The organism is Kribbella ginsengisoli, assembly GCF_039537185.1.
GTDB lineage: Bacteria > Actinomycetota > Actinomycetes > Propionibacteriales > Kribbellaceae > Kribbella > Kribbella koreensis.
Genome location: NZ_BAABAA010000007.1, coordinates 307,343 through 418,469, shown reverse-complemented (window position 1 = coordinate 418,469; position 111,127 = coordinate 307,343). Strand labels below are relative to the sequence as shown.

Genomic DNA, 111,127 nt, shown 5'->3' with positions numbered 1-111,127 from the left:
GATCATCGTCTGTCTGTGCATGCCCCTACTGGTCGCCTACGCCCGCCTCTACAGAGGCATGCACCACCCGACAGACATCGCCGCTGCCTTCCTCAACGGCATCGTGTGCGCCCTGATCGCCTACGCCTGGTACCGCCACCGCACCAGGTCGTTGGCCCTACGAAGCAACCTCAAAGAGTTTGTCTAGCTGGTTGTTGAGTTTGGTGAGGGATGAGACGGGTGAGCTGCCGATGTAGACGGCGTCCAGGCGGGGTGCCATCAAGGCGGTGATGTCGGCGGCGTTGGTGGTCACCGGGAAGAGGAACGTCGTTTTGTCCTTCACCTGCTGGGTGAACGGGGTGACGTCGAGTTTGCGTTCGGTCTTGTTGTAGTTGATGGCCAGGTCGGTGCCGGCCGGACGGGCCGGGAAGACGACGCCGGATTGGCCGATGATGTTCTGGCATTGCTCGCCGGACAGGAACTTCACCCACTTGGCCGCGTTCTCGGGCTGCTTCGACAAGGTGGTGACCGAGTCGGCCAGGCCGTTGAACATCGACGCCCGCTTGCCGCTCGGGCCGATCGGCGTCGGTGCCAGCCCGATGTCGAGTTTCTTGCCCTTGGCGTCGGTCAGCTTGGTGAAGGTGGAGATCATCCACGACCCGCTGAGCCCCATCGCGGCCGTCCCGGACTGGATCTGCTTGTCGGTGCCGACGGAGTTGGTACCACCGATCTCGGCGTAGCTGGGCATGTAGCCCTTGTTCACCAACCCGAAGTACCAGCTGAGCGTGTCCTGCAGCGACGGCTGGTCGAGGTTGAACTTCGTGCCCCACGGGTTCTTGTCCGTTGCCTGCCACCCGGCGCTGCCGGCGAAAGCGGACCACTGGGTCTGCCCCCAACCGCCACCGCCCGAGCCCTCGGCGGACAGCCCGTGCATCTTGACGTGCTCCTTGTCGAAGCCCGGCTCGTCACCGCGCTTGCCGTTCACGTCGACGGTCAGATGCGCGACCAGCTTCTCGAAACTACCGCCGTCGGTGGGGTTCCAGCTGAGGTTCTGCAGCTCCGACGGATCAACACCGGCCGCTTTCAGAACGGCCTTGTCGTAGAAGATGGCGATCGTGTCCCAGTCCTTCGGAGCGCCGTAACGCTTACCGTCCTGGCCTTTCCACAACTCCGCCAGACCTTCCTGGTAGTCGCTGTCCTGGATATCGGCAGTCGGCGCCAGGTCGTCGAGCGGGCGAAGTACCTTCAAATCAACGAACTGCGCGAACTTCGACAGATGATCGGTGAACACGTCCGGCGCGGTGTCGGCGATGAAGCCCGCGGTCAGCTTCGACCAGTACGTGTCCCACCCGTACTGCGAGATGTGGATCTTCAGGTCGGGATTCTCCTGATGAAAAGCGTCGGCGCATTTCTGGTACCCCGGCTGCTGCGCCGAGTCCCACAGCCAGTACTCGATCGTGCCGTTCGTGCTCGAGCCCCCACCGCCGCTGCACGCCGTCAGCGTGCTCGCGGTCAGGATGACGCCGACGGCAGCTGCCCGGATCCGTTGCCTGATAGTCGTCATGGCGTCCTCACTTGATCCCGCTGAAGCCGATGGAGTTGACGATGCGCTTGGCGAAGATCATGAACAGCAAGAGCATCGGAAGGGCGGCGACCAGCGTGGCCGCCATCAGCCCGGACCAGTCCGGCCCGGTCTGCGGGGTCTGCGACTTGAAGACGCCGAGCGCCACGGTCAGTACCCGGGACTTGTCGGTGTAGCTGACCAGCAGCGCCCAGAAGTACTCGTTCCAGGACGCGATGTAGGTCAGGATCGCCAGCGTCGTGATCGGCGCCACCGACATCGGCAGGATCAGCGTGAAGAACACCCTGGTCTTCGAGGCGCCGTCGATCAGCGCCGCCTCCTCCACCTCGCGCGAGATGCCGAGGAAGAACTGGCGCAGGAAGAACACCGCGAACGGCGTCATGAACATCGTCGGCAACGCGATCCCGAGCAGCGTGTCCACCAGGCCAAGCTGCTTGATCAGCACGAAGTTGGGCAGCAGCGTGAAGATCGACGGGATCATCAGGCCGGCCAGGAAGAACGCGAACACCCGCTCGCGGTACTTCCACTGCAACCGCGCGAACGCGTACGCCGCCATCGCGGAGAAGAACACCTGTCCCGCGGTGATCAGGGTGGAGACGACGACCGAGTTGAACAGGTACCGCCAGAAGTGGATCTCCTGGCCGGCGCCGCCCGCGTCGATCGCGGCCTGCCCGGTCTGCAGGCCGAAGACCCGCTCGAACCCACCGAGGGACGGCTGCACGGGCAGGGCGCTGTCGCCCCCGGCGTACAGGGCGTTGTTGCTGGACAGGGCCGTGCGCAGCATCCAGTAGAAGGGGAAGAGGCTGACCAGGATCACCAGGATCATGAACGTCCAGGCCAGGCCGCGGCCGATGCTGAACCGACGTGGCGGAGCTGGGGGCGGTACGTCGTCTGCCGGCAGAGCGACGGACGGGGTGCTGTCGAGAATGATGCTCATGCTCGCCTCCTCAGGCCAGGTCGGACGAGTCGGCCCGGGTCAACCGGTACTGGACGAAGGTGATCGCCATCAGGACGAGCAGCAGCGCGACCGACATGGCCGACGCGTAGCCGAACTGGAACCGGCCGAACGCGATGTCGTAGATGTAGAACTGCAGCACCCGCGACGAGTCGACGGGTCCACCGCGAGTCGTGACGGCGACCGTGTCGAAGACCTGGAACGAGCCGATCACGGTGATGATCAGGACCAGCGACAGGATCGGCCGCAGCAGCGGCACGGTGAGGTGGCGGAACATCCGGACCTCGCTCGCGCCGTCGATCTTGCCGGCCTCGTAGACCGTGTTCGGGATGGTCTGCAGCCCGGCGAAGATCAGCAGCGCGGTGTAGCCGAGGTGCCGCCAGACGTTGATCAGCGCGATCGTCGGGATCACCCAGGTGTCGGAGGACAGGAACGGGATCTGGTCGATCCCGATCGCACCGAGCAGCTTGTTCCCGATGCCGAGCTGGTAGTCGAGGATCCAGAGGAAGACCATCGCGGCGACCACGTTCGAGACCAGGTACGGCGTCAGGACGATGCCGCGCAGCCAGGTCTTCTGGGTCAGCCGCTGCATCATCACGGCGATCACCAGCGCCAGCACGGTCTGGATGCCGATGTTGAGGACCACGTAGTACAAGGTCACCTTCAACGCGTTCCAGAACACCGGGTCCTGGACCATCCGGACGTAGTTGTCCAGGCCGTTGAACTCCGCCGGCGTGAGCAGGTTGAACTTGGTGAAGCTCAGATAGATCCCACGCAGGGTCGGCCAGACCATGAAGACCAGGAAGCCGATCAGGGCGGGCAGGATGAAGAGCAGGGCGAGGCGCGTGTCGTCACGCGCCCCGCCCCGGGTACGACGAGCGGGTGCCGCCGTGGGCGGCGTCGTACTGGCCATGTTGTCTCCTTCGCCGGTACTACGGCACGCGCCGGCGACAGAGAGCGACCACCTGAATCATGCCTGGAGGGGATTACTTCCAGGCTGAAACTAATCCATTTCATCGAGTGTGACAAGGGGCACACTGAGGATCACCAGCTGTTGTGTCGCCCGGGTCATCGCCACGTACCGATCAACGGCACCCTCGATGCCCTCACCGAACGACTCCGGATCGATCAGTACGACGAGATCGAACTCGAGCCCCTTGGACAACTCAGGCGTCAGCGACCGTACCCGTGGAGAAGCCGGCCGGTACGCCGGATCGCCGATCACACACGCGATCCCCTCTTGATGGTCGGCGAGCCAGCCGTCGACGAGCTGCTCCAACTCGGCTGTGTCCCCGTACTTCACCGGCACCCCGCTGCTGCGGATCGACGTCGGCACGTTGGCGTCCGGCAGCGCCTTGCGGATGACCGGCTCGGCCTCCGTCATCACCTCCTCCGGCGTCCGATAGTTGATGCTCAGGGACGCCAGGTTGATCCGATCCAGTCCGACCCGCTCGAGCCGCTCCTCCCACGACTCCGTGAACCCATGCCTGGCCTGCGCGCGATCGCCGACGATGGTGAAGCTGCGCGACGGGCAGCGGAGCAGCAGCATCTGCCATTCCGCGTCGGTCAGCTCCTGGGCCTCGTCGACGACGATGTGCGCGAACGGGCCCTTGAGGAAGTCCGGGTCCGCGGTGGGCAGACCGCCGGTGTCGACGAGCGCCTCCTGGATGTCTTGGCCGCGCAGCATCGGGATCCAGCCTTCGTTGTCGTCGTCGGCCTCGATGATGTGGTCGATGACGTCCTTCATCCGCTCGCGTTCGACCGCGGCGGCGGCCGTCTGCCGACGCTTCCGTCTGGAGGCTTCGGGGTCGCCGAGTCGCTGCCGGGCTGCGTCCAGGAGTGGTAGATCCGATGCCGTCCAGGCCTGGGGATCCTTGCGCTGCAGGAGTTTGACCTCCTCGGGGCTGAGCCAGGGCGCGCACATGCGGAGGTACGCGGGGACGGACCAGAGGTCGCCGACGAGGTCGGTCGGCTCGATCAGCGGCCAGGCCTTGCCGAACTCGTCGATCAGATCCTCGTTCTGCTCGAAGGATCTGCGGATCGTCTCGGTTGAGAGGTCTTCGTCTTCGTACTCTTCGACGTGCTTGTCCACCAGGATCGTGAGCAGCTCGTCCCAGACCTGGTCGCGCGCCTCGTTGTGCGGCGTACCGGGGTCGGCCGATCCGAACGCCTCGGCCCAGTCGGCGGAGGTGAGCGGGATATCGGTCCAGTGCGTCTCGACCGTCATCCGCTTGGTGGGTGCCTCTTCGTACAGCCGGACGGCCGGTTCGATCGCCTTGACCATGTCCGCGGTCGCCTTGAGCTGGGCGATCTTGGGGTCCTGCTCGTCGGGTGCTGCTGGCCCCTCGGGGAGGAGGTCGCGCAGGGTGCAGGTCTGCACGCCTTCCTCGCCGAGGCTGGGGAGTACGTCCGAGACATAGGCCAGGTAGGGCTGGTGGGGGCCGACGAACAGTACGCCGCCGTGACTGTGGTCGAGGCGCGGATCGGAGTACAGGAGGTACGCCGTACGGTGCAGTGCGACGACCGTCTTGCCGGTACCGGGGCCGCCGTCGACGACCAGCGCGCCGCGGGAGCCGGCGCGGATGATCGCGTCCTGGTCGGACTGGATGGTGCCGAGGACGTCCCGCATCCGGGCCGAGCGGTTGCTGCCGAGGCTGGCGATGAACGCGGACTGATCGTCGAGTGCGGCTTTATGGCCTTCGAAGCCTTCGGCGGTGAAGACCTCGTCCCAGTAGTCGGTGATGCGGCCGCGGGTCCAGCGGTAGCGGCGGCGGTCGGACAGGCCCATCGGGTTGGCGTGGGTCGCGCCGAAGAACGGCTCGGCGGCGGGGGATCGCCAGTCGATGAGCAGGCGGCGGCCGTCGCGGTCGGTGAGGCCTAGGCGGCCGACGTACACGACCTCGTCGTCGGTGGTGACCATGTGGCCGAGGGTCAGGTCCAGGCCGAAGCGTTTGAGGGTGCGGAGCCGTGCTGTCAGGCGGTGGACCTCGAGGTCGCGGTCGAGCGCCTCCTGGCCCTCGCCGCCGGGGGCCTTGCGGGTCTCGTCGAGGCGCTCGGAGAGTTCGGTGATCGTCTGCTGGAGGCTGTCGGCGATCGCGGCGAAATGCTCCTCGTCCTTGCCGATCAGGGCGGGGTCGGCCTTGGCTGCGAGGTTGGCGGGGAGGTCGAAAGCGCTGGTTTTCAAGGGGTTCACGTCAGCGGCTCCCATCGTGCAGCAGCAGCTCCGCGGCCACTGCTGTTCCGTCGGTGCGGATCTTGGCTGCTATCGCTTGGGCTTCTGGTTTCTTCAGTAGTGCGGCTTTGAGGGCGGTGGAGAGGGATTCGGTGGTCAGGGCCGCGCCGTCGTGGGCTGTCCCGATGCCCAGGTCGGCGACGCGGCCGGCCCAGTACGGCTGGTCGGCCAACTGGGGGACGATGACTTGCGGCGTACCGGCTCGTGTCGCGGTCATCGTCGTACCGGCGCCGCCGTGGTGCACGACGGCGGCCGTCTGCGGGAACAGTGCTTGCTGGTTGACCTCGTCGACGACGAAGCAGTCGTCCTGGTCATCGATGAGGTCGAGCTCTGCCCAGCCGCGCTTCAGGATCACGCGGCGGCCTTGCGCGCGTACCGCCTCGATGGCCGCCTCGGCGGCGTTTTCCGAGGAGTGCATGGGCATGCTGCCGAAGCCGACGAACACCGGCGGCTCTCCGTTGTCGAGGAACTCCTTGAGGTCGTTGGACAGTGGGCGCTCGTCCGGCAGGATCCAGGCGCCTGTTTGGACGATTGGCTGGGGTCCTTGCCACGGATCGAGCGTCGGGTCGGTCGCCAGCCAGGGCCGGTCGCCGACGACGTACCCGCGAACATCGTCGACCCGCGGCAGCCCGTACTTGATCCGGCTGCTGTTGAGCGCCTCGCCGAACAGTGCATTGTTGCTCTCGGCATCCAGTCCCCACAGCGTCTGGTTGTCCGTCACGTCTTTGGGGAGCGGCCGTCCGGGCAGCGCCAACGGCCGCCGCTGATTGGATGGCAACGTGAGCTGCTGAAAGGTCACCGAGACAGCCCGGATGTTCAGCAACTCCGCCACCGACAACGCACCGGCCGCCGCCGGCAGCATGCCCGTGGCAACTACTACGTCGAACCCGCGCGCCGCGTCGGTGAGCACCTCGAACTCGGCCGCGACGATCTCCGCCGCCCGCTCTGGAATGGATGAAGCCGCCGGCTTCGACTTGGTCAGCCCCTGCGCCGACCGCCAGATCGGCACCAAGGGCAGACCGAAGCCGGCCAGGAACTCCTCGAAATCCGGCGGCGCTGCGACCCGCACCTCCGCACCTCTGGCCTGCAACTGCAGCGCCAGCGCGACCATCGGCTCGACGTCCCCGCGCGACCCGTACGTCGACAACAAAACCCGCATCCACACTCCCCAAATCGGCTACAGGGAGTGAGTGTGAAGCATCACCGGGGCCTTGCGGCAAGTCCCCCCATGCGTTATAACTTAGACACGGCAGGGAGATCCTTTCTCCTTGCCTTTCGTTTTTCTCAGCCGCGGACGACTGGATTTCCGAGCGGAAGAGCCTTGCCGCCGGTCGACTGCGAGGCGGCGTTGAAGAACAGGTACACGCCTACCGCCGCGAAGACGAAGACCACCACGCCGCCGACCTTCAGCGTGCCGGCGGATTGCTGCAGTGTGCCGATCAGGACCAGTACCAAGGCGATCTCGATCAGCGCGAAGAGCAGCGTGTAGACGACCGGCAGCCGCAACGTCGCCAGTGTCAGCATCCCGATCACGACGAGCCACGAGATGACGAACAACCCCTGTGTGTGAAGGGCATCGCCGGCCGCAATCGCGAACCAGTTGTGCGTCAACCCCAGCACGAGCGTCGCGTAGCTCAACCAGAACCCGGCGAAGATCCCGAACACCCCAGCCACCGCGCTCTGCCCGACAGCCGCCGCCCAGATGGCCGCGATCGTCAGCCCGAGGGCCGTCGCCGCGACGATGATCGGCAGCGACGCCCCCACCCCCGCTGCGGAGACATACCCGACCAGAACAAGCCCGAGCGCCACCGACCCCACGATGAAGCTCGGCAGCCCGATCAGCGCCGGATCTCCGGTCACCGCTGGAACCTCAACCTCGGCAGCGTGCTGAGCGCTTTGAATGTCGGCGTCGATAGTCGTCATGGCCAGCTCCTTCAGGGCGAGAATCCCGATACAGCGAGCGTAGGTAGCCGTCCGATCACCGTATGTCTCGTTTTGAGACACCCCTTGTCCTCAGGCGGTCACCGGGCATTTATGGCTGAGCACGCAGCTCCAGCCGCCGTCGGTCCGTACGAAGACCTCGCTGATCCACTCGTCCGCTGCATAGGCGACGCCCTCCCAGGCACCGGTACTCCGCTTACGCGCTGTGACGACCGCCGAGTCGCCATGCCCGGCGACCCGCGGCTCCCCGACGATCTCCATCGTGTGGTGAGCCAGTTGCCCGCCGGCGATCCAACCGACGATGGCGGCCTTCCCGGTCGGGCCCGTCGGACCGACGTACACCCACTCGTCCGCCATGAACGCGGCTACTGCCTCCGCGTCGTTACGGACGAGCGCGGCATCCCAAGCCGCGGAAACAGCAAGAACCTCGGTCTCGGCACTCATGCCGTTCACCCTAAGCAGAAGCCGAGCCATCGGGATGGGGCCCTTGAACGCGATACGGTCCTGGTCTTGCGCAATACGGCGTGATCCGAGGCGGGGACTGATCAATGACCGATGCATCTGTCGTCTGCATCCTGTGCGGTGCCGGCGGGCCTTTCCGCCCGCGGGGCGCGAAGGACGGTTACGGCATCGAGGAGTGCCCGGCGTGCGGGTTGGTGCAATTGGTGCCGACGCCCACGCCGGAGACGCTGCGGGCGCTTTATGAGGAGGAGTCGTACTTCGGCGGCGAGGGTTCGGGCTATTCGCAGTACGAGAGCCAAGAAGCCGAGTACCTGGCTACCTTCCGTGAGGACGTCCGCCGGATCGCCGAATTCGTGCCGACCGGCCGCATCCTCGAGGTCGGCTGCGGCTACGGCTACTTCCTGAAGGCGGCTCTCGACGCCGGCTACGACGCGTACGGGGTCGATCTGTCACCCTCGGCCGTGAAGTTCGCCGACGAGCGCTACCCCGGCCGCGTGTACTGCGGCCTGGTCGAAGAGATCCCCGAGATCCAGGCCGAGAAGTACGACGTCATCTTCGCCTCCCACCTGATCGAACACGTCACCGACCCAGCTGCCTTCCTCCGTACTGCTGGGGGACTGCTCAACCCCGGCGGCCTGATCGTGATGGTCACCCCCAACATCGGCAGCCTCCTGTCCCGCGTCTCCGGCTCCCGCTGGGTCTCCTTCAAGATCCCCGAACACGTCAGCTACTACGACCACAAGACGATCACCGAACTACTCCACCGAACCGACTTCCAGGTGACCGCGATCGACAGCGCCTACCAGTACTACGCCCTCCCGTTCGTCACCTCCCGGGTCCGCGAGCTCCTTCACCCGGCCTCCCGCCTGATCCCGCCCTTCGAGCGCACCCGCCTCTTCCGCGACCGCCGCATCCGCGTCACCAGCGGCTCCATGCGAGTGATCGCCGCTCTGAAGTAGCCGACCCGGTCGTTGGGGTATAACACTGTCCGGCGCTTACCGCGCCGACCAGAATCGACCAGGGCGACGGGACAGATGCCGACTCACGAATGGACCATGGCCGGCGACGACTACGGCTCCCCCCAACGCCCCAGGCGGAAGACCGGCCTGATCATCACCCTGGCCGTACTCGCCGTCCTGATAGTCGCCGCCGCCCTCTACGACCGAGCCGGCCCGGCAGGCACCAGTGCCCCGTCGGTAGGCGGCAAGAGCTACCAAACCAGCGTCAACTGCCAGGTCAACACCGTCGGCTCCCAAGGCACCGTAACCATCACCGGCACCATCACGGGCGACGCCTCCAGCTACTCAGTCACCGTCGAGGTCCTGGACGCAGCCACCCAAGCCCAAATAGGCACCCAAACCTTCGAAGTCCAAGGCACCACCACCTTCACCGGCACCACCCCCGCCCTACTCCCCATCGGCCCCGCCGGCATCGACTGCAAAATCACCCAGGTCGTCTAAGGCTGACCAGCAGGACGCCCGCTCCAACCACCGCGATGACCGCGATCCAGCCCGCACCAACGTGCATGGCATGGACAAACGCATCATCAGCAGCCCGAGCAAGAGCGGGCTGGTGGATAGCAGCGGCGACGTGACGGGCCTGTTCGGCGGATACGCGCGCCTGGTCCTGTACCGGACCAGGTAGCCCGTCGAGCGAAGACTCGATCGCCCTCTGGTAGACGATCGACATGACCGTCCCACCCACCGCGATCCCGATCACACTGCCGGTCTGCCGCAGCGTGTTGGTGACCGCCGACCCGGCACCCGCCTGCTCCAGTGGCAGATCGCTGATCAGCGCGGCGGTAACAGGCCCGATCACCATCCCGATCGAGAGCCCCTGCACCAGCAACAGCACCTCGATCCAGACCAGCGGAGTCTGCAGCCCAACAAACCCGTACCCGCCCATGCTCAGCGCCGCCACCGTCATCGCCGGCACGCTCACCGCCCGCAGCGACCACCGCCGAACCAACCGCGCACCCAGCGGCGCCCCCGCCAGCGCCCCGAGCGCCGTCGGGACATTCGCCAGCCCCGCCTCCATCGGCGAAAACCCAAGCGCGCCCTGCAGGTAGAACGCGTTGTAAAAGGTGATCGCCGCGACCCCGAAGAGCAGCAACCCCAGCGCCACGTTGCCACCCCCGAACACACGCTGGGCCAGCAACCGCGGATCAAAGCTAGGCGCCTTGAGCCGCAGTTCGACGACCACGAACCCCGCCAACAAGACCAGCCCGACAACGATCGGTCCCCACACGTCAGCGCGACTCCACGCCGCCACCTGCCCCGCCCGAATCAACCCGTAGACCAGCGCCACCAGCCCTGCGATCGACAGCACCATCCCTGCCGGGTCCAGCGGCCGCTGCGTGGAACTCCGAAAATTCGGAACCAGCACCCCGACCCCAGCCAGCGCCACCGCCGCAACCGGCACATTGACCAAAAACACCGACCCCCACCAAAAATGCCCAAGCAAAAACCCCGCCAACACCGGCCCAGCAGCCATCCCCACCCCCGCCGACGTCGAGAAAACACTGATCGCCGCAGCCCGCGCCGCCCCCGTGAACGTCCACATGAGAATCGCCAACATCGCAGGCGTAATCAGCGCACTCCCCACCCCCATCACAGCCCTCGCCGCAATCAGCTGCCCCGCGCCGCCCGCATAAGCCGCCCACAGCGACCCGCCGGCAAAAACGACCAACCCACACCCGAATACCGTCCGATGCCCAACCCGATCCCCCACCGCCCCAGCGCTGAACATCAACCCCGCAAAGGCCAACGTGTAAGCCCCCGTAGCCCACTGCAACTCCCCAGGCCCAGCCCCCAAGCCACGCCCCGGATCCGCCAGCGTCTCCAACGCCGTACTGAGCACCGTGTTGTCCAGCCAAATCATCACCGAACACACCATCAACACACCAAGAACCAACCGTCGCCGACCCGTCGGCAACGCCACGATCACGGCCATCGAACACCCTCACCAATCGACCGGCAAACCCCTGACCGACCGGACCATAAACACCCTCAAAAGCCACTGTCAAACTTCAGAACTTTCCCCGAAAACCGTTGCAGCAAAGCACATTCCATGCCCATCGCCGGATTTGCAAAACACGTAATCCCATGCCCTCCGCCGCCCTGTCGGACCAAAAAAGGAGCCGGACGCAAGGCGTCCGGCTCCTTTGCGGTGGTGGCGTGTGTCTGCCACAGGCCCCGATCAGTGATCGTTGTAGAAGCACTTCTTGGTATCGAGAGCAATGACCACGATGTTGGCGCCGCTGCGGTCGACGATCCCCGCGTACATGCACACGCGCGAGCCCTCCTTGAGGTCCAGATTGCAGACCCCTGCATGCCCCTTGCCGTACGGGTTGTAGCACGCCCCGGTCCGCCCGTAATCAGTCTCGAAGTACGCCACCGCCGAGGAGCTGTCCTGATACATGTCCACGACGAAGAAGTTGTCCCCGTACTTCTGGAAGCACACGTAAGCCTGGAAGTTCCCAGTACACAGATCATCCTGAATGATGCTGACCTCGGTAGCCCGAAACATCGGCGGATTGTTGACCGTCGCGGCAGACGCCACCCCCGGACTCACCATCACCAACACGACCGCGACAAAGACCGCAGCAGCCGCGCTAACCAGCCGCCGGACGAACTGTAAATTCATGATGCCAATCCTCACTATGAGCGGGCCAGCAGCTTCCCACCCCACCCCCACCCTGACCAGACGTCGAGCCCACCGACGACAGACGCCCATCGGCGTCAGCACACCGCCCCTCCGAGACCACACACGCGACTGCACCCTTGCAACCCCGCTGGTGGCCCTAAGCCAATTCGAGTCCGAGTGGGACCAATTCCGTTAGCCGAGCCCTGACAGTCATCGCCGCGCTGAGGACCGCCAGCAGGCAAAGGCAGCGTGCGGCGCGACGGAGGAGCACCGCGGAGCTGGGGGGTGGGGAGCGGCGAGGTACGAGCCGCGTGGGCGGAGTCATCCTCGGATGCAGAAAGAGCCGGACGCTAGGTGCGTCTGGCTCTTTCTGAAGAGTGGCGGAGGATACGAGATTCGAACTCGTGAGGGGTTGCCCCCAACACGCTTTCCAAGCGTGCGCCCTAGGCCTCTAGGCGAATCCTCCAGGCGCGAGGATACGCGAGGAACGGGTGGGGAGGAAAATCGGGGGTGGGGAGGAGCGGGTGCGGCCTAGGGTCGGGGGTATGACTGGTGTGCCTGATCCGGGGGTTGTTTATCCGATGGCGGGGGTTGGGCGGGTGGTGCTGCTCCGGGGAGTGGTGGACTCGGAGTTGGTGGAGGTGGGGGACTACTCGTACTACGACGATCCGGTGGAGCCGGAGCGGTTTGTCGAGACGAACGTGCTGTATCACTACGGGCCCGAGAAGTTGCGGATCGGGAAGTACTGCGCGCTGGGTGAGGGGACGACGTTCGTGATGAACGGGGCCAATCATCGGATGGATGGGCCGTCGACGTTTCCGTTTCCGATCATGGGTGGGGCATGGGCGGAGCACTTCGGGTTGATCACCGGGTTGCCGGGGCGTGGGGACACGGTGGTGGGGAATGACGTGTGGTTCGGGTACGGGGCGACGGTGATGCCGGGGGTGCGGATCGGGGACGGGGCGATCATCGCGGCCAGGGCGGTCGTGGTTGACGACGTACCGGCGTACGGGATTGTTGGCGGGAATCCGGCCAAGTTGGTTCGCAAGCGATTCGGTGAGGACGAGATCGCTAGGTTGCTCGAGGTGGCCTGGTGGGATTGGCCGCCGGAGAAGGTGACCCGCCACGTCCCGGCGATCATGGCCGGCAGCATCGAGGAGTTGGAGGCTGCGGAGTGACGGTACTGCGGGAGCTCGCGCCGGGCGATGTGGATGCGCTTCAGGAGCTGATCGAGTCGGATCCGGGGTATACCGAGCGGGTGACCGGGTATCCGCCGGGCGCGGCAGATGCGCAGAGCCTCTTGATGATGCGGCCTGACGGAGTGGCGGAGGAAGCCAAGAAGGTGCTCGGGCTGTGGGAGGGCGAGCAGCTTGCCGCGGTGGTCGATCTACTGCGGGGGTACCCGAATGAGCACACGGCTTTCATTGGGCTGCTCGAAGTCCACGGGAGGCATCGTGGGCGGGGGCTGGGCGCGGCGGCGTACCGGGGAATTGAGGAGTACGTCGGGCGGGAGTGGGCGGAGGTACGGACGCTCAGGTTGGCTGTGGTGGATACGAATGCCGGGGAGGCGCAGGGGTTCTGGGAGTGCCTGGGGTTTGAGTGGACCGGTGAGGCTAAGCGATATCGGTACGACAAGCTGGAGAGTACTGCGCGGCTTTACGAGAAGTCGTTGTGCTAAAGCCGTATGGCGGCTACGTGGGGGCCTGTGTTGTTACGTGAGCAGGGCGGGGGCTAGTGCTCGCCATTCGTCGACTGGTTGGGGGCCGGTGATGCCGGTGATGACGTTGATGGAGACGTGGTTGGCGCCGGCGGTGTGGTGTTCGTGGAGTTTGTCCGCGATTTGGGTGGGGGTGCCCCAGGCGGCCAGTGAGTCGACGAGGTGGTCGGGGAGGTTGGTCAGGTCGTCGTCGGTGAAGCCTTGGCGTTTGAGAGAGGCGTTGTAGCCGGGGATCTGGGGGAAGAAGCTGATGGTGTTTCGGGCGATCGCGCGGGCTCGGTCGGGGTCGGTCTCCAGGACTACCAGGTGGGCGACGGTCAGTAGCTTGTCCGGGCCGAGGAGCGCCCGTGCCTCGGCGGTGTACTCGGGCGTGATGAGGAACGGGTAGGCGCCTTCGGTTCGTTCGGCGGCCAGTTTGAGCATTCGGGGGCCGAGGGCTGCCAGCAGGCGATGCTCAGTCGGTACGCCGTCCAGTTGGTCGAGGTACTCGTTGAGGCGCGGGATCGGGTGGGGACCGTGCGCGCCGCCTAGGCCGACGGTGAAGCGGCCGGGGGCGGTGGCCTCCAGGTTGGTGTACGCCGCGGTGACGTCGGCGGCTGTGTACTGGTCGATCGACAGGATGCCGGTGATGAATCTGATCGTCGAGGTCGCGCTGATCAGGTCGGCGACGGTCTGGAGGCCGGGGAGTGGGCCGCCGGACAGGGAGATGGCGGGGTAGCCGAGGTCCTCCGCGGCCTTCGCCGCGTCCAGGGAGTCAGCGCTGCTGGTCAAGCCGGTGGTGATTCCGAAGGGGCCGAAGTCAAGGCTCGTCATAGCAATGCCAACCGACTCGTCGGCGGATGCATTCCACCGCTGGGCAGGTGGGCGTTCCGGCGTACCGGAGGGGTGGATTCTGAGGTGGGGGGCCTGATCACGTACACTTCTGGCTGGTTCCCCGCGTGGCGGTATCTCGCCCAACTCCCCCAGGGCCGGAAGGCAGCAAGGGTAAGTGAGCTCTTCCGGGTGCGCGGGGAATCCTTATGTCCGGACCCCATCGCAGTCACCGCCCAAGGCCGCGAAATAGGCTGGGATCGAACGATCCACGCCTACGAGGGAGTCCGATGAGCGAGCTCGACCGCCGGTACCTGCAGGAACTGATCATCGGCGAGCTCGGGGTGACGCCGTCCTTCGATGCCGACGTCGAGATCGAGCGCCGGGTCGCGTTCCTCGTCGACCAGCTCCGGACGTCGGGCGCCAAGGCGTACGTGCTGGGTATCTCCGGCGGCGTCGACTCCAGTACTGCGGGCCGCCTCTGCCAGCTAGCCGTCGAGCGGGTGCGGGCGGAGGGCGGCCAGGCGAGCTTCGTCGCGATGCGGCTGCCGTACGGCGTACAGGCCGACGAGGACGACGCGCAGCGGGCGCTGGAGTTCATCCGCCCGGACGAGACGCTCACGGTCGACGTCAAGCCGGCCACGGACGCCCTGGTCGAGTCGGTCAGGCACGCCGATCTGGGTGATCGCGAGGACTTCCACAGCGGCAACGTCAAGGCACGGCAGCGGATGGTGGCGCAGTACGCCGTCGCCGGGGTGCGCGGCGGGCTCGTGGTCGGGACGGATCACGCGGCCGAGGCGGTGATGGGGTTCTTCACGAAGTACGGCGATGGCGCCTGTGACCTGACGCCGTTGGCGGGGCTCACCAAGCGCCGGGTGCGGGCGGTCGGCGCGAAGCTCGGTGCGTCCGACCTGATCACCGGGAAGGTGCCGACGGCTGACCTGGAGACGGGCAACCCGGGTGTGCCGGACGAGCTGGTGCTGGGGGTGACGTACGACGAGATCGACGACTTCCTCGAGGGCAAGCAGGTCAGCGACAAGGCGGCCGAGACGATCATCGGGTACCACCGGCGCACCATCCACAAGCGCGCGGTCCCGATCGCTCCCTGAGCTCCGGACGTCCACCGCACACCAACCCGTTCTGCGTCGCGGTCCGCAGGCGTGAGGCGACGCGCCGTGCGCGAGTTGGTGTGATGGCGGTCCGGGTCAGACGAGCAGGAACTCCGTGACGAGGGCGGTGTAGGCGTCGGCGGCTTCGGCGTGGACGAAATGGCCGGCGGCTTCGAAGTACCGGTATGTGCCGTTGCGGACGTCCTGCTGGAAGCGGGTGATCTCGGTCGGGCTGGTGACGGGGTCGTACCCGCCCTTGATCAGCAGCGCCGGCTGCGGCACCTGGCTGAGCAGCGGCAGCAGCGATTCGACGAAGCCGGGCGACCGGATGATTCTCTCGGCGAACCGCCCGGCACGGCTCTGGATCTCGTCGGGTAGGTCATCGGCGGGCAGCTTCAGGTCCCTCGAGCCTGGTCCGAGGTAGATCTCCATCCGGCGGTCGCCGAGGCGATGCAGCGCGCTGATCCGCTCCTGCCAGATCTCCACGGTCATCGGGCCGTGGTTGTCGAGCAGCTCCTCCACACCTTCGGCCAGGCCGAGTTCGCGCAACAGCGGCAGGCCGGCCTGGACCAGGTTTCGGGTGACGAGTTCGAAGTCCCAGGCCGGGTTCTCGAAGATCACCCGCTCGACGATCGCGGGATGCAGTACGGCGTACCGGAGCGCCAGCCGGCCGCCGAACGAGTGGCCGAGGATCGCCCAGCTGTCGATGCCCAGTACTTCGCGCAGCGCCTCGAAGTCGGCGATCAGGTCGTGCTCGGTGACCTCGCCGACGAGTGGATCGGAGTGCTGTACGCCGCGTTGGTCGACGGCGATCAGGTGGAGGTGTCTGGACAGTGCGTCGCCCTGGAAGGAGAGGAAGTCGTACGTTCCCGAGCCGGGTCCGCCGTGCAGGAACAGGAGCGCCGGGGCGTTCGACGGGCCGCGCTGATCGACGTACAGGTTTGTACCGCGAATCTCCATCAGCATGTGAGCGAGCGTAGAACCGCCTACGGTGGTTGAAAACCCATTCGATGGAGGGCTGATGGTCGACTTCTCGCTCAGTGAGGAACAGCGGGCGATCCGCGAGACGACGCGGGAGTTCGTCCGCCGGGAGCTGATGCCGCTGGAGAACGAGGTGCTCAAGCGGGAGCGGGAAGGGTTGCCGGGGATCGAGCCGGAGGTCGTCAAGGCGCTCCGGCTGAAGGCGAAGTCGTTCGGGTTCTGGGGTTTGAGCACGCCCGAGGAGTACGGCGGGATGGACCTGTCGGCGGTCGACCAGGCGCTGATCACGAGTGAGCTCGGGCGTACTTTCGTACCGTTCTCGTTCGGTGGCGAGGCCGACAACATCCTGTTCGAATGCAATGAGGAGCAGCGCAAGGAGTACCTGCTGCCGACGATCTCGGGTGAGCGGAAGTCGTGTTTCGCGATCACCGAGCCGGGGGCCGGCTCCGATACGCGGGCGATCCGGACGACCGCCCGCCGCGATGGTGACGAGTGGGTGATCCGGGGTGAGAAGACCTTCATCACGGGTGGCAACGAGGCGGATTTCGCGATCGTCATCGCGGTCACTGATGGGGAGTTGGGGTCGAAGGGTGGGTTCACCGCCTTCCTGGTCGACCGGGACCGTGGCTGGACGTCCGACCCGATCGTGACGATGGGCCAGGCGGTCCCGGCGACGCTGAGCTTCGACGACGTGCGGGTGCCGCACGATCATGTGCTCGGCGAGATCGGGCAGGGCTACGAGCTGGCGATGCGGTGGATCATGAAGGGTCGCTTCATCATCCCTGCCCGCGGTCTTGGTGCGTGTGAACGCCTTCTGCAGTTGGCGATCGAGCACTCGACCACGCGGGAGACCTTCGGCAATCCGATCGGGGACAACCAGGCGATCCAGTGGATGATCGCGGACTCCGAGGTCGAGCTGGAGGCAGCCCGGTGGCTTGTCTTCTATGCGGCCTGGTCCGTCGACCAGGGGCGGCCGCCGCAGCACGACAGTGCGATCGCCAAGCTCTATGGGACCAATACGGTCAACCGGGTCGCCGACCGGGTGCTGCAGATCCATGGCGGGATGGGCTACACGAAGGAGCTGCCGATCGAGCGCTGGTTCCGCGAGGTGCGGCTGTGGCGCATCTTCGAGGGGACGGACGAGATGCAGCGGCTGATCATCTCGCGCGATCTACTGCGCGGATACCGCAAGCCTGGCGCCCACTTCAACTGAGAGGCGTTGCAGCCGCACTGTGGCGATCCCGCGATAGGCAGGACGCAGCACGGCGGCCAGCGGGCCGGTGTGCTCGAACGAGTGGGTGACCCGGCCCTGGTCGATCTGCCAGACCCCGTCCTCGTGGAAGCCGGGCACCTGCCAGGTGATGTCGATCCGGGTCGGTGAGATGGCCGTGTACTCGAGCCAGCCGGTCAAGCCCGGTCGTACTCGCAGCTGGTAGCGGTGGCCTGATGGCGTCGCTGGGCCGTCGATGCTGAGGAACGCCTCGTTCCACGATGGCAGGGCGAGTGGGTCCAGTAGTACGTCGGCGACTGGGCCTTCGATGTGCAGAGTTGCTTGCTGCATTGGGGTTTCACTCCTTCTCGGTGGCGCGGCGTCTGGCCAGTGCCTCTCCGGCGGGGAAGGCGCCGGCCAGGGCGCGGAGGGTGGTGATGGTCTCGGCCACTGGTTGGCCGGTGACGAGTTGATCGATGGCGTGATGCAGCTTGTCCTCGGCGGCGACTATGCGCTTGCTGAGGGCCTTCCCCTCGGCAGTGAGGCTCAGTGCGAGGTACCGGCGGTCGTCCGGGTCCGTGTCGCGCTGCACCAGGCCCTGTGCGACCAGGCGGTCCACTAGGCGGCTGGGGCTGTTGCCGGTCTCGCAGACGAGCAGTCCGCCGAGTGCGCTGAGGGTGAGGGGGCCGTGGTCGCGTAGTACGCGCAGTACTTCCGCCTGCGAGGGCGTGACGCCTAGGGGGCGGAGCTCCGCGGCAAGTAGCCGGTTGCCCTCTCGCTGGATCGCGAGGATCAGGTACCGGAGTTCTTCAGCAACCTTCATGGAGCGACATCCTCCTGCTAGTGCAAGGCGAGGTGTGCGGCGGGATCATGGGCGGCCAGTACGACGAGGTCGGGGAACAGTTCGCGCAACTGGTTGACCTTGGCGACGGCGCGGTGCAGTTCCGGCCGCTTGCCGACTCCGGGGATCTCGCCGGCAGCGAGTAGATCGGCGTCGTACGTCAGGTCGCCGACCATCAGTAGGGGTGGCCTGCCGGTGCGGCGTACGAGCATGGAGAGCGAGCCGGGGGTGTGGCCCGGTGTCGGCAGCAGCACGAGGCTGCCGTCTTGGAACAGGTCGTGTCCCTGGTCGAACGGACCGATCGGGGCGATGCCTTCGTAGTGGATGCGCTCCCAGCGCAGGTCGGGGCGCTCGATGTGCCGTCGCAGGTAGCCGCGGGCGGTGGGGAGCGGCCGGCGCATCGACTTCCACTCCTCGTCCGCGACGACGATCCGCGCCTTGCTGAGCTCTCGCAGGCCGCCGATGTGGTCCTGGTGCAGATGCGACAGCACTGCCGTGTGGACGTCGGCGATGTCGTATCCGGCTGCGGTCAGCAGGTTCGAGAGGGTCTGCTCGGGCGCTATCTCGAAGGTCGCGAGACGGTCGTAGACGATGCCGTTCAGGCCGCCGGGGAAGTAGTCCGGGTCGGTGACGGACGCGCGGTCCTGACCGGTGTCGAACAGGACCAGGCCGTCGGGATGCTCCACGACGTAGACGTTGATCGGCCGCGGCGGGGTCCAGCTCTTCGAGGTGGCGAGCCAGACGTACATGTTCTTGTCCGTCGGGCCGACGTGCTCGGGGCGGATCCGGACGCTTCCGGTGCTGAGGGTGGTGACTCTGTCGATGTCCATGCCCAATACATTACACGACATGTATGTCGTGTCAACTAATGACCGGGCGGGAGACTTGGGGCATGTCGGAGCAGCCGGGGCGGTACGCGGTCGTTGGTAGTGGGTGGCGGAGCGAGTTCTTCCTGCGGTTGGCGGAGGTGATGCCCTCGCGGTTCGCGGTGAGTGGGGTGGTCACTCGGACCGCGTCGCGGGGAGAGGAAGTTGAGGGGCGGTGGGGCGTACCGGCGTACCGGTCGGTGGATTCGTTGCTCGCGGCTGGGCGGCCGGACTTCGTCGTGGTGTCCGTGCCGTGGGAGGTCGCGCCGGGAGTGACTGCCGAGTTGGTTGCCGAGGGCATCCCGGTGCTGACCGAGACGCCGCCGGCGCCGGATGTGGAGGGGCTGCGGCGGCTTTGGTCCTCTGTGGGCGCCAGTGGGTTGGTGCAGGTGGCTGAGCAGAATCCCTTCCTGCCTTTGCACGCGGCGCAGTTGTCGCTGGTGCGTCGTGGTGCGCTCGGGGAGGTCGGGTCGGTTCAGCTGTCGTCGACGCATCTGTACCACGCGGTGTCGGTGATTCGGCGGCTGCTCGGGGTCGGGATGGAGCCGGCGACGGTTGCGGCGCGGTCGTTCGAGGCGCCGCTGGTCGATCCGATGACGCGGGACGGCTGGACTGGCTCGAGCGTGGTGCGTCCGGCGGCCACCACTTTGGCGACGCTGGATTTCGGCGGTCGGGTCGGGGTTTACGACTTCACCGACAACCAGTGGCACAACCCCTTGCGCAGCAGCCGGATCGTGATTCGGGGGAGTCATGGTGAGCTGGTCGACGATCGGGTGGTGCGGCTCGTCGATCCGGTGACGGCTGTCGAGTCGCAGCTGGTGCGGCGGCAGACGGGGCTCGGGCCGAATCTGGAGGGGTTCGCTCTCGACCATCTCAGCCTCGACGGATCGGTGGTCTACCGGAACCCGTTTCCCGGGGTCCGGCTGGCTGACGAGGAGATCGCGATCGGGTCGTTGCTGGCCGGGATGACGGATTGGTGCCGGGGTGCGGGCGAGCCGCCGTACCCGCTGGCTTCGGCGAGTCAGGACCATCTGATCGCGCTGGCGATCGCCGAGTCGGTTCGTTCGGGTGTGGCGGTGAAAACCGTCGCCGAGGCGTGGTCGGAGGCGGTGTGAGTTCCTTCTCAGTGCAGTTGCAGGTCACTGTGCGGTCATGGTCAACCTGACATCGGGACTGGCACAGTGTGTGCATGAAGGGTCTGATGCAGGATTCCCAGCTGTCCCTGGACACGATCTTCCGCCGCGCGGAGCAATTCTTCCCGGACAAGACCGTCTACACCGGCGGCCCAGCACCTACCAGTACTACGTACGCGGAGTGGGCAGCGCGGACGCGACGGCTCGGCGGCGTCTTCGACACGCTGGGCATCAGCTCGGACGGCCGGGTCGGCACCTTCGCCTGGAACTCGGGCCGTCACCTCGAGCTGTACTTCGCGGCGCCCTGTACCGGGCGGGTGCTGCACACGCTCAACATCAGGCTCTTCCCCGACCAAGTCGTCTACATCGCGAACCACGCCGAGGACGAGGTGGTCTTCGTCGACCGGTCGTTGCTCGGACTGTTCCTGCCGTTGCTCGACCGGCTGCCGTTGCTCCGGCACGTCGTGGTGATGGACGACCTGCCGGCCGGTGCTCCGAGCGTCGAACTGCCGGACGACGACCGCTTCCACGACTACGAGGAGCTGCTGGCCGCCGCTGAGCCGGTCGAGTTCCACGTCGAGGACGAAAACCAGGCCGCCGCCATGTGCTACACGAGCGGGACGACCGGCAACCCCAAGGGCGTCGTCTACTCCCACCGCTCGACCTGGCTGCATTCGATCGGGGTGCTCACCAACGCCGCCATCGGGCTCCACGAGACCGACACCGTGCTGCCGGTGGTGCCGATGTTCCACGCCAATGCGTGGGGGCTCGCGCATGCGGCACCGATGGCCGGCGCGAGCCTGGTCTTCCCCGGGCCGGACATGTCGCCGCAGGGGATCCTCAAGCTGCTGAAGGAGCAAGACGTCACGGTCGCCGCGGGCGTGCCGACGATCTGGCAAGGGCTGTTGCCGTTGCTGGACGGTGTGGAGCTGCCCAAGCTCCGGCGGATCCCGTGTGGTGGTTCGGCCGTGCCGCTGGCGCTGTCCGAGGCATTCCGGAGCAAGCTCGGCAAGCCGATCCTGCAGGCCTGGGGCATGACCGAGACGAGCCCGGTCGCGACGGCCTCGCACATTCCGACGCGCGACCAAGGGCTGCCCGAGGAGGAGCAGGCCAAGCTCCGCGCCCGGCAAGGACTGCCGTTGCCGGGGGTCGAGGTGCGGATCGTCGAGCCAGGATCCATCACCCCATTGCCGTGGAATGACGAGGCGACGGGTGAGCTGCAGGTCCGCGGGCCGTGGATCGCGGCGGAGTACTACCGGCCCGATGCAGGGGTCGAGCTCAACACCGAGGACGGCTGGATGAAGACGGGCGACGTCGCCGCCATCGATCAGTACGGCTCAGTGCGGCTCGTCGACCGGACGAAGGACCTGGTGAAGTCCGGTGGCGAGTGGATCAGCTCGGTGGAGTTGGAGAACCTGCTGATGGCTCACCCGGCGATCAGGGAGGCGGCGGTCATCGGCGTACCGCATCCGAAGTGGGACGAGCGGCCGCTGGCGTGCGTAGTACTGCAAGAGGGTGCGACCGCGACGTCCGAAGAGATCCTTGCGTACCTGGAGCCGTTGGTTGCCAAGTGGTGGCTGCCCGACGCGGTCGAGTTCATCGACGAGGTGCCGAAGACCAGCGTCGGCAAGTTCTCCAAGAAGGACCTGCGGACTCGGTTCGCCGACTACCACCTCGAGTGACTCTCGTCAGGGGTTGGTAGCGGTTGCGAGGCGAGAGCTGCAGACGTTGCGTGTGGACCTGATCAGTGAGGCGAGGTCCTCCGGGGCCTTGCCGAAATCAAGCAGGAGGTCATCGACCGAGCCGAGGCCGGCATCGGGGAGCAGCCGCTTCTCGTTGGTTACCCATCGACCCTCGGCTGCCATCACGGCATGGGCCGCCATCATGGTGGCCTGAGCCAGCAGGCCCAGGCATTGGGTGACTCGTCCGGAGGAGGCGGAGCTTGTCTCGGCGTACCCGAAGAGGAGGTCGGCACTGTTCCACCATCTGGTCGCGGCTTGCTGTTGGAGTTCGGGTGGGTAGGTAGGGCGGGGGAGGTCGCCGTGGAGGACTTGGGCGAAGGCCAGCTCCGCCAGGAGGAGGTAGCTGGGGATACCGGCCAGGTGGAACATCAGCGGTTCGATGGTGAACTGTCCGACCTCGGCCTCCGCGATTACGCGCTCGACTACCGCGAGATCGCGGTAGTGGACGTCCACCTTGCGGCCGTCGATCTGGAGCCAGGCGCCGCCGTTGAAGATGCCGCCGCCCCAGGCGCCTAGTTCGAAGACCTCGCCGGACCACCCGAGGTCCCGGAGATCCTGCGGATCGAAGGTGTTCCGGTAGTAGATCCCGAGATCCCAGTCGCTGTCGGCCTGATGTGTTCCTTGGGCGCGCGAGCCGCCAAGCGCAATCGCCGTCACACCGGGCAGGCCCGCGAGCTTGGCGACAACCCGATCGAGAAACTCTTCGTCGTCCGGCACGAGCTGCCTCCTCATCGTCGCGGCGCCAGTTCGCAGTCAACTGTCGCGTCTCGTCGCGCCGGGCGTCGGTTGTCGTCCGGGCTCGTCGTCCGCGTCCGCGTCCGACTTCCCGCGTCCGACTTCCCGCGTCCGACTTCCCGCGTCCAGCGCCCGGCGTCCTTCGGTCGTCGTCCGCGAAAGGGTAGATGGCGGGGCCGGTTGGCGGCAGCCGAATTTCCTGCTGGTGTGGCGGTCGTTGGGCTGGTGGAGGTGGCTGCCGGTCGAATCGCCGGGGGTGCGCGCAAGGCGACCGGCGTCGGTAGGGTGGCGGGAATGCGAGGGATCATCCTGGCCGGCGGCGACGGTACCCGGCTGCATCCGTTGACGATGGGGGTCAGCAAGCAGCTGTTGCCGGTGTACGACAAGCCGATGATCTACTACCCGCTGTCGACGCTGATCCTGGCGAACATCCGTGAGGTGCTGGTGATCACCCGGCCCGGCGACGCCGCGCAGTTCCGGCGGTTGCTGGGGGACGGTTCGCAGTTCGGGATGGAGATCTCGTACGCCGAACAGCCCAGCCCGGACGGTCTCGCCCAGGCGTTCCTGATCGGGGAGTCGTTCATCGGCTCGGACCCGGTCGCGCTGGCCCTCGGCGACAACATCTTCTACGGGCCGGGACTCGGGTTGCACCTGCAGCGGTTCAACGAGGTGGACGGCGGGGTCATCTTCGCGTACCGGGTCGCGGACCCGTCGGCGTACGGGGTGGTCGAGTTCGACGCGGACGGGCGGGCGCTGAGCATCGAGGAGAAGCCGGCACGGCCGAAGAGCAAGTACGCAGTACCGGGGCTGTACTTCTACTCCAGCGATGTCGTCGAGGTCGCCAAGGAGGTCCGGCCATCGGCGCGTGGCGAGCTGGAGATCACTGCGGTCAATGCGAGCTACCTCCAGGACAAGCGGTTGCAGGTGGAGGTCCTGCCCCGCGGTACCGCCTGGCTCGACACTGGGACGTTCGACGCGCTGATGTCGGCCGGGGAGTACGTCCGGGCGGTCGAGACGCGGCAAGGGCAGAAGATCAGCTGTCCGGAGGAGATCGCCTGGCGGCGCGGATTCATCGACGACGCCGGGCTGCAGCGCTGCGCCGACGCTCTGCCCAAGTCGGGCTACGGGGACTACCTGCTCGGGCTGCTGGAGGAAGGTCTGCATTGAGCCGGCGGGGGCGGTCAGCGGTGATCTGTGCGCTACCTGTGCACGGGGGAGCGTGGATTGTCGGCGCTCGGCGCTAGGGTTGCCGTCGTGGAAGCACCCCTTGCGTTGTATCGCCGGTACCGCCCGGAGACCTTCTCCGAGGTGATCGGGCAGGACCATGTCACCGTTCCGCTGCGGAACGCGCTGAGCAACAACCGGGTGAACCACGCCTATCTGTTCTCCGGTCCACGCGGCTGCGGCAAGACCACCAGCGCCCGGATCCTGGCCCGCGCGATCAACTGCGAGAAGGGCCCGATCGCCGAGCCGTGCGGGGTCTGCAAGTCGTGTACCGACCTGGCCCGCGGTGGTCCCGGCAGCATCGACGTGATCGAGATCGACGCCGCCTCGCACGGTGGTGTCGACGACGCGCGCGACCTGCGCGAGCGGGCCTTCTTCGCGCCGGTCGAGAGCCGCTACAAGATCTACATCATCGACGAGGCGCACATGGTCACGACGCAGGGCTTCAACGCCCTGCTGAAGCTGGTCGAGGAGCCGCCGCCGCACCTCAAGTTCATCTTCGCGACGACCGAGCCCGAGAAGGTGATCGGGACGATCCGGTCCCGGACGCACCACTACCCCTTCCGGTTGGTACCGCCGAAGGCGCTCGCTGAGTACATGGCGACCCTTTGTGAGGCCGAGGGCGTCACGATCGAGCCGGCCGCGCTGCCGCTGGTGGTTCGCGCGGGCGCTGGGTCGGTGCGTGACTCGCTGAGCGTTCTCGATCAGTTGATCGGTGGTGCGGACAGCGACGGGGTGACGTACCGGCTGGCTGTGCAGCTGCTCGGCTTCACGCCGGACTCGTTGCTGGATGCGTGCGTGGATGGGTTCGCGGCGCACGACAGCAGGGCCGTGTTCGAGACGATCGAGAAGGTCATCGAGACCGGGCAGGACCCCAAGCGGTTCGCCGAGGATCTGCTGCGGCGATTGCGTGACCTGGTGATTTTGTCGGCGGTACCGAACGCGGTCGCCTCCGGGCTGATCGAGGCGGCCGAGGACCAGGGCGAGCGGCTGCAGACGCAGGCGGCGGGTATCGGCGCGGCTGAGCTGACCCGCGCGGCTGACATCGTCGCGGCCGGTCTGCTGGAGATGCGCGGCGCGACGGCTCCCCGCCTCCAGCTGGAACTGATCTGCGCCAAGGTGCTGCTCCCCGGCGCCGACGACTCCACCAACGGCATTCAAGCCCGCCTGGACCGCATGGAACGCCGCCTGACCATCACCGGCGGCTCAATCCCAGCCGGTACGCCGGCCACGCACCAACCCCAGCACCAGCAGTCAGCCCCGGCGGGCCCCCCGACCCACGCCGCCGCTCCGCAGGGAGCACCGGTTGGAAGCCAGGGTTCGCCTTCGCAAGCTGCTCAGGGTGGAGGCCAGCCAGCGGCGCCGCAGGTGGCGGCGGGTGGCTCGCAGCAGGGTGGTGAGCCAGGCGGATCGGCGCAGGCTCAGGAGCAGTTGGGCGCCGGGCAGGGCCAGGCATCGACGGTGCCAGGTGGCTCGTCGGCGGCCGGGGGCGGGCACGCGAGCGCACCGGCAGGGGCGGCGCAAGGCAGTGCTCCGGCCGGGCCGGGGCAAGGCGGTGCGTCCGGGCCAGGCAGTGCTCCGGCAGGGCCGGGGCAAGGCGGTGTGCCCGGGCCAGGCAGTGCTCCGGCGGGGGCGGGGCAAGGCGGTGTGTCCGGGCCGGGCGGCGCTCCGGCGGGGGCGGCGCAGGGTGGCGCGGCTGCGCCGGTGGATAACACCGGTTCGCGGTCTGGTGCTTGGGGGGATGAGCCTGTGGCGGCTCCCGCACAGAGCGATCGTTCCGCGCAGGTTGCAGCACCTGGTGGTCAGGCGCCGGCTAGCGCACCTGCGCAGGCAGCTCCTGCTGCGCCGGCTTCGGGTACTGCACCGGCGCCGGCTGGGCGTGGGGGTGGGCCTGCGGCTGCGGGGACTTCCTCGGGGTCTGTTGGGTTGATTGATGTTCGGCGGTTGTGGCCGGAGATTCTTGAGGCGGTGAAGGCCAAGCGGCGGTTCGCATGGATCATGCTGAGTCAGAACGCTCAGGTCATCGCGATTGATGAGCAGACGCTGACACTTGGCCTGGTGAATGCCGGTGCGCGGGAGAGCTTCGCGCGATCGGGCAGCGACGAGATTCTGCAGCAGGCGATGATCGACACGATCGGCCTCAACCGCCGCATCGAAGCCGTCGTCGACCCCTCAAGCGACCCAGGCGCTACCCCGCCCGCAGCACCACCCCCAAGCTCCCCACCACCCTCATCCTGGGATGCCCCAACCGCCGGTACGACGAACGCACACACCGCAGCCCCGGGCGCGAACGCACCCGGGGGGAACGCCCAGGGCGCCGGCCCGGGCGGGAATGCAGCAGGCGCGGGTGGCGTGCAGCAGGCTCCAGGTGCCGGCGCTTCGGGCAGCCTGCAAGGCTCCGGAGCAGGTAGCCAGGGCCCCGGTGGCCCCGGTGGCCCCGGTGGCCCCGGTGGCCCCGGTGCAGGCGGCACTGGCGCTGGTGCAGGCAGCCAGGGAGCAGGCGGCTCAGGCGTAGGCGGTCCGGGGGCAGGCGGTCCGGGAGCGGGCGGTCCCGGAGCGGGCGCTGGCGGGGCGAGCGGTTCGGGTGGGAACGGTGCAGCTGGCGGTTACGGGGCTGGCGGTTCGCAGGGTGCTGGGGGCGATGGGTCTGTAGCTGTCGCGGCTAGTGGCGACGGTGCGGTGGCTACCGCGTTGCGCGAGCCGGACGCGGCCTCGAGTGCGCAGGCGAGTGTCGGAGGACCGGCAGTCGCCGTGCAGGTGACGCCGGCGGGGGCTGAGCAGGGTGGGTTGCAAGGGGATCAGCAGGCGGGTGGGCCCCCGGCGCCGGCTGCGACGCCTGAGGCTTCGGAGGATCGGCGAGAGCAGGCGGCCAGTAAGCGGCGGGCGGCTGAGGCCGCGGTGGCGGCTGAACAGAGTCGGCGGGCTGCCGAAGTACCGGTTCATGAGGTGCCGTTGACTCCTGAGGAGGAGGCGGAGGCCATCGGCGAGGACGACATCGTGCTCGAAGAGGACTCTCGCAGCCACACCGATCTGCTGGCCGAGACGCTGGGCGCTCAGATCATCAGCGAAGAAACCAACTGACCCGACCCACTCGTTCCACCCTGCACCAAGGGGTGGGAAGTGAACTCTTTTCGAATTCACAGGTTGGGGCTTGTTCATCCACAGCGGGCGAGTGAACGGTCAGGCTCTGGCAGGACAGTCGTCCACAGGCTGTGGATAAAGGTGTCCACAACTTGTGGAGAAGGCTTGGGAGACTCATCGGTTTCCACCGGGACGCCGGGTTGTCGCAGCGACCGGCTAGGCTCGGGGAGCAAGTGGAACTGGGAAGCAGTTCGGACGGGAGATCGCGGTGTTCGACGGTGGCGGTTCGCAGGGCGCTGGTGGGTTCGACATGTCCAACCTGCTGGCCCAGGCACAAGCCATGCAGAGCCAGTTGATGGAGGCGCAGGCCAACCTGGAGAGCCAGGAGGTCGAGGGCAGTGCCGGCGGTGGGCTGGTGACCGCGCTGGTCTCCGGCACCGGTGAGCTGCTCAGCCTGACGATCAACCCACAGGCCGTGGACCCCGACGACACCGAGACGCTGGCCGACCTGGTCGTCGCCGCAGTCCGGGACGCCTCGGAGAACGCCAAGCAGCTCGCGGCGAACGCGATGGGCCCGCTGGCCGGTGGCCTCGGCGGCGGTCTGCCCGGCCTCGACGGCATGTTCGGCGGCGGCGCGGACGATGACGACGAGCCCAGCCCCGCAGGCCAGGAGCGGCCGAGCATCGGCTTCGGCAAGCCAGACGCGACCGGTTCACCCGGTCAGAACCCGGGCTGACGTGTACGAGGGGGTCGTCCAGGACCTCATCGACGAGCTCGGCCGGCTGCCCGGCGTCGGTCCGAAGTCCGCGCAGCGCATTGCCTTCCATCTGCTCTCGACCGACGAGACCGACGTACGCCGCTTGGCGCACGTCCTCGTGCAGGTCAAGGAGAAGGTCAAGTTCTGCGAGATCTGCGGCAACGTCTCCGAGGAGACGCAGTGCCGGATCTGCCGCGACCCGCGTCGCGACCTCGCGCTGATCTGCGTGGTCGAGGAGGCCAAGGACGTCGTGGCGATCGAGCGGACCCGCGAGTTCCGCGGCCGCTACCACGTCCTCGGCGGCGCGATCTCGCCGATCGAGGGGATCGGGCCGGACGAGCTGCGGATCAGGGAACTGATGCTGCGGCTGGCCGACGGAGCGGTGACCGAGATCATTCTGGCCACCGATCCGAACCTCGAGGGTGAGGCGACTGCAACCTACCTGAGCCGGTTGTTGAGGCCCATGGGGTTGCGCGTCACCCGTTTGGCTAGTGGACTTCCAGTAGGCGGTGACCTCGAGTACGCCGACGAGGTCACACTCGGACGGGCGTTTGAAGGGCGACGATCGATCGATGACTGAATCAACCGATATTGCAGAGCGCGCTTTGGCGACGGATTCCGAGGACCTGCTGGAATTCGCCGAACAGATCGCGGACCAGGTGCAGAGCTTCCTCATCTCCGTGCGCGACATCGCCGCGCAGCCCGATGAGGACGGCGTCGACGAGGGACTCGCCTCGCTGCCGTACCTGCTGCTCGAGGTCAGCCAGTTGCTGCTGGCCGGCGGGCGGCTGGGTGCCTTCGAGGACTTCGTCCCGGAGGAGCGGTTCGAGAGCGACGCGGGCCCGGATCCGGACCTGGACGCGATGCGCGACCGGCTGGCGATCCTGTTCGAGGGCCTCGACGAGTACGCCGAGGTCTTCGACCCGTACGCGGCTCCGCCGGAGATCACCGTCAACCGGCTCTCCGACGACCTGACCGCGATCGCGACCGATCTGGTGCACGGCCTCGCGCACTACGAAGAGGGCCGGGTCGTCGAGGCGCTGTGGTGGTGGCAGTTCTCCTACGTCTCCACCTGGGGTGCAGCGGCGAGCGCAGTACTGCGCGCCATCCAGTCCCTCATCGCGCACGACCGGCTCGAGCCGGCCCACGACGCGGAGACCGAGGCAACCGACCGCGAACTGGTCGAGGTCGCCGAGGAAGCAGTCCAGCGCCGCTGATACCCGGTACGACGAAACGCGCGGCCTCCACGCGGAAACGCGGAAGGCCGGGCGTTGTCGCGAGCCGGTAGGTGATCCGCTCAGCGGGCCGCCGCAGGCGTCTGGCGGTGCTGACCGACGACGAGAAGGATCGAGCGGACCGCGACCCAGCCGATCCACAGGGTCACCAGAGCGAGGATGACGATGGTCCACAGGTCGCGGAGCGGTGCGTCCGTTGCGACCAGCCAGTGGATGCCGTAGGTGCCGGCGGCCGCGGTGGTGAAGGTCATCGTCCAGAAGGTCAGCGCGAACGGGAGCTTCGCGATGGTCGGGATCAGCGCGAGCTGGACCAGCAGGAACAGGACGAAGGTGCCCAGCCAGGCGTGCTGGAAGGCGTCGGGGTGGCCGGTCAGGGCGAAGTAGGCATTGCCACCGACGGCGGGTGGCGCCGCGTAGACGGCGAATGTCGGGATCAGCGGCGCCGGTAGCAGCGGCCGGGTTGCGAGCCGGACGGTGATCGCGGCGCCGACCACCAGCCACAGCAGCACGCCGACGCCAAACGACGCGAAGCCGAGCTCGTGCAATCCGATCGTCGCCAGCGTCTGACCGCCGATGAAGGTGATCGCGACCGTCGGCAGCAGGTACGCCGGGTGGATCTGATCGAGTTCGAGCCCACCGAGCATCAGCCGGTGCACGAAGTACGCGGCCAGTACTGCCGTCAGCACCGCCATGATCACCACGACCGTCTTGCCGGCGACCGACCAGTACTGGCTCAGCCGTGCCCCGAGCAGCAACCCGCTGGCGGGGATCAGCGCGACGAAGACGCCCTGCACCGGGTGATGGGCATCGGCCAGCACCTGACGCACGGTACGAGCCCCCAGCCCGTACCGGACGAGGCTGATCAACCAGGCGCCTGCGGCAACGATCCACAAGGCGTTGGCGATGCCGATGGTGAAGTGCAGAGCGTCGGCCGCGACGGTCCACGTCCCGGCCAGGCCGGACAGACCGAACGCGATGCCGAACAACGGGAACGGGAATGCTTTGCGAGCGACCATGAACTGTGCAGCCTCCGGACTCGTGCAGGCATTCCGGACCTACTGGTGGGAAGTTCCTCCCAGCTCGAAGGCTAGCCCTCTCAGCGCGCCGCGACCGGCTCCAACGCTGTCTTGCGGTGGTTGGCGGTCACGAAGACGATCGAACGGACCGCGATCCAGCTGATCAGCAAGGTGACGGCGGCCAGCACGGCGACCGTCCACACCCCACCCAGCGCGACCCCCGACGCGGTCAGCCAATGGATGCCGTACGTCCCGCTCGCGGCCGTCGTGAAGGTCAGCGCCCAGAAACCCAACCCGAACGGCAGCTTCGCGTACGTCGGAATCAGCGCCAGCTGAACCAGGATCAGCAGCACGAAGCTGCCCAGAAGCGCGTGCTGGAAGAGATCGGCGCGACCGGACAACGCGAACCAGGCGTTACCGCCGACGGCCGGCGGCGCGGCGAAGATCGCGATCGTCGGAATGAGTGCCGTAGGCAACGAAGGCCGGAAGGCCAGCCGGGCCGTGAGGGCGGCGCCGAGCAGCAGCCACATCAGGATGCCGACCGCGAAGGAGGCGATGCCCACCGAGTGCAGCCCCACCGTCGCGAGGCTCTGACCGCCGATCAGCCCGGCCGCCACCGTCGGCAGCAAGTACCCAGGGTGCAGCTTGTCGACGTCGAGTCCACCGAGCATCAAATGCCGGACGAAGAGAGTCGCGATGGCGATGCTCAGTACGAACATGATCACCACGACGGTCTTGCCGGCTGTCGGCGCGTAGTGGCTGAGTCTCGCTCCGAGCAGCATTCCGCTCGCCGGGACCAGCGCCGCGAACGGGCCGAGGACGGGATGCCCCAGGTCCTCCATGATCTGCCGCAGGGTGCGGGCGCCGAGCAGGTACCGGACAACGCTGACCGCCCAGGCAACGGCCGCAAGGATCCAGAACGCGTTCGCTACGGCGGCATCGAGACCGAGCTTCTCGCCGGCCGCGGTCCAGGTCCCGGCCAGGCCGGACAAGCCGAACGCGATCCCGAACAAGTTCAACGGAAAAGTCTTACCGGCAGCCATGCCAGTCATCCCTCTCGACCAATGAAAACGACCGTTCTCCCGCGATAAGCGCGCAGTCCGTGGAGATATTCCCGGCCGGCGTGGGTTGTCCACAGGTCGGCGCGACCGGCCTCGCGATCGGGGCCGCGAACCGATTGAATGTCCGGGTGTCCGTTTACGAACTGCTCGGCCGGCTGCCCGACGTCGACAAGGTCCGCCGGATCAGTCGCGCCCTCGCGATGCTGGACGCCGTGCTCAGCCCCGAGCCGGAGTACCGGATCTACTCCTTCGATGCGCAGTGGTCGCCGACCGACGAGGCGGCGTTGATGCGGAGCGGCACGGGCGACGACTACTCGATCGTGTTCTCGCCCGATGGTGTCATCGCGCAGGGCTTCGATCACGACTCACCGATCTCGCCCTGGGGCCGGCCGGGCAAGGAAACCTGGCCGGGCCTCTTCATCGGGGTTCCCGACGAGCTCGCGCCGGCGCTGGACGAGCCGTCCTTCACCGACGACCAGGGCAATCGCTCGGTGACCGTTTGCTTCTGGCGTACTCCCGCCGACGACCGCTGGTTGTGCGGACCGGTCGAAGGGGTGGACAAGGACGGCGCCGACTGGCTGTTCGACCTGATCGCCAACGGGCGGCCCGAGGCCTACCTGACCTTCGCCGAGTCGTACTACGAAGTCGCCCTGGAGCTCGACGCGGTCGCGCATGTCTACGCCCTGATGCCGCTCACCGAGGAGATCGTCACCGCGCTCAACCCCGAGGTGATGCTCAAGGACCTCAAGGACGACATCGCCGAGATCGGCTACCCGCGCCCCTGAAGCCGGTCGAGGCTAGTCGGGCAGCATCGGCACCGTGAGGCCCTGGTCGCGGCCGAGTTGATTGCCGCGGGTGACGGCGTTGATGCCGAATCTGTCGCGGACGCCGTCGAGGGCCGAGTCGAGCTCGTCGTTCGCGGCCTTGTCGAAGGGCAATGCCAGCTGCAGGCTGGCCTCGCTCTCCAGGTTGCCGACCGAGATTCCGACCATCGTGATGCCCTGCTTCTCGATCATCGGCCGGGCTGTCGCCATCAGTGAGCGGGCGGTGATCAGGATCGCCCGCGTCTGACCAGTTGCCTGAGGCAACGTATGTGAGCGGGTCGCGCGAGTGAAGTCGTCGAACCGCAGCCGCAAGGTGACGGTGCGCCCGGCCCGCCCGGCCGACCGCATCCGGCGGGTGACCCGATCGACCAGCCCGGCCAGTACCGCGTCCAGCGTCTCCGCCGACTTGGGCGAGCGCCCGAGCGCCCGCTGCGACCCGATCGACCGCCGGCGCCGGCCGACCTCGATCGGCCGCGGATCCCGGTTGTGCGCCAGCGCATGCAGATGCCGTCCCGACGCTCGCCCGAGCATCGCGACCAGCGCCGCCTCGGGCAGGATCGCGACGTCGCCCACCTTCGTCAGCCCGCGATTGCGCAGCTTCTCCGCGGTCACCTCGCCGACGCCCCAGAGTCGCTCGACCGCCAGCGGATGCAGGAACTCCAGTTCACGGTCGGGCGGTACGAGTAACAGCCCGTCCGGCTTCGCGACCCCACTCGCCACCTTCGCCAGGAACTTGGTCCGCGCGATCCCGACGGTGATCGGCAACCCGACCTCGGCCAGTACTTCGGAACGCAACCGCCGGGCGATCTCCAGCGGCGTACCGGCGATCTTGCGCAGTCCGCCGACGTCCAGGAACGCCTCGTCGATGGACAGCCCCTCGACCAGCGGGGTGGTGTTCTCGAAAACGGCGAAAACGGCCTTCGACGCCTCGGAGTACGCCGACATCCGCGGCTGCACCACGATCGCCTGGGGACAACGCCGGTACGCCTGGCCGCCGTTCATCGCGGTACGGACCCCGTAGGCCTTCGCCTCGTAGCTGCAGGCGAGCACGACACCGGCGCCGACGATCACCGGCCGGCCGCGCAGGCGTGGGTCGTCCCGCTGCTCGACCGACGCGTAAAAGGCGTCCAGGTCGGCATGCAGGATCGTCGCTTCGCCGTCGGGCACGAACATATGTTCGCATACTCTCTGAGGAAGCGAACAGCCTCGAATAGGGAGAAATCCCGAGGCGCTCCGCCGCTGTGACAGGACAGAATGCGGGTTATGGACCTGACGGCATATCGCGCGCTCTGGCGGACGCCGGGCGTCTTCGCCCTGCTGACCTCGGCGACCTTCGCCAGGCTCCCGGTGATTGCTTCCCTCGTGCCGCTCTCGTTCCTGGCGAAAGATGCGGCGGGCAACTTCGGCTGGGCCGGTGTCGTCGCCGGCGCATACTCCGTGGGGATGGCCGTCGGCGGCCCGATCTGGACCCGGGTGGCCGACCGTCGTGGCGGCCGGGGAATCGTGATCGCCGTGGGGGTGGCCTGGGGTGTGGTGATGGCTGTCCTCGGTCTGATGCCCGCCGACTGGTACCGCGTGATGCCGGTGCTCTCCGGTCTCGCCGGTGCGTTCGTGGCGCCGGTCACGGCGATCATGCGAGCCGCCTGGCCGCGCATCGTGCAGGGGTCGCGGCTGCGGGCGGTCTATGCGCTGGATGCGACGGCGGCGGAGGTGCTGTTCGCGATCGGGCCGATGGCGGGGGCGCTGGTGGTCAGCTTCGCCAGCCCGCGGGCCGGCGTACTGGGTGCGGCTGTGGCGGCTGCGATCACCATCTGGTGGTTCGGGTTGCTCCAGACTCCGGGGGTTCCGCATGACGAGTCGAAGGGCGCGCGGCTGACGGCTCCGCAGTTGCTCTGGCACCGCCACCGGTTGCCGATGATCGTCTCCTTCGCCTTCTGTGTCACGGCTTTCGCGTCGGTCTCGCTCGGCATCGTCGCCTTCGCCGACGCGCATGGCAATCGGCTGATCGCGGGTGTGCTGGAGACGGTCTGGGCGGTCGGCAGCCTCGCGGGTGGCGTACTGGTCGGCGCACTGCCCGCCCGGCGCAGCTCGTATGTCTGGCGACGAGCAGTGCTCGTCTCGGCCGGCATGCTGCTCTGCGTCTTCGCTACCTGGTCGCCTGTATCGCTGGGGATCGCCCTGTTCCTGTCCGGTCTCGCACTGGCACCCACAGTCGGCGCCCTGTACGAGCGGCTCGGCGCGATGACCCCTTCCTCAGTCAAGACCGAGGTATTCGGCTGGATGGGCAGCGCCGGCATGGCAGGCGGCGCCATCGGCTCCGCAGTCGCAGGCCTGGTCGTCGAAACATTCGGCGTCCGCTACGTCTGGGTAATGGCCGCCGTACTTACTCTGGCCGCGGCGATCTCCCTCCTGCACATCCCACCCCACCAGCCGACAGAGGCGCCGGTAGAGGCCGAGCTGCTTCAAGAGGCTGTGTAGCAGCGCTCAGACCAGGGCCCGCCAGACCGGTCCAAGGGTTCGCTCGGCGTCGTCCCAGGACACGGCCGCCGGTTCGCGCCCAGCCAGGAGCTCATGCAAGCGGTTGAGAAAGTCCTCCCACCCGAGGCCCTTCCCGGCGGCCTGCTCATCGCTGAGGAGCGAATGCTCCAAGGTCAGTACCGTGACGTCGCCGTGCGCTTCGAGGGTCAGCTCGATCCGCGAGTCGGGCTCGCCGGGGGTGGACCACGTGGCTTGTAGCCGACGGGGTTCGTCGCACGCTTCGATACGTAGTACGACCGTCTCGTCGGCCGTCATCCGCAACTGCACATCGCCGCCGGTCGCGCGATGGCCGGTGAGGTCGCCGATCCAGCGGGCTACTCGCTCCGGCTCGGTGCAGGCTGACCACAGTTCCGTCGGCGTTGCGGCGTACGGGCGTTGCAGGCGGACGGTACGACGCTCGCCGGAGCGCGTGACGGTTCGCTCTGTGGGGCCGAAGAGGTCAGGCATTGCCGGGGTCCTTTCGGTTGTAGCGGCCGCGGCGGAGTTCGGTGTCCAGGGCGTCGAGGCGGTTGGTCCAGAACTGGCGGTAGCGGTCGAGCCAGGTGTCGATTTCCTGGAGGGGGACCGGGTTGACGGCGTAGAGGCGGCGGGTGCCGGCGACGGTGACGGTGGCGAAGCCGTTGTCGCGGAGTACTCGGAGATGCTGGGAGACGGCTGGTTGGGAGATGCCGAACTCTTCGCCGATCGTGGCGGCGATCTGGCCGGCTGGGAGTTCGCCGTCGGCGAGGAGTTCCAGGATCCGGCGGCGGACCGGATCGCCGAGGATGTCGAAGGCGTGCATCATCCGACTATTTCACCCTCCACTTATATAAGCAACAGGTCTGATCCGGCGGAAGGGTTGCGGTCGGCCGCCCGGGTGGCTGGTGTTCCTGCGGGCCGGTCGGCGCGCCGCAGGACGGCCGGACCAGTCGGTGGTCGGCCCGTAGGCAACGAACAGATCACGGCTAGAATGAGTCGAACGACTACGCCCGGTGCAGCGCCGCACGGCGTACCGCAACCAGCGCAGTACCGCTGGGGATTCAAGCTATGAGGAGACTCTGTGGGACGCGTCGTGCACAAGTACGGCGGTTCTTCGGTCGCTGACGCCGATTGCATCAAGCGCGTGGCCCAACGGATCGTCGCGACGAAGAAGGCCGGGAACGACGTCGTGGTGGTGATCTCCGCGATGGGCGACACCACCGACGAACTGATGGACCTGGCCAAACAGGTCTCACCGCTGCCACCGCCGCGCGAGCTGGACATGCTGCTCACCTCGGGTGAGCGGATCTCCGCCGCATTGCTGGCGATGGCGATCGCCAACCTCGGCTACGAGGCGAGAAGCTTCACCGGCTCGCAGGCCGGCGTGATCACCACCTCGCGGCACGGCAACGCCCGGATCATCGACATCACACCGGGCCGGATCGAGGAGGCCCTCGGCGAGGGTCACGTCGCGATCGTGGCCGGCTTCCAGGGCGTCGCGCAGGACACCAAGGACATCACCACGATGGGCCGCGGCGCCTCCGACACCACCGCGGTCGCGCTGGCCGCCGCGCTGGAGGCGGACTACTGCGAGATCTACACCGACGTGGACGGCATCTTCACCGCGGACCCGCGGATCGTGCCGGCCGCGAAGCAGATCCCGAAGATCTCCTACGAGGAGATGCTCGAGATGGCCGCCTGCGGCGCCAAGGTGCTGCACCTGCGCTGCGTCGAGTACGCGCGGCGCTACAACGTCCCCGTCCACGTGCGCTCTTCCTTCTCCCAGAAGGAAGGCACCTGGGTTGTCGATGCGAAGGAACTGACAGACATGGAACAGGCGATCATCTCCGGCGTGGTCCAGGACCGCAACGAGGCCAAGATCACGGTCGTCGGGGTGCCGGACAAGCCGGGTGAGGCGGCCCGGATCTTCGAGACCGTGGCCGGCGCCGAGACCAACATCGACATGATCGTGCAGAACGTGTCGGCGGTCGCCACCAACCGGACCGACATCTCGTTCACGCTGCCGCGCGTCGACGGCGCCCGGGCGATGTCCGCGCTGGCCCGGCTGAAGGACGAGGTCGGCTACGAGTCGTTGCTGTACGACGACCAGATCGGCAAGATCTCCGTCGTCGGCGTCGGGATGCGCTCGCACCCCGGTGTTTCGGCGAAGTTCTTCTCCGCGCTGGCCGAGGTCGGCGTGAACATCGAGATGATCTCGACATCCGAAATCCGGATCTCGGTGGTCGTCGACGAGAACCTGGTGGACGTGGCCGTCACAGCGGCGCACACTGCATTCGACCTGGACGACGAGCACACCCAAGCTGTCGTGTACGGAGGAACTGGACGGTGACACCTGTGAGCGCAACTCTCGATCAGACCGAAGACCGGACGGGGCTCCCTTCGCTGGCGGTGGTCGGCGCGACCGGCGCCGTCGGCACGGTGATGCTCACCCTGCTCTCCACCAGAGAGAACGTCTGGGGCGAGATCCGGCTGATCGCTTCCGAGCGCTCCGCAGGCAAACGGCTGAAGGTCCGCGGCGAGGAGGTCGAGGTCGTCGCGATCAGCGCCGACGCCTTCGACGGCATCGACGTGGCGATGTTCGACGTACCGGACGAGGTGTCGGCGCACTGGGCCCCGATCGCCGCGTCCAAGGGCGCCGTCGTGGTGGACAACTCGGGTGCGTTCCGGATGGACCCCGACGTACCGCTGGTGGTGCCCGAGGTGAACGCCGAGGCGGCCCGTAACCGGCCGAAGGGGATCATCTCCAACCCCAACTGCACGACGCTGTCGATGATCGTCGCGATGGGCGCACTGCACCACCGGTACGAGCTCGAGCAGCTGATCGTGGCGTCGTACCAGGCCGCGTCCGGCGCTGGGCAGGAAGGCATCGACGCTCTCTACGACCAGCTGATGAAGGTGGCCGGCAATCGCGAGCTCGGCACGACGCCGGGCGATGTCCGTCGCGTGATCGGCAACGCGCTCGGCCCGTTCCCGGCGCCGCTGGCGATGAACGTGGTGCCGTGGGCCGGCTCGCTCAAGGACGACGGCTGGTCGTCTGAGGAGCTCAAGGTCCGCAACGAGTCGCGCAAGATCCTCAACCTGCCGGATCTGAAGGTCTCCGCGACCTGCGTCCGGGTGCCGGTCATCACGACCCACTCGCTGTCGGTGCACGCGCGCTTCAGCCAGGTGGTCGATGTCGACGAGGCTCGCGACGTACTCCGCGACGCCCCGGGCGTACTGGTCTTCGACAACCCGGCCGAGGGCGAGTTCCCGACCCCGGCGGACGTCGTCGGCACCGACCCGACCTGGGTCGGCCGGATCCGCCGCTCGCTCGACGACCCGCAGGCACTCGAACTCTTCGTCTGCGGCGACAACCTCCGCAAGGGCGCCGCCCTCAACACGGCGCAGATCGCCGAGGTCGTCGCCAAGGAGTTCACCCCGGCCAAGTAACTCCAGGCACCCACGGTTGCCTTGAACACCAAACGGCGACCTTGAACACCTAATAACGTGTTCAAGTTCCCCGTTGGGTGTTCAAGGTGACTTGTTCTACAACCAGTTCTCGCGGGCGGCGTGCAGGGCCAGCTGGAAGCGGGTGCTGGCGCCCGTCCGGTTCATCAGGCGTTCGAGGTACCGGAAGAAGGTCCGGCGACTGATGCCCAGCGTGCGCGCGATCGTGTCGTCGGCCGCCCCTGTCGCCAGCAGGGCCAGCAGGCGGCGCTCGATCGGTTCCAGCCGGTCGTCCTCGGTGCCGACGGACGCGTGCAGGGGCAACGCGTTGCGCCAGCAGAGCTCGAACATCCCGATCAGCGCGGTCAGCAGGCTGCTCGGCCGCATGATCAGCAGAGACCGGTTCACGTCGGTGTCGCGCACCGACATCGACACGTACGCGATCGAACCGTCGATGATCGTCAGCTTGGCCGGTACGTCGGGCAGCACCCGCGCCTGCTCGCCGGCCTCCACGCAGGGCAGGATGTTCTCGGTCAGGTACCCGGGCACCTCGACCGACTCCGGCGAGTAGACCACCCGGTACGTGACGCCGCGATTGAGCTGCTCGATCTCCATCTGGTTCGGCCCCGCGCCGAGGAAGTACGGCGGGGAGTCGATCGCCAGGATCTCGCGTTGCGCGCTGCCCTTGATCTGGTTGATCCGCTCGACGATCGCCGTCCCGCTGACCACCTCGATCAGGTGCGTGGTCGCCTCGTTGTGGACGGTCCGGCGGAACTCGTCGTACGCGTTCAGGACCTCGATCCGGGCCTGCTTGAGCTCCGACTCCCGGCGCAGCGTCAGCGCCTCCAGACCGGCGTCAGGAGGCACCGGAAGGAACCTCGAGTGGTCCGACCCCGATCGGCGTGCCAGGCCGGCCTGGACCAGCCCGCCGAGGGTCGCGTCGATGCCGACCGCCTGACCCGGTACCGCCTCGTCCAGTTCGGTGATCGACGCCGGCCCGGCCCGCAGCAGATGCTGGTAGACCCGGATCTCGTCGTCGTTCAGGCCGAGCACCCGTAAATGGTCGGCACGCTCCGTGTCGGTAGAGCTCATGACCCTGCCTTCCCTCCCGAGCGCGCTCACCGTCGGCTACCGCCGCACCAGCGTAGAACGAACACCGAAATCCGATCGGCACTGTCCGTATCCCGGCGACTGCACCGAGCGATAATTGTTGAGCTGTCAGCATTCTTGTGCCGTGTCACCATCTGGCCACCATTTCTGCGCAGTTGTGAGCGAGAATTGAGGTCCAGCAGCCCGGCGACGGACCACCTGAGCGCCGCCGGGCTGCTGTTCCAATTCTGGCCCCAGTTCGCTTTCCCGTCAGCGAACGCCGTTTCGGTTGGGTCTCGATCCCGGCGTATCGGTGCCCTCGCACTTCCGTGCCATCACCCGCTGTGCCGGAGGGTGTACAAACTGTGCAACTCCATCGTGAGGCCGATGAGGAGGAGACACCGTGTCGCAGCAACTGCGTCAGGTACTGCCCAGGCATCATCGCCGGGCCTTCGGCCATGGTGCGATGACCGCCGCCCTGGTCATCGTGCCGGTGCACTCGGCTCGTGCCCGGACCACCTCCGCCCCTGGAGACGGTGTGCCGGGCCCCCGGGTCTCCGGTGGGATCCATGCAGTGCCGGACGAGCTTCCGTGGATGGTGAGGCTGTCCACGGCAGCCGGGCCCTGGGTGGATCCCACCGGTACTGCCGTGACCTCCACCACCCGACGGCCCTTGCTGGCCTCGGTTCCGGCGTACAGGTCGGTCAGCCACCTCTTCTGAACGAGGGCCGGCAGAACCTCTGAACGAGGTCAATTCTGTTGCGTCGATTACGTTTGCGAGCGCAGCGGCGGTACGTTGATTGGCTTCGCATGTGGAGTCAAATGTATATTCCAGATAACGATCGGCGGAGGTAACTCCTCGGTCGGTTGCGACGTTCGGTAGCCGTCTGTGCGTCGCTGCTCACTCAGGAGGCACGCTGTGTCGTCGGTCCCGACGCCAATCCGCTACTCTGCTTCCGGTTTGCGTGGCCCCTTCGCCGTGGACCCGTTCGGAATTCGATGACTACGACCGTCCCCAGAGAGGCGTCGCCTGAATGAACGCGACTAGCGTCGACGAGGAGTTCAACCCGTCGGTGCATGTGTACGAACCGCACAAGGTGGGCCTACCGCCCCTGCGGCCTTATTTCAAGGCACTGTGGGAGCGCCGTGAGTTCGCGGCCGAGATGTCCCGGACGGGCATCCGGGCGGCGAACACGAACACCTTCTTCGGTCAGGTATGGCTGGTCCTGAACCCGCTGCTGCTGGCCGCTGTGTACTACCTGCTCGTCGACATCATCGCGGGCGGTGCCGCCAAGGACGACGCCGGCGCGCGGTTCGCTCATATGTGTGGTGGCCTCTTCGTCTTCTATTACTTCTCCAGCGCGATGCTGTCCGGTGCGGCCAGCGTCGTCGGCGGCGGCAAGCTGCTGATGAACATGTCGTTCCCGCGGATGCTGCTGCCGCTGGCCGCGTTGCGGACCGCGTTCTTCCGGTTCCTGCCGACGATGGTCGTGTACCTCGGCATCCACCTGGTCACCGGCCAGAAGTGGCACTGGGCGATGTTGCTGGCGCCGGTCTTCCTGATCTGCCTGACCGTCTTCGCGGCCGGCATGGGAATGATCTTCGGCGCGCTGCAGGTGTATTTCCGCGACACCACCAGCTTCCTGCCGTACTTCGTCCGGATCTGGCTCTACCTGTCGCCCGTGCTCTGGTACGCCGACCAGGCGCCGGCCAAGTTCAAGGGCTTCATCCAGTACAACCCGCTGTACTCCCTGATCGGTGGCTGGACCGACCTGCTGGTCCGCGGCGACGTGCCGGAGCTGAAGATGTGGCTCGGCGCCGGGTTCTGGGCCGTCGTGGCCGGCGTGATCGGCTCGTTGTTCTTCATGTCGAGGGAGCGTGAGTTCGTTGTCCGTCTCTGAGGCCGAGAAGAAGTCGATGCAGAACAAAGATCTGGGTCCGGCCGTCAAGGTCCAGGACGTCTCCATCACCTACCGGACCACGTTCGAGCGGGTGCCGACCTTCAAGAGCGCGCTGGTCCGGTTGGGCCGCGGTGAGCGCGCGGTCCGCGAGGTCAAGGCGGTCCAGAACGTCTCCTTCGACGTCGACCACGGCACCACGATCGGCATCATCGGCGCGAACGGCGCCGGCAAGTCGACGCTGATGCGTTCGCTGGCCGGCATCCTGCCGCCGACCAGCGGCCGGATCGAGGTGCACGGCCGGGTCAGCACGCTGCTGTCACTGGGCGTCGGCTTCAACGCCGCCCTGTCCGGCAAGGAGAACGTCGTCCTCGGTGGTCTGGCGGCCGGTCTGAGCCGCAAGGCGATCCAGGAGCGGTACGAGGCGATCGCCGCGTTCGCCGAGCTGGGCGACTTCATGGAGATGCCGATGCGGACGTACTCGTCCGGCATGTTCAGCCGGCTCGCGTTCTCGGTCGCCGTGCACATGGATCCCGACATCCTGCTGATCGACGAGGCCCTGTCGGCCGGTGACGCCTCCTTCAAGCAGAAGGCGGCCGACAAGATGAAGGAACTCGTCACCAACAGCCGGACGATGTTCCTGGTCAGCCACGCGATGAGCAGCGTCCGCGACCTGTGCAACGACGCCATCTGGCTCGACCACGGCAAGTTGATGATGCGCGGCACCCCTGACGAAGTGATCGCCGAGTACACGAAGTTCCTGCAGGTCAGCGCCAAGAGCGCTGCCACCCTCGAGGACTTCTGACGATGCGATCCACCCCCGTGCCGGACGTGGGCATCATCACGTCCGGCCACGACGTCGCCGACGCGCGGCTGCACAAGATCACCGCAGCCCTGCGGAAGCGTGGTCTGAACGTCGAGTTGTGGGGGCTCGGCGACCCGGCCGGAGGACCGGCCGGCGCCACTGTTCACGCCGGCGACCGGGGCAGTCTCGTCCAGCGACTGGCCCGGACCGCCGTACTGCCCTGGCGCACCAGCGCCAAGGTGGTCGTCACCGTCGACCCGGACATGATCCCGATCACCCGGCTCGTCACCAGGCTCCGCCGCCGCAAGATGGTGGCGGACGTGCACGAGGACTACGGCCGGTTGCTCCGCGACCGGGCCTGGGCGAGAGGCCCGGTGGGGCTGCCGGCCCGGCTGATGGTGGCCCTGAGCACCCGGCTGGCTGCCGGGGCCGATCTCACGGTCGTCGCCGATTCCCACCTCTCGCCCCACCAGGCCAAGCACCGGATGGTTGTCACCAACCAGCCGGTCGCGGCTTTTCTGGCCCCGGCACCGCCTTCCGGTGAGCCCCGGGTGGTCTATGTCGGCGACCTGCGGGTGAGCCGTGGGCTGTTCGACATGGTCGAGACCATCGCCGCCGCTCCGGGCTGGTCGCTGGACCTGATCGGCCCGGTCGCCGGCGCCGATCGCGACGAGCTGGAACGCCGGATCACCCGGCCCGATGTCGACGGCCGGATCCGGTTGCACGGCCGCCAGCCACCGGCGGAAGCCTGGCGGATCGCCGAGGGAGCCTGGGCCAGCCTCGCGCTGCTCCAGCCGACCCCGGCCTTCATCGAGGCGATGCCCTCCAAGATCTACGAGTACCTCGCGAGCGGACTGCCGGTGGTCTCCACCAGGCTGCCCCGGCAGACGAGGATCATCGAGGAATCCGGCGGTGGTGTCCTGATCGACACCGTCGCCGAGGCCGCCGAGACGTTGCGCCGGTGGACCGACGACCCGGGTGAGCTGGAGAAGCTGCGCGACTGCGCACTCCAGTGGGCCGCCGACCACCTGCCAACGACGACGCCGTACGACGAAATGGCTGACGCCATCCAAGACCTGCTGCGAGGAAGTGCATGAACCAGGCCCGCCCACACATGCTGTACGTCTGCTGGGGCTACCCGCCCTGCCGAGGCGGCGGCGTCTACCGCGCGCTGGCGACGGCGAACCGGTTCGCCGAGCAAGGCTGGAAAGTCACCGTGCTGACCGCGGACAAGGAGACGTTCCACCGCTTCACCGGCGCCGACCTGACGCTGGAGGAGCGGATCCACCCCGACATCGAGATCGTCCGGGTGCCGTTCGAGTGGCCGATCCTGGAGGCCGACCTGCGCAAGTGGTCGAAGTCCCGGGCGCAGAACCCGAAGCTGTGGAGCAAGTGGCGCACCAAGCGCGACCAGATCCCCTTCCCCGAAACGGGTTACGGCCCGTGGCGCAGCACGATCGAGAAGGCCGCCGAGCAGATCCACCAGGCGAACAAGGTCGACCTGACGGTCGCCACCGCGAATCCGCACGTCACGTTCGCCGCGGCGTACGACCTGTTCAAGAAGTTCGACGTGCCGTACGTGATGGACTACCGCGACGCGTGGCTGCTGGACGTCTTCAGCGGTGACCGGCTGCACGAGCCGAACAGCCGCGCCGCCCGCTGGGAGCGCAAGCTGGTCAAGGACGCGCAGGAGGTCTGGTTCGTCAACGACCCGATCCTCGACTGGCACAAGGACCTCTACCCCGAGCACGCCGGCAAGATGCACACGGTCGCGAACGGCTTCGATCCCGACCTGGTGCCGTCGACGCAGGACCGCGGCGCGGTGACCGATCGCCCGCTGGTCTTCGGCTATGTCGGCACGGTCTCGCCGAAGGTTCCGCTCGGCGACTTCGTCAAGGGCTGGCAGCTGGCCAAGCAGCAGTCCGACGACCTGCGCGACGCGAAGGTCAAGATTCACGGCTACCTCGGGTACTACGCGCAGCCGCGGGCCGACATGCTCGCCATCATCAACAACGCCGCCGACGACCAGGTCAGCTACGAGGGCCCGGTCGGCAAGGCGGAGATCGCCAAGGCGTACGACGAGTTCGACGTCCAGCTGCTGATGCTGGGCAAGGGCCGGTACGTGACGAGTGGCAAGGTCTTCGAGTACCTGGCGACCGGGTTGCCGATCGTCTCGGTGCACGACCCGATGAACGCTGCGTCCGACGTACTGCGTGGGCATCCGTTGTGGTTCCCGGTCAAGGATGTGGCGGATCCGCAGACGATCGCGGACGCCCTGATCGAGGCGGCCCGCGCGGCACGTACCGCGGACGAAGGCATTCGCGCGAAGGCACGGGAGTTCGGCGCCAGCTACCGCCGCGACCTGCAGCTGGACCCGCGGATCAGTGCACTGAGCGAGCGCGTTGGGGCGGTGGTCTGACATGAAGGTCGTACTCCTGAGCACACGACGGCTCCCGCCGTCGTACTTCGACACCGTCCGCGCCGACCTCGGCAGCCCGGAGAACCTGGACCTCGACGTCGTCGCCTGGATCCCCCCATCGGGCCCCGTCGACGGCCTCGTCAAGAGCTTCACCCTGGTCGGCCCCGGTCGCATGCCGGTAGCAGTTGTACCGCCGGTGGAGCCGGTAGAAGCACCGGTGGAAGCTGATGAGGTACCGGCCGGTGTGAGTGAGTCAGCCAAGGCGCCTGCGCCCGAAGCGGTCACGGACGAGGCAGCGGCGGAGTCGCCGACGACCGAAGCCGACGAGGTCGCCGAAGGCGACGAGTCCGGCGGTGCCACCGCCGCTTCCTCCGCTTCGTCTCCCGCCGAGGTCGCCGCAGGCGACGAGGCGGCTCAAGCTGAGGCGATCAACACGGCGAAGCCTGCTCCGGTTGCTCCCAAGCCTGTGGCCAAGCCGCGGCCTACTGGGGCGAAGCGGGTTGTGAAGGCTGCTCAGTGGCGGGCGCGGAAGTTGCGCCGGGCCGGTGGGAAGATGTTGCCTTCGGCAATCAAGAAGGCCGGGCCGGTGAAGAAGCTGACCCAGAACCGCAAGGCCGACAACCTCGCGAAGACCTACTGGAGCAGGGTGAACACCCGCGCCGACGTGATGAAGACGATCGGCCAGGCCGACGTGATCATCGCCCTCGACGGCGGATCCGTGTGGGCCGGCTGGCAGATCGGGCAGGTCCGGACCGAGACCCCAGTGGTACTCGGCCTCCCCGCCGCCCGCCGCGAACTCGACCGACTGGTCGGAGCGGGGCAGGAGTGAGCAAATGCTTGACCGGGCTGGTGGGGTGGACGTGCAGGTGACAACTGCGCGAACTCTTCGTGACCACCTGCCGACGCCGATCGCCAGGACCGCGGGTGCGGTCCGGCGACGGCTGAAGGGGCTGCGGTACAGCTACGCGCAGCTACCGGAGTTCCCGCAGGTGGCCGACACCCCGGTCCGGCTGTTCATCGGCCCGACCAACAGCGCCGGCCAGGGCTACGCCTGGGCCCGCGCTGCGGACACCATCGACGGTGTCTCCGCGGTGAGCTTCTCGGTGCACCGCAAGGGTCAGTTCCAGTTCAAGGACGACTACGGCGTACCACTGGTCTGGTTCGGTCAGCCGCGGTGGCAGCGAGCCCAGGAGCAGCACGTCCTGGGCTCGTACACGCACGTCCTGATGGAGTCGCTGCGTCCGCTGTTCGGCGCCCGCGGCCTGAAGGACGGCTTCACCGAGCTCCAGCAGCTCAAGGACGCCGGCATCAAGCCTGCTCTGCTCTTCCACGGCTCGGACATCCGCCTCCCGAGCCGTCACGCCAAGCGTGAACGCTGGTCCCCGTTCACCCCGGGCGACCCGCTGACCGACCGGCTGGAGACGCAGGCAGCCCGGTTCGCCGAGCTGGTCGATGCAGCGGATGTCCCTGTGTTCGTCTCCACGGTCGATCTGCTGGACGACGTACCGGCCGCGCGCTGGCTGCCCGTCGCGATCGACCCGGCGCCGTGGGCCCGGGCGGCCAGACCACTCTTCTCTACCGACCGGCCGGTCGTCGTGCACGTCCCGTCGAGCGCGCAGCTCAAGGGCAGCGACCGGATCGACGAGGTGCTGACCGGGCTCGCGGACAGCGGCCTGATCGAGTACCGGCGGATCAGCGGCGTCACCCACCAGCAGATGCCGGCCGTGATCGGCGACGCGGACATCGTTGTCGACCAGCTCCGGATCGGCCTCTACGGGGTCGCGGCGGTCGAGGCGCTGGCCGCCGGGCGTTTGTGCGTTTCTTACGTCGGTTCGGCGGTTCGCGATCGGGTGCGTAGTCTGACTGGGCGCGAGGTGCCGATCGTCGAGGCGGATCCCGATTCGCTGGCAAGCGTCGTCACCGACCTGCTCTCCGACCGTACGGCGGCCGCCGAGCAGGCCGCCGCGGGCCCCGGCTTCGTGGCGGAGCTGCACGACGGGCGGCGTTCCGCCCGTGCACTCACCGATTGGTTTGACTCGAAGGAGAGCTTGTGACGTCCCGGATCGCAGCGTCGGCAGATGTCGACGAGACCGCGCAGATCGGCGACGGATCGTCCGTCTGGAACCTGTCCCAGATCCGCGAGAACGCGGTCCTGGGGAAGAACTGCATCATCGGCCGCGGCGCCTACATCGGCACCGGCGTGACGCTGGGTGACAACTGCAAGGTCCAGAACGACGCCCTCGTCTACGAGCCGGCCGTGCTCGAGGACGGCGTCTTCATCGGGCCCGCGGTGGTGCTGACCAACGATCACTTCCCGCGCGCGATCAACCCGGACGGCACGCTGAAGAGCGCGTCCGACTGGGACGCCGTCGGTGTGACGCTGCGCACGGGCAGCGCCGTCGGCGCTCGCGCGGTCTGCGTGGCGCCGGTCACGATCGGCCGCTGGGCGACCGTCGCCGCGGGTGCGGTCGTCACCAAGGACGTGCCAGACTTCGCGCTGGTCGCGGGGGTCCCGGCCCGCCGGATCAGGTGGGTCGGCAAGGCAGGCGTTCCGTTGCAGGAGGTCGGCAACGGCGACTGGAAATGCCCGCAGACGGGCGAGATGTACATCGAAACCGACGGACGGCTGCGGCCGGCCGGCGAAAACCAGGAGGAGAACTGATGGTGCAGCCGATTCCGGCCGCGAAGCCGATCATCGGGCAGGAGGAGCGGGAGGCAGTCGACCGTGTGATGCGCAGCGGAATGCTCGCCCAGGGTCCTGAGGTCGCTGCCTTCGAGCAGGAGTTCGGCGCAGCGCTGGTCTCCGGCCGAGCCTGCGTCGCGACGAACTCGGGCACCTCGGGTCTGCACCTGGGCCTGCTGGCCGCGGGTGTCGGTCCGGGCGACGAGGTCATCGTGCCGTCGTTCACCTTCGCCGCCACCGCCAACAGCGTGGCGCTGACCGGCGCCACCCCGGTCTTCGTCGACATCGAGCCGACGTACTTCTGCCTGAGCCCGGCCGCCGTCGAGGCCGCGATCACGGACAAGACCAAGGCGATCATGCCGGTGCACCTGTTCGGCCACCCGGCCAACATGACCGAGCTCGGCGCGATCGCCGCCAAGCACGGCCTGCACCTGTACGAGGACGCCGCGCAGGCGCACGGCGCGACCTGGAACGGCGCGCCGGTCGGCACCTTCGGCGAGTTCGCGATGTTCTCCCTGTACCCGACCAAGAACATGACGTCCGGTGAGGGCGGCATGAACTCGGTCGCGAACGCGGACCTCGAGCGCCGGATGCGGCTGTTCCGCAACCAGGGCATGCTCAAGCAGTACGAGAACGAGGTCGTCGGCCTGAACAACCGGATGACCGACCTGCACGCCGCCATCGGCCGCGTCCAGCTCACCAAGGTCGGCGGCTGGACCAAGCAGCGGCAGGAGAACGCGACCTTCCTGGACGCGAACCTGCAGGGCGTGACGATCCCGACCGTGGCCGCCGAGGCGACCCACGTCTACCACCAGTACACGATCCGGGTCACCGACGACCGCGACGGTTTCGCCGACGCGCTCCGCACCGAGCACGGTGTCGGCTGCGGCGTCTACTACCCGATCCCGAACCACCGCCTCCCGTCGTTCCAGCGCGAGCTGGACCTGCCGGAGACCGAGAAGGCCGCCGCCGAGGTGCTCTCGCTGCCGGTCCACCCCTCGCTGTCCGAGGAAGACCTGAACCGGATCGTGACCGCGGTCGCGACCGTCGCCAAGGCAGGTGCGTGAACCATGGCCAACCTCCGCGCTGGACTGATCGGTCTGGGCATGATGGGCCGGCACCACGCCCGCGTCCTGGGCTCCCTCGAGGGCGTCGACCTGGTCGCCGTCGCCGACCCGGGTGGCGACAAGCACGGTGTGGCCAACGGCCTGCCGGTGCACGAGAACGTCGAGCAGCTCATTGCCGCCGGCATCGACTACTGCATGGTCGCGGTCCCGACCCAGTACCACACCGAGATCGCCAAGGCGCTGGCCGAGGCCGGCGTGCACGCGATGATCGAGAAGCCGCTGGCCGGCTCGTCGTCCGAGGCAGCTGAGATCGCCAAGGCCTTCGAGGCCGCCGGCGTGATCGGCGCCGTCGGTCACATCGAGCGGTACAACCCGGCGCTGCAGGCGCTGCGGGTCCGCCTCGAGAACGGCGAACTGGGCGACATCTACCAGATCACCACCCGCCGGCAGGGCCCGTTCCCGGCCCGGATCGCCGACGTCGGCGTGGTGCTCGACCTGGCCACCCACGACATCGACCTGACCGCCTGGGTGACCCAGTCGCCCTTCGCGTCGGTCTCGGCCCAGAGCGCGCACAAGTCCGGTCGCCAGTACGAGGACCTGATCGCCGTCACCGGCAAGCTGCAGGACGGCACCGTGACCAGCCACCTGGTCAACTGGCTGTCCCCGATGAAGGAGCGGCTGACCGTCGTCACCGGTGAGCGCGGCGCGTTCATCGCCGACACCCTGACGGCCGACCTGTCCTTCCACGCCAACGGCACCGTGCAGACCGCCTGGGACGACGTCGCGCACTTCCGCGGTGTCTCCGAGGGCGACATGATCCGCTACGCGATCGCCAAGCCCGAGCCGCTGAAGGCCGAGCACGAGGCGTTCCGGGACGCGATCCTGGGCAAGGAGACCGACATCGTCACCCTGCAGCAGGGCCTGGCCACCGTCGTCGTCGCCGAGGCCGTCATCCAGTCCGCCGCCGAAGACGGCAAGTCGGTCGCGCTGACCGACGCCGTGAACGGCGTCCTGGGCACCGACAACGCTGGAGCCGCGCAGTAATGAAGGTTCTCAGCGTCGTGGGCGCCCGCCCGCAGTTCGTGAAGCTCGCCCCCATCGCGGAGGCGTTCGCCGCCACCGACCACGAGCACGTGATCGTGCACACGGGGCAGCACTACGACAAGAACATGTCCGACGTGTTCTTCGCCGACCTGAAGATCCCGGCCCCCGACGTCCACCTGGGCGTCGGGTCGGGCAGCCACGGTGTCCAGACCGGCGCGATGTTGTCGGCGATGGACGCCGTCCTGGACGAGCACCGCCCGGACTGGGTGCTGGTCTACGGCGACACCAACTCGACCCTCGCCGGCACCCTGTCGGCGGTGAAGATGCACCTGCCGGTCGCGCACCTCGAGGCCGGCCTGCGCTCCTTCAACCGCTCGATGCCGGAGGAGCACAACCGGGTGCTCACCGACCACGCGGCCGACATCCTGCTGGCGCCGACCGAGGTGGCCATGGGTCACCTGGCCAACGAGGGTCTGAAGGACCGCTCGCGGCTGGTCGGCGACGTCATGACGGACGTCTGCTTCCGGGTTCGCGACGCGGTGAAGGACCAGCCGCTGGAGCTCCCGGACGGGCTGAAGCGCGGCGAGTACCTGGTCTCCACCATCCACCGGGCCGACAACACCGACGACCCGGAGCAGCTGGCCGCGATCGTCGACGGCCTGGCCGCGCTGGACACCCCGGTGCTGCTGCTCGCGCACCCGCGCCTGGTCGCGCGCTGCGCCGAGTTCGGCATCAAGCTGGAGCGCCCGGGCGGTTCGCTGCACACCGCCGAGCCGCTGGCCTACCCGCAGATGGTCGCGGCGGTCCTGGGCTCGGTCGGCGTCGTGACGGACTCGGGAGGCCTGCAGAAGGAGGCCTTCCTGCTCGGTACGCCGTGCACCACGCTGCGCACCGAGACCGAGTGGACCGAAACCATCGAAGACGGCTGGAACGTGCTCACCACGGACCTGTCGAAGCTGCCCGAGCTGGCCGTCCGGCCGGTCCCGACGGCAGCCCAGGCCGCGCCGTACGGCGACGGTCAGGCCGCCGGCCGGGTCGTAGCAGCACTCGCCGCAGGATAGGACGATGACGAAGGCAGCCGAAGAGAAGTCGCAGGAACCGATCGCCACCGCACCGCCGGCTCAGGACGAGCCGGCGGTGCCGGTGGTGGCCGGCCCTGCCGACGAGCCGCCCAAGAAGCGGCTGCCCCGGGTCGAGTCGCTCACCGGCCTGCGCTGGTGGGCGGCCTTCTTCGTGTTCGCCCACCACATGACGAACCTCGCTCCGCTGCCGATCTTCAAGTTCCTCACCTACGGCACCTCCGGAGTCACCTTCTTCTTCGTGCTGTCCGGATTCGTGCTGACCTGGTCGGCGCAGCCCGGGACCAAGGTCGGGACGTTCTACCGGCGCCGGTTCGCCCGGATCTGGCCGGCCCACGCGGTCGCCCTGCTCGCGGCGGTCTTCGTCTTCTACCGGATCCACCCGGACCCGGCGATGAGCTGGATCAAGCCGTTCGACATCGGCGTCCTGCTGCTGTCGCTGGTCCTGCTGCACGGCTGGTCCAACGACCCGACGATCCTGTACTCCGGTAACCCGGCGTCCTGGACGTTGTCGGTGGAGGCCTTCTTCTACGCGTACTTCCCGTTCGTCTGGCGGGCCACCCAGCGGCTGAAGCTGGCCGGTGGGCTGATCCTGTGCGCGTCAGTGGTCGTGATCGGCGCGGGGTACAAGCTGCTCCTGTTCCACAACCCGCACACGCTGCCGACGCTGCCGCAACCGGTGTGGCACTCGGTCGCGTTCCTGTTCGGCATCGGCCTGGCCATCGCGCTGCGGTCGGGCTGGCGGCCCTGGCTGCCGTTCCCGGTGGCGTTCGCGATCTTCGCGGCCGGGCTCTACACCCTGTACTACTCCGGCCTGCACCGGACGGTCCCCTTCGCCACCACGATGGCGCTGACCCAGAAGGAGATCCTGACCGTCCTGTACGGCCTGCTGATCCTGTCGGTCGCCGCCCGGGACATGCGTGGCGGCCGGTCGCTGTTGCGCAGCAAGCCACTGGTCGCGCTCGGCCAGTGGTCGTACTCGTTCTACCTGATCCACGCCACCATCCTTTACGCGATCCGTGAGTTCCACGGTGTTTCCGCTCCGGCCAGCTGGTCGAACCTGACCTGGTACGCCGGCGTGCTGGCGCTCTCGATCGCCGCCTCAGCCTTGCTCTACAAGTGCGTTGAGCACCCACTGGAGAAGCGCCTGCGAGGTCCCCGATGAATGATTCATACCAAGTGGAGTTTTCGTGCGTATCGCAGTAGTTGCCCTAGGCAAGATCGGACTGCCGCTCGCGGTCCAGTTCGCGACCAAGGGACACCAAGTCGTCGGTGTCGACATCAACCAGGCGTTCGTCGACCTGGTCAACGCGGGCAAGGAGCCGTTCCCGGGTGAGGCTCACCTGGGCGAGCTGCTGGCCGAGACGGTCGCGGACGGCCGCCTGCGGGCGACCAGCGACTACGCCGACGCCATCCCCGGCGCCGACGCGGTCGTCATCGTGGTCCCGCTGTTCGTGGACGAGAAGACCGGTGAGCCGGAGTTCGGCTGGATGGAGAACGCGACCCGTTCGCTGGCCCAGCACCTGACCCCGGGCACCCTGGTCAGCTACGAGACCACGCTGCCGGTCGGCACCACCCGCAACCGCTGGAAGCCGCTGATCGAGGAGGTCTCCGGCCTCACCGAGGGCAGCGACTTCCACCTGGTCTTCTCGCCCGAGCGGGTGCTGACCGGTCGCGTCTTCGCGGACCTGCGCAAGTACCCGAAGCTGGTCGGCGGCCTGTCCGAGGAAGGCGCCAAGCGCGCCATCTCGTTCTACGAGTCCGTTCTCGACTTCGACGAGCGCGCCGACCTGCCGCGCGGCAACGGCGTCTGGGACCTCGGATCGGCCGAGGCGTCCGAGCTGGCGAAGCTCGCGGAGACCACCTACCGCGACGTCAACATCGGCCTGGCCAACCAGTTCGCCCGGTTCGCCGCGCAGAACGGCATCGACGTCCACCAGGTGATCGAGGCCTCGAACTCGCAGCCGTACAGCCACATCCACCGTCCCGGCATCGCCGTCGGCGGCCACTGCATCCCGGTCTACCCGCGGCTGTACCTGTGGACCGACCCGGAGGCCACCGTGGTCCGGGCCGCCCGCGAGGCCAACCTGGACATGCCGGAGTACACCATCGGTCTGCTCGAGGGCGCCTACGGCGACCTGGCCGGCGCGAAGGTCGTCGTCCTGGGCGCCTCCTACCGCGGTGCGGTGAAGGAGACCGCGTTCTCGGGTGTCTTCCCGGCCGTCGAGGCGCTGAAGTCGCGTGGCGCCGAGGTGTTCGTGCACGACCCGATGTACTCCGACGAGGAGCTGCAGGGCCTGGGCTTCACGGCGTACCACCTGGGCGAGCCGGTCGACGCAGCGGTGCTGCAGGCCGACCACCCGGAGTACAAGCAGCTGACCCCGGCCGAGCTGCCGGGCGTCCAGGTGCTGGTGGACGGTCGCGACGCGACCGACGCCGCGCGCTGGGCGGGTGTCCGTCGGATCGTGATCGGAAGGTCGGTCCGCCAGTGACGCGTTCCCCGGAGCAACTTCGGGTGGTGATGCTCGTCGCGAACGCGGTCACCAACGACAGCCGGGTCCGTAAAGAGGCAGCAGCGCTGGCCCAGGCCGGAGTACAGGTGACTGTGCTCGGGGTCGCGAGCTGGGGTGAACCGCAGTCGCGCGAGATGCTCGACGGCGCGATGATCGTCCGCGTCGCGGTGCCGTTCACGCTGCGCGAGGAGAAGAAGTTCGCGCGGAAGAAGCACCGCGAATGGCGTCCGCCGTTCGTCGGCTACAAGACTCCGCGCGCGTACCGGGCCCGCAGCCTTCGGGTGCAGGCCGGGCTCAAGGAGATCAAGGCCGACTCCGGCCACGCGATCGGAGCCCGGAAGGCCGGCAAGACCGGGCCGCTGGCCTACAAGGTCGGCGTCCTGGGCCGGCTGGTCCGCCGCAGCGGCTGGCAGGCCGCCCGGCGCGGGATCTGGCTGCGCAAGGGTCTCGGCAACGTGATCGACAAGCCGTTCCGTGCGGGCTGGCGGGCGTACGACGGCGTGGCGCACCGGCTGACCTGGCCGGCTCGCTGGCGCCGGGTGCACCCGGATGCGCTCGACTACGAGTACGCCTTCGGCGACCTGATCGACCGGCTCGAGCCGGATGTCGTGCACGCGCACGACATGCACGTGATCGGGGTGGCCGCCCGTGCCGCCGGCCGCGCGAAGCTGCGTGGCAAGGACCTGAAGGTCGTCTACGACGCGCACGAGTACGTGCCGGGCATCGCGCTGTACGGACCGCGCACGCGGAAGTTCATCGCTGCCTGGGCCAAGCACGAGGCCGAGTACATGGGTGCGGCCGACCGGGTCATCACGGTCAGCACCGCGATCGCCGACCGGCTGGAGAAGGAGCACAAGCTCCCGCTCAAGCCGACGGTCATCCTGAACACCCCGGACATCCCGGAAGTGGTCGAGATCGAGCGGGACATCCGGGCCAAGGTCCGGCTGCCGCGCGAGGTCCCGTTGCTGGTCTACAGCGGCGGCATCACCGCGGTCCGCGGGATCGAGACCGCGATCGAGGCCATGCCGAGCATGCCCGGCGTGCACCTCGCGGTGGTCGCCGTACCGTCGCCGAAGCAGCCGGCCGTCGACGTGCTCCGCAAGCTCGCGGAGAGCCTCGGGGTCGAGGACCGGATGCACTACCTGTCCCCGGTCGCGCCGCATGAGGTGACCGCGTTCCTCTCCACGGCCGACGCCGGCATCATCCCGATGCTGCGGGCGCCGAACCACGAGATGGCGATGCCGAACAAGCTGTTCGAGTACAGCCTGGGCGGTCTGCCGGTGCTGGTCAGCGACATGGCCAGCATGAAGGAATGGGTCACCCGGCACGGCATCGGCGAGTACTTCGAGGCCGCCAACCCGGCGAGCTTCGCGGAGAAGGCGAAGCTGCTGCTGAGCCGGACCGAGACGTATCGCGAGCGGCTGGCGGACCCGGCGTACAAGCAGACCTCGGCCTGGAGTGGTCAGGCCGACAGCCTGCGTGCGCTCTACACCGAGATGCTCGGCCGCAAGCAGCTGGAGCCGTCGATGGAGGTCGACTCCGAGGCGCCTGGGCGCCGGCTGCTGATCGGGCCGACGAACAGCGCCGGTCAGGCGTACCTGTGGACGACCGCCGTGACCCGTGAGGTCCCGTCGATCGCCGCGGAGTCGCTGTCGACCAACAGCGGCAAGTTCGACTTCAAGGTGCATCGCAGCGGCACGTTCGAGCAGTACCGCGACGACCTGCGCTGGCAGCTGGAGCTGACCGCGTGGGCGCTGCAGAACGTCACCCACGTGCTGTTCGAGGCGGGCCGGCCGATGTTCGGTCAGCTGAAGGGTCAGATGTGGACCCTGGACGTTCCGATGCTCGACGCGGCCGGGATCCGGCACGGTCTGGTCTTCCACGGTTCCGAGGTGCGTGATCCGGCCCGGCACCGTGCGCGGTACCAGTTCTCGCCGTTCGCGGATCGCAACGACGAGCTGACGGTTCGCCTGCAGGCGGCCAACGATCTGCTCCGCGAGCACCTGGCCGGGTACGACGGGCCCAAGTTCGTCACCACGCCCGACCTGGTCGAGTACGTCGAGGGCAGCGAGTGGCTGCCGGTCGTCGTCGACCCGGACGAGCTGGCCTCCACGACGCCGGTGCTGGAGCGTGAGGTGCCGGTGGTGCTGCACGCACCGTCGGCGAGCGCGCTGAAGGGTTCGGCGTTCGTCGACCCGGTGCTGACCGACCTCGACGCTCGCGGCCTGATCAAGTACCAGCGGGTGCAGGGTGTTCCGCACCCGGAGCTGGTGGCGATGGTCAAGGACGCGGACATCGTCGTCGACCAGCTGCTGCTCGGTTCGTACGGTGTCTTCGCCTGTGAGGCGATGGCGGCCGGCCGGATCACCGTCGGGCACGTCGCGGAGCACATCCGCGACCTGTTGCCGACCGATCTGCCGATCGTCGAGGCGACGCCGGACGACCTGACCGAGGTGATCGAGCGGCTCGTCGCCGAGCGCGAGGAAGCCCGCAAGGTCGCCGACGCGGGGCCGCGGTACATCCGTGAGGTACACGACGGCCGTAAGTCCGTCGAGGCGTTGTTGCCCTTCCTCGGCGGAAGGTGACATGCGGGTTCTGATGGTTGCGCAGTCCCCGATCGCCGGGGACTCGCGCATCCTGCGCGAAGCCGCGGCACTGACCGGAGCCGGCCACGTGGTCCACGTGGTCGGCCGGGACGTGCCGGAGGGTTTCACGCTCGAGGGTGGCGCGACGGTCGAGTCGGTATCCCGCTCGGCCGGTCTGCGTGGTGGTAGCGGTCCTGCTGTCGGGCATGGGCGGCGTGGCGTGAAGGTGCTCGTGCAGCGGTTCGGCCGGTGGCTGCTGCTGCCGGAGCACCGGCTGCGGACGGAGAAGCAGTGGCGTACTGCGGCTGCTTCGTTGCTGGCATCGCTCGAGCCGTTCGACGTGGTGCACGCGCACGACTTCAACACGTTGGAGCTCGCCGCTTCGTTCGCTTCTCAATGGTCGGCGAGCTTGGTCTACGACAGCCATGAGCTGTGGTTCGACCGGGCGTTGCCGGGGCGGCCGACGCCGTTGTGGCGGGTCCGTGGGCGTCGGTTCGAGCTCGGGCTGGCTCGTCAGGCTGCTGTGGTCTTCACGGTCAGCGATGGGATCGCGCAGCGGCTGCGCGAGCGCGGGCTTCCGGATGTGCGGGTCATCCGGAACACGTTCCCGCGCTCTTCGGTTGCTCCGGTTCTGCCTGCTTCGCCGACCGGTTTGCTGTACGCCGGTCGCGTCGGCGCCGGGCGGGATCTGCCTGCTGTGGTTGAGGCTGCTCGTCTGTTGGCGCCGTTCCCGACGTTGCTGATGGGGTCGGTCGATCCGAACTACCGGCTCGATCTGGGGCCGGTCCAGAAGGTGCCGGAGACGTCGATCGACGAGGTCGACCGGGTGCTGCAGGAGTCGGGGATTTCCCTTGTCACGTTGACGAACACGTGCGAGAACCACCGGCTCGCGCTGCCGAACAAACTGTTCCACGCGGTGCGGGCGGGCGTGCCGGTCGTCGCTGCGGATCTGCCTGAATTGCGGGCTGTCATCAATCGGTACCATCTGGGCACGCTGTACACGCCTGGCGACGGCGCTTCACTTGCGGCGGCCGTGCGGTCGTTGATCGCGGACTACGCCGGGTACGTCGACGGCGTACGGGCTGCTGGTGACGAACTCAACTGGGAGCACGACGCGGCGGTACTGGTCTCGGCCTACTCGGCTTTGGCCAAACCGCCTGCCAACGCTCACTGATCTTTGGCGAAGGCCCCGGCAGCTTTGGTTGGCTGCCGGGGCCTTCACTGTTAGCGCGAGGCTTCGACGAACTGTTCCATCAGTTTGATGGGGTCCTTCTCGGGCTCAGGCTGGGCGAGCTGGGTGGCGGCGATCCGCGCTTGCGGGGCCTCCGGGGAGTTGAGGCTGGCCGTTCCGCCGACGAGCGGGAGGGTCAGCGACGACTTGGCCGGGTCGAGGGTGATGGTCGCGCCGGTGAACGGTACGGACGGGTTGTCGGGTTCGACGGTCAGTACCAGGCCGAGGCGGTGGCCGGCGGCGAACAGCACGTCGTCGGCGTTGAGCTCGAAGGTCAGGTCGTACCACTTGCCGGACTGCAGCGAGACCTTCTCGTCCAGCGACTTGTAGTGGCCGACGTCGGCCAGGGTGCGGATCACGACGGCGGCGTTCGAGACGGCCGTGTTGATCTTGGTGTCGGCGAAGCAACCGGTGTCGAGCGCGTTGCCGTCACCCCAGCAGGTGCGGGTGTTCGCGATGTTGCTGACGCTGGTGTAGCGGGTCGCCGTACCGTAGTCGACCAGGCGGGCTTTGATGCCTGCGGCAACCTTGTTGACCTTGACCCGGACCTCCACCTTGCCGGTACCGGACAAGCGCACCGGCTGGGCGAGGTCGTTGCTGACGAACACCGCACGGTCGCTCCGTGGCGTCGTCGGGTCGAGTACGACGCTGTCGACCGACTCCTTGTCGGTACCGGTGAAGCTGATCGGGTCGCTGGTCGGCGCCGCGATCGACAGGCCACCGGTGTCGCCGCCGGCCGGCTTGCTCAGCGCGAGCTTGGTGCTCTTCGCGCCGGGCGCCGGCCAACGGGACTCGGTGGTGTAGCTGCCGTCCTCCCGCATGATCGTCGCCTGCGGGGCCTTCATGATGTCGTTCTGCAGGCCTTGCAGCCAGTAGTCGAACCAGGGGTGGAGCTGATCGACGTACGCGTCCCGGAAGCTGAACCCGTCCAGGTGCACGCCCTGGTGCAGGAAGATCTTCCGCGGCACACCCTGTTTGGTGAGCTCGTCCCACCACTCGCCGAACTGCCGGGTCTTCACGTTCTCGTCGTCGAGGCCGTGGACGACGAAGACCGACGCCTTCACCTTCCTGGCGTCCAGGCGGTAGTTGCGCGGGTCCCACCAGCGGCTGTAGCTGCCGGTGCGGGTGTCGGAGTCCTGCTCGATCTCGCCGGTCATCTGCACGCAGCGCGGGCTGAGGTCGTTGCTGACGTAGTCGTGCAGGAAGCCCATGTACTCGTCGTAGTACGGGACGCCGTTGCTGCGGGTGTAGTCGTACCAGCTGGAGATGGCGGCGATCGGGACGATCGTCTCGAGCCCCTTCACGCCGGTGCTGGCGACCGAGTTCGCGATCGTGCCGTTCCAGGACGTGCCGATCATGCCGGCCTTGCCGGTGGACCAGTCGGCCTTGGCGACGGCGCCGTCCGGGGTGTGGCCGGGGACGCGGTTGTTCAGCCAGTCGATGACGGCCTTCGTACCACGTACCTCGAGGTCGGCGCCGACGTCGCTGCAGCCGGTCGAGCGGAACGTGCCCGGCATGTCGACGTAGGCGAACGCGTAGCCGCGCGGCACGAAGTAGTTGTCCAGCCAGGTCGAGAAGACCTGGCGGGTGCCGTTGGCGTCGAAGTACGACTTCGGGTCGCTCGCGTAGTACGGCGAAGCCTGGATGATGACCGGTACGTCGATCCCGGCCGCGGCCGCCTCGCCCGGCCGGACGATGTCGACGGTGATCTGGTCGGTGATCCCGTTCTGGTCGCCGTCGACGCCTGGCACGTCGACCTGGACGCGCTCGTGGATAGCGTTGTCGTAGTCGTAGGCGGCAACCGTCTGCGTCCCCTGCACGAACGGCTTCACCGGCGCCGGCTTGGCGGCGCTGGTCGTGCTGGCTGTGGTGGAGTCGGGCGTGGCGGTGGGCCGGGCGCTCGCGGTCAGCGAGGCCATCGGCACCAGCGCGGCGGCGGCGAACAGGCCGACCCCGGTCCGGAACGCGGTTCTCGATCGGTTCCGAGTTCTGCGCATGCGTGTCTCTCCCCTGTGGGCGGTGGGTAAAGGCACCACAGCCCTCCCTCGACAGGGCCGTTGTGGTGAACGCACCTTAAGCAGAACCTGACACCGTTGTCTCCACACATCTCACCCGACCGATCACTTTCCGTGGAGATCACGGGAAATACTTCGCCGCAGGCAACTGTCAGTGTGCGCCGAGGTTGCTGGTGAGGGTGTTGAGGAGGGCGCGGAAGGGCTGGCCCGACAGCTGCTCGCCGGCGCGGAGCCAGGTGGTGATGCTCGGGTCGCCGATCGCAAGGTGTTCCTGGAGATCGTGGGCGCTCAGGTCGGTGAGTCGCAGGTGGTTGCCGGTCCAAACCTGGAACCGATCGGCGAGCGAGTCGAGCTGGCCGGCCCACGTCGGTGACGAGTCGGCGTCGTCGTGGACGACCAGCAGCTCGACGCCGTCGGCTGTGTCGAAGAGGCCGACGTGAAGCGGCCGTACCGACCAGCCCTCGATCCTTTCCTGCATCCGCCGGATGAGTTCTTGCCGCAACTCGGTCAGCTCGATCACTGCGCCGGCGGCCAGGTGATCACGGTTCAACGAGTACTGGATGCTGGCGCCGACCTCGGTGGCGATCACCAGCCCGGTCCCAACCAGCCGGTTCAGGACCTTCCGCGTCCCGCTCTCACTCCCGGTCGCCGCCATCTGATGGACCTTGCGACCGGTGAGCGGCTTCCCCGCCCGAACCAGAACACCGAGAACCGGCCCATCAAGCGTCGGCACGACAGCACTGATCGGCAAAGAGAGGTCCATAACCGCACTATAGTGCGGTTATCACCACTTTAGTACGGATATGGACATGATAGTGGGCATTGCAGGTAAGCACGACTATGGTCAGAAGGTGACGGAGCCGGCTGTGCTTGTGATCGGGCTTGATCCCTACCGGGTGCCTGGGCCCTGGGACCCCACCCCGGTGGCGGTCGCGATCGAGGAGTCGGTGAGGCGGTTCGCGGACAGCGGGATCGACGCGACCAACTGCCTGATCGGCCTCGACGGCTCCGACGACGTCGAGGCCGTTGTCACCAACGCACTGCGGGAGCGGCCTTGGGAGTGCGTCTTGATCGGCGGTGGCATCCGGAAGGACGAGGAGCAACTGGAGCTCTTCGAGTTGGTCGTCAACCTCACCCGCCGGCACGCCCCAGACGCCGCGATCGCCTTCAACCGCAACTTGACCGACATCGTCGACGCGGTCGTCCGCCAACTGGCCCGGCGGACGGCTGGTGGCGGGCGAGACAGTTCCTAGCGGACGAGGTTCAGGTGGATGTCGGCTACGGAGACCTCTAGGCGTTGGCCCCAGGTGATGGTGAGGGTGTCGGATTCTATGCCGTCGCCGAAGATGACTAGGTCGGCTTCGGCGGTGATGGTTAGGGACTGATCGGCAGTGAGGAGGCCCTCGGTGTTGCTGGTGCCCGTGGCTGGGGAGGGCCAGGCCTCTCGGACGAACCAGCACAGGGATGGGTCGGTGGGTGAGGGGAGGCGGAGCAGGCTTCCGCGTTCTTGCCAGGCCGAGCGGCACCACCCCGTGGAACCAGTTCCGGTGCCGATCAGTAGGCCAGATGAGGATTGCCGTTCTTCAAGACCCTCAGGCGACGCCAGGCGGTAGCGCGCCGACTGATGGGTCCGGTTGCCGACGTAGATCTCGTTCAGAGCAAGGAGTTTCTGCCCGTCATCGGTGCGCGCGGCAACCATCGTGCGTTCTTCTACCGAACGTACAGACAGCAGCTCCGGTACGTCGGAAGGCGCATGCGGCACCAACACGCCAGGATTCCAGCCGGGCTCTGGATTGACCCCGATCACCGGTTGCCCGTCCAGGTACTTCGCCACGTTGGCCACCAGCCCGTCCTGCCCGACCGCGATCACCACATCCTCCGGCCCGAAGACGAACCGGTCGAGGTCGTTGCGCTCGGCAACGGCTCGCCGCCAGTCCAAGGGCAGAGCCGCGGACACCGCCGCCAATGCCTTCTGCTGCGCCTCATGCCGATCGTCCAAGGCGTCGAGCGACCGCCCCCGACTGTTCAGGAAGAAGCCGGCCTGCTGCCGGGTCCCGTGCCGGGCGACCAGCTCGGTGAGCTCGGTCGCCCGGTGAACCACGACCGCCCGAGGAGGCAGGCTCATCAGGAGGCCCCGGCGGAGGAGGTCAGCTTGGCGAGCAGCGGAGTGAGCAGATCCGGCGTCAGGTTCAGCGTGCCGATCTCCGGCAGCGCACCCTGCTTGATGGCCAGAGCGAGGATCACCCCTTGGTCCAGCTCGGCGTATGCATCCAGCAGCGCCTTCTCAGCAGCCGCTTCCGCCTCACCCAGCACCCGCTTGGCATCAGCATCGGCCGCCGCAAGCAATCGCCGCCGCCCAGCCAAAGCCTCGCCCTCGATCCGCCCAGCGGCAGCCGCCTCGGTCGCCCGCTGCCGCTCGTTCTGACCCTTCTGCGTCACCAGCTGCTCTTCGCGCCGAGCCAGCTCGATCTGGTTCTGCAGCTCGTTCTCCGCGATCGACCGCTCCCGCTCGACCGCCATCGCCCGCCGCTCGTACGTCGCCTTGTCGGCCGCCTGCTGCACCATCTCCCGGGTAGGAGTCTGCAGCGCCCGCTCGACATCACTCTCAGCCCGTACGGCGACCACGCGCACATCCTCGACGCCGATCCCCAGCCCAGTGAGCCGCTGATCATCACGCAGCCCACTGCTCATCGCGAGCCGCAACGACGCCATCCCCTCGGACAACGCCTGCGTCAGACTCAGGCCGGCCAGCAGATCCAAGGCCGTCTGCTGAGCCAACTCGGTCAGCAACCCACCAAGCTGCTCCAGCGGCGTAGCCCGCCACAACCCCGTGTCCGGATCGATCCCGAAGTCCAGCCGCGTCGACGCCAGTGCCGGATCCGTCACCCGGTAAGTGACAGTGGCCTGTACGACGACGTCCTGGAAGTCGAGCGTCCGCCCGTGGAACAGCAGAGGCTGCTCGCGATCATCGATCGGTACCTCGCTCAGCGACGAGTTCAGCGCCCGGAACCAGAACGCCTGCCCGGCGCCGTCGTGCGCCACCTTCCCGTTGCGCAGGTGCCGGACGTGCGTCGTCGGGTTCGCCCGCAGGTGGCTGATGAACCGGAACCGCGTGATGTCTGCCATCAGAGTCGCTCTCCTGTCGCGACCGGCGCCGAGCCGGCCTCCTAGTCATTGTCGTCACTTTGACGATAAGACCCGAGATGGCTTTTCGTCAAGATGACGATTAGAGTCTTCGGTCATGGACTTCGAGCCGCTGGGGGTAGCCGCCGACCTCGTCATCCTGACCGTCCGCGACGGGTCCCTGCAGGTGCTGCTGATCCGCCGCGGCATCGCGCCGTACCGGGGCAGGTGGGCGTTGCCGGGCGGGTTCGTACGCCCCAAGGAGGACCTGGAGGAGGCGGCCCGCCGTGAGCTCCAAGAGGAGACCGGCCTGCTGTCCGACCGGATCCACCTCGAGCAGGTCGCGACGTACGGCGAGCCGGGCCGCGACCCGAGAGGCCGGGTCATCAGCGTGACCTACCTGGCCCTCGTCCCGGACCTACCGTCACCAGTAGCCGGTACGGACGCAGCCTCGGCCGAATGGGTCACGGTCGACGAGGTGCTGACCGACCAGAACAGGCTCGCGTTCGACCACCACCGAATCCTCACGGACGCGGTCGAACGGGCCCGGGCCAAGCTCGAGTACTCACCACTGGCCGCCGCGTTCTGCCCCGACGAGTTCACCATCTCGGAGCTGCGCGGCATCTACGAGGCCGTCTGGGGCGTCCAGCTCGACCCCCGCAACTTCCACCGCAAGGCCACCAAGACCGACGGCTTCGTCATCCCGCTCGGCGCCACCACGACCCGCGACGGCGGCCGCCCGGCCCAGCTCTTCCGTCGCGGCCCAGCGGCGACCCTGCACCCGCCTCTGACGCGCGGCTAAAGCAGATAGCTACCGCCTGAGCAGCATCAGCTGTTCGGCCGTGATCAGGTCGGTGTGAGTGCCACGAGAGCCGCACGCCCAGGCACCCGCGATGGTGCCCGCCTCCGCGGCTTCGTAGTACGAGCGACCGTCCAGCCAAGTGGTCAGAAAGGCGGCGACGTACGCGTCCCCGGCGCCGTTGGTGTCGACGACCGGCCGGCCCGGGATGTCGATGGCCGGCAGATGGACGGGCTCCTCGCCACGGACATGCACATAGCTCCCATCGGCTCCAGCCATCGCGATCACGACCTCCGCCCGGCCGCTGGCGAAGATCCAGTCGATGGCCTTGTCGCGCAGCGCGCTGGTCGAGACGAAGACGATGTCGGCGCACTGCGCGAAGTCCCGGTGGTACTCGTTGTCCCCGTCCCAATCGTGCAGATCGGTCGACAACGAACAGTCCGCGGCCAGTACGTCGGGCAGCGCACGCCGCGCGAAATCCATGATCGACACGTGCACGTGCCTGGCCTGCTCGACGCGGCCGCGCCAGAGGTTGGGATCGACCCGCATCCCCGGCGGGTGCCGCCGGTCGTACAGGGAAACGCGGTTGCCGTCGGGCGACACCAGGTTGACGCTGCGCCTGGTACCGCTGGGGTGGACCGCGATCGTCAGCGGAAGCCCGAGCTCCTCGTAGGCCCGACGGATCCGCCACCCCTCAGCGTCGTCACCGATCACATCGGCGAGGCCGGGATGCAGCCCCAAGCGGTGGCAGCCGAGCACGACGCCATGCCCCGTATGGCCGACATAGGTCTCGACAGGTTGGACGGGAATGGTCTCCTGGCCGGGCAACGGCAGCGCGGGAACCCGCACGATGGTATCGATTCCCACGCCGCCGATGACGAATACATCCAGGTCCATGCGATCCATCCTCACCGAGCAGGCCTTGCGGCTGGCGTGAAGGGTAGCGATCGAGCACGCCCGCCGATAGGGCTCAGGCGGGGCGCTCTACGCACGGTCAGTGGACCGCCTCGATCAGTAACCCTGGAACACCCGGCGCAGCGTCGCCAACGTGATCGGCCCCGTCAGCTCGAGGCCGGCCGGAGTGTCCGGGCCGAGGCGTCCGGAGACCAGCCGCAGCCACGTTTCACCGGGCAGGGTGAGGGTGCCGTCGGCCTCGGCCGGGCTGCCGTCTTCGAGGGTGACCGGGTCCTTCAGATTCAGGGTGAGCTCGGTGGCCGGCTCGGTCGTCGCCACCTTCAGTACGGCGTACTTCCCGTCCAGCTCCGCCGGCTTGCTGACCCAGCTGAGGTCGATGGTCCGCTGGGCGAGCAGCTCCGGTACCGCCTCGGCGGCGAGCGTCGCGGCCGGGTCGGAGGCGCTGCGGACGTCCCACGAATGCAGGGTGAACTCGTTCAGCCGCATCCGCGCGACGGTGGTGACGTCGACCGGTGCAGGCAGGTAGCCCAGCTCGATCCGGACGGTCTCTCGCTGCTCCGGGGACAGCGATTCGAACAGCGAGACCAGCGTCTCGTTCCATTCGAGGAAGCCGTCGGCCTGCTCACGGCGCGACGACGAGTCCCACCGGGCCCAGACGGTCTGGTTGAAGTCACCCTCGGCCGGCGGCTCGCCGGCCACGGCGAGCTGCACGGTGTTGGTCATGATCTCAGCGCCGCTGCCGAGGTGGCTGAGTACCTGCGCGATGTCCCACTCGGTCGCGGCCGACGGGCCCGCCAGAGCCTCGTCATCGAACTTCTTCACCAGATCGGCGAGCGATTCGTAGCCGCTCCGAAGTGCTGCGATGGCGGTATCGGCGTTGCTCAAGATCGTTCCTCCAGAAGAATGGCCCCGTACGGCGGTCATCAAGCACCAACCGCTGTCCAGGGCCATCCATTCCGTAGCGAGGGAATCACTGCTTGATGGGCGCGCCCGTCTTCTCCTGGAGCTCGTCGAAGGTGACACCCTCGGCCAGCTCGACCAACTGCAGGCCGTCGTCGGTGATGTCGAGGACGGCGAGGTCGGTGATGATCCGGTTGACCACCCCGCGCCCGGTGTAGGGCAGGTCGCACTCGGCCAGGATCTTGTGCGAGCCGTCCTTGGCGACATGCTCCATCAGCACGATCACCTTCTTGGCGCCGTGCACGAGGTCCATCGCGCCGCCCATGCCCTTGACCATCTTGCCGGGGATCATCCAGTTCGACAGGTCGCCGGTGGCCGAGACCTGCATCGCGCCCAGGATGGCCGCGTCGATCGCACCGCCGCGGATCATCCCGAAGGACAACGACGAGTCGAAGAACGATGCCCCAGGCAACGTCGTGACGGTCTCCTTGCCGGCGTTGATCAGGTCCGGGTCCTCCTCGCCCTCGACCGGGTACGGGCCGACGCCGAGGATGCCGTTCTCGCTCTGCAGGACGACGGTGACGCCGTCGGGGATGTAGTTCGGTACCAGCGTCGGCAGGCCGATGCCGAGGTTCACGTACGAGCCGTCCTCCAGCTCGGCGGCGGCGCGGGCCGCCATCTGCTCACGGGTGAGTGGCATGGCTCAGGCCTCCTTCGGCTCGACCGGGGTGGTGGGGTGGGGCAGCTTCTGTACGGTTCGTTTTTCGATCCGCTTCTCGATGTCCTTGCCAACGGCAACCACTCGCTGGACGTAGACGCCGGGCAGGTGGATCTCGTCCGGGTCCAGCTCACCAGGCTGGACCAGTTCCTCGACCTGCGCGATGGTGATCCGGCCGGCCATCGCGGCGAGCGGGTTGAAGTTGCGGGCGCTCCGGTCGAAGACCAGGTTGCCGTGGGTGTCGCCCTTCAGCGCGTGCACCAGGCCGAAGTCGGTGGTGATCGACTCCTCCAGCACGTACGTCGTACCGCCGATCTCGCGGGTCTCCTTCGGCTCCGACGCCTTCGCCACCGAGCCGTCGGTGTTGTACTTCTGCGGCAGCCCGCCGTCGGCGACCTGGGTGCCGACGCCGGCCAGCGTGAAGAAGGCGGCGATCCCGCAGCCGCCGGCCCGCAGCTTCTCGGCCAGCGTGCCCTGCGGGGTCAGCTCGACCTCCAGCTCGCCGGACAGGAACTGCCGGGCGAACTCCTTGTTCTCCCCGACGTACGACGAGGTCATCTTGGCGATCCGCTTGTCGGCGAGCAGGATGCCCAGCCCCCAGTCGTCCACGCCACAGTTGTTGGAGACGACGCTGAGCCCGCCCACGCCCTTGGCGTGGAGCGCCTCGATCAGCTGCATCGGGTTGCCGCAGAGCCCGAAGCCGCCGACCGCGAGGCTCGCGCCGTCGCCGATGTCGTCGACCGCGGCCTGCGGTGAGTCGTACGTCTTGTCCATCAGGCTGCTCCATTGCAGGTTGGTGTCCGCTCGACTCTAACCAGCAGCCACAGATCCGGCGAGATCCACCCGCTGTGGCCAGAGCCACAGGGAGCTCGGCTGGGCTATCCGCCTCGGAGCCGTCTCAGCGGGTCGGCTACCGGCCCGCTGAGCGGTACTGCTCCGGCGCCAGGCCGGCCTTGAGTCGCCACGAGTGGGCCTCCTCCGGGCGTCCGGCTGCGGCGGCGATCGCGGCCAGCTCGGCGAGGGCCTCGGTCATCGCGAGGTCGGCCTCGTCCCAGTCGTCCGGGCAGCGCGACAGCGCTACCAGTGCCAGTTCCTGCGCCTTGGCCAGGTCCCCGCTGAACCGGGCAGCCTTGGCCAGCCCGATCCGCGCAGCGGCGGCAAGGTCCGCCCGACCCGCCTGCTTCGCCCGTACCAGCGTCCGCCGGTAGTCGTCCGCGGCCGCAGGTAGCTCGCGCATCCGCAGTCGGAGGTCTCCACGCCGACACAGCAGCGAAGCGGCCTCCTCATGGACACCCAACTCATCGGCAAGCAGCAATGCCTGGCCGGTCAGCTCAATTGCCCGCTTGAACTCCTTGGCGCCGGCAGCGACCTGACCCAGCTCGTCCAACGCCAGCAGACTGCCCCACCGATCCCCAACCACCTGGAACTCCGCCAGCGCAGCTTCAGCGCTCGTATCGCAGAGCTGCACCGCAGCCAGAGTCCAGGCATCGGTGCTCAGCTCCTGCCGAGCCAGTACGTCCGCAGCGAGCTCAGCAGGCACAAACGGTCCCAACACGATCGACCAGAGCAACACCGTCACCGGGTACCGGAAAGGCTCGACCAACTCCTCCACAATCACCCGTGCCTGCTCAACCCCGTCCGGCCGACCAGAGCCCGCTGTATGCAGTACTGCGAGCAGGTACTCCTCCTCCAGCCCAGCAGGCACCACCGGCCCGAGCGCCCCGAGCAACCTCTCCGCCGCCCGCCCTGCCTCGCTCACCAGCCCGTGCATCCACCAGTACGTCGACAGGCCAGCCACCAGCTCGAGTGCGAGCCGCTGGTCGTGTTCGGTCGCCCATGCGATCGCCCCACGCAGGTTGTCGCTCTCGTGCCGGATCGAAGTTGCCCAACGCAACTGATCGGGTCCACGCAGCTGCGCGTCGGCCCGGCGTACCAGATCCAGCAGGTACGCCGCATGCCGCGCGCGAAGGTCATCGGCCTCAGCGCTCGAGACCCGCTCTCCGGCGTACGTGTGGATCGCGTCGAGCACCTCGTACCGCCCGTCGCTCACCGTGAGCAGCGATCGCTCGGTCAGTGCGTCGAGCAGGCAACTGGTCGTCTGCAGCGGCAACTCGAGAACCGCGGCCACCGACGCCGCGGTCAGCCCGCCGGGGAAGACGCCAAGCCGAGCGGCAACGACCCGCTCGACGGGTGGCATCGGCTCGCCGTCAGGGCCGGCGAGCCCGGCATGACTGGCGGACTCCATATGACTGATTGTCACCTTGCTGGGTTCGCGCCACAGGGCGGGGGCAGGGGTGGTGCCCCACGAGCGCGCGGCACCACCCCGGCGTACCGGTCAGCTGATCACCCGGAATCCGCGCCGCTCACCCAGCTTCTTGAGGCTCTGGATGCCCGGAATACCGTCGAAGGGCGGCGGTACGGTCGCCTTCTGCCACAGCGCGTAGGCCTTGCGGAAGTCCTTGCCGGCGAACCCGTCGACGTTCATCGGATCCTTGAGGCCCTGCTTGAGCAACGCCCGCTCGACGATGATGATGTCGCGCTCGTGCAGGCCCTGGCCGGCCGGCCGGAACATGTCCTTGGCGGCCGCCTCGCGGACGTTGCTGAGATCGACAGCGGGCAGCGTGGGGGCAGTCGGCCGCCAGATCCGGACCCCGTTGATGTCCTCGCTCCAGCCCTTGTACTCCTTGCCCCACGACCGGGCGATCTTCGAGATCGGCACCTTGTCGACCTTGCCCGGCCGCAGGATGTCGCTGCTGAAGCAGCTCCCGTCGCCGGTGCTGATCGCGACGTGCCCGTGGGGTGCGCCGGTCCACCACAGCGGTACGCCGAGTGGCGGCGTACCGGCCGTACCGTGCTTGAACTGCGCCGCCTTGTAGCCCGCCGCCGCGTCCGGGCTCAGCGGGCCGACGTTGAAGCAGTTGCGGACGAAGATCAGGCAGATGCCGGTCCAGTCCCTGGTCGCGTGCGCCGCCTGCGCCGCGGCGAAGTCCACCGCGGCCTTGCCCATCCGGACGGCCATCTCACCCGACCTCGATTCCGAAGTCGAGGCTGGGCTCGACGCCGGGCTCCTCGTCCGGCCCGAGCGGATCGGTGTCCGGGATCGGGTCCTGGAACGCGGCCTCGGTGGCCGGGTCGTCGAGCTCCGGGTCGTCGGCCATGATGCCGGGCGCTTCGGCCAGCGGCGGCAGTGTCTCCTCGTCCAGCACGTCCGTGGAGTCGGATGTGTCCACTGGATCTGTCATGTGTTTCCCCCTGGTTGTCGCGACGTGGGCCGTTGCCAATCCGCCCCCAGCCGGCAACAGCCGTCCTTCGCAGTTTCGCACCGGGGTCGCGTCGCGACCAGAGGTCATTCGAAGCTCAGTACGCCCCACTGGTCGGGCTTGTGCATGTCCACGACGTACTGCGGCGACCAGACCCAGAAGTCCTGCTCCTTGCCCTTGCGGTACTCGCCGTCGACCACCTCGTGGTCCCACTCGATCCGCATCAGGTTCATCCGCCACTCGTCACCCGCGCTCGGTGGCGTCTGATTCTTGTTGTACTTCGCCAGGTCGGCCCAGGGGAGGGCGACCTCGACCGTCCAGCCGGTGTCGGTGTCGGCCGGGTCGTTGAGGGTGCCTGCGATGTGCAGTGCCGTGCGCAGGCCGGGCAGGTTGTCGGGGTCGACGGGGACGCCGCCCGCGGAGTACGGCTTCGGCAGGGACAGCTCCCAGATGGTGCCGAGTGGGTTGATCTCGAACTCGTAGTAGTTCTCGCCGTCGCCGTCCGGGTCGAGGAAGAGCTCGAAGTTGTTCTCCTCGTAGAGCCAGGTGTTCGGCTCGGTCATCGTCGACCAGACGTGCGGCTCCTCGAGCTGGCCGCCGACGTACAGGTACTGGTCGTCGTACAGGAGCTTGGCCCTGGTGCGGAACCTCGGCGTGGTCGCGTCCGGGCCGGTGATGTCGACGAAGTCGCTGGTCCACGGGGCCTGCTCCCAGGCCGGGTGGGTCAGGGTGCCGTCGAGTGGGAGAGGGGTGGCGGTGCGGTGGCAGGGGTAGCGGGGCAGTTCAGGCATCGGCTCGCTCCAACCGTCCGGCGATCAGGTTTGCGACTAGGAAGGTGATGGCGGTGAGCACCGGGACGACAACCAGGGTCCAGGTGGAGAACAGGTCGTTCGACAAGAACGCGAGCACGATCAGCAACATGAAGCCCACCCCGAGGAACGCGACCAGCGCGGGATGCGGCATCGCCAGCCGGCTCAGCGTCATCGCCGCGAGCACGATCGTGATCACCACGGCGAGCACCAGCAAGGGAAACCCCGCCGCACCGCAGTTGGGCGAGTCCCGCACCCGATCACAGCCCTGCTCGCTCAACCAGACGAGCGCGACGGTGAGGAACCCGGCCAGCAACCCGACCACACCGAGGATCAGCGCCGGTGGCAACGGTGGAGCGTCGTACCGGCCCTCGTCCGCCTCCTCAGCCGCTTCTTCGTCGGCCTCCTCGAGGTACTCCTCCAGATCCTCCGGCATCCCCGGCCCCTCGTCCTCGGCGTACACCTCGGACTCGTCGGCTTCGGGGCGGTCGTCGCTCATTGCCGCAGGCTATCTGCTCAGGCGGCGCCAAGGGCGGTTGCGACGGCAGTGCGGAGCTGGGCCTCGGTGGGGCAGGGGATCGACAGCTCGCGGCTGAGGTCGGCCAGGGAGGTCATGGTGACGTCGTGGAGCCCGCAGGTGGTGAAGGTGTGGAAGACGTCCATCGCGGGGTCGAGGTTGATCGAGAAGCCGTGCGAGGTGACGCCGCGGCGGATCCGCATGCCGATCGAGCAGAGCTTGCGGTGGTCCTCGGTCCAGACGCCGACCAGGCTGCTCTCGCCCCGTGGGGTGTCGCGGCGGATCAACGGGAAGCCGAGGGAGCCGAGCGCCTCGATCAGGCCGGTCTCGACCCAGCGGACGATGTCGACGGGGCCGCGCTTCTTCAGGTCGATCACCAGGTAGCCGACCAGCTGACCGGGACCGTGGTACGTCGCGAAGCCGCCGCGGTCGACAGCGACAGTCGGGATCGCCGCGGCTTCGGGCGGCAGGTCGGCCAGCGACGTACGCGGGCCGTAGGTGATCACCGGCGGATGACTCAACAGGAACAACCGGTCCCCGGCCTCACCGGCCTGCCGCTCCTCGACCCAGGTCTTCATCTCCTTGGCAGCGACCTCGTAGTCCACTTCGCCAAGATCGACCCGCAGCAAAGCATTCATGCCAGCCAGCTTAGGTCGGGCGCCAGGAGTTCCAGGAGATGACTGAAGGCGGCGGCTCCGGAGAGCCACCGCCTTCATTTGTCGGGCTGACAGGATTTGAACCTGCGACCTCGTCGTCCCGAACGACGCGCGCTACCAAGCTGCGCCACAGCCCGAAGTCGGCGTTAGCTTACATGCGCCACCCGCCAGGACGAAATCGGGTTATCCGGCCGTCTCACCGGCCTTCGGAACCAACGTGATCAAGGTCGCTTCCGGGCGGCAAGCGAACCGCACCGGCGCGTACGGCGACGTGCCCAGACCGGCCGAGACGTGCAGCGCCGCCTGACGCCCTTCGAAGCCCCAGGTGGACAAACCCTTCACCCGGGACGTGTCGAGGTCGCAGTTGGTCACCAGAGCCCCGTAGAACGGCACCGCGAGCTGACCGCCGTGCGTGTGCCCGGCGAGCACCAGCGGATACCCATCGCCGACGAACCCGTTCAGCACCCGCTGGTACGGCGCGTGCGTCACCCCGATGGACAGGTCGGCCGCCGGATCCACCTCACCCGCGACCTCGGCGTACCGGTCGCGCCTGATGTGGGGATCGTCGGTGCCGGCGAAGTCGAGGCGCAGGCCGTTCACCTTGAGGGTCGAGCGCTCGTTGTTGAGGTCGGCCCAGCCGGCCGCCGTGAACGCCGACCGCATCTCCTCGTAGGGCAGATCCGGGCCGTGCGGCTTGTGCCGCTGCTTGTTGGCCGGCAGCAGGTACTTCGCCGGGTTCTTGAAGTGCGGCTTCCAGTAGTCGTTGGAGCCGAAGACGAAAACGCCCGGTACGTCGAGCAGCGCGCCGTACGCCCGCAGCAGCGGCAGGACCGAGTCGGGGTGGGAGATGTTGTCCCCGGTGTTGACGATCAGATCCGGCTCCAGCCGGGCCAGCTCGTTGACCCAGCGGATCTTCTTCTCCTGCGCCGGCATCAGGTGCAGGTCGGACAGGTGCAGCACCTTGAGCGGCGCCGTGCCCACCGGCAGCACCGGCACCGTCACCCTGCGCAGCGTGAACCACCGCACCTCGATGGCCGCCGCGTACGCGACGCAGGCAGCGCCCGCCGCGGTGACAACGGCAGCGGACTTCAGCGTCGTGGTGGCAAGCCCCCGGAAACTCATTTCACCAGCCTGCCACAATCGTGGGCATGTCCAACTCCGAACTGAAGCAGCGCCTGCACGATGACATGACCGCCGCCCTGAAGGCGCGCGACGAGCTCCGCAAGTCGACCCTGCGGATGGCGCTCACGGCCGTGACCAAGCAGGAGGTGGCCGGCAAGGAGGCTCGCGAGCTGTCCGACGCGGAGGTCCTCGACGTGCTCACCGCCGAGGCGAAGAAGCGCCGCGAGTCGGTCACGGCGTACCGGGAGGCGGGCCGCGAGGAACTGGCGGTCAAGGAGCAGGCCGAGGCCGACATCCTCGCCGAGTACCTCCCCGAGCAGCTCTCCCTGGAGGAGATCGCCGCCCTGGTCACCGAGACCATCGCCGCCACCGGAGCCGCCGAGCTCGGCCCGCGCGGCATCGGCAAGGTGATGGGCGCCCTCCAGCCCAAGGTCAAGGGCAAAGCCGACGGCGGCACCGTCTCCGCCGAGGTAAAACGCCAACTAGGCGCCTGACCGGTCAAACGAAGAAGCGCCCCGTCCTTGAGGACTGGGCGCTTCTTCGGCGTTAACGGCCGCCGCAGTTCGGGTTCCAGACCGGGCAGCCTCCGCCGCCGGGCTTACCGCCGCCACCGGGCTTGCCGGTGTTGGGCGGGTTCGGTGGCAGCGGGATGCCTGGAGAGTTCGGCGGGTTCGGCGGCTGCTGGATCTTGCTGCCGTTGGAGACGTAGATCGTCACCTTCGACCCCTCGGGAGCGCCGTCCTCTGAGCGGGGGCTGAGGTAGGCGACGGTGCCCTGGACCTCTTCGGAGTCGACCTGGCCGGGGGCGATCTCGGCCTCGAAGCCCATCCCGCGTAGCTTGTTGGCGGCCTCGTCCGGGTTCATCCCGTTCACGTACGGCAGGTCGACGACGTCGCCGCGCCGGGTCTTGTCGGTCGGTGGCGTGAACTTGGTGGTCGCCATGCCCTTCAGAGCGCCCTGCATAGCGGTCTCCCAGAGCGGACCGGCAGTACCCGAACCGGACGCGTCGTTCATGGTGCGGCCATCGAACCGCTGGCCCATCAGCTTCGTGTACGGCAGGTCGGCATCGGCCACCACCGCGGCGGCGGCCAGCTTGTTGGAGTACCCGGAGAACCAGACGGCCTTGGTGTCCTGGATCGTTCCGGTCTTGCCGGCCAGGTCGCTGCGGCCGAACTTCAGGTGCGAACCGGTACCACCGGACTCCAGCACCTCGTGCAGCACCGCGTTGACGCCGTCGGCGACCTCGGGGGTGAGCACTTGCTTGCAGCTCGGGCCGGGGGTGTTGAGCGAGCGGCCCTTGTAGTTCTTCACCGAGGTGATCAGCTGCGGGGTGCAGTACTTGCCGCGGGCCGCGAACGTCGCATAGGCGTTGGCCAGCTGCAGCGGGCTGATCAGGCCGACGCCGAGCGTCATCGAGATGACCTGCTCGAGCGGCTCACCGGTCTGCGCGTTGTGCATGCCCAGACTCTCGGCGAGCTTCGCGATCGGGCACAGGCCGACCCGCTGCGAGAGCTGCAGGAAGTAGGTGTTGGTCGACTTCTGCGCGGCCTCGATCATGGTCGGCTCAGGCGGCGACTTGGTCGAGTTCCGCGGGTTGTAGTCGGGGTCGGAGGTGGTGCCCGTGCAGGTCTTGAACTTCACTCCGCTGAGCGGGATCGGGCTCGGTGAGGGGATCCGGTAGTTGATCGGGAAGCCCGCCTGGATCGCCGCGGCGATCGTGAAGGCCTTCATCGTCGAACCGTTCTGGAACCCGCCGTAGCCACCCTCGTAGGTCTTCTCGACGTTGTAGTTGTAGGCCGTCTTGTGCTTGTCGTCCTTGCCGGCCGTGTACGCCCGGCTCTGCACCATCGCCTTCACCAGGCCGGTGCCCGGTTCCACCATGGTGATCGCCGCGATCGGCTGGTCGTCGGACTTCGTGTGCTCACTGATCGACTTCTGCGCGGCCGCCTGGATCCTGCTGTCCAGCGAGGTGACCACGGTCAGGCCGGCGGTCTTGATGTAGTGCTCGCGGTCCTTGCTGGTCTTGCCGAACCCGGGGTTCTCGAGCAGCTTCGAGACGACGTACTCGCAGTAGAACGGGTACGCCGAGTTGGCGCAGCCGTTCAGGATCTTCAGCACCGGGCCGTTGAGGACCGGGGTCTTGATCGCGGCGGCGGCCTGCGCGGCCGTGACGACGTTGAGCTCCTGCATCCGGCGCAGCACGGTGTCGCGGCGTTCCTTGGCCCGCTTCGGGTTGTTCGTCGGGTCGTAGCCGGTGGGGTTCTTCACCAGACCGGCCAGCATCGCCGCCTGGGGCAGGGTCAGCTTGGACGCGTGCACCCGGAAGTAGTGCATGGCGGCCGCCTCGACGCCGTACGTCCCGTCGCCGAAGTTGGCGAGGTTGAGGTACTTCTCCAGGATCTCGTTCTTGGAGAACTGCTTCTCGATCGCGATCGCGTAGCGCAGCTCGGCGATCTTGCGCTCGTAGGTGTCGGCGGTGGCGTCCTTGATCGCCTCCTCGTCACTGCTGGCGTTCGCCTTCTCCACCAGGGTCAGCTTCACGAATTGCTGGGTGATGCTGGAGCCACCCTGCTGGACGCCGCCGCTGTTCTGGTTGCGGATCAGGGCGCGCAGCGTGCCCTTCGCGTCCAGGGCGCCGTGCTGGAAGAACCGGTCGTCCTCGATCGCGACGATCGCCTTCAGCATGATCGGGTTGATCTGCGCGAGTGTCACCGGCTGGCGGTTCTGCTCGTACAGGGTCGCGATCAGCTTGCCGTCGGAGGTGAGGATCGTGGTCCGGCGCGACGGTGGGATCGTCTTCAGGTCCTGCGGCAGGTCCTGCAGGGTCTCTGCTGTCTTCTCGGTGCCGAAGCCGGCCAGACCCGCGAACGGGATCGCCAGACCGGCCGCCAGAGCACCTGACAGAACACTCACTCCGAGGAACAGAACCACTGACTGGACGACGCCCCGATCGCCCTTATCCCTTACGCGCATGGACTAGAGCCTACGGGATCACGGCGCCACGCCAATTCCTCGAATGTGTTTTATGTCACGTCAACCGGAGCGTGAATTCAAGCGTCTGTAGCAGGACGTGAAACAGCCGGCGAGACCCTTCGCGGGTCCCGCCGGCTGGTCATTACCTATGTCAGGCGGCGAACTGCCGCGCGTCCACCTGGGCCGGCTCCAGCGCCAGTTCCAGTACCTCGCGGACATCGCTCACGGGGTGAACCGTCAGCTCCTTGAGCACCGACTCCGGCACGTCCTCCAGATCCGGCTCGTTCCGCTTCGGGATCAGGATCGTGGTCAGTCCGGCCCGGTGGGCGGCGAGCAGCTTCTGCTTCACGCCACCGATCGGGAGCACCCGTCCGGTCAGCGACACCTCACCGGTCATCGCCACCTCGGACCGTACCGGCCGTCCCGACAGCAGCGACGCGAGCGCCGTCGTCATCGTGACACCGGCCGACGGGCCGTCCTTCGGTACCGCACCAGCAGGCACGTGGATGTGGGTGTTCCGCTCGGCCAGATCGCCGACCGGCAGCCCCAGCTCCGCACCGTGCGACCGCAGGTAGGACAGTGCGATCTGCGCCGACTCCTTCATCACGTCGCCGAGCTGCCCCGTCAACGTGACCCCGGTCGGGCCGGTCTCCTTGTCCGCCAGCGACGCCTCGATGAAGAGCACGTCACCACCGGCACCCGTGACCGCCAGTCCAGTGGCCACACCCGGTAGAGCTGTCCGCTCCGCCGAGTCCGGCGTGAACTTGGGCGAACCCAGGTACCCCTTCAGGTCGGCAGCACTGATGGTCAGCGACCCCAAGTCCTCGCCCAGGGCGAGCTTGGCCGTCACCTTCCGCAGTACCCGGGCGATGGCTCGCTCGAGCTGCCGTACGCCGGCCTCGCGGGTGTACTCGCCGGCCAGCAACCGCAGCGCCGAGTCGTCGATGGCGACCTCCTCGACCGACAGACCGGCCCGGTCCAGCTGACGCGGGAGCAGGTGGTCGCGGGCGATGGTGACCTTCTCGTCCTCGGTGTAGCCGTCCAGCTGGACGAGCTCCATCCGGTCGAGCAGCGGTGCCGGGATCGAGTCGAGCACGTTCGCCGTGGCCAGGAAGACCACGTCGGACAGGTCCAGCTCGACCTCCAGGTAGTGGTCCCGGAAGGTGTGGTTCTGTGCCGGGTCCAGGACCTCCAGCAGAGCAGCGGTCGGGTCACCCCGGTAGTCCGCGCCCACCTTGTCGATCTCGTCCAGCAGTACGACGGGGTTCATCGAACCCGCCTCGGTGATCGCCCTGACGATCCGCCCGGGCAGTGCCCCGACGTACGTCCGGCGGTGACCGCGGATCTCGGCCTCGTCCCGTACGCCGCCCAGTGCGACCCGGACGAACTTACGGCCCATCGCACGCGCCACGGACTCGCCCAGCGAGGTCTTACCCACACCGGGAGGACCCACTAGAGCCAGTACTGCGCCACTGCGGCGTCCACCGACCACTCCCAGTCCGCGGTCCGCTCTGCGGCGGCGTACGGCCAGGTACTCGGTGATGCGCTCCTTGACGTCGTCCAGGCCCGCGTGGTCCGCGTCCAGGATCGCCCTGGCCTCACGGATGTCGTAGCCGTCCTCGGTCCGTTCGTTCCACGGCAGCTCGAGCACGGTGTCCAGCCAGGTGCGGATCCAGCCGACCTCGGGGGACTGCTCGGCGGTGCGCTCCAGCTTGTCGACCTCGGCGAGCGCGGCCTTGCGGACGTGCTCCGGCAGGTCGGCAGCCTCGACGCGGGCGCGGTAGTCCTCTTCCTCGGACTCGGCCTTGCCGTCCAGCTCGGCCAGCTCCTTGCGGACCGCCGCCAGCTGCTGGCGCAGCAGGAACTCCCGCTGCTGCTTCTCCATGCCCTCCTGGACGTCCTTCTGGATCGTCTCGGAGACCTCGAGCTCGGCCAGGTGGTCCTTGACCCAGCCGATCAGCTTGGTCAGCCGCTCGGAAACGTCAGCCGTCTCCAGCAGCCAGCTCTTCTGCTCGTTGGTCAGGTACGAGGCATAGCCGGCCAGGTCGGACAGCTCCGCCGGGCTGGTCACCTGCTTGACCGAGTTGATGACCTGCCACGCCTCGCGGCGCTCCAGCACGGTCGTCACCAGGGCCTTGTAGTCGCGGGCAAGCTCGCCCGACTTTGCGTCAGTGATCTCGTCCAGGACCGTCGCGCCGACCCACAGGGCCGCACCGGGACCAGTGGTCCCCGCGCCGATCAGGACCCGGGAGACACCCCGGATGACGGCTGCCTGGGCTCCGCCCGGCAGCCTGCCGATCTGCTCGATCTCGCCGAGCGTTCCGGCCTTGGCATATTTTCCGTCCAGTCGCGGCACCAGGAGCACCTGGTCCGTGCCGGAAGCCTGTGCGGCATCGATGGCGGCGCGTGCCTCCGTGTCGGCCAACCGGACCGGCACGACCATTCCCGGCAGGACCACGACGTCGTCGAGCGGCAGTACAGGAAGATTCAACGTCTCAGTCACGCTGTCACACCCTCTGTTGAAGATTGAGTCTGACAGGCTCAACCAACGCCCCCACCAGGTCATTCCCGGGGCTTCCGGGCGTTCGCTGAGGGTGAAAAAGGTGACTTCAGGCGGTCAGCAGGTCACCGATCGCGCGCAGACCGGACAGATCGTGCACGTCGTCGGGCAGCGCCGGTACGTCGACGGTCGCGATCGACCGGTGGCCGCGCCGGAACCGCTCGGCGCGCTTGCGGTCGCTGACCACCTGCTGCATGCGGTCGGCGTGCAAGCGCAGTACGGCCGCTGTGAGCGCCGACTTGTCCTCCGCCTCCAGCCGCTCGGCAGCGGCCAGCGCCTGCTCGGCGGAGACGCCCGGTACGTGGGTAGTCGTCACCCGGTTGAGGACGACCCCGGCCAGCGGCATGTTCTCCTCGCGGAGCCGCTCGGTGAAGTACGACGCCTCCCGCAGCGCATCGTTCTGCGGAGCGGCCACCACCAGGAACGCCGTGTGCGGCTCGCGCAGCAGGGCGACCGTCTTCGCAGCACGCTCCCGGAACCCGCCGAAGAGGGTGTCGAAGGCCGCAGTGAAGGTCTGTACGTCGGTGAGCACCTGCGCGCCCAGCACCTTGTTCATGACCGACATGGCCAGGTTCACCCCGGCCGACATCAGCCGGAACGGGCCGCGCGCGGGCGCCAGCAGCAGCCGGAGGAACCGTCCCTCCAGCAGCGACGCCAGCCGCTCGGGCGCGTCCAGGAAGTCGAGCGCCGACCGCGACGGTGGTGTGTCGACGACGATCAGGTCCCAGTCGCCGGTCTTCTCGGACTGCTTGTACAACTGCCCGAGCTTCTCCATCGCCATGTACTCCTGCGTGCCCGCGAAGGAGCTCGAAAGCGCCACGTAGAAGGGGTTCGCGAGGATCTGGTCGGCCTTCTCAGGTGTCGCGTGCGAGAGCACCACCTCGTCGAACGTGCGCTTCATGTCGAGCATCATCGCGTCGAGCCGGCCACCGTTCGTGGCGTCGACGTCGGCCACCGCCCGGGGTTTGTTGTCCAGCTCCGTCAGCCCCAGCGCCTGCGCCAGCCTGCGGGCCGGATCGATCGTCAGGACGACGACCTTCCGCCCGCGCTCGGCCGCCCTCAGCCCCAAAGCGGCAGCAGTCGTCGTCTTGCCGACACCGCCCGAGCCGCAAGTCACGATGATGCGGGTCCCGGGATCATCAATCAACGCATCCAGATCCAAGGCGGTCATGGGGCCTCCCGTTCTGGACTGAGGAGCGAAGCGACGAGGGAAGAGCGGGAGTTCAGCCCCATGACCCGCCGAGCCGGAGGCGAGGCCGAAAGCACAGTCACGAACGCAACTCCTCGGCCAGGTCGAACAGAGCGCCGTGGTCGATGCCGTCCGGCAGCAGCGCGAGCTCCGTCACTTTCTTGCCCAGGGCATCTATCCGGTCGCGGTTCTCGCGCTCCAGCCCGACCCGGACGGCGTGGTCGTGGGCCTCCTGCGCGAGCGCTGCCGTGAGCTCCTTGGTGGGGGTGATGCCGGCCGCCTTGAGTCCGCGGGTGAGCTCGGCGGCGGGCAGTTTCTCCTTCACCGCAAGGGCGAGCGCGTCGTCGTCGAGCGGGCTGTGCCGGACCATGTTGACCACGATCGAGCCGACCTTGAGGTCCAGCGACTCGAGCTGCTCGACCGCGTCGAGGGTTTCCTGGACGGGCATCTCCTCGAGCAGCGTGACCAGGTGGATCCGGGTGACGTCCGAGCGGAGCATGCCCATGATGGCGTCCGCCTGGTTGCGGATCGGGCCGACCTTGGCCAGCCCGGCGACCTCATGGTTCACGTTGAGGAACCGTCCGACCCGGCCGGTCGGGGGTGCGTCCAGTACTACGGCGTCGTACGCGAGTCGCCCGTGCGCCTTCCGCCGGGTCGCCTCGTAGACCTTGCCGGTGAGCAGTACGTCGCGGAGGCCCGGCGCGATCGTGGTGACGAAGTCGACCGCCCCCACCTTGTCGAGCGCCTTCCCGGCGCGGCCGAGGTGGTAGTACATGTCCAGGTACTCCAGCAGGGCCGCCTCGGCGTCCACTGCGAGCGCGTAGACCTCGCCCCCGGCCGGGCCGACGGCTATCCGGCGTTCGACGTACGGGAGCGGCGGTACGTCGAAGAGCTGGGCCAGCCCCTGGCGGCCCTCCACCTCGACCAGCAGGACCCGCTTGCCCTGGTCGGCGAGCGCGAGCGCCATAGCGGCGGCGACCGTCGTCTTGCCGGTCCCGCCTTTGCCCGTGACCACATGCAGCCTCGCCATGATCCCCAGACTAGGTCGTGGGCCACAGCACACTCTCGTTGACGCCCGTTAGAGTCCCTCCCATGAAGAAGTTCGAGTACTCCACAGTGCCCCTCCTGGTCCACGCGACCAAGGAGATCCTCGACAGCTGGGGTCAGGACGGCTGGGAGCTGGTCCAGGTCGTCCCGGGCCTCAACCCGGAGAACCTGGTCGCCTACCTGAAGCGGGAGATCCCCCAGTCATGAGCCACCCCGAGGAGAAGCTGGCCGAGCTCGGCCTGAAGCTGCCCGAGGTCGCCAAGCCGGTCGCTGCGTACGTACCCGCCGTGCGGACCGGCAATCTCGTCTACACGTCCGGCCAGCTGCCGCTGCGCGAGGGCACCCTGATCGCCACCGGAAAGGTCGGCGCCGAGGTCACGGCTGAGGTCGCCGCCGAGTGCGCCCAGCAGTGCGCGCTGAACGCGCTGGCCGCGGTCAAGGCGGAGATCGGCGACCTCGCCGGCATCAAGCGGATCGTCAAGGCGGTCGCCTTCATCGCCTCCACCCCCGACTTCACAGGTCAGCCCCAGGTCGCCAACGGAGCCTCCGAACTCTTCGGGCAGGTCTTCGGCGAAGCCGGCCAGCATGCGCGCTCCGCCGTCGGCGTCCCCGTCCTCCCCCTGGACGCCCCGGTAGAGGTCGAACTGATCGTCGAGGTCAACTGACCCACCGAGCCCGGCGGCTGCCCCACGCAGCCGCCGAGCCCGGCAAGCCGGTGCCTGCCAGGCAGCACCCCGGGTCTACCCGGGCCCAGGGCGCCGGAACCGGCTGTCGCAGGGGGCGGCCCGCTGTCAGCCGTGCCGGGCTCAGCACAACGCAGACCGCTCGGGTGCTCCACCGGCACAGCATTTGCGGTGCTCTCCAACGGGTTCCCGGCGCAGCGCCGACGCATTGACCGGAGGTACGAATGGTTCGGGACTTGAAGTCTCACCTGATGTCCGGACGGATGGCGGCTGAGGCGCTCTCGTTCATCCGTGATGGGCGGACAGCGGTCGAGCCTCGGCCTGCCTCCACCGTCATCCTCACGCGGGACACTCCGGCCGGTCCCGAGGTGTATCTGCTCCGGCGGCAGCAGAGCATGGCGTTTGCGGCGGGAATGACTGTGTTTCCCGGGGGCCGGGTGGACGCGACCGACTCTTCCATCGCGGACTCGTGGTCCGGGCCGTCCCCGGAGTGGTTCGGGGAGCGGATGGGGTGCTCGGCGGAGGATGCCGCGGCTTACGTGGCGGCTGCTGTGCGGGAGACCTTCGAGGAGTCCGGCGTACTACTGGCCGGGCCAGATGCCGGCTCCGTGGTCAGCGACACCAGCGGCGACGACTGGGAGGCCGACCGGGTCGCACTCGAGTCACGGGAGCTCGGGTTCGCCGACTTCCTGCACCGCCGAGGACTGGTACTCCGCGCCGACCTGCTCGGCGTCTGGGCGCACTGGATCACCCCGGAGTTCGAGCCACGGCGCTATGACACCCGCTTCTTCGTCGCCGCGCTCCCGGCCGGCCAGGTGACCCGCGACGTGACCAGCGAGTCCGACCAGGTCGCCTGGATGCCCCCTGCCGACGCAGTACGCGCAGTGGAGGCCGGGGAGATGCTTATGCTCCCGCCCACCTACCTCTGCTGCCGTGACCTGATCCCGTACGCCGCTGTGCCCGACATCCTCACAGCCGCCAGCGACCGGGAGATCCGCCCGATCTTGCCGACGGTACGGGTGGAGAACGACCAGGCCTACCTGGAGACGACATGACAGCCGAACAGGTCACCGCCTACGCGTCCCGAGTACTAGCGGCGAACCCGGGTCCGATGACGCTGGAGGGCACCAACACCTGGATCCTCCGGGCCCCAGACGCCGACACTGCCGTCGTGGTCGACCCGGGACCGATGCTGGAGCCACACCTGCGCGCAGTGCTCGACGCAGTCGCGGAGTACGGGTGCACTGTCTCCACAGTGCTGCTCACGCATGGGCACTTCGACCACTCGGAGGGTGCTGCGTGGTTCGCCTCGCAGGCCAACGCCCCGGTACGTTCGGTCGACCCTGCCTTCCGGATCCCGACCGACCACGCGCACGGGCTCAGTGAGGGCGACGTGATCACCTCAGGCGACCTGCGGATCGAAGTACTGCCGACACCAGGCCACACGATGGACTCGGTCTGCTTCTGGCTCCCGCAGGACGGCTCACTGCTGACCGGCGACACAGTGCTCGGCCGCGGCACCTCAGTCGTCGCCCACCCCGACGGAGCCCTAGGTCCCTACCTGGACTCCCTCGAAAGCCTCCGGGCCTTCGCCAACTCCCCAGCGGGCGTCGAGCGCCTCCTACCCGGCCACGGCCCGGTAATCACCGACCCAGGCGCAGTACTGACCCACTACCTCAACCACCGCCAGGACCGCCTCAACCAGGTCCGCACGGCAGTCGCCGACGGCTACACGACCGCCGAGGCGATCGTCCAGCACGTCTACGCCGACGTCGACCCAATCCTCTGGCCCGCCGCCGAACGCTCAGTCCAAGCCCAACTGACCTACCTCAACCCATAACCGCCCAACCCTCCCCAAACCCACCATCTGAGGGGTTAACCCCTCAGATGGTGGGTTGCCCAGCCGGAATCTCAGGGGGCAACCCACCAGTTGGCGGGTTAACCCCCGAAATGGGTTGTCCACAGGGGGCGGGGGAGGTGCTGCGGGGACGGGGTGGGAGTGGGGATGCTGGGGTGATGAATCCACTGCTGAAGCTGATCGCCGTCGAGCACGGTGGCGTTTTCAGCCGTTCTCAGGCACTCAGTTGCGGCTATACCCATGAGCAGTTGCGGGAGCGGTTGGCCGACGGTCGCTGGGAGAAGGTCCGCTACGGGCAGTACGCCGAGAGGGTGGAGCTGAGTCTGACCTCGTGGGATCGGGAAATCTGGCTGCATCGCCGGCTGGCCTTCGCGGTCGCGAACTCGATCGCTTCAGGAACCATTGCCCTCAGCCACCAGACGGCTCTGGTCTTCCATCAGGTACCGCTGTGGGGAGTCGACCTGACCGAAGTACAGGTCAGTCGACTGGATGGGCGTCGTGGCGGGCCGGTCGCGGGAGTGCGTCATCACCGGGGCGGGTTTGCGCCTACCGAGCTGATCCAGGTCGACGGGCTGACCATGGCAACCGTCTCGCGGGCGCTCGCCGAGACGGCCTGTACGACGTCCTTCGAGGCTGCGGTGGTGAGCGCGGATGCCGTCCTCCGGGATCATCCGATCGAGCCGGCGGCCATGCTTGCCAGGATCGAATTCTGGCCGGGAAGCGCTACCGCGAAGGCGGCACTTGCGTTCGCCGACAAGCGCTCGGAGTCGGTCGGGGAGTCGAGGTTGCGGGTTCTCTTTCACCAGCAGGGTCTCCCGGAGCCGCTACTCCAGGTGGAATTCGGTGACGCCGACGGCTTCATCGGCCGGGTCGACTTCTACTTCCCGGAGCAGGGCACTGTCGTCGAGTTCGACGGCTTGGTGAAGTACGCGGCGGGTGATCGGGAGACGCTGATCCGCGAGAAGCTTCGCGAGGATCGTCTGCGGGCGCTCGGTCTCGAGGTGGTTCGGATTGTCTGGGCAGACCTCAAGTGGCCGGCCGACGTCGCCACGCGCGTCCGACGCGGCTTCGCCCGCCGCGCCGCCTGAGGGGTTGACCCCCGAGTTGGTGGGTTGCCCCCCGAGATTCCGGTGGTGCAACCCACCATCTGAGGGGTTAACCCCTCAGATGTCAGCGGGTGAGCAGGGTCAGCGGGGTCAGCGGGGTCAGCGGGTGAGGGGGCAGCGGGCGTGGCGGTGGGGGTCAGCGGGCGCGGCGTTGGAGGCGTTCGATGTCGAGGAGGACTACTGAGCGGGGCTCGAGGCGGACCCAGCCGCGGGAGGCGAAGTCGGCCAGGGCCTTGTTGACGGTTTCGCGGGAGGCGCCGACCAGCTGGGCCAGCTCCTCCTGGGTGAGGTCGTGGTGGACGTGGACGCCGTCGTCGGCCGTACGGCCGAAGCGGCTGGCCAGGTCGAGCAGGGCCTTGGCCACGCGGCCGGGGACGTCGGAGAACACCAGGTCTGCCACGACGTCGGAAACCTTGCGCAGGCGGGAGGCCAGCTGGAGCAGCAGGCCGCGGGCCACCTCGGGACGGCCGGCCAGCCAGCGGAGCAGCTCGTCGTGGGTCAGGGCCATCAGCGACGCGTCGGTGACCGCGGTGACGGTCGACTGGCGCGGTCCGGGGTCGAACAGGGACAGCTCGCCGAACATCTGACCCGGGCCGAGCACGGCCAGCAGGTTCTCCCGGCCATCGGCCGAGGTCCGGCCGAGCTTGACCTTGCCCTCGACGACGACGAACAGCCGGTCGCCGGAGTCGCCTTCGTGGAACAGCACCTGGCCACGGCGCAGCCGGCTCTCGGTCATCGACGCGGTGAGCGCGTCGGCTGCCTCGTCGTCCAGCTGGCTGAACAGCGGTGCCTGTCGGAGCACTGCGGCGTCCACGAATGGGCCTCCTCGGACCTGAACTGCGACTTACGAGCAGGCCTTGAGCCCGCTCGGCGCCAGGCGGATCGCACCCGGTCGCCCCAAAACCGTAGCTCCTCCTGTACACCCACCGCCACGTAGGCCCGCCGGGACTCGCCGGAACACCCTCCGGCGGACCCCTGAGCCGAGAAGATGAGGAATGCTCGCCTGGCTCCGGAACCGTCGCGCCCGCGCCCGCAAAGACGCCCTGGCGGCGGAGACGAGAGAGCTCGCTCAACGCACAGGCGCCGACCCGGCGATGAGGCGCAGGGCGGACTCGCCCATGCAGCGGCTGGGCCGGCAGTTCGCCAGCGACTCACTGCGCGAAACCCGCGACATGCGCCGTCCCGAGGTGACTGCCGACGTGGACCACCTCCTCCACGCCGGCGAGATCGAACCGGCGCTCGACATCCTCAGAGCAAGCAGCCTCCCCGCCGACCGGTACCGGCTGAAGCTCATCCTCCGCGACCTCGGCCGGACCGAGGAGCTCGAGGAACTCGAGAACTGGTCCGAGCACCTCGAGAAGCTCCGGGACGAAAATCGGTTGGACGAGCTACGCCTGGCGGCCGAGACCGGGGACTGTGAGGCCCGGACGCTGCTGCTCAGGGCGTTCGCCAAGGCCGAGGACGTCGAGGGTCTCCGGATGTTCGCCGGCGGTGACCCGCACGCCACCGAGCTGTTGCTTCACCTGCTGGCCAAGCTGCGGCGGGTGGACGAGTTGCGGGCTTTCGTGATCGCCGGTGATCAGCGCGCCAAGAAGCTGCTGTTGCCGTTGCTCGGTCACCTTGGCCGGTTCGACGATCTCCGGAGCTTCGACGATCGGGATGCCGATGGTGAGCTGATCGACCAGCTGCTCAGGCGGGGTCTGGTCGACGAGGCTGCCAACGAGTTGCGCGAGCGGCCGAACGCGACGCCCACCACCACCGACCGCTGGTACGAGCTGGCTTGCCTGTACGCCGAACAGGACCGGCCCCGCGAAGCGATCGCCGTACTCCGCGACAAGCGCATCGACGCGGAACTGCTCGCCACGCTGCTGGCCGGCCAAGGCGAGGTGACCGAGGCCCTCGCCGTACTGGACTCCTCGAAGCTCCGGCAGTCCCCGCGCAGCGCCGCCCGGATGCGGGTCGCCCACGGCCGCCTCGACGAACTCCGAATCCGCGCCGACGCCGGCGACCACATCTCCGCCGAAGAACTCGCTGCCGCCCTCGCTCGCGCAGCTACCGCCCAGGCTGCAGACGAGGCCGATGCCGCCGAACTCGACGAGCTACGGACCCGCGCCGCGACCGGGGAGCCGGTCTACGAACGCCAACTGATCGGCACCCTTGGTCGCCTGGGCCGCCTGGACGAGCTCGAAACCCTCGCGGCCGATCGCCCAGCCGCTCGCGCGATGTGGTGGGCGACGTACCTGGCAACCGTCGGCCCGGAGATCGACGACGTGCCCCGTGCCGTGGACGACCAGCCGACGAAACGACACTGGATCACCGAAGAGAAGGAGGTGGCCGAGGTGATCCGCCTCCTGGTCGAGAAGCAGCGGATCGACAACGCGATCGCCCTGGCCAAGAACCGGCGTGCCGCCGGCAACCAATGGGCCGAGCAGTGGATCCCCGACCTGCCTTCCTCCGCCCGCCCCGACAACCCTGACGAACTGCTACTGACCAACCAGGCTGTCGCCGCGATCCAGGAACTCCTCGCGACCTGCCCAGTGGGCGAGGAGCGCAGGACGATGCTCAGAGTCGCCGATGCCGCCTACCACTTGTACGGCGACCTGCGGCTCGCCCTGGTGGCGCCCGATCGGGCAGACATCTCACTGGCCTGCTGGCACGTCAACATGGATACGGCCTCCTATTTCGGAGACCACCCACCCGAAGAGACCGAGATGGCGCTACCACCGGAAGGCACCGCGGTCCCCAACCTCACCCGGACCATCGACTTCATCGAGGCGCTGGCCATCCGCTTGAAGGTCCGCCAAATCCCCCGCCCGAACGGCAGCCACCTCACCATCACGGTCCTACTCCCCTTGGACTAGCCGACGTCCAGAGCGGTGCCGTACAGGCGGCTCACCTTGAGTCGGATGACGACTCGTCGTTCAGCCACCAGTTGGTCGAAGAACGCCTGGCCGAGGTCTCCCTGTACCTCTGTCGGCAGCATGCTCAGCAATTCACGCCCGGTTGCGTCTCCCGCCACCGTGGTGACGTCTGAGATCTCAGCCACCCCTTCGGCCACCGCGAAGGACCAGTGGTCCGCCGCCGAGACGTGCAGCGCCGCTCGCGGGTCGTTCCGCAACTGCTTCACCTTGACCCGATCGGCGGTGGTGGAGAACCGCACGATCCGGGCCGCCGGGTCCCAGTTGTAGAGCATCGTCGTCAGATGCGGGTGTCCGCTGCGCTTGTTGGTCGCCAGTACGCCGAACTGCTGCTCACCGAGCAGCGCCGACAAAGCGTCATCCGCGAGCACGCGCGGCGCGGGGCCGCCTTGATCATCAGACATGCGTGGGAAGTCTCCCGTTGGTCGAGGATTGATCGGCGAGCCAGTTGCCGTGGAAACCGTACGGGACGCGAACCGGTAGGTGAACGGTCGCCACCGGTGGTGCGGACAGGTCGGTGGCGTCGAGGAGGACGAGGTCGCTGGTGTCGGTGGCCGCGTCGTGGACGTACGTCATCAGCCAGCCGTCGCCACCGGGCCGGTCGTCAGCCGGTACGAAGGCCGCCTCCCCAGGAGTCCGCCCCGGCCCGAACTCGTGTGAGCTGACAGCACCTGAGCGCAGGTCGTACCGGAGCAAGGCACTGGAGCCGGTGGGATGCGCGACGGTCGCATGCCCGTGCCGGGCGTCCAACCCAGCAAGGCGATCGTCGATCCGGGGGAACTCGGCCGCCCGGTCGTGAAGCTGCTCCTCCCGGACCACCCCGGTCGTCAGGTCGATGGTCCAGCGCCACAGGGTCGCCTCCTGGTTCCGGCCGCCGAACAGCTCCGGATAACGCATGACGTGGAGAACGATCTGCTCATGCCCGTCCGGTCCGGCCAGGTCATGAGCGTTGAGCGTGTGGAAGACATAACAGGGATCGATCGAGAACCAGCGCACGGCGCCGTGCGGGTCGTCGCGCCGCAGTACGCCGAGCCGAGCGCCATACCCCTCGTTCCAGCGGAACGGCATCCCGGCGCCCGACCGTGCGGTCTCCAGATCGAAGACCACCGGCAGGTCCATGAAGATCACGTGGCCGGCGGACAGGTGGAAGTCGTGGTTCATCGTCGCGGCCGGAACGTCGATCGGACGGCTGATCACCAGCTCGCCGGTCGCGTCGGCGCGGTGATAGGTCAGGTACGGCGCCCGCAGGCTGTAGCCGAAGAAGTGCAGCTCGCCGGTGGCCGGGCAGGTCTTCGGGTGCGCGGTCATTGCCGTGCGCAACTTGCCATGGAAGTCGTACGGCCCGACGGTGTCCAGGTCGCAGGTGAGTTCGTAGGGGTAGGAGGACTCGACCAGCGCCAGCGTGCGACCGGCGTGCCGGACGACGTGCGTGTTGGCGACCCCCGCCGTCAGATCCAGGTTCCCTTCGGCGTCGTTGACCGAGGCGCCGTCGGTGAAGGTGGAGGTACGGACCCAGCGGTTCCGGTACGACGCCGCCCGGCCGCCCTCGAGCCGTACGCCGTGGATCATGCCGTCGCCGAAGAACCAGTGACCCGAGGCCGCGTCGTGCGGATTCGGCCCGTTGCGGAGGTACCAGCCGGTGAGCGCGGGCGGGATCTGACCGGTCACCGGCAGGTCGTACGCCGTGAGTTCCTGCTCGACCGGCGCGTAGTTGCCGGCCAGGTGTGGTGCGGGCGCGGTCGTCATCACGAGGCCCGGAGCTGAGCGGCCTTGGCCTGGATGTGGGCGACGTAGCGAAGGGTGAAGACCATCGGTACGACGAACCCCGCGACCTGTACGACGGTCCGCGCGGCCGACCCGGAATGCGCCAGAGCCAGAAGGCATAAACCGGTCACGGCGAAGCACCCCGTCCACACGGCCGTGATGATCACGTTGACGCGCACGAACAGCGGCTGACCCCAGTACTCCCTGGGCGTCGTCTGCTTGGCGACACCCAATGTGAAGGGCTTGCGGATGGCCAGTGAGATCCCGGCGATGAGGGCGAGCGTGCCGGACGACAGCGCCGCCGCGTACGGGTGCAGCCCGCTGTCCGGGCTGGTGAATGCCACGACCGTGATGACGGCGAAGAAGACCGCCGAGCCGATCTCGATGATCAGGGCGTCGGCCGTGCGGCCGGCCCGGGTCTGCTGGGCGATCAGGCCGACGGAGAGGACCAGGGCGATCAATGCCGCCCAGTTCCAGTGGGCCGACGGGATGAGCGCGTAGACGATCCACGGGGCGAAGGTCCGGAGGTAGGACATGAGCGGTACTCCCTGATCGACGAGCTTCCGAATCTGACATGTCAAAAGTAGAAGGTCAGCTATCGACATGTCAAGAGTGGAAGGTAGAGTGGGGGCATGAGCCTGCGACATGCCCTGCTCGGACTGCTGGTCGACCATCCGGCCAGCGGCTACGACCTGCTGAAGGCCTTCGACACCTCGCTGGCCAACGTCTGGCCTGCCACCCAGAGCCAGATCTACGGCGAGCTCACCAAGCTCGCCGACAACGGGCTGATCGTCGTCTCGGAGCAGGGCCCGCGCGGCCGCAAGGAGTACACGCTCACCGACACCGGCCTGGCCGAGCTCCGCCGCTGGCTCACGCAGACCGAGCCTCAGCGCACCACCCGCAGCGACGTCCTGCTCCGCGTCTTCTTCCTCGGCGTGCTGACCCCGCAACAGGCCCGCGACTACCTGGCCGGCCAAGCCGCCCACGCCGCCGAGCTGCACGCGAACCTCAAGGCTCTGGACGCCGCGATCGACTGGGACGACGACAACCTGTCCGTCTACGGCCGCATAGCCCTCGAATACGGCCAACGCTTCGCAGCCATGCAACAGGAGTGGGCTGAGTGGGCCCGCACGCAGGTCCGGAACGCGTGAGGGCCCGCCGCCGGTCAGAGCTTGAGGAGTCTGGATCCCCAGTTGTAGTCGTGCGAGGCGGCCTTGGTGGTGCCCAGATAGTTGGTGGTGGTTACGTTGGCCTCGTTCTTCGCCGATCCCCTGACCCAGGTGGTTTCTTCGTACCTCGCGACCTCTCGGCTCACCTTCCCGACGACCTGGATGCAGGTGGTCCAGATGTAGGTGTCGGCCCGCAGGTAGATGGTGCGGGATTTCCACTCGTCGAGCCGGCCGACGAAGATGGTCCACAGGTAGTCGCCGTCGGCGAGGTAGATCGTGCGCTGGATGCAGGACTGCGGGGAACCGACGGGCGCGTCGTAGGCCAGGTACTGGTTCTGGGTCAGGTAGGCGCCGTCGTCGGCATAGGCCGGCACCGCGGTGAAGCCGAAGGTCGTCGCGAGCAGAGTGATTGCGGTCAGGAGTTTCGGGCGGATACGCATGCGACGAGTCTGTGGCCGGACGGCACCGGGGCCCAGAGAAGCGATCACCTTCTCGGCTGTGAAGATGTCATGCCCTTGGAAGGGGAGGCGGCGTGATCCGCGTTCTGCTGGCCGACGACATGAAGCTGTTCCGGGCCGCGCTGCGGAACCTGCTCGAGCAGCACGGCTTCGAAGTCGTCGCCGAGGTGTACTGCGGTGACCTGATCGTGCCGACCGCGCTGGAGTTGCGCCCCGACGTCGCCGTGATCGACATCGAGATGCCCGGTCAGGACGGCCTGGCGGCCGCCGCCGCACTGCACACCGAGCTCCCCGACTGCCGGACCCTGATCCTGACCGCATCGGCCAGCCCCGCGAACATGCACCGGGCGCTGAGCGCACGGGCCGCCGGGTTCATGAGCAAGGACGTCTCGCCCGACGCGCTGGCCGAAGCGATCAGGAAGGTCGCCGCGGGGTTCGAGGTGGTCGATCCGCAGGTTGCCGCGGCGGCTCTCCGGTTGCCGCCCAATCCGTTGACGCCGCGCGAGGTCGAGGTACTGCGGTTGTCCGCGGGTGGCTCGGCGGCCCGGCAGATCGCGGTGGATCTGTTCATCTCCACCGCGACGGTCCGCAACTATCTCAGCTCGATCGTGGCCAAGCTGCATGCCCGGACCCAGCTGGACGCGGTCCGGATCGCCGTCGACGCCGGCTGGATCTGACCGACCGGGCCGCCCCCGGAATCTTGTAGGTGGGCGGACGTAGGCTGGCCTGCATGCCGATCCAGCGTGTCGAGGCTCCGGCCTCTGTGGAACCCCCGATCAAGCTGCCCCGGAAGGCGCCCGTTTTCGACGGCGAGACCTCCACCCAGCTGGTCCGGCGGGCGCGCAAGATGCACAAGGTGCTGACCGATACCTATCCGGATGCGCACTGTGAACTCGACTTCAGCACTCCGCTGGAGTTGCTGGTCGCCACCATCCTGTCGGCGCAGACCACCGACGTCACCGTCAACAAGGTGACCCCGACGCTGTTCGCGAAGTACCCGGACGCGGTCGCGTACGCCGAGGCCGATCGGGAGGAGATGGAGGCGATCCTCAAGCCGACCGGCTTCTTCCGGGCCAAGACGAACAGCCTGCTCAAGCTCGGCCAGGCCCTGGTCGACGACTACGACGGCGTCGTGCCGAACAAGTTGGAAGAGCTGGTCAAGCTCCCGGGTACCGGCCGCAAGACGGCGAACGTCGTACTGGGCAACGCCTTCGGCATCCCCGGGATCACCGTCGACACGCACTTCGGCCGGCTGGTCCGCCGGTTCGGCTGGACCACCGAGGAGGATCCGGTCAAGGTCGAGCACATCATCGGCGACCTGTTCCCGAAGAAGGACTGGACGATGCTGTCGCACCGGCTGATCTTCCACGGCCGCCGCCGCTGTCACGCCAAGAAGCCGGCCTGCGGCGCCTGTCCGATCGCGCAGTGGTGCCCCTCCTACGGCACCGGCCCGACCGACCCCGACCTGGCCGCGAAACTGGTGAAGATCCCAGCGTGAGCAAGCCATCCAGCCCCCGTACTACGTTCCGCCACGCCGCCCTGATCGGCGTCCTGGCGGCGTGCGGGTTGCTGCTGGCTGCCTGCGGCGACCAAAAGGCGGCGACCCCACCGGCTGACAGCAAACCGCAAGCAGCCGGCGAACTGGTGCCCTGCCCGACGGTCGAATCGCGACCCCCGGTGGCCAACGCGCTGCCCGATGTCAGCCTGCCCTGCCTCGGCGACGGCCCCGACATCCGCCTGTCCGATCTGCGCGGCCCGCTGCTGGTCAACGTCTGGGCGCAGTGGTGCGGCCCGTGCCGCAAGGAAGCGCCGTACCTGGCCGAGCTGCACGTCAAAGCCGGCGACAAGGTCAAGCTGATCGGCATCGACTACATCGACACCCGGCCGGACCTGGCGGTGAAGTTCGCGGTCGACCAGCACTGGGACTACCCGCATGTCGCCGACCGCGACAAGCAGGTCCAGCAAGGACTCAAGATCGGCGGGCCGCCGCTGACCGCCTTCGTCGACGCGAAGGGCGCGGTCGTCTACGTGCACCGCGCGCCGTTCACGTCGCAGCAGGAACTGGATCAGCTGGTGCGCGAGAAACTGGGAGTGACCTGGTGAGGACCAGTACGACGTTCGACGTGCAGCTGCCCGACTTCCTGCAGCCGTTGCTCTCGGCATCCAAAGCGGTCGACCCCAAGGAGCTGTCGCGCTTCCTGCCGCCCGAGGACGACCCGGGCGTGCGCGGTTCGGCGGTACTGATCCTGCTTGCCGACGGCAACGACACCGACGGCCCCGATGTGCTGCTGACCGAACGCGCCTGGACGTTGCGCAGTCACGCCGGCCAGATGTCCTTCCCCGGCGGGCGCGTCGACCCTGAGGACGGCAGCGGTGTCGAAGGACTGGTCCGTACCGCGCTGCGCGAGGCCGAGGAGGAGACCGGGCTCGAGCCGGGCGGGATCGACGTGTTCGCCGTCTGGCCGTCACTCTGGGTGCCGGTGAGCAACTTCGCCGTCTCGCCCGTGGTCGGCTGGTGGCGGGAGCCCTCGCCGGTGGCGGTGGTCGATCCGGCCGAGGTCGCCTCGGTGCACCGGGTGGCGCTCGCGGCGCTGGCCGACCCCGCCAACCGGGTCAGCTGCCTGCATCCGTCCGGTTTCACCGGTCCGGCCTTCACCGTGGGTGACCTCTTCATCTGGGGGTTCACCGCCGGTCTGCTCGACAAGTTGCTCAAGCTCGGCGGCTGGGCGCGCGACTGGGACCCCGGCAACGTCGTACCGTTGCCCGACCGACTGGTCGAGGCGGCCTGGCGGAGTGAGGGGCGGCGGCCGGAGGACGTTCGACGGCTGACGGCCATCGAGCACGACCTGGGGCGTCCGGAGGGTGTGGAGTGAGCGGTCTCGATATCGCGCTGCTGGTGGTGACGGTGCTGGTGGCGATCTCGGGTTACGTCGAGGGTTTCGTCCTCGGCGCCTGCGCCACGCTCGGGCTGCTGGCGGGCGCGGCGGTCGGCGTGTACGGCGTACCGCGGGTGCTGGACAACTTCTCGCCCAGCGTCGAGGTGTCGTTCGCGGCGCTGGTACTGGTCGTGTTGCTGGCCTCGATCGGGCGGACCGTCGGAGCGCTGCTCGGCTCCAGGCTGCGCAACAAGATCTCCTGGAAACCGGTCAAGGCCGTCGACGCGCTGGGCGGTGCAGTACTGGCCGCGGCGTCCGTACTGGTCGTCTCGTGGGTGCTCGGTGTCGCCGTGAGCGGTGCCCGGATCCCGAGCGTGACATCCGCGGTCCGTGGCTCACAGGTGCTCGCCAAGGTCGACGAGGCGTTGCCGGGTGGCGCCGACCGCGCGCTGCAGGCGTTCAACGACGTGGTGAACACCGATCTGTTCCCGCGCTTCCTCGACCCGTTCGTGCCGGAGCGGATCCGCGAGACGCAGCCGCCGGACGGCGCGATCGCCCGCAACCCGACCGTGCGTTCGGCGTACAGCCGGATCGCCAAGGTGACCGGCGTCGCGAACTGCTCACGCGGCCTCGAGGGCAGCGGTTTCGTCTACGCGCCGCAACGGGTGATGACGAACGCGCACGTGGTGGCCGGCGTCAGCTCGCCGAAGGTCGAGGTCAACGGGCACTCGTACGACGCCAAGGTGGTGCTGTTCGACTCGAGCGTGGACATCGCCGTCCTGTACGTCCCTGAGCTCAACGCCAAGCCACTCGCCTTCGACAACGACGGCAAGGCCGACGCCACCGCGGTCGTGCTCGGCTACCCGGAGAACGGGCCGTTCGACTCCGAGCCGGCCAGGATCCGTTCCGAGGAGCGGCTGCGCGGGCCGGACATCTACGGCGACAAGACGGTCACCCGCAAGGCCTTCTCGATCTGGGCCCAGGTCCGCCCGGGCAACTCCGGCGGCCCACTGCTCTCCTCGAAGGGCACTGTGTACGGCGTGGTCTTCGCGGCCTCGGTGGAGGACAACCGCACCGGCTACGTGCTGACCGCCGAGCAGGTCGCGGAGGACGCGGCCGCTGGTTCCAAGGCAACCCAGGAAGTCTCGACTCACAGCTGCACCTGATCCAGCTGCAACGGATCGCGTGGTCCGCGGCGTTGGAAGGGTGTGACGATTACGGGCGGGGACACCGAGCGGCTCTCGTTCGACGAGTTGGTGACGTCGAGCGAGCGGCGGTTGCTGCGCCTTGCCCTGATGCTGTCCGGTGGGGTGCACAGCGCCGAGGACCTCGTCCAGACGGTGCTGGCCCGAGCCCATCGCCGCTGGGACACGATCGGCGTACTGGACAAGCCTGACGCGTACCTGAGCAAGATGGTCGTCAACGAGTTCCTCAGCTGGCGCCGGCGGCTCAAGAACCAGGAACTGCCGCTTGCCGACATCCCCGAGACCCCCGCCACCGAGGACATCAGCGCCCGGCACGCCCAGCGCGACGCCGCCTGGCGACTCCTCGCGGGCCTGCCGCGCGCGCAACGCGCAGTACTGGTGCTGCGCTTCTACGAAGACCTCCCGGACGACGAGATCGCCGCCATCCTCGGCTGCACCCCGGTCACCGTCCGCTCCAACGCCTCCCGCGGCCTGGCCACCCTGCGCGCCAACCTCCCGACCTCCGACAAGGACCACTGAAATGTCCAAGCTCACCGACGAAGAGGTCGGCCAACTCCTCCGCGAAACCTTCGCCGGCAAAGAATCCCTGATAGATCAGTTGCCTGAAGCAACAACCACGCCGGTACGCCGGAAAGCCCCGATTCTGCTCGCTGCGGCCGCCGTCATCGTCATCCTGGCCGGCGTCCTGTCGATCGTCGGCCTCGACGACAAACCGAGCTCGAAGCCCGGCGACCTGGCCGCGCCCGCCGCTGGATCCGCTCCCAGCGTGACCCCACAGACGGCGCTGGCGAATGCCAGTGGGGTGAGCCCTTCACAACTCATGGGCGTGGCGATCACGGAGCTGACCAAGTGGGAGCGGCCGGCCGCGGGATGGCCGGTCGTCAAGGTGCTCGACGCGACCTACTCGCAAGCGAGTTCGCCGATCGAGGTCGGGGGCAAGGGCACTCCGCTGAGTCAGCAGGCGCAGGCCCTCATCGCCGCGTCCGCAGTCGGTGTGCCGATCGAGTGGGTGCAGAGCCGGCCCAAGGGGGACAAGGTCTGCGAGGAGGCCGACGGAACGCCATACGTCACGCTCGGTCCGGTCGTGATGGCCAAGAGCGGGGCGTCCGCGACCATCGGGATGAGTATCTGGCGCGGCTGCATGGACGCGCAGTGGCTGACCTATCGTCTCGTGCGCGACGCGACCCAGTTCAGTGGGGCTGAGGCAAGCAAGCAGAGATGGTCTGTAGCGGGGACAGTCGGGCCCGTCGCTGTCTCATAGGGTCTGTAGCCAGTCCAGTAGTAGCTGGTTGAACAGGTTGGGTGTTTCCTCGTGGGGGAAGTGGCCGGCGGTGGTTAGTACTTCGTATTGCAGGGGCCCAGCAAGTAGCTCCGGAGGGGTGGTGGAGCTGGCTGGGTTGACGGCGCCGTCGAGGGCTCCGTGGACTTGTAGGACCGGGACGGCGACGGGTGTGCGCATCTGGGCGGAGTACCGGCGGCCGTCTGAGCGTAGGCGCGAGCGTACGAACCAGCGGTGGTACTCGAGGGCGCAGTGCGGCGCTGGCCAGACCTGGAGGGCGGCCCGGTAGCGGCGGGACGCCTCGGCGTCGGGGAAGGCGCCACCAGGGGAGGACCAGGCGCGGAGGAGTTGCTCGATGTGGATGCCGTCGTGCGCGAGCAGCCGTCGCTCCGGCAGGATCGGCAACTGGAACCAGCCCACCTGAGCCACCGACCGCAATTGCCCCGACCGCATCAACTTCAGCGGATGTGGAGCCGACACTGCGGCAAGTGCCCGCACCTGCTTCGACGCCAAGACCGCAGCCGACCAAGCGACGAACCCACCCCACCCGTGCCCGACCACCACCGCATCGGTCGCCCCCAGCGACCTGATGACGCCTGACACGTCCGCCGAGACGGTGAAGGGGTCGTAGCCGCGTGGAGTCTTGTCGCTGGCCCCATAGCCCCGCAGATCCATCGCTACGGCCCGATAGCCGGCTGCGGCGACTACCGGCAGCTGATGCCGCCAGGCCCACCAGAACTCGGGGAAGCCGTGCAGGAAGAGCACCAACGGATCATCCGCCGCGCCACACTCCGCCACGTGGAACCTCGCCCCGTTGGCCGCCACCAGCGAATGCGACCACGGCCCGTCGACGAGCAGATCGGAAACCCCAGCGGGGCTCAGCGCCCGGTCCCCGGGACGGCGCCTGATCGGGCCGGCCGCACTAGTCGCCCTTGCCGATCGACTTGAGGGCCTCGACGGACTCCTTCGAGGTCTCGATCGCGCGCTGCGGGCCCTTCGCCTTGCCGAGCAGCCGCTTGCCGACCAGGACCAGCGCGGCCGCGATCAACAGGTAGAGCACGGCAACGATCAGGAAGGCCAGCGCCGGATGCAGGCCGAGCGCGTTCACCCCGTACGCCGCGGCGATGGACAGCAGGATGATCGCCAGCAGCGCCAGGAAGCCGGCGGCGCCGAACAGGCCCGCGCCGGTGCCGGCCTTGACCGCGGTCGACTTCAGCTCGGTCTTGGCGAGCTCGAGCTCGCTGCGCACCAGGCTGGACAGATCCTTGCTGGCATTGGCGACGAGCTGCCCGACTGTGGGCTCATCCTCGGTCTGCCCCATCGACATGGCGCTCCTTCCAACTGGGTCCGGAGTGTCTCGTGACCGATGTAGCTTGACGCTATCGGCGCCCAGGCACGCACCTCGCGGCACTTGCCCAGCGCCCACGATGCTCCGCATCGAGGCCACTGCTCAAGCACCACGATGCACGCACCTGGACACCGCTATCGTTCAAGCTACATCGGTCACGAGACACTGACACGACACTAGCTGGTACCCCCGGGCTATTCCTCGGCGTACGCGCGGTTGCGGCGGAACAGCAGTGCGGCGGCGATCAGCGCCGACAGCAGCGAGGCGACCAGAACTGCGGCCTTGGCGCGTTCGATCTGGGCCAGGTCGTCGCCGAAGGCGAGCTGGGCGATCAGCAGCGCGACGGTGAAGCCGATCCCGGCCAGTACGGAGACGGCGCCGACGTCACGCCAGGCCAGGTCGGAGTTCAGCTCGGCCCGGGTGAAGCGCGCGGTCAGCCAGGAGCCGCCGAACACGCCGATGATCTTGCCGGCCATCAGCCCGGCCACCACCCCGATCGCGACCGGGTCGGTCAGCATCGCGCGCAACGCGTTCCCGCTGAGCGTGACGCCAGCGGCGAACAGCGCGAACACCGGTACGGCGACGCCCGCCGACCACGGCCGCAGCCGGTGCTCAAGCCGCTCGGCCGGGGACCGCTCCTCGTCGGCGTCGGGCAGGACGCGCGTCACCAGGCCGAGCGCGACGCCCGCGATCGTGGCGTGGATACCCGACTCGTGCATGAACCACCAGGCAGCCAGGACGACCGGCACGTACAGCAACGGCGTACGGACTCGCCGGCGTTGGAGGAGGTAGAACGCCGCGATCAGGACGAGCGCCGCGAGCAGGTAGAGCAGATTGATCCCGTGCGAGAAGAAGGCGGCGATCACCAGGATCGCGCCGAAGTCGTCGACCACGGCGAGGGTGAGCAGGAAGGCCCGCAGTGCGCTCGGCAACGACCGGCCGACGATCGCGAGCACGGCCAGCGCGAACGCGATGTCCGTCGCGGTCGGCACCGCCCAGCCGTGGGGCTTGCCGTCGGCAACGGTCAGGTTGATCGCCGCGTAGATGATGGCCGGCGCCGCCATCCCGCAGAACGCCGCGACCACCGGCACGACGGCCTCGCTGATCCGCGACAGCGTGCCGACCACGAGCTCGCGCTTGAGCTCGACGCCGGCCAGGTAGAAGAACAACGTCAGCGCGCCGTCGGTGGCCCACTGCTCGACCGTCAACGGACCGAGCTGCGCGTCGCGCAGGTGGTGGTAGCCGTCCTGCCAGGGTGAGTTCGCCCAGACGAGGGCGATCACCGCCGCCGCGACGAGCACCAGGCCGCCGGTCGTTTCGGCGCGCAACGTGTCGGCCAGGAAGGCGCGCTCGGACCCGAGGATCCGCGGGAAGGCTCGTCGTTTCTGCAGCAGCCGCACGGGCGGCCCCCCTCTGTTCGGGCGTCATCGGACCATTGCCGACCAGACTTCCCGGCACACCAGGCGGCGGACCGCCATCCCTCACTCTAACCGCCGTCACACTCCGCGCGGCCGGTTGTCGCCAAACCGATCCATTGCCTGCGAATATGATTACTGGCGACCTGGGGTGCCGGACAGTAATGTCGGGCGTAGTTAGTGGTCTAGTAGAAAACTTTCAGGAGCACGTCGTGGCTCGCCACCTTCGGCAACCGGTTTGCCGCTCACATTCCCAGGGATACTGACCTCATGGCCCGCCCAAGGAACAACCCCGGTGACCTCGCGGAACTCCCGACCGAGCTCCGCACCGACCGGCCGAAGGGTGACCAGATCCGCGAGATCCTGGAGACCCTCACCCGTAGCCTGAGCGCGGGCACGGTGCTGCCCTCGGAGCGCGTGCTGGCCGAGCGGTTCGGGGTAGCGCGGATGACAGTGCGCCAGGAGGTGGACCGGGTCGTTGCCGAAGGCCTGGCGTCCCGCCGGCCCGGCGGTGGCACGTTCGTCACCGAGCCGCGCCCGGCACGGATGCTCGCCTCGTCCTTCAGCCAGGACATGCGTGCCCGCGGCATCACACCCGGCGCCAAGGTCCTCGAGCACAGGGTCGGTACCGCGGACGAGGCGCTGGCTGCCGAGCTGCAAGAGCCAGTCGGTACTCCGGTACTGCACCTGGTCCGCCTGCGTACCGCCGACGGCGAACCGATGGCGATCGAGCGGACGGCCCTGTCCCTGCGGAAGTATCCGGGCCTGGAGGAGTTGGACCTCGGCGAGGTCTCGCTCTACGACTCGCTGTCGAGCCGCTGGGGAGTCACCCTCGGCATGGTCTCCGCCTCGATCGTTGCGGCACCACCGGATCCGACGGACTCCGAGATCCTGGGCATCGACGCCACGGTTCCCTGTCTGATCATCACCTCGGCACCCCGCACCGCCTCCGGCGAGGTGATCGAGTTCGGCCGCTCCGTCTACCGCTCCGACCGCTACGACATCACCGTCGCCTACCGCGCCACCTGAGCTCGTTTAGACCACTTCGGGGCTGTTGCGGGTCAGCTGGCCAGTGGGACCGGTCGCGGGCCGAGACTCCGGACCGACCCGGTCAACTGGTGATTCCCGCGAGCATCGATGCTGCAGCGGGCCGAATCCGGCGTACCGGTCTTGACGTCGAGCGGCCGGACGACGAGGTCATCGCTCAGGTTGCCCGGGGTCTGGTCGAGGTAGGCCAGCGCCGCGAGCTGGCACTCGTCGTCGCTGGCCCGACGCAGGCTTCCGGTCGCCAGGTACTCGCCTGTGTGCGGCACCGAGCAGGCGACGTTCTTGTGGACTGCTCCGTCGTAACAGCGTCGCCAGGCTGCTGCTGTCCCTGAGCGGAGGACGTCCTTGGCAGATCCGCTCAGGTCGCGCCCAGGGTCCACAGAGCAACCTCCCCCTGGTACTACGGCCGCATGCGCGACCAGGACGTCGAGCGTGGCGAGGCCGCCGAGGTACCCGACGACCGCGGCCTGGTCGCAGGCAGCGGTCGTCGGGATCTCCTCGTAGCGATGCGTTTCCCGGCAGTCGATGACGACCCGTGCGACGGTCCAGCACCTCGGGCCGTCGGCGGGAGTCGTACCGGCAGCAGTCGGCGTCGAAAGCCGCGGCGTACCTGGCGAGGTCTCGGTTGGAGTCGGTGTGGACACCGGAGTGGTCGAGGAGCTGCTCGACTGCCCCGGCGGCTCGTCGCCGGCCACCCAGTGGACGGCCGCGCTGACGCCGGTGACCACCAGCGTCACCAGCCCGGCCACCTCGGCGAGCGCGACAGCGGCCTTCAGCACCCGGTTCTCGATGAACTTGTCGAGATGCCTGAACACCGCGGCCCCTCGCCGGGGTGTGCCGTTGGTCAAGTCAGAACCATCTTCGTCAGGACGGCCTCCACGCTGCCCGTGCCGCAGCCTGTGTCCGGCTTCAGGTAGACGATGATCTTCAGCGCGTTGACCTTGGCCACCGGCAGGTCGAATGCCGCGATCTGGTTGAGCTTCGCGCTGCGTAGGTCCTGGTAGCGGCCGTTCGCGTCGATCCGGACCACCAGGGTCTGGTCGGAATCGTCCGAGGAATTGCTTTCCGCGAATTCGAGCTTCAGCCTGCTGAAGTTGTTGGCCAACCGTAGTTCGAGGGTCTGTGCGTTGTAATCACCGCAGGTGTCGACCAATCCGCCGATCCCGGCCACCTGTTTGCGGTCGGCGATGTCGTAACGCCCGTCGCGCCAGCCGTCCGGATATTTGAAGATGTTGCTCAGCGTCAATGGCTGGCCGGCCACCTCGGTCGGCAGCACCAGTGGTGTCGCCTCGCTCTCGGTCGGTTCACCGGAACTGTCTGTCGGTGGCACGTCGGTCGGCGTTTCGAGCGGTGTCTCGGTCGGTTCCGGCGTTGTCGTCTCCGCGGCCGGCGTCGGCGTCGCGTAAATGGTCACGGTCGGCGCCGGTGCCGCGGAATTGCTCCCTTGTTCTGAGCCGCAGGCCGCTGTAAATGCCAGCGTCGCGATCAGAGAAATCGTCACGGTAATTCGGTTTTTTCCACCCCTGTGTTCCCCCACCCGCCGGATGCTACGCACGGATTCGGCACGCCGTCGAGGGCCGGGGCCCCGGATTACTCCAAGTGATCGATTCGTGATGGAGTTCGTTTTCCGTTACAACGGATTCGTCAGAAATAAAGTGCGGCGACGCCGAGCGCGAACGCCGTGCCGGCCAGGGCGAGCATGACAGTTGCCAAGACGATCAACTGGCGTTGCAGGGCCGGGCGTTCGGTGGTGGTGGCGAAGATCCGCCGGGGCCAGTGGTGCCAGGAGACGTAGTAGAAGATGCCGGTGGCGACCAGTAGCAGGACGGCTTTGAGGGCGTGGATCCACCAGTGGTGGTGGTCCAGCAGGAGGAGGGCGACGCCGGTCAGGGCGATCACTGCGATCAGCGCGAGTACCTTGTAACGGTTGCCTGAGGCAATGACCGCGGTGAGGTGCTCGCGGTCGTCCTCGCGGGGGCCGAAGTACTTCTTCAGCTTCGGCTGGACGACGAACAGCGAGTAGGCCATGCCGCCGACCCAGGCGGCGGCCAGGCCTGCGTGGATGATGGCGATCAGGGCGGTCACCGGGCCGATCATGCCATGGGGATGTGTTCCTGGGGTGTCCGGAACTGGTCGCCTGCCGTTCAGCATCAGCGATTGCAGCGTGCGATCGGCTGGGTTGTTCTGGTGACCATGAAGATTCCTGAGCAGAGCCCGCTGGGGGCCGAAGGCCTGGCCAGGCGTGCCGTACTGCGTGGCGCGGTGATCGGGGCGGTCGCCGCCGCGCCGGTGCCGTTCGCGCGACGACTGACCGGCGGACGGCAGGCCGATCCACCGGATGACTCTTTGAAGAGCAGTTCACCGCAGGCGGTCAGTGCTGGGTGCACGAGTCTGCCGTTGGTCGACGGGGCCGAGTTCCCGATCGGGTTGTTCTGGCCGCCGCATCCGTTCGCGACCACGATCGAGCGGTACGGGCAGATGCGCGAGGCCGGCTTCACCTTTCTGATCACCGGCAACTACGTCGACGACACCGCGATTCTCAACCAGAGCCTGTCGATCGCGGACCAGGTCGGGCTCAAGGTGCTGGTGTCGAGCGATCCCGACGTACAGAACTTCTCTCAGCGGTTCACGATCAGCGACGACCGGTCGGTGCCGATGTCGATCACCACGGCCGACGCGCGCAAGCTCGCCACCGATGCGCTCAACCGGTATCGCCGGTTCGGCTCGTTCGCCGGGTTCAGCCTCGGGGACGAGCCGGCGGCCGACCGGTTTCCCTCCCTGGCCAAGGCTTTCGCGGTCGCTCGCGAGGTCGCGCCCGACTTCACGCCGTACTCGAACCTGTGGCCCGGCGAGGGCGAGGGCTATCGCAGCTTCGTGCGGCAGTTCGTCGACACCGTGCATCCGCCGATGCTGTCGTTCGACCGGTATCCATTGCTGGCGTCGGGTGAGGACGCGCAGTACTTCGCGAACTGGGCGATCATCCGCTCGGAGGGGTTGCGGGCGAACATCCCCACCTGGACGTTCATCCAGAGCGTCGAGTACAACAACCATCGCTTCCCGACGGCGGCCGAGCTGCTCTGGCAGATCAACATGAGCCTTGCCTATGGCTGCAAGGGGATCCAGTACTTCACCTATTGGCAACCCGATCCCGCGCGGGGTGAGGGATTCGGCCGCGCGCTGACCACCCTCGACGGCACGCTGACACCGCTCTACTCAGCAGCCAAGACCGTCAACACGACCTGGCTGAGCCAAGTCGGCGTCGAACTCAAACCGCTCGTCTCCGAACTCGCCGTCCACGCCAACGAGACGCCACCCGCAGGAGCCACCGGCTTCACCCCGGACGCATACCTGTCTGGTACTTCGGGAAGCCCGGTCGTCCTCGGCCGATTCCGTACGACGGATGCCGCCGCGCGTACTCGCTGGCTGCTCGTCGCCAACCGCCAGCACGGTGCGAGCGCGACGACGACGGTCACGCTCAACCAGTCCACGGTCACCAGGGTCTCGCTCTTCGACCCGGCGACCAGGGCGTACACGGCCCAGCCCGATCACACCAGGATCGCGACGACTCTGGCGCCCGGCGCCGCCGCCCTCTACCGGCTCGACGCCTAAGGGACCGAGATGCGAACCCAGATCCTCAGCCAGCTCCTGACCGCCGGCGTCGCGACCGCGGTAGCCGCCGCCGTCATCGCCGTACCGGCCGTTTTCAAGGCGAAACCCACAACCGTTGCCGCGCCGACCGCGATCTGCACCTACCAGTGGTACCTCTCGAACAGCCGCACCTCCGGCACCGCGACCATCCCGATGTTTGCCTACGGCAACACTCCGATGGTCCCGCTGTCCGGTGACTGGGACGGCGCCGGCGGCGACACCCCCGGCGTGTACCACCCCGAGGAACGCAAGTTCTTCCTCACCAACTCCTTCGCCGGCGGCGTCGGCCAAGTCACCATCCCCTTCGGCGCCGTGGGCGACCGCCCTCTCGCCGGCGACTGGAACGGCGACGGTACGGACGAGATCGGCGTCTACACCCCCTCCACCGCCACCTTCACCCGCCGCGCAGCGGACGGCGCGACCAGCACAATCACGTACGGCGCGAAGTACCAGGTCCCCCTCACCGGCGACTGGAACGGCGACGGCACCGATGACGTCGCCACCTACGACCCACCCACCGGCTCCTTCTCCTTCCGCCTACCGGACGGCACCACCCGCACCTTCCGCTACGGCGACCCGTACTGGAAACCCCTCATCGGCGACTGGAACGGCGACGGCCGAGACGAACCCGCCGTCTACAACCCCTCGACCGCCACCTTCTACTTCCGAGTCAGCGGCCTGGACCCCACCGAAACCACCCAATCCATCCGCTACGGCGACCCCGGCGACCTCCCCCTCGTAGGCGACTGGGACGCCAACAAAACAAGCACCCAAGGCATCATCCGCTACTGACCCAACCCAAGACCTTGCGTCCGAAGAAGTGCGCAGACGTTGTCGACACTTCTTCGGACGCAAGCGTTCCGGAGCTGCGAAGGGTCAGTCCTCGTCGGACTTGCCGGCGTCGAGGTTGGTCTTGATGAGGTCCATCACCGTGCTGTCGGCGAGGGTGGTGACGTCGCCTACCTCGCGGTTCTCGGCGACGTCGCGGAGCAGGCGGCGCATGATCTTGCCGGAGCGGGTCTTGGGGAGTTCGGCGACGACCATGATCTGGCGCGGCTTGGCGATCGGGCCGATCTCCTTGGCGACGTGGTTGCGGAGCTCCTGGACCACGTCCGGACCGCCGTCGCCCGCCTCCGAGCGGAGGATGACGAAGGCCGCGATCGCCTGGCCGGTGGTCGGGTCCGAGGCGCCCACGACGGCCGCCTCGGCGACCTTCGGGTGGGAGACCAGGGCCGACTCGATCTCGGTGGTGGACAGCCGGTGGCCGGACACGTTCATCACGTCGTCGACCCGGCCGAGCAGCCAGATGTCGCCGTCCTCGTCCTTCTTGGCGCCGTCACCGGCGAAGTACACACCCGGCCAGCGCGACCAGTACGTGTCCTTGAAGCGCTCGTCGTCGCCCCACAGCGTCCGCAGCATGGCCGGCCACGGCTTGTTGATGATCAGGTAGCCGCCGGAGCCGTTCGGCACCGACTTGCCGGCGTCGTCGACCACATCGACGCTCACGCCCGGGATCGCCTTCATTGCGGCACCCGGCTTGCCCGCCGTCACACCCGGCAGCGGGGAGATCATGTGCATGCCGGTCTCGGTCTGCCACCAGGTGTCGACGACCGGCGTCTTGTTGCCGCCGATGTTCTCCCGGTACCAGATGTAGGCCTCCGGGTTGATCGGCTCGCCCACGGAGCCGAGCACGCGCAGCGTCGACAGGTCGAACTTCTCCGGGACCTGCTTGCCCCACTTCATGAACGTGCGGATCGCGGTCGGCGCGCAGTACAGGATCGAGACCTTGTACTTCTGGACGATCTCCCACCAGCGCCCCTGGTGCGGGGTGTCCGGCGTGCCTTCGTAGAGCACCGAGGTGGTGGCGTTCGCCAGTGCGCCGTACACGATGTAGCTGTGCCCGGTGACCCAGCCGATGTCGGCAGCGGTCCAGTAGACGTCGGTCTCCGGCTTGAGGTCGAACACCGCCCACTGCGTGTACGACGTGCCCACCAGGTAGCCGCCGGTCGTGTGCAGGATGCCCTTCGGCTTGCCGGTGCTGCCCGACGTGTACATCACGTACAGCGGGTGCTCGGCGTCGAACGCCTCCGGCGTGTGCTCGGTCGACTGCTTGCCGACGAAGTCCTCCCACCACAGGTCGCGGTTCGCCACCATCGCGGTCTCCTGGCCGGTCCGGTTGACGACCAGGACATTGCGGACGTCCGGGCAGTCGACCAGCGCGGCGTCGACGGCCGGCTTCAGCGCCGCCGGGGCACCCCGCCGGTACCCGCCGTCGGCGGTGATCACGACGCGGGCGTCGCAGTCCAGGATCCGGTCCTTGAGCGCCTCGGACGAGAAGCCGCCGAAAATCACCGTGTGTGGGGCGCCGATCCGGGCGCAGGCGAGCATCGCGACCACGGTCTCGGGGATCATCGGCATGTAGATGGCGACGATGTCGCCGGTCTTGACCTCCAGCTCGAGCAGCGCGTTGGCCGCCTTGCTCACCTCGTCCTTGAGCTGGGCGTAGGTGATCTCCCGGGTGTCGCCGGGCTCACCCTCGAAGTAATAGGCCACCTTGTCGCCGAGCCCGTTCTCGACGTGCCGGTCGACGCAGTTGTACGCCGCGTTGAGCTTGCCGTCGGCGTACCACTTGGCGAACGGGGCGTTGCTCCAGTCGAGCGTCTCGGTGGGCTCGACGGCCCAGCTGATCCGCTTGGCCTGCCCGGCCCAGAAGCCCTCGAAATCTTCCTCGGCCGCAGCGTACGCGTCGGCCTTGACGTTCGCGTTCGCGGCGAGCTCGGCCGGGGGCTCGAACCGGCGCTCCTCGTGCATCAGGTTCGACAGCGCATCGGACGGGTTGGACTCGGAACTGGTCACGTCGCGGACTCCTCGTTGAGAGCTGCAAGTCTTCAGCGCGAAACTGCGCGCTACTGCACCTTTCTACCAACGCCGGACCACCCGCGGTACTGGTGCCTCGCCCAGCCGCCCCCGATCTGCGCCGAACGGGCCGGAAACACGACGACCGGTGGGGAACCGGATCGCGGTCCTGCGCATCTGACCCGATGTGCCGAACGAAGGAGGAGTCGCGATGTCGCAGCAGGGTGAAGCCACGGTCGAGACCCCGAAGCGCCGCTTGTCCCGGGCGGCGCGTCGCCGGGTGCACGCCCGGGAGCGCCGCGTACGGCGTACTCAGGCCTCCGCTCGTGCCCTGCTACCGGTCCGCTAACCCCTGGTGGTGAGCGAGGACCTTGGCCAGCAGGGCCGCGAGCTGGCCCCGCTCTGAGGGGGAGAGCGGGGCGAACAGCTCGTCCTGAGCGGCCCGGACCAGGGTTTCGAGCCGTTCACGCTGTACTTCGCCGGCGGCGGTCAAGGTGATGATGTTGCGCCGGCCGTCGGCGGGGTCAGGGGACCGTACGACGTAACCCAGCTCGGCCAGCTCGTTGATCGCGGCCACCACGTCGCTGCGATCGATCCCGGTACGCCGCCCGAGCGACGCCTGACTGGCCGGCCCGTACTCCGCGAGCGTCGCGAGCAGCCGGTAGTGGTACCCGCGGGCGTTCCCCGCGGCGAACGTCTCGCCGATGATCCGCTGCGCGTGCATCGCACTCTGCGTGAGCAACCAACTGGGCATGCCCACGATCTCACTCGGCCCTGCTTCGTCACCGGTTGCCACAACCGGAGTCTATTCCGTTGGGCAGACCAACGAGCAGCGGCCTTTTGCAGGTTGCTGCAATTGGCCGCCGAGAGCCTCGGATTGAGCTTGCGCCCGTGTCACGATGCCGGACATGGGGGAGGTGGTCGCGATGGAGGAAGAGACGCTGCGGTTGCTGGTCGGCATGCACCGGGTGGTGCGCCATCTGCGCCGGACCGGTGAGACCAGGGCATTGCATCCGACGCAGTTCATCGCGCTGCGGCTGATCGGGGACGAGCAACCGATCCGGATCGGCGAGATCGCGGCGCGGGTGCCGTGCTCGCAACCGACCGCTACGACGACCGTAGCTGGGCTCGAGGCGGCTGGGCTGGCGCGACGTCAGCCTGATGTGCTGGATGGGCGCGCGACTGCCGTCGTACTGACTCCGCGTGGCGACGACATGGTGAAGGCGGCCGGGCAGCACGCGGTCGATGACCTCACCAAGCTGCTCGACCGCCTGTCGGATGACGAGCGGGCGCTGGTGCTGTCGGCCGGCGCCGTGCTGTCCCGGATGGCCGACGAGCTCTAGCTTCGCCCTAGTTGAGCCGGACTAGTTGAGTCCGGGGACTACGGACACTGTGTACGGCGGGGTGCCGGGCTTCGCGTCCAGCTGGCTGTTCACCCAGAGCAGGCGGTGACCGTCGCGGGCGATCGTGGTCGGGGTCGCGTTGGTTGCTCCAGGCATGGAATCCGCGAGTACCTGGGCTTTGGTCCAGTCGCGGTTGAGGAGGGCGAGCCTGGTGACGTACTTGCCGCCGCCGGCGTTGTAGACGGCGTACAGGCGATGGCCTTCGAGCAGGTAGCCGTCGCCGGAGAGGATGCCGTTGGCACCGGTGATCTCCAGGGTGGTGACGGCTTTGGTGCGGAGGTTGATGCTGTAGGTGACGTCCTGGCCTTGCTCGCCGACCAGCAGTCGGTGGCCGTCGGTGACGATGCCGTTGAGGAAGTACGGGGTCGGCTGGATCTTGTCGCGGGTCAGCCAGGGCTTGAGGCGGCCGAGGCCGTCCTTGGTGAGGGAGGCGCGCCAGATCTGGTTGTGGGCCGAGTCGGTGACGTAGACGGCGTCCTCGGTGAAGGTGAAGTCGTTGAGGAACGAGCCCTCGGCGGCCGGGCGGATCGCGAGCAGGCGGCCGCGGGCGTCGTACATGTAGAGCTTCGACGTACTGGCGCCGGCGACGAGGACGCGACCCCAGTGGTCGACGTGTACGCCGGTGGCGGTCGTGCGGCCGTCGCTGCCGGCCGGTAGGAACGGCCTGAGCTTCGGGTCGCGGACGGTGCCGCGGTAGACGGCGCCGGTGCCGACGCTGGTGACGTAGATCGTGCCGTCGCGAGTCACCTCGATGCCTTCCGGGGTGTCGCCCGGAGTGGTCGAGACGACGTAGGTCTCAGGGCGCGGGTGGTGCACGTGCTGAGCCTCGGCAATGGGCTGGACACCGGCGGCGAGGAGCGGAGCAGCCAGTAGGACGGTGGTCGCAGTACGTCGACGAATCATGCCCGCCAGCCTGATCTCCGGCTGCTACCCGGCTCGACCGGTTTCGGGCAGGGCCGAAGTCGTGTCGCTGTAGACCAATAGACATGCACAATCGGGGGATGATGCGGCTTCACTTCACTCCGGCTGACCTGGGCCGGGTGACGTTCCCGGCCGAGCCCGAGCCGCTGTGGGAGGCCGCTCTCGCCGCACGAGCCCTCGGCGCGCGACCGATGCCGCCGGCCGGCCGACGCTGGCGACGGGAGGCGGCGCCGCTGCTCCGGCCGTCGATGCGCCCACTCTTCAAACTGGTCAGCCCGACCGGTCGCCTCCCCGACTTCCTCACTCCGGAAGTACCGGCGCCCGGCCTCGAGCCTGCCCTGGAAATACTGATGGACACCCCCGCCGACGTCGTCCAGGACCAACTCGGCCCCTACCTCCCGCCCGAGATCGACGTCTTCATGCGCGGCCTCCTCGCAGGCACCGCGGAGTCGCGCCGTGCGCTGGGCAACGCCGTCCGAGAATTCCACGACGACGTACTGGTCCCCTCCGGCGTAGAACTGGAACGCCGCTACGGCGCCGACCTGGCCCTACGCTCCCGAGCCCTCCTCCAAGGCGGAGTAGAAGGCCTCCTCACCACCCTCCACCCCGATATCGAGTGGACCGCCCCCACTCTCACCACCCACGGCCTAGGTCCCGGCCCCACCTACGACATCCACCTGGAAGGCAGAGGCCTAGAGCTCTACCCCTCTTCCCTGACCTCCGAGGCCCTAGCCCTAGACGTCCCCGGCCGCCGCCCCGTCCTCATCTACCCCACGCTCGACCTACCGCCGGCCGACGACCAAGCCGTAGACGCCCTATCCGACCTCGTAGGCCGCACCCGAGCCCTAGTACTTCGCGCCCTAACCACCAGCGCCACCACCACCCAGTTGGCCCGCCGCACAGGCATCTCCCTAGCCTCAGCCAGCGAACACGCCCGAGTCCTCCGCAACGCCGGCCTACTAACCACCCACCGCACGGCAGGCACAGCCCACCACTCCCTGACCCCCACAGCCCACCGCCTACTAACCACCGGCCACCCCCGGGGCACCTTGGGGCAGATCAAGAACTTGAAGGACATTTCCGGCACTGGTAGGTAAAGTTGGTGATGCCTGGGACAGGAGTCCTTCGGAAGTGAACCCGGCAGCTCACCGGACGGTGGACGAGCCGGGTTTCGCGCGTTCAGAGCTCCCTGACCTCGCAGAACCCCTGCACCCGCCGCCGCCAGTTGGCGCCCCGCACCCAGCACCACGCGACCGCGTCAGGAATCCACAACAGCGGATCCTCCTTCGGCGCCAGCAGATCCCACCGCAGCTTCCCGTGACATCCATACCGGTACGTCGCTGCATTGAGAACCTTGCCGTCCCGCCCGTAGGTCGACTCGTCCCGCTCGACGACAAGCCGTTCGGCAGTCGCGTTGTCCCGAACGATCGCGTCCAGACACCGATGCCGGGCGGCGACGTTGTCCCGGTCAGCTTGGTAGATGTCGACCGTCAGCCGGAACTCCGAGATCAGCTGAACGATCTTCTTACGCTGCGGATCTCGCTCGTGGTTGAAGTGCATACGCTCCTGACCCGGCAGGAGCAGACCGCGCAGTGCTTTTCGTTTGACACCCACATCCTCGGCCTGGCAATGAGCGGCTGCCATCAGCAGGCCGCGGGACTTGGTTTCGTCGACGAAGACGTGGATCGGCATTGCTTGGATTCCCCCAGGGCGCGGAAAGCAAAATCCAAGCCTGGCAGGGGGAATGGGGTGGGCGAGGGGAGAACACGGGGCATCGGTGGGGCAGTCGATCTGCCCCGATTTGGCAATGGCGACGGCCCGCCAGGAGTAGGGACTCCTGGCGGGCGGTCGTTGTGGAGTGGGTTAGTTGCGGGTGATGGTGAAGGTTGTGGTGGTGTTGCGGATGTCTACGGCGTTGTTGGAGAGGGTCAGGTTGTTGAAGGTGACGTTGCCTACGGCGGGGCCCTGGCCTGGTTCTGGGAGTTCGTTGGCCCAGATGCCGAAGCCGGACTTGGCGTCGAAGGCGTCGCCGGACTTGCGGGCGCCGGAGATGTTGATGTTGGTGAGGATGGTGTCGGCGACCGGGAACTGTGGTTGCCCGCCGACGTAGTTCGTCTGGAACATGATCCCGCTGTAGGTGGGATCGACGATGTCGACGTCACTGACCCGGATGCCCTGGAACACCTTCGAGGCCGAGAAGATCCAGATCCCCGGGAAGGTCTGCGCTCCCCAGAAATGGCCGCCGGATCTGACCACCGAGATGTTCTGCCACTGCGTCGGCGGAGTGGCGCCGAAGCCGTTCATCGGGATGCCGAAGTCGAGCGAGCTGATCGTGATCCCGGAGTACACCAGCATGTCCGCGACGTACAGGTTGCGGAAGATGTTGTTGGTGCCGCCGTAGACCGCGAAGCCGGCCGCCCGCCAGGTCAGCGTCGCCGAGAGGTTCTCGAAGACGTTGTCCCGGACCTCGCCCCCGCCGCCGTCGACGGCGTTGAAGAGCGCGAAGCTGTCGTCACCGGTGCTGCGGGCGTCGTTGTTGCTGACCAGGTTGCCGGCCGAGCCGTTGGTCATGTTGATGCCGTCGGCGAAGGTGTCGCGGATCCGCGAGTTCTTGATCGTGGAGTTGTCGGTGTTCGCACCCCAGTACAGGCACATCTGGTGCTCGATCCAGATGTTGTCGATGGTCATGTTCGAGGTGCCGTTGAAGTTGAACACCTTGCCCGGACCGTCGTTGCGGCTGTCGTAGTTGCCGAAGTACGAGAACCCGCTGAACGTCGATCCGTTCGCCGACGAGGCGGCGTCGAACCCGACGTCGGTGTTGGTCTGGCTGGTCGGAGCGATGAACCGGGTGTACCAGGGACCGGCGCCGACGACCTTGATCGCCCGGTTGTTCACGTTGAACTTGCCCGTGGTCTGGTAGTCGCCGGCCGGCAGGTAGACGCCCAGCGACGTCGAGCTCTGCTGTGCCGTGTTGAGCGCGTTCTGTACGTCCTGCTGGCTGAAGCCGGCCGGTACGACGTACCCCGAACCCGGGTTGGCGATCGGCGAGACCTGCTCGGTGTCGATGAAGTCGATCGCGTAGTTGGTGGTGTTGGCCGCGTCCTTCTGCAGCTTGATCTTGGTACCGGCCGGGAAGGTCCCGTCCAGCATGATGTTCGCCTCGTCGTAGATGTGCCGGGCCGGTCCTGCGCCAGGCGAGTTGCCCGGGCCGGCCTCCGCGCCGTACAGCCACGCGTACTTCGAGGTCAGCGGGAGCGCCTTGTGGAAGGTGCCGTTGACGTAGACGTTGATGGTCGAGTTGATCCCGCCACCGCCGGCCGAGTCCGGGATGGAGAACCGGGTGACGAGCGTGTTCGTGCTCGCCTTGGTGGTGAACTCGACGAACGCGCCGTTCGAGTTCAGGGTGACCGCCTTGCGGCCGGACGCCTCACCGGCGAGGTCGCCGATGGTCCGGTTCGGGCCGACCACGACCGCGCCGCCACCGGTCGAGGCGTCCTCGGCCTCCAGGTGGTCGTACGGCATGTTCGCGCCGCGGCCCACGAAGAACGGCCGCTCGCTGGTGTTGTTGGTGCGCTTGACGGGCAGCTCGTTCGCATCGTCGGCGAGCACGACGCGGACGGAGTACCGGCCGTTGGCCGCGGTCCAGTTGCCGAGGTTGATCGCCGGGGTGGTGGCGCCGGCGGCGATCGCACCGGAGTACGAGCCGGTGAAGGTCTGTACGACGGTACTGCCGTTCAGCAGCGTCAAGGTGATGCCGTGGGCGCCGGCCGCCGAGGCGATGGTGCCCTGGTTCTTGATCGCGACCGAGAACGTCACCGTGTTGCCGGCGGCCGGGTTGCCCGGGCTCCAGCTCACTGACGAGGCGATCAGGTCGGAGCTCGCGACCGGGGTGACGACCAGCGGGCTCGAGCTGTTGCCGGTGTTGTTGGCGTCGTTCTGCTCGATGATCGTGTTCGACTCGTCCACCTTGGCGCTCAGCGGGTAGCTGCCGGCGTCACGGGCGCCGATCGATGCTGTGACGGTGGCGGATGCTCCGGCGGCGATGGCGCCGACAGCGACGGTGCCGACCTTCGTCG

111 protein-coding genes, 2 tRNA genes, 1 other RNA gene and 1 pseudogene (2 of these 115 cut by a window edge) are annotated in these 111,127 nt (G+C 67.9%); 57 read left to right on the top strand and 58 right to left on the bottom strand.

Annotation, left to right across the window (positions count from 1 at the left end; all coding sequences use genetic code 11):
- Positions 1–187, top strand: the end of a protein-coding gene (locus ABD768_RS25445; protein ID WP_343967285.1) for a phosphatase PAP2 family protein. 503 nt of this gene lie to the left of the window's left edge; 187 of the gene's 690 nt are visible here — the last part of the coding sequence; its start codon lies beyond the left edge, outside the window; it ends in the stop codon at positions 185–187.
- Here the strand turns inward: ABD768_RS25445 and ABD768_RS25440 are convergent.
- From ABD768_RS25440 to ABD768_RS25410, 7 genes are all read right to left on the bottom strand, one after another.
- The gene (locus ABD768_RS25440) at positions 158–1,543 is read right to left on the bottom strand and encodes an ABC transporter substrate-binding protein (protein ID WP_344844657.1); all 1,386 of its coding nucleotides are present in this window, start codon (positions 1,541–1,543) and stop codon (positions 158–160) included. The genes ABD768_RS25445 and ABD768_RS25440 overlap by 30 nt on opposite strands.
- A gap of 7 nt (positions 1,544–1,550) precedes the next feature.
- Positions 1,551–2,498, bottom strand: coding sequence for a carbohydrate ABC transporter permease (locus ABD768_RS25435; RefSeq protein ID WP_344844654.1), 948 nt, complete (start codon positions 2,496–2,498; stop codon positions 1,551–1,553).
- 10 nt (positions 2,499–2,508) lie between these two features.
- Positions 2,509–3,429, bottom strand: coding sequence for a carbohydrate ABC transporter permease (locus ABD768_RS25430; RefSeq protein ID WP_343967291.1), 921 nt, complete (start codon positions 3,427–3,429; stop codon positions 2,509–2,511).
- A gap of 90 nt (positions 3,430–3,519) precedes the next feature.
- A complete protein-coding gene (gene helR / locus ABD768_RS25425) occupies positions 3,520–5,724 on the bottom strand; it encodes an RNA polymerase recycling motor ATPase HelR (RefSeq protein ID WP_425558451.1) in 2,205 nt (734 codons plus the stop codon).
- Complete coding sequence (locus ABD768_RS25420) at positions 5,711–6,907, bottom strand: glycosyltransferase (protein WP_344844648.1); 1,197 nt, start codon at positions 6,905–6,907, stop codon at positions 5,711–5,713. The genes helR and ABD768_RS25420 overlap by 14 nt, the downstream gene beginning before the upstream one ends.
- Before the next feature lie 125 nt (positions 6,908–7,032).
- Positions 7,033–7,671 carry a GPR1/FUN34/YaaH family transporter gene (locus ABD768_RS25415; RefSeq protein ID WP_343967297.1) on the bottom strand — a complete coding sequence of 213 codons (639 nt, stop codon included), beginning with the start codon at positions 7,669–7,671 and terminating at the stop codon, positions 7,033–7,035.
- 90 nt (positions 7,672–7,761) lie between these two features.
- Positions 7,762–8,133, bottom strand: a complete 372-nt coding sequence (locus ABD768_RS25410; protein WP_344844646.1) for a nuclear transport factor 2 family protein — start codon at positions 8,131–8,133, stop codon at positions 7,762–7,764.
- Between the two features lie 104 nt (positions 8,134–8,237).
- On the opposite strand from ABD768_RS25410, the gene ABD768_RS25405 reads away from it, so the two are divergent.
- Positions 8,238–9,110: a class I SAM-dependent methyltransferase gene (locus ABD768_RS25405; RefSeq protein ID WP_343967301.1), complete on the top strand. Its 873-nt coding sequence runs from the start codon at positions 8,238–8,240 to the stop codon at positions 9,108–9,110.
- Positions 9,111–9,185: 75 nt separating this feature from the next.
- Complete coding sequence (locus tag ABD768_RS25400) at positions 9,186–9,611, top strand: hypothetical protein (protein WP_343967302.1); 426 nt, start codon at positions 9,186–9,188, stop codon at positions 9,609–9,611.
- Here ABD768_RS25400 and ABD768_RS25395 read toward each other — a convergent pair.
- From ABD768_RS25395 to ABD768_RS25385, 3 genes are all read right to left on the bottom strand, one after another.
- A complete protein-coding gene (locus ABD768_RS25395; RefSeq protein WP_344844642.1) occupies positions 9,595–11,103 on the bottom strand; it encodes an MFS transporter in 1,509 nt (502 codons plus the stop codon). The genes ABD768_RS25400 and ABD768_RS25395 overlap by 17 nt on opposite strands.
- A gap of 246 nt (positions 11,104–11,349) precedes the next feature.
- Positions 11,350–11,796 (bottom strand): hypothetical protein, encoded by a 447-nt coding sequence (locus ABD768_RS25390; RefSeq protein WP_344844639.1) that lies wholly within the window; start codon positions 11,794–11,796, stop codon positions 11,350–11,352.
- Positions 11,797–12,174: 378 nt separating this feature from the next.
- Positions 12,175–12,262: transfer RNA gene (locus ABD768_RS25385), tRNA-Ser, on the bottom strand.
- Between the two features lie 79 nt (positions 12,263–12,341).
- Between ABD768_RS25385 and ABD768_RS25380 the strand changes: the two genes are divergently transcribed.
- Together ABD768_RS25380 and ABD768_RS25375 are read left to right on the top strand one after the other, a co-directional pair.
- On the top strand, positions 12,342–12,974 hold the full coding sequence (locus ABD768_RS25380) for a CatB-related O-acetyltransferase (RefSeq protein WP_344844636.1): 633 nt from the start codon (positions 12,342–12,344) through the stop codon (positions 12,972–12,974).
- A complete protein-coding gene (locus tag ABD768_RS25375) occupies positions 12,971–13,474 on the top strand; it encodes a GNAT family N-acetyltransferase (RefSeq protein ID WP_344844633.1) in 504 nt (167 codons plus the stop codon). The genes ABD768_RS25380 and ABD768_RS25375 overlap by 4 nt, the downstream gene beginning before the upstream one ends.
- Positions 13,475–13,507: 33 nt before the next feature.
- On the opposite strand, the gene ABD768_RS25370 is transcribed toward ABD768_RS25375, so the two are convergent.
- Positions 13,508–14,326 carry a TIGR03620 family F420-dependent LLM class oxidoreductase gene (locus ABD768_RS25370; RefSeq protein ID WP_344844632.1) on the bottom strand — a complete coding sequence of 273 codons (819 nt, stop codon included), beginning with the start codon at positions 14,324–14,326 and terminating at the stop codon, positions 13,508–13,510.
- 112 nt (positions 14,327–14,438) lie between these two features.
- Here ABD768_RS25370 and ffs point away from each other — a divergent pair.
- Positions 14,439–14,535: signal recognition particle sRNA small type (gene ffs / locus ABD768_RS25365), an RNA gene on the top strand.
- A 78-nt stretch (positions 14,536–14,613) separates the two neighbouring features.
- A complete protein-coding gene (gene nadE, locus ABD768_RS25360; RefSeq protein WP_343967314.1) occupies positions 14,614–15,432 on the top strand; it encodes an ammonia-dependent NAD(+) synthetase in 819 nt (272 codons plus the stop codon).
- Between the two features lie 96 nt (positions 15,433–15,528).
- Here nadE and ABD768_RS25355 read toward each other — a convergent pair whose 3' ends face one another.
- Positions 15,529–16,398, bottom strand: coding sequence for an alpha/beta fold hydrolase (locus tag ABD768_RS25355; RefSeq protein WP_344844630.1), 870 nt, complete (start codon positions 16,396–16,398; stop codon positions 15,529–15,531).
- Positions 16,399–16,453: 55 nt separating this feature from the next.
- Here ABD768_RS25355 and ABD768_RS25350 point away from each other — a divergent pair, with 55 nt between their 5' ends.
- Entirely contained in the window at positions 16,454–17,626 is a 1,173-nt protein-coding gene (locus tag ABD768_RS25350; RefSeq protein WP_344844628.1) for an acyl-CoA dehydrogenase family protein, read from the top strand.
- Here ABD768_RS25350 and ABD768_RS25345 read toward each other — a convergent pair.
- The 3 genes from ABD768_RS25345 to ABD768_RS25335 are packed head-to-tail and all read right to left on the bottom strand — an operon-like array spanning position 17,585 to position 19,294.
- Positions 17,585–17,974 carry a hypothetical protein gene (locus ABD768_RS25345; RefSeq protein WP_344844626.1) on the bottom strand — a complete coding sequence of 130 codons (390 nt, stop codon included), beginning with the start codon at positions 17,972–17,974 and terminating at the stop codon, positions 17,585–17,587. The genes ABD768_RS25350 and ABD768_RS25345 overlap by 42 nt on opposite strands.
- Before the next feature lie 7 nt (positions 17,975–17,981).
- The gene (locus ABD768_RS25340; protein WP_343967322.1) at positions 17,982–18,446 is read right to left on the bottom strand and encodes a MarR family winged helix-turn-helix transcriptional regulator; all 465 of its coding nucleotides are present in this window, start codon (positions 18,444–18,446) and stop codon (positions 17,982–17,984) included.
- A 17-nt stretch (positions 18,447–18,463) separates the two neighbouring features.
- Positions 18,464–19,294, bottom strand: a complete 831-nt coding sequence (locus ABD768_RS25335) for an N-acyl homoserine lactonase family protein (protein WP_343967324.1) — start codon at positions 19,292–19,294, stop codon at positions 18,464–18,466.
- Positions 19,295–19,356: 62 nt separating this feature from the next.
- Here ABD768_RS25335 and ABD768_RS25330 point away from each other — a divergent pair, with 62 nt between their 5' ends.
- Entirely contained in the window at positions 19,357–20,445 is a 1,089-nt protein-coding gene (locus ABD768_RS25330; protein ID WP_344844624.1) for a Gfo/Idh/MocA family protein, read from the top strand.
- A gap of 74 nt (positions 20,446–20,519) precedes the next feature.
- A complete protein-coding gene (locus ABD768_RS25325) occupies positions 20,520–22,145 on the top strand; it encodes a long-chain fatty acid--CoA ligase (protein ID WP_343967328.1) in 1,626 nt (541 codons plus the stop codon).
- Between the two features lie 6 nt (positions 22,146–22,151).
- On the opposite strand, the gene ABD768_RS25320 is transcribed toward ABD768_RS25325, so the two are convergent.
- On the bottom strand, positions 22,152–22,922 hold the full coding sequence (locus tag ABD768_RS25320) for a nucleotidyltransferase domain-containing protein (protein WP_344844622.1): 771 nt from the start codon (positions 22,920–22,922) through the stop codon (positions 22,152–22,154).
- A gap of 312 nt (positions 22,923–23,234) precedes the next feature.
- Here ABD768_RS25320 and rfbA point away from each other — a divergent pair, with 312 nt between their 5' ends.
- The 5 genes and pseudogenes from rfbA to ABD768_RS25295 all read left to right on the top strand — a co-directional run bounded on the left by rfbA (position 23,235) and on the right by ABD768_RS25295 (position 29,219).
- Entirely contained in the window at positions 23,235–24,107 is an 873-nt protein-coding gene (gene rfbA, locus ABD768_RS25315; RefSeq protein ID WP_343967332.1) for a glucose-1-phosphate thymidylyltransferase RfbA, read from the top strand.
- 36 nt (positions 24,108–24,143) lie between these two features.
- A pseudogene (locus tag ABD768_RS25310) lies at positions 24,144–25,706 on the top strand (DNA polymerase III subunit gamma and tau); the annotation flags it as partial.
- A gap of 1,807 nt (positions 25,707–27,513) precedes the next feature.
- Positions 27,514–27,981 (top strand): YbaB/EbfC family nucleoid-associated protein, encoded by a 468-nt coding sequence (locus tag ABD768_RS25305; RefSeq protein WP_344844621.1) that lies wholly within the window; start codon positions 27,514–27,516, stop codon positions 27,979–27,981.
- Position 27,982: 1 nt separating this feature from the next.
- Positions 27,983–28,582: a recombination mediator RecR gene (gene recR, locus ABD768_RS25300; RefSeq protein WP_343967336.1), complete on the top strand. Its 600-nt coding sequence runs from the start codon at positions 27,983–27,985 to the stop codon at positions 28,580–28,582.
- Positions 28,575–29,219 (top strand): DUF5063 domain-containing protein, encoded by a 645-nt coding sequence (locus ABD768_RS25295; RefSeq protein ID WP_164600585.1) that lies wholly within the window; start codon positions 28,575–28,577, stop codon positions 29,217–29,219. The genes recR and ABD768_RS25295 overlap by 8 nt, the downstream gene beginning before the upstream one ends.
- Positions 29,220–29,299: 80 nt before the next feature.
- On the opposite strand, the gene ABD768_RS25290 is transcribed toward ABD768_RS25295, so the two are convergent.
- Positions 29,300–30,253 (bottom strand): SLAC1 family transporter, encoded by a 954-nt coding sequence (locus tag ABD768_RS25290; RefSeq protein WP_344844618.1) that lies wholly within the window; start codon positions 30,251–30,253, stop codon positions 29,300–29,302.
- Between the two features lie 80 nt (positions 30,254–30,333).
- A complete protein-coding gene (locus tag ABD768_RS25285) occupies positions 30,334–31,296 on the bottom strand; it encodes an SLAC1 family transporter (RefSeq protein ID WP_344844617.1) in 963 nt (320 codons plus the stop codon).
- A gap of 146 nt (positions 31,297–31,442) precedes the next feature.
- On the opposite strand from ABD768_RS25285, the gene ABD768_RS25280 reads away from it, so the two are divergent.
- Positions 31,443–32,099 (top strand): hypothetical protein, encoded by a 657-nt coding sequence (locus ABD768_RS25280; RefSeq protein ID WP_344844616.1) that lies wholly within the window; start codon positions 31,443–31,445, stop codon positions 32,097–32,099.
- Between the two features lie 12 nt (positions 32,100–32,111).
- Here the strand turns inward: ABD768_RS25280 and dinB are convergent, their stop codons facing one another.
- Positions 32,112–33,311, bottom strand: coding sequence for a DNA polymerase IV (gene dinB, locus ABD768_RS25275; protein ID WP_343967345.1), 1,200 nt, complete (start codon positions 33,309–33,311; stop codon positions 32,112–32,114).
- A gap of 90 nt (positions 33,312–33,401) precedes the next feature.
- Here dinB and ABD768_RS25270 point away from each other — a divergent pair, with 90 nt between their 5' ends.
- Positions 33,402–34,616 (top strand): MFS transporter, encoded by a 1,215-nt coding sequence (locus ABD768_RS25270; protein WP_344844615.1) that lies wholly within the window; start codon positions 33,402–33,404, stop codon positions 34,614–34,616.
- 6 nt (positions 34,617–34,622) lie between these two features.
- On the opposite strand, the gene ABD768_RS25265 is transcribed toward ABD768_RS25270, so the two are convergent.
- Entirely contained in the window at positions 34,623–35,123 is a 501-nt protein-coding gene (locus tag ABD768_RS25265) for an SRPBCC domain-containing protein (RefSeq protein ID WP_343967351.1), read from the bottom strand.
- Positions 35,116–35,457 (bottom strand): ArsR/SmtB family transcription factor, encoded by a 342-nt coding sequence (locus ABD768_RS25260; protein ID WP_344844613.1) that lies wholly within the window; start codon positions 35,455–35,457, stop codon positions 35,116–35,118. Before ABD768_RS25260 ends, ABD768_RS25265 begins: the two co-directional genes overlap by 8 nt.
- A gap of 258 nt (positions 35,458–35,715) precedes the next feature.
- Between ABD768_RS25260 and ABD768_RS25255 the strand changes: the two genes are divergently transcribed.
- Together ABD768_RS25255 and ABD768_RS25250 are read left to right on the top strand one after the other, a co-directional pair.
- Positions 35,716–36,984, top strand: coding sequence for an aspartate kinase (locus tag ABD768_RS25255; protein WP_343967356.1), 1,269 nt, complete (start codon positions 35,716–35,718; stop codon positions 36,982–36,984).
- Positions 36,981–38,084, top strand: a complete 1,104-nt coding sequence (locus tag ABD768_RS25250; protein ID WP_425558450.1) for an aspartate-semialdehyde dehydrogenase — start codon at positions 36,981–36,983, stop codon at positions 38,082–38,084. Before ABD768_RS25255 ends, ABD768_RS25250 begins: the two co-directional genes overlap by 4 nt.
- Positions 38,085–38,180: 96 nt before the next feature.
- Here ABD768_RS25250 and ABD768_RS25245 read toward each other — a convergent pair whose 3' ends face one another.
- Positions 38,181–39,173 (bottom strand): helix-turn-helix domain-containing protein, encoded by a 993-nt coding sequence (locus ABD768_RS25245; protein WP_343967361.1) that lies wholly within the window; start codon positions 39,171–39,173, stop codon positions 38,181–38,183.
- Positions 39,174–39,573: 400 nt separating this feature from the next.
- On the opposite strand from ABD768_RS25245, the gene ABD768_RS25240 reads away from it, so the two are divergent.
- From ABD768_RS25240 to ABD768_RS25170, 15 genes are all read left to right on the top strand, one after another.
- Entirely contained in the window at positions 39,574–39,891 is a 318-nt protein-coding gene (locus ABD768_RS25240; protein ID WP_343967363.1) for a hypothetical protein, read from the top strand.
- Between the two features lie 313 nt (positions 39,892–40,204).
- Complete coding sequence (locus ABD768_RS25235) at positions 40,205–41,071, top strand: ABC transporter permease (protein WP_343967365.1); 867 nt, start codon at positions 40,205–40,207, stop codon at positions 41,069–41,071.
- Positions 41,058–41,873, top strand: coding sequence for an ABC transporter ATP-binding protein (locus tag ABD768_RS25230; RefSeq protein WP_328332501.1), 816 nt, complete (start codon positions 41,058–41,060; stop codon positions 41,871–41,873). The genes ABD768_RS25235 and ABD768_RS25230 overlap by 14 nt, the downstream gene beginning before the upstream one ends.
- Positions 41,874–41,875: 2 nt before the next feature.
- A complete protein-coding gene (locus tag ABD768_RS25225; RefSeq protein ID WP_343967369.1) occupies positions 41,876–42,970 on the top strand; it encodes a glycosyltransferase family 4 protein in 1,095 nt (364 codons plus the stop codon).
- Positions 42,967–44,292 carry a glycosyltransferase gene (locus tag ABD768_RS25220; protein ID WP_343967371.1) on the top strand — a complete coding sequence of 442 codons (1,326 nt, stop codon included), beginning with the start codon at positions 42,967–42,969 and terminating at the stop codon, positions 44,290–44,292. Before ABD768_RS25225 ends, ABD768_RS25220 begins: the two co-directional genes overlap by 4 nt.
- A gap of 1 nt (position 44,293) precedes the next feature.
- The gene (locus tag ABD768_RS25215; RefSeq protein WP_344844608.1) at positions 44,294–45,121 is read left to right on the top strand and encodes a hypothetical protein; all 828 of its coding nucleotides are present in this window, start codon (positions 44,294–44,296) and stop codon (positions 45,119–45,121) included.
- 4 nt (positions 45,122–45,125) lie between these two features.
- The gene (locus ABD768_RS25210; protein WP_344844605.1) at positions 45,126–46,346 is read left to right on the top strand and encodes a glycosyltransferase; all 1,221 of its coding nucleotides are present in this window, start codon (positions 45,126–45,128) and stop codon (positions 46,344–46,346) included.
- Complete coding sequence (locus ABD768_RS25205) at positions 46,343–46,954, top strand: acyltransferase (protein ID WP_343967377.1); 612 nt, start codon at positions 46,343–46,345, stop codon at positions 46,952–46,954. The genes ABD768_RS25210 and ABD768_RS25205 overlap by 4 nt, the downstream gene beginning before the upstream one ends.
- Positions 46,951–48,042, top strand: coding sequence for a DegT/DnrJ/EryC1/StrS family aminotransferase (locus tag ABD768_RS25200; protein WP_344845311.1), 1,092 nt, complete (start codon positions 46,951–46,953; stop codon positions 48,040–48,042). Before ABD768_RS25205 ends, ABD768_RS25200 begins: the two co-directional genes overlap by 4 nt.
- A 3-nt stretch (positions 48,043–48,045) precedes the next feature.
- Positions 48,046–49,086, top strand: a complete 1,041-nt coding sequence (locus ABD768_RS25195) for a Gfo/Idh/MocA family protein (RefSeq protein ID WP_343967379.1) — start codon at positions 48,046–48,048, stop codon at positions 49,084–49,086.
- Positions 49,086–50,147, top strand: a complete 1,062-nt coding sequence (wecB, locus tag ABD768_RS25190; protein ID WP_343967380.1) for a non-hydrolyzing UDP-N-acetylglucosamine 2-epimerase — start codon at positions 49,086–49,088, stop codon at positions 50,145–50,147. The genes ABD768_RS25195 and wecB overlap by 1 nt, the downstream gene beginning before the upstream one ends.
- Positions 50,148–50,151: 4 nt before the next feature.
- Entirely contained in the window at positions 50,152–51,330 is a 1,179-nt protein-coding gene (locus tag ABD768_RS25185; protein ID WP_344844602.1) for an acyltransferase family protein, read from the top strand.
- A gap of 25 nt (positions 51,331–51,355) precedes the next feature.
- Positions 51,356–52,657: a nucleotide sugar dehydrogenase gene (locus ABD768_RS25180; protein WP_344844599.1), complete on the top strand. Its 1,302-nt coding sequence runs from the start codon at positions 51,356–51,358 to the stop codon at positions 52,655–52,657.
- A complete protein-coding gene (locus tag ABD768_RS25175) occupies positions 52,654–55,263 on the top strand; it encodes a glycosyltransferase family 4 protein (protein ID WP_344844598.1) in 2,610 nt (869 codons plus the stop codon). Before ABD768_RS25180 ends, ABD768_RS25175 begins: the two co-directional genes overlap by 4 nt.
- A gap of 1 nt (position 55,264) precedes the next feature.
- A complete protein-coding gene (locus tag ABD768_RS25170) occupies positions 55,265–56,437 on the top strand; it encodes a glycosyltransferase (RefSeq protein WP_344844596.1) in 1,173 nt (390 codons plus the stop codon).
- 50 nt (positions 56,438–56,487) lie between these two features.
- Here the strand turns inward: ABD768_RS25170 and ABD768_RS25165 are convergent, their stop codons facing one another.
- Together ABD768_RS25165 and ABD768_RS25160 are read right to left on the bottom strand one after the other, a co-directional pair.
- Positions 56,488–58,491, bottom strand: coding sequence for a CocE/NonD family hydrolase (locus tag ABD768_RS25165; RefSeq protein ID WP_344844593.1), 2,004 nt, complete (start codon positions 58,489–58,491; stop codon positions 56,488–56,490).
- A gap of 169 nt (positions 58,492–58,660) precedes the next feature.
- Positions 58,661–59,272: a hypothetical protein gene (locus ABD768_RS25160; protein WP_344844591.1), complete on the bottom strand. Its 612-nt coding sequence runs from the start codon at positions 59,270–59,272 to the stop codon at positions 58,661–58,663.
- A gap of 88 nt (positions 59,273–59,360) precedes the next feature.
- Between ABD768_RS25160 and ABD768_RS25155 the strand changes: the two genes are divergently transcribed.
- Complete coding sequence (locus ABD768_RS25155) at positions 59,361–59,762, top strand: hypothetical protein (protein ID WP_344844589.1); 402 nt, start codon at positions 59,361–59,363, stop codon at positions 59,760–59,762.
- Here ABD768_RS25155 and ABD768_RS25150 read toward each other — a convergent pair.
- Positions 59,759–60,634, bottom strand: coding sequence for an NAD(+)/NADH kinase (locus tag ABD768_RS25150; protein ID WP_343967397.1), 876 nt, complete (start codon positions 60,632–60,634; stop codon positions 59,759–59,761). The two genes, ABD768_RS25155 and ABD768_RS25150, sit on opposite strands and share 4 nt — an antisense overlap.
- The gene (locus ABD768_RS25145; protein WP_343967399.1) at positions 60,634–61,635 is read right to left on the bottom strand and encodes an SPFH domain-containing protein; all 1,002 of its coding nucleotides are present in this window, start codon (positions 61,633–61,635) and stop codon (positions 60,634–60,636) included. The genes ABD768_RS25150 and ABD768_RS25145 overlap by 1 nt, the downstream gene beginning before the upstream one ends.
- A 115-nt stretch (positions 61,636–61,750) precedes the next feature.
- Here ABD768_RS25145 and ABD768_RS25140 point away from each other — a divergent pair, with 115 nt between their 5' ends.
- Positions 61,751–62,434 carry an NUDIX hydrolase gene (locus ABD768_RS25140; RefSeq protein WP_343967401.1) on the top strand — a complete coding sequence of 228 codons (684 nt, stop codon included), beginning with the start codon at positions 61,751–61,753 and terminating at the stop codon, positions 62,432–62,434.
- A gap of 9 nt (positions 62,435–62,443) precedes the next feature.
- Here the strand turns inward: ABD768_RS25140 and ABD768_RS25135 are convergent, their stop codons facing one another.
- From ABD768_RS25135 to ABD768_RS25080, 12 genes are all read right to left on the bottom strand, one after another.
- Complete coding sequence (locus tag ABD768_RS25135; RefSeq protein ID WP_343967403.1) at positions 62,444–63,328, bottom strand: carbohydrate kinase family protein; 885 nt, start codon at positions 63,326–63,328, stop codon at positions 62,444–62,446.
- Between the two features lie 114 nt (positions 63,329–63,442).
- A complete protein-coding gene (locus tag ABD768_RS25130; RefSeq protein WP_344844587.1) occupies positions 63,443–64,231 on the bottom strand; it encodes a maleylpyruvate isomerase family mycothiol-dependent enzyme in 789 nt (262 codons plus the stop codon).
- 85 nt (positions 64,232–64,316) lie between these two features.
- Positions 64,317–64,946 carry a CoA transferase subunit B gene (locus tag ABD768_RS25125; RefSeq protein WP_343967407.1) on the bottom strand — a complete coding sequence of 210 codons (630 nt, stop codon included), beginning with the start codon at positions 64,944–64,946 and terminating at the stop codon, positions 64,317–64,319.
- A 3-nt stretch (positions 64,947–64,949) separates the two neighbouring features.
- Entirely contained in the window at positions 64,950–65,738 is a 789-nt protein-coding gene (locus ABD768_RS25120; protein ID WP_343967409.1) for a CoA transferase subunit A, read from the bottom strand.
- Positions 65,739–65,874: 136 nt separating this feature from the next.
- On the bottom strand, positions 65,875–67,209 hold the full coding sequence (locus ABD768_RS25115) for a hypothetical protein (protein WP_344844584.1): 1,335 nt from the start codon (positions 67,207–67,209) through the stop codon (positions 65,875–65,877).
- Positions 67,210–67,299: 90 nt separating this feature from the next.
- The gene (locus ABD768_RS25110; RefSeq protein WP_343967414.1) at positions 67,300–67,983 is read right to left on the bottom strand and encodes a hypothetical protein; all 684 of its coding nucleotides are present in this window, start codon (positions 67,981–67,983) and stop codon (positions 67,300–67,302) included.
- Position 67,984: 1 nt separating this feature from the next.
- Positions 67,985–68,206 (bottom strand): hypothetical protein, encoded by a 222-nt coding sequence (locus tag ABD768_RS25105; protein WP_344844582.1) that lies wholly within the window; start codon positions 68,204–68,206, stop codon positions 67,985–67,987.
- Positions 68,207–68,310: 104 nt separating this feature from the next.
- The gene (locus ABD768_RS25100) at positions 68,311–69,015 is read right to left on the bottom strand and encodes a carbohydrate-binding family 9-like protein (protein WP_344844581.1); all 705 of its coding nucleotides are present in this window, start codon (positions 69,013–69,015) and stop codon (positions 68,311–68,313) included.
- The gene (locus ABD768_RS25095; RefSeq protein ID WP_343967422.1) at positions 69,008–69,532 is read right to left on the bottom strand and encodes a hypothetical protein; all 525 of its coding nucleotides are present in this window, start codon (positions 69,530–69,532) and stop codon (positions 69,008–69,010) included. Before ABD768_RS25095 ends, ABD768_RS25100 begins: the two co-directional genes overlap by 8 nt.
- A gap of 17 nt (positions 69,533–69,549) precedes the next feature.
- Positions 69,550–70,188 (bottom strand): lipoyl(octanoyl) transferase LipB, encoded by a 639-nt coding sequence (gene lipB, locus ABD768_RS25090; RefSeq protein ID WP_344844579.1) that lies wholly within the window; start codon positions 70,186–70,188, stop codon positions 69,550–69,552.
- Positions 70,189–70,269: 81 nt separating this feature from the next.
- Positions 70,270–70,343: transfer RNA gene (locus ABD768_RS25085), tRNA-Pro, on the bottom strand.
- 46 nt (positions 70,344–70,389) lie between these two features.
- Positions 70,390–71,328 carry a metallophosphoesterase gene (locus tag ABD768_RS25080; RefSeq protein WP_343967426.1) on the bottom strand — a complete coding sequence of 313 codons (939 nt, stop codon included), beginning with the start codon at positions 71,326–71,328 and terminating at the stop codon, positions 70,390–70,392.
- Positions 71,329–71,354: 26 nt separating this feature from the next.
- Here ABD768_RS25080 and ABD768_RS25075 point away from each other — a divergent pair, with 26 nt between their 5' ends.
- Complete coding sequence (locus ABD768_RS25075; RefSeq protein WP_343967428.1) at positions 71,355–71,822, top strand: GatB/YqeY domain-containing protein; 468 nt, start codon at positions 71,355–71,357, stop codon at positions 71,820–71,822.
- 52 nt (positions 71,823–71,874) lie between these two features.
- Here the strand turns inward: ABD768_RS25075 and ABD768_RS25070 are convergent, their stop codons facing one another.
- The 4 genes from ABD768_RS25070 to bagA all read right to left on the bottom strand — a co-directional run bounded on the left by ABD768_RS25070 (position 71,875) and on the right by bagA (position 79,080).
- Positions 71,875–74,301 (bottom strand): transglycosylase domain-containing protein, encoded by a 2,427-nt coding sequence (locus ABD768_RS25070; protein WP_344844577.1) that lies wholly within the window; start codon positions 74,299–74,301, stop codon positions 71,875–71,877.
- A gap of 151 nt (positions 74,302–74,452) precedes the next feature.
- Positions 74,453–76,804, bottom strand: a complete 2,352-nt coding sequence (lon, locus tag ABD768_RS25065) for an endopeptidase La (protein WP_343967432.1) — start codon at positions 76,802–76,804, stop codon at positions 74,453–74,455.
- Between the two features lie 106 nt (positions 76,805–76,910).
- On the bottom strand, positions 76,911–78,032 hold the full coding sequence (gene bagB, locus ABD768_RS25060) for an ArsA family ATPase (protein WP_344844574.1): 1,122 nt from the start codon (positions 78,030–78,032) through the stop codon (positions 76,911–76,913).
- A 97-nt stretch (positions 78,033–78,129) separates the two neighbouring features.
- Positions 78,130–79,080 (bottom strand): ATPase BagA, encoded by a 951-nt coding sequence (gene bagA / locus ABD768_RS25055; RefSeq protein WP_344844572.1) that lies wholly within the window; start codon positions 79,078–79,080, stop codon positions 78,130–78,132.
- A gap of 62 nt (positions 79,081–79,142) precedes the next feature.
- On the opposite strand from bagA, the gene sp36 reads away from it, so the two are divergent.
- From sp36 to ABD768_RS25030, 5 genes are all read left to right on the top strand, one after another.
- On the top strand, positions 79,143–79,304 hold the full coding sequence (gene sp36, locus ABD768_RS25050; RefSeq protein WP_343967437.1) for a Sp36 family protein: 162 nt from the start codon (positions 79,143–79,145) through the stop codon (positions 79,302–79,304).
- The gene (locus ABD768_RS25045; protein ID WP_343967438.1) at positions 79,301–79,762 is read left to right on the top strand and encodes a RidA family protein; all 462 of its coding nucleotides are present in this window, start codon (positions 79,301–79,303) and stop codon (positions 79,760–79,762) included. The genes sp36 and ABD768_RS25045 overlap by 4 nt, the downstream gene beginning before the upstream one ends.
- Positions 79,763–80,031: 269 nt before the next feature.
- The gene (locus ABD768_RS25040) at positions 80,032–80,835 is read left to right on the top strand and encodes an NUDIX hydrolase (protein WP_344844570.1); all 804 of its coding nucleotides are present in this window, start codon (positions 80,032–80,034) and stop codon (positions 80,833–80,835) included.
- Positions 80,832–81,620, top strand: a complete 789-nt coding sequence (locus ABD768_RS25035; RefSeq protein WP_344844567.1) for an MBL fold metallo-hydrolase — start codon at positions 80,832–80,834, stop codon at positions 81,618–81,620. Before ABD768_RS25040 ends, ABD768_RS25035 begins: the two co-directional genes overlap by 4 nt.
- A gap of 176 nt (positions 81,621–81,796) precedes the next feature.
- Positions 81,797–82,726 carry a type IV toxin-antitoxin system AbiEi family antitoxin domain-containing protein gene (locus ABD768_RS25030; protein WP_344844564.1) on the top strand — a complete coding sequence of 310 codons (930 nt, stop codon included), beginning with the start codon at positions 81,797–81,799 and terminating at the stop codon, positions 82,724–82,726.
- A 154-nt stretch (positions 82,727–82,880) separates the two neighbouring features.
- On the opposite strand, the gene ABD768_RS25025 is transcribed toward ABD768_RS25030, so the two are convergent.
- Complete coding sequence (locus ABD768_RS25025; protein ID WP_328332586.1) at positions 82,881–83,558, bottom strand: Crp/Fnr family transcriptional regulator; 678 nt, start codon at positions 83,556–83,558, stop codon at positions 82,881–82,883.
- A gap of 181 nt (positions 83,559–83,739) precedes the next feature.
- On the opposite strand from ABD768_RS25025, the gene ABD768_RS25020 reads away from it, so the two are divergent.
- Entirely contained in the window at positions 83,740–85,605 is a 1,866-nt protein-coding gene (locus tag ABD768_RS25020; RefSeq protein ID WP_344844561.1) for a hypothetical protein, read from the top strand.
- On the opposite strand, the gene ABD768_RS25015 is transcribed toward ABD768_RS25020, so the two are convergent.
- Genes ABD768_RS25015 through ABD768_RS25005 form a run of 3 tightly spaced genes read right to left on the bottom strand, consistent with a single transcriptional unit; the run spans position 85,602 to position 87,962 of the window.
- Complete coding sequence (locus ABD768_RS25015; RefSeq protein WP_343967443.1) at positions 85,602–86,066, bottom strand: pyridoxamine 5'-phosphate oxidase family protein; 465 nt, start codon at positions 86,064–86,066, stop codon at positions 85,602–85,604. The two genes, ABD768_RS25020 and ABD768_RS25015, sit on opposite strands and share 4 nt — an antisense overlap.
- Positions 86,059–87,408, bottom strand: a complete 1,350-nt coding sequence (locus ABD768_RS25010; RefSeq protein WP_344844559.1) for a carotenoid oxygenase family protein — start codon at positions 87,406–87,408, stop codon at positions 86,059–86,061. The genes ABD768_RS25015 and ABD768_RS25010 overlap by 8 nt, the downstream gene beginning before the upstream one ends.
- Entirely contained in the window at positions 87,408–87,962 is a 555-nt protein-coding gene (locus tag ABD768_RS25005) for a hypothetical protein (protein WP_344844557.1), read from the bottom strand. The genes ABD768_RS25010 and ABD768_RS25005 overlap by 1 nt, the downstream gene beginning before the upstream one ends.
- A 96-nt stretch (positions 87,963–88,058) precedes the next feature.
- Here ABD768_RS25005 and ABD768_RS25000 point away from each other — a divergent pair, with 96 nt between their 5' ends.
- Complete coding sequence (locus tag ABD768_RS25000) at positions 88,059–88,577, top strand: PadR family transcriptional regulator (RefSeq protein WP_344844555.1); 519 nt, start codon at positions 88,059–88,061, stop codon at positions 88,575–88,577.
- Between the two features lie 14 nt (positions 88,578–88,591).
- Here ABD768_RS25000 and ABD768_RS24995 read toward each other — a convergent pair whose 3' ends face one another.
- Positions 88,592–89,035 (bottom strand): hypothetical protein, encoded by a 444-nt coding sequence (locus ABD768_RS24995; RefSeq protein ID WP_343967449.1) that lies wholly within the window; start codon positions 89,033–89,035, stop codon positions 88,592–88,594.
- A 92-nt stretch (positions 89,036–89,127) separates the two neighbouring features.
- On the opposite strand from ABD768_RS24995, the gene ABD768_RS24990 reads away from it, so the two are divergent.
- The 7 genes from ABD768_RS24990 to ABD768_RS24960 are packed head-to-tail and all read left to right on the top strand — an operon-like array spanning position 89,128 to position 94,395.
- Positions 89,128–89,730: a response regulator transcription factor gene (locus tag ABD768_RS24990; RefSeq protein WP_344844553.1), complete on the top strand. Its 603-nt coding sequence runs from the start codon at positions 89,128–89,130 to the stop codon at positions 89,728–89,730.
- Between the two features lie 53 nt (positions 89,731–89,783).
- A complete protein-coding gene (nth, locus tag ABD768_RS24985; protein ID WP_344844551.1) occupies positions 89,784–90,551 on the top strand; it encodes an endonuclease III in 768 nt (255 codons plus the stop codon).
- Positions 90,548–91,156, top strand: a complete 609-nt coding sequence (locus ABD768_RS24980) for a TlpA family protein disulfide reductase (RefSeq protein ID WP_343967453.1) — start codon at positions 90,548–90,550, stop codon at positions 91,154–91,156. Before nth ends, ABD768_RS24980 begins: the two co-directional genes overlap by 4 nt.
- Positions 91,153–91,926: an NUDIX hydrolase gene (locus ABD768_RS24975; protein WP_344844549.1), complete on the top strand. Its 774-nt coding sequence runs from the start codon at positions 91,153–91,155 to the stop codon at positions 91,924–91,926. The genes ABD768_RS24980 and ABD768_RS24975 overlap by 4 nt, the downstream gene beginning before the upstream one ends.
- Positions 91,923–93,095, top strand: coding sequence for a MarP family serine protease (locus ABD768_RS24970; protein WP_343967457.1), 1,173 nt, complete (start codon positions 91,923–91,925; stop codon positions 93,093–93,095). Before ABD768_RS24975 ends, ABD768_RS24970 begins: the two co-directional genes overlap by 4 nt.
- Before the next feature lie 42 nt (positions 93,096–93,137).
- Positions 93,138–93,653, top strand: coding sequence for a SigE family RNA polymerase sigma factor (locus ABD768_RS24965; protein ID WP_344844546.1), 516 nt, complete (start codon positions 93,138–93,140; stop codon positions 93,651–93,653).
- Between the two features lies 1 nt (position 93,654).
- The gene (locus ABD768_RS24960; RefSeq protein ID WP_344844543.1) at positions 93,655–94,395 is read left to right on the top strand and encodes a hypothetical protein; all 741 of its coding nucleotides are present in this window, start codon (positions 93,655–93,657) and stop codon (positions 94,393–94,395) included.
- Here ABD768_RS24960 and ABD768_RS24955 read toward each other — a convergent pair.
- The 3 genes from ABD768_RS24955 to nhaA all read right to left on the bottom strand — a co-directional run bounded on the left by ABD768_RS24955 (position 94,390) and on the right by nhaA (position 97,161).
- Positions 94,390–95,238 carry an alpha/beta fold hydrolase gene (locus ABD768_RS24955; protein WP_344844541.1) on the bottom strand — a complete coding sequence of 283 codons (849 nt, stop codon included), beginning with the start codon at positions 95,236–95,238 and terminating at the stop codon, positions 94,390–94,392. The genes ABD768_RS24960 and ABD768_RS24955 overlap by 6 nt on opposite strands.
- A 97-nt stretch (positions 95,239–95,335) precedes the next feature.
- A complete protein-coding gene (locus ABD768_RS24950) occupies positions 95,336–95,734 on the bottom strand; it encodes a phage holin family protein (protein WP_343967465.1) in 399 nt (132 codons plus the stop codon).
- A 221-nt stretch (positions 95,735–95,955) separates the two neighbouring features.
- Positions 95,956–97,161: a Na+/H+ antiporter NhaA gene (gene nhaA / locus ABD768_RS24945; RefSeq protein WP_344844537.1), complete on the bottom strand. Its 1,206-nt coding sequence runs from the start codon at positions 97,159–97,161 to the stop codon at positions 95,956–95,958.
- Positions 97,162–97,446: 285 nt separating this feature from the next.
- Here nhaA and ABD768_RS24940 point away from each other — a divergent pair, with 285 nt between their 5' ends.
- A complete protein-coding gene (locus tag ABD768_RS24940) occupies positions 97,447–98,205 on the top strand; it encodes a GntR family transcriptional regulator (protein ID WP_344844534.1) in 759 nt (252 codons plus the stop codon).
- 32 nt (positions 98,206–98,237) lie between these two features.
- On the opposite strand, the gene ABD768_RS24935 is transcribed toward ABD768_RS24940, so the two are convergent.
- The 3 genes from ABD768_RS24935 to ABD768_RS24925 all read right to left on the bottom strand — a co-directional run bounded on the left by ABD768_RS24935 (position 98,238) and on the right by ABD768_RS24925 (position 100,308).
- Positions 98,238–99,038 carry a hypothetical protein gene (locus tag ABD768_RS24935; RefSeq protein ID WP_344844531.1) on the bottom strand — a complete coding sequence of 267 codons (801 nt, stop codon included), beginning with the start codon at positions 99,036–99,038 and terminating at the stop codon, positions 98,238–98,240.
- A 29-nt stretch (positions 99,039–99,067) separates the two neighbouring features.
- Complete coding sequence (locus tag ABD768_RS24930; RefSeq protein ID WP_343967472.1) at positions 99,068–99,724, bottom strand: hypothetical protein; 657 nt, start codon at positions 99,722–99,724, stop codon at positions 99,068–99,070.
- Positions 99,725–99,867: 143 nt separating this feature from the next.
- Complete coding sequence (locus ABD768_RS24925) at positions 99,868–100,308, bottom strand: hypothetical protein (protein ID WP_343967474.1); 441 nt, start codon at positions 100,306–100,308, stop codon at positions 99,868–99,870.
- A 108-nt stretch (positions 100,309–100,416) separates the two neighbouring features.
- Between ABD768_RS24925 and ABD768_RS24920 the strand changes: the two genes are divergently transcribed.
- Together ABD768_RS24920 and ABD768_RS24915 are read left to right on the top strand one after the other, a co-directional pair.
- On the top strand, positions 100,417–101,832 hold the full coding sequence (locus ABD768_RS24920) for a hypothetical protein (RefSeq protein WP_344844528.1): 1,416 nt from the start codon (positions 100,417–100,419) through the stop codon (positions 101,830–101,832).
- 9 nt (positions 101,833–101,841) lie between these two features.
- On the top strand, positions 101,842–102,663 hold the full coding sequence (locus tag ABD768_RS24915) for an FG-GAP repeat domain-containing protein (protein WP_344844525.1): 822 nt from the start codon (positions 101,842–101,844) through the stop codon (positions 102,661–102,663).
- An 84-nt stretch (positions 102,664–102,747) separates the two neighbouring features.
- Here the strand turns inward: ABD768_RS24915 and acs are convergent, their stop codons facing one another.
- Positions 102,748–104,682 carry an acetate--CoA ligase gene (acs, locus tag ABD768_RS24910; protein WP_344845308.1) on the bottom strand — a complete coding sequence of 645 codons (1,935 nt, stop codon included), beginning with the start codon at positions 104,680–104,682 and terminating at the stop codon, positions 102,748–102,750.
- A gap of 256 nt (positions 104,683–104,938) precedes the next feature.
- On the opposite strand from acs, the gene ABD768_RS24905 reads away from it, so the two are divergent.
- The gene (locus tag ABD768_RS24905) at positions 104,939–105,076 is read left to right on the top strand and encodes a hypothetical protein (RefSeq protein WP_344844522.1); all 138 of its coding nucleotides are present in this window, start codon (positions 104,939–104,941) and stop codon (positions 105,074–105,076) included.
- Here the strand turns inward: ABD768_RS24905 and ABD768_RS24900 are convergent.
- Positions 105,062–105,523, bottom strand: a complete 462-nt coding sequence (locus ABD768_RS24900) for a MarR family winged helix-turn-helix transcriptional regulator (protein ID WP_344844520.1) — start codon at positions 105,521–105,523, stop codon at positions 105,062–105,064. The two genes, ABD768_RS24905 and ABD768_RS24900, sit on opposite strands and share 15 nt — an antisense overlap.
- Before the next feature lie 112 nt (positions 105,524–105,635).
- Here ABD768_RS24900 and ABD768_RS24895 point away from each other — a divergent pair, with 112 nt between their 5' ends.
- A complete protein-coding gene (locus ABD768_RS24895; RefSeq protein WP_343967482.1) occupies positions 105,636–106,070 on the top strand; it encodes a MarR family winged helix-turn-helix transcriptional regulator in 435 nt (144 codons plus the stop codon).
- Positions 106,071–106,091: 21 nt separating this feature from the next.
- On the opposite strand, the gene ABD768_RS24890 is transcribed toward ABD768_RS24895, so the two are convergent.
- Positions 106,092–107,033 carry an NHL repeat-containing protein gene (locus tag ABD768_RS24890; RefSeq protein WP_343967484.1) on the bottom strand — a complete coding sequence of 314 codons (942 nt, stop codon included), beginning with the start codon at positions 107,031–107,033 and terminating at the stop codon, positions 106,092–106,094.
- A gap of 98 nt (positions 107,034–107,131) precedes the next feature.
- On the opposite strand from ABD768_RS24890, the gene ABD768_RS24885 reads away from it, so the two are divergent.
- Positions 107,132–108,148 (top strand): winged helix-turn-helix domain-containing protein, encoded by a 1,017-nt coding sequence (locus ABD768_RS24885; protein WP_344844516.1) that lies wholly within the window; start codon positions 107,132–107,134, stop codon positions 108,146–108,148.
- Between the two features lie 82 nt (positions 108,149–108,230).
- Here ABD768_RS24885 and ABD768_RS24880 read toward each other — a convergent pair whose 3' ends face one another.
- Together ABD768_RS24880 and ABD768_RS24875 are read right to left on the bottom strand one after the other, a co-directional pair.
- Positions 108,231–108,743, bottom strand: a complete 513-nt coding sequence (locus tag ABD768_RS24880) for a hypothetical protein (protein WP_344844513.1) — start codon at positions 108,741–108,743, stop codon at positions 108,231–108,233.
- Positions 108,744–108,914: 171 nt separating this feature from the next.
- Positions 108,915–111,127: the 3' portion of a discoidin domain-containing protein gene (locus ABD768_RS24875; RefSeq protein WP_344844510.1), read on the bottom strand. It continues 1,393 nt past the right edge of the window; only the last 2,213 of its 3,606 coding nucleotides appear in the window; the start codon falls outside the window, past its right edge — the gene reads right to left on this strand; it ends in the stop codon at positions 108,915–108,917.

Excerpts from the sequence above, each read along its gene's own strand:
- ABD768_RS25440 (WP_344844657.1), bottom strand. The coding sequence starts at position 1,543 with ATGACGACTATCAGGCAACGGATCCGGGCAGCTGCCGTCGGCGTCATC.
- ABD768_RS25435 (WP_344844654.1), bottom strand. The coding sequence starts at position 2,498 with ATGAGCATCATTCTCGACAGCACCCCGTCCGTCGCTCTGCCGGCAGAC.
- ABD768_RS25430 (WP_343967291.1), bottom strand. The coding sequence starts at position 3,429 with ATGGCCAGTACGACGCCGCCCACGGCGGCACCCGCTCGTCGTACCCGG.
- helR (WP_425558451.1), bottom strand. The coding sequence starts at position 5,724 with ATGGGAGCCGCTGACGTGAACCCCTTGAAAACCAGCGCTTTCGACCTC.
- ABD768_RS25420 (WP_344844648.1), bottom strand. The coding sequence starts at position 6,907 with ATGCGGGTTTTGTTGTCGACGTACGGGTCGCGCGGGGACGTCGAGCCG.
- ABD768_RS25415 (WP_343967297.1), bottom strand. The coding sequence starts at position 7,671 with ATGACGACTATCGACGCCGACATTCAAAGCGCTCAGCACGCTGCCGAG.
- ABD768_RS25410 (WP_344844646.1), bottom strand. The coding sequence starts at position 8,133 with ATGAGTGCCGAGACCGAGGTTCTTGCTGTTTCCGCGGCTTGGGATGCC.
- ABD768_RS25405 (WP_343967301.1), top strand. The coding sequence starts at position 8,238 with ATGACCGATGCATCTGTCGTCTGCATCCTGTGCGGTGCCGGCGGGCCT.
- ABD768_RS25400 (WP_343967302.1), top strand. The coding sequence starts at position 9,186 with ATGCCGACTCACGAATGGACCATGGCCGGCGACGACTACGGCTCCCCC.
- ABD768_RS25395 (WP_344844642.1), bottom strand. The coding sequence starts at position 11,103 with ATGGCCGTGATCGTGGCGTTGCCGACGGGTCGGCGACGGTTGGTTCTT.
- ABD768_RS25390 (WP_344844639.1), bottom strand. The coding sequence starts at position 11,796 with ATGAATTTACAGTTCGTCCGGCGGCTGGTTAGCGCGGCTGCTGCGGTC.
- ABD768_RS25380 (WP_344844636.1), top strand. The coding sequence starts at position 12,342 with ATGACTGGTGTGCCTGATCCGGGGGTTGTTTATCCGATGGCGGGGGTT.
- ABD768_RS25370 (WP_344844632.1), bottom strand. The coding sequence starts at position 14,326 with ATGACGAGCCTTGACTTCGGCCCCTTCGGAATCACCACCGGCTTGACC.
- nadE (WP_343967314.1), top strand. The coding sequence starts at position 14,614 with ATGAGCGAGCTCGACCGCCGGTACCTGCAGGAACTGATCATCGGCGAG.
- ABD768_RS25355 (WP_344844630.1), bottom strand. The coding sequence starts at position 16,398 with ATGCTGATGGAGATTCGCGGTACAAACCTGTACGTCGATCAGCGCGGC.
- ABD768_RS25350 (WP_344844628.1), top strand. The coding sequence starts at position 16,454 with ATGGTCGACTTCTCGCTCAGTGAGGAACAGCGGGCGATCCGCGAGACG.
- ABD768_RS25345 (WP_344844626.1), bottom strand. The coding sequence starts at position 17,974 with ATGCAGCAAGCAACTCTGCACATCGAAGGCCCAGTCGCCGACGTACTA.
- ABD768_RS25340 (WP_343967322.1), bottom strand. The coding sequence starts at position 18,446 with ATGAAGGTTGCTGAAGAACTCCGGTACCTGATCCTCGCGATCCAGCGA.
- ABD768_RS25335 (WP_343967324.1), bottom strand. The coding sequence starts at position 19,294 with ATGGACATCGACAGAGTCACCACCCTCAGCACCGGAAGCGTCCGGATC.
- ABD768_RS25330 (WP_344844624.1), top strand. The coding sequence starts at position 19,357 with ATGTCGGAGCAGCCGGGGCGGTACGCGGTCGTTGGTAGTGGGTGGCGG.
- ABD768_RS25325 (WP_343967328.1), top strand. The coding sequence starts at position 20,520 with ATGAAGGGTCTGATGCAGGATTCCCAGCTGTCCCTGGACACGATCTTC.
- rfbA (WP_343967332.1), top strand. The coding sequence starts at position 23,235 with ATGCGAGGGATCATCCTGGCCGGCGGCGACGGTACCCGGCTGCATCCG.
- ABD768_RS25295 (WP_164600585.1), top strand. The coding sequence starts at position 28,575 with ATGACTGAATCAACCGATATTGCAGAGCGCGCTTTGGCGACGGATTCC.
- ABD768_RS25290 (WP_344844618.1), bottom strand. The coding sequence starts at position 30,253 with ATGGTCGCTCGCAAAGCATTCCCGTTCCCGTTGTTCGGCATCGCGTTC.
- ABD768_RS25285 (WP_344844617.1), bottom strand. The coding sequence starts at position 31,296 with ATGGCTGCCGGTAAGACTTTTCCGTTGAACTTGTTCGGGATCGCGTTC.
- dinB (WP_343967345.1), bottom strand. The coding sequence starts at position 33,311 with ATGTTCGTGCCCGACGGCGAAGCGACGATCCTGCATGCCGACCTGGAC.
- ABD768_RS25270 (WP_344844615.1), top strand. The coding sequence starts at position 33,402 with ATGGACCTGACGGCATATCGCGCGCTCTGGCGGACGCCGGGCGTCTTC.
- ABD768_RS25265 (WP_343967351.1), bottom strand. The coding sequence starts at position 35,123 with ATGCCTGACCTCTTCGGCCCCACAGAGCGAACCGTCACGCGCTCCGGC.
- ABD768_RS25260 (WP_344844613.1), bottom strand. The coding sequence starts at position 35,457 with ATGCACGCCTTCGACATCCTCGGCGATCCGGTCCGCCGCCGGATCCTG.
- ABD768_RS25245 (WP_343967361.1), bottom strand. The coding sequence starts at position 39,173 with ATGAGCTCTACCGACACGGAGCGTGCCGACCATTTACGGGTGCTCGGC.
- ABD768_RS25235 (WP_343967365.1), top strand. The coding sequence starts at position 40,205 with ATGAACGCGACTAGCGTCGACGAGGAGTTCAACCCGTCGGTGCATGTG.
- ABD768_RS25225 (WP_343967369.1), top strand. The coding sequence starts at position 41,876 with ATGCGATCCACCCCCGTGCCGGACGTGGGCATCATCACGTCCGGCCAC.
- ABD768_RS25220 (WP_343967371.1), top strand. The coding sequence starts at position 42,967 with ATGAACCAGGCCCGCCCACACATGCTGTACGTCTGCTGGGGCTACCCG.
- ABD768_RS25215 (WP_344844608.1), top strand. The coding sequence starts at position 44,294 with ATGAAGGTCGTACTCCTGAGCACACGACGGCTCCCGCCGTCGTACTTC.
- ABD768_RS25210 (WP_344844605.1), top strand. The coding sequence starts at position 45,126 with ATGCTTGACCGGGCTGGTGGGGTGGACGTGCAGGTGACAACTGCGCGA.
- ABD768_RS25195 (WP_343967379.1), top strand. The coding sequence starts at position 48,046 with ATGGCCAACCTCCGCGCTGGACTGATCGGTCTGGGCATGATGGGCCGG.
- wecB (WP_343967380.1), top strand. The coding sequence starts at position 49,086 with ATGAAGGTTCTCAGCGTCGTGGGCGCCCGCCCGCAGTTCGTGAAGCTC.
- ABD768_RS25185 (WP_344844602.1), top strand. The coding sequence starts at position 50,152 with ATGACGAAGGCAGCCGAAGAGAAGTCGCAGGAACCGATCGCCACCGCA.
- ABD768_RS25170 (WP_344844596.1), top strand. The coding sequence starts at position 55,265 with ATGCGGGTTCTGATGGTTGCGCAGTCCCCGATCGCCGGGGACTCGCGC.
- ABD768_RS25165 (WP_344844593.1), bottom strand. The coding sequence starts at position 58,491 with ATGCGCAGAACTCGGAACCGATCGAGAACCGCGTTCCGGACCGGGGTC.
- ABD768_RS25160 (WP_344844591.1), bottom strand. The coding sequence starts at position 59,272 with ATGGACCTCTCTTTGCCGATCAGTGCTGTCGTGCCGACGCTTGATGGG.
- ABD768_RS25150 (WP_343967397.1), bottom strand. The coding sequence starts at position 60,634 with ATGAGCCTGCCTCCTCGGGCGGTCGTGGTTCACCGGGCGACCGAGCTC.
- ABD768_RS25145 (WP_343967399.1), bottom strand. The coding sequence starts at position 61,635 with ATGGCAGACATCACGCGGTTCCGGTTCATCAGCCACCTGCGGGCGAAC.
- ABD768_RS25140 (WP_343967401.1), top strand. The coding sequence starts at position 61,751 with ATGGACTTCGAGCCGCTGGGGGTAGCCGCCGACCTCGTCATCCTGACC.
- ABD768_RS25135 (WP_343967403.1), bottom strand. The coding sequence starts at position 63,328 with ATGGACCTGGATGTATTCGTCATCGGCGGCGTGGGAATCGATACCATC.
- ABD768_RS25125 (WP_343967407.1), bottom strand. The coding sequence starts at position 64,946 with ATGCCACTCACCCGTGAGCAGATGGCGGCCCGCGCCGCCGCCGAGCTG.
- ABD768_RS25120 (WP_343967409.1), bottom strand. The coding sequence starts at position 65,738 with ATGGACAAGACGTACGACTCACCGCAGGCCGCGGTCGACGACATCGGC.
- ABD768_RS25115 (WP_344844584.1), bottom strand. The coding sequence starts at position 67,209 with ATGGAGTCCGCCAGTCATGCCGGGCTCGCCGGCCCTGACGGCGAGCCG.
- ABD768_RS25110 (WP_343967414.1), bottom strand. The coding sequence starts at position 67,983 with ATGGCCGTCCGGATGGGCAAGGCCGCGGTGGACTTCGCCGCGGCGCAG.
- ABD768_RS25105 (WP_344844582.1), bottom strand. The coding sequence starts at position 68,206 with ATGACAGATCCAGTGGACACATCCGACTCCACGGACGTGCTGGACGAG.
- ABD768_RS25100 (WP_344844581.1), bottom strand. The coding sequence starts at position 69,015 with ATGCCTGAACTGCCCCGCTACCCCTGCCACCGCACCGCCACCCCTCTC.
- ABD768_RS25095 (WP_343967422.1), bottom strand. The coding sequence starts at position 69,532 with ATGAGCGACGACCGCCCCGAAGCCGACGAGTCCGAGGTGTACGCCGAG.
- lipB (WP_344844579.1), bottom strand. The coding sequence starts at position 70,188 with ATGAATGCTTTGCTGCGGGTCGATCTTGGCGAAGTGGACTACGAGGTC.
- ABD768_RS25080 (WP_343967426.1), bottom strand. The coding sequence starts at position 71,328 with ATGAGTTTCCGGGGGCTTGCCACCACGACGCTGAAGTCCGCTGCCGTT.
- ABD768_RS25075 (WP_343967428.1), top strand. The coding sequence starts at position 71,355 with ATGTCCAACTCCGAACTGAAGCAGCGCCTGCACGATGACATGACCGCC.
- ABD768_RS25070 (WP_344844577.1), bottom strand. The coding sequence starts at position 74,301 with ATGCGCGTAAGGGATAAGGGCGATCGGGGCGTCGTCCAGTCAGTGGTT.
- bagB (WP_344844574.1), bottom strand. The coding sequence starts at position 78,032 with ATGACCGCCTTGGATCTGGATGCGTTGATTGATGATCCCGGGACCCGC.
- bagA (WP_344844572.1), bottom strand. The coding sequence starts at position 79,080 with ATGGCGAGGCTGCATGTGGTCACGGGCAAAGGCGGGACCGGCAAGACG.
- sp36 (WP_343967437.1), top strand. The coding sequence starts at position 79,143 with ATGAAGAAGTTCGAGTACTCCACAGTGCCCCTCCTGGTCCACGCGACC.
- ABD768_RS25045 (WP_343967438.1), top strand. The coding sequence starts at position 79,301 with ATGAGCCACCCCGAGGAGAAGCTGGCCGAGCTCGGCCTGAAGCTGCCC.
- ABD768_RS25040 (WP_344844570.1), top strand. The coding sequence starts at position 80,032 with ATGTCCGGACGGATGGCGGCTGAGGCGCTCTCGTTCATCCGTGATGGG.
- ABD768_RS25035 (WP_344844567.1), top strand. The coding sequence starts at position 80,832 with ATGACAGCCGAACAGGTCACCGCCTACGCGTCCCGAGTACTAGCGGCG.
- ABD768_RS25030 (WP_344844564.1), top strand. The coding sequence starts at position 81,797 with ATGAATCCACTGCTGAAGCTGATCGCCGTCGAGCACGGTGGCGTTTTC.
- ABD768_RS25020 (WP_344844561.1), top strand. The coding sequence starts at position 83,740 with ATGCTCGCCTGGCTCCGGAACCGTCGCGCCCGCGCCCGCAAAGACGCC.
- ABD768_RS25015 (WP_343967443.1), bottom strand. The coding sequence starts at position 86,066 with ATGTCTGATGATCAAGGCGGCCCCGCGCCGCGCGTGCTCGCGGATGAC.
- ABD768_RS25010 (WP_344844559.1), bottom strand. The coding sequence starts at position 87,408 with ATGACGACCGCGCCCGCACCACACCTGGCCGGCAACTACGCGCCGGTC.
- ABD768_RS25005 (WP_344844557.1), bottom strand. The coding sequence starts at position 87,962 with ATGTCCTACCTCCGGACCTTCGCCCCGTGGATCGTCTACGCGCTCATC.
- ABD768_RS25000 (WP_344844555.1), top strand. The coding sequence starts at position 88,059 with ATGAGCCTGCGACATGCCCTGCTCGGACTGCTGGTCGACCATCCGGCC.
- ABD768_RS24995 (WP_343967449.1), bottom strand. The coding sequence starts at position 89,035 with ATGCGTATCCGCCCGAAACTCCTGACCGCAATCACTCTGCTCGCGACG.
- nth (WP_344844551.1), top strand. The coding sequence starts at position 89,784 with ATGCCGATCCAGCGTGTCGAGGCTCCGGCCTCTGTGGAACCCCCGATC.
- ABD768_RS24960 (WP_344844543.1), top strand. The coding sequence starts at position 93,655 with ATGTCCAAGCTCACCGACGAAGAGGTCGGCCAACTCCTCCGCGAAACC.
- ABD768_RS24950 (WP_343967465.1), bottom strand. The coding sequence starts at position 95,734 with ATGGGGCAGACCGAGGATGAGCCCACAGTCGGGCAGCTCGTCGCCAAT.
- ABD768_RS24940 (WP_344844534.1), top strand. The coding sequence starts at position 97,447 with ATGGCCCGCCCAAGGAACAACCCCGGTGACCTCGCGGAACTCCCGACC.
- ABD768_RS24920 (WP_344844528.1), top strand. The coding sequence starts at position 100,417 with ATGAAGATTCCTGAGCAGAGCCCGCTGGGGGCCGAAGGCCTGGCCAGG.
- ABD768_RS24915 (WP_344844525.1), top strand. The coding sequence starts at position 101,842 with ATGCGAACCCAGATCCTCAGCCAGCTCCTGACCGCCGGCGTCGCGACC.
- acs (WP_344845308.1), bottom strand. The coding sequence starts at position 104,682 with ATGCACGAGGAGCGCCGGTTCGAGCCCCCGGCCGAGCTCGCCGCGAAC.
- ABD768_RS24905 (WP_344844522.1), top strand. The coding sequence starts at position 104,939 with ATGTCGCAGCAGGGTGAAGCCACGGTCGAGACCCCGAAGCGCCGCTTG.
- ABD768_RS24895 (WP_343967482.1), top strand. The coding sequence starts at position 105,636 with ATGGGGGAGGTGGTCGCGATGGAGGAAGAGACGCTGCGGTTGCTGGTC.
- ABD768_RS24890 (WP_343967484.1), bottom strand. The coding sequence starts at position 107,033 with ATGATTCGTCGACGTACTGCGACCACCGTCCTACTGGCTGCTCCGCTC.
- ABD768_RS24885 (WP_344844516.1), top strand. The coding sequence starts at position 107,132 with ATGATGCGGCTTCACTTCACTCCGGCTGACCTGGGCCGGGTGACGTTC.
- ABD768_RS24880 (WP_344844513.1), bottom strand. The coding sequence starts at position 108,743 with ATGCCGATCCACGTCTTCGTCGACGAAACCAAGTCCCGCGGCCTGCTG.